Source organism: Phormidesmis priestleyi BC1401, from assembly GCF_001650195.1.
Lineage (GTDB): Bacteria > Cyanobacteriota > Cyanobacteriia > Leptolyngbyales > Leptolyngbyaceae > Phormidesmis_A > Phormidesmis_A priestleyi_B.
Map to the genome: position 1 here is coordinate 1 of NZ_LXYR01000005.1, position 115,343 is coordinate 115,343.

The following is a 115,343-nucleotide window of genomic DNA, read 5'->3' on the forward strand; positions in this document are numbered from 1 at the left end:
TCTACACCAAGAACATCTTGCTAAATGAGGGCATCCGCGCTTGGATGGCTTCTCAAGACCAGCCTCACGAAAAATTTGTATTCCCTGAAGAGGTTCTTCCCCGTGGTAACGCTCTCTAATAGTTCGATCGTAGCGGGCAATCGCGACCAGGAATCCTCAGGATTTGCCTGGTGGTCAGGTAACGCCCGTCTCATTAATCTCTCTGGTAAGCTGCTGGGCGCACACGTCGCTCACGCGGGTCTGATTGTGTTTTGGGCTGGAGCAATGACCTTGTTTGAGGTCGCTCACTTTATCCCCGAAAAGCCGATGTATGAGCAGGGCTTGATCCTGCTGCCTCACTTGGCAAGTCAAGGCTGGGGCGTGGGTCCTGGCGGTGAAGTCATCGACATTTTTCCTTACTTTGTAGTGGGTGTTCTGCACCTAATTTCTTCGGCGGTTCTCGGCTTTGGCGGCATTTATCACGCTGTTCGCGGTCCTGAAACTCTAGAAGAATATTCCAGCTTCTTCGGCTATGACTGGAAAGATAAGAACCAGATGACCAACATCATCGGCTATCACCTAATTCTGTTGGGTGTAGGCGCATTCCTGTTGGTTGCTAAGGCGATGGCGTTCGGTGGTTTGTATGACACTTGGGCACCGGGCGGTGGAGATGTGCGTGTGGTCACGAATCCTACCCTCAACCCTGCGATTATTTTTGGCTATCTGCTCAAGTCTCCTTTTGGGGGCGATGGCTGGATTGTTAGCGTCAACAACCTCGAAGATATCGTCGGCGGTCACATCTGGGTCGGTCTGATCTGCATTGCTGGCGGTCTCTGGCACATCTTAACCAAGCCGTTTGGTTGGGCACGTCGCGCTTTAGTCTGGTCGGGCGAGGCTTACCTCTCCTACAGCATTGGCGCTTTGTCTCTGATGGGCTTCATTGCAGCCTGCTTTGTGTGGTTTAACAACACCGCTTACCCGAGTGAGTTTTATGGTCCTACGGGTCCCGAAGCGTCTCAGGCTCAAGCGATGACGTTCTTGGTTCGTGACCAACGCTTAGGTGCAAACGTCGGGTCTGCTCAAGGTCCTACAGGTCTTGGTAAGTATCTAATGCGTTCTCCTACGGGTGAAATCATCTTTGGTGGTGAGACCATGCGCTTCTGGGACTTCCGTGGTCCCTGGTTAGAGCCTCTACGCGGTCCCAACGGTCTTGACTTGAACAAAATCAAGAACGACATTCAACCTTGGCAAGCTCGTCGCGCGGCTGAGTATATGACCCATGCACCTTTGGGTTCTATTAACTCGGTGGGTGGCGTAGCGACGGAGATTAACTCGTTCAACTACGTATCTCCTCGTGCCTGGTTAGCGTCTTTCCACTTTGTGGTGGGATTCTTCTTCTTAATCGGGCACCTGTGGCACGCGGGTCGTGCTCGCGCAGCAGTGGCTGGCTTTGAACGGGGCATCGATCGGGAATCTGAACCCGTATTGTCAATGCCTAACCTCGACTAAGGTTGAGATTAGCTGAATAAAATTTAAGGCTCCTGTGTAAAAGCGGGAGCCTTTCTCATGGGCAGATGGAGCGGTGGGCGATCGGCGATCGAGTCTGTTCTTCGGTGCATCACAGTCTTTCTGCTGCCAGAGGTTAGAATTCAGTTCAGTACTCCTACGCACTCCAGTTATGACGGATCAAATTGAACTGACGATCGATTTCCAAGATTCAACCAGTATTGCAAAACAAGAAAAACTGACTCAGACTGTCTGGGAACAGATCAAAAAAATGCCGGGGGTTAAGGTTAATCGCGTTGTTGATCCAAATCCACCAGAGGGCAGCAGGGCGATCGGGGCTTTTCTGTGGGGTTTGCTTCAAGCTGAGGTCAGTACCAAAAGTGTTAAAACGTTATTTGGATTTTTAGGCGATCGCCTCGGAGACAAGCCGATCAAAGGCAAAGCCAAATTTTCCGATGGGCGAGAGTTTGAGTTTGAAGCTAGTAGTAGAGCCGAGCTTTTGGCAGCAGAAGAAACGATTCAACGATTGGCGCAGATTAAATAAACGTGAGTTCGATAGAAGTGGTTCACTCCGAACAGCTTTGCTGAACCGAAGGTAGTGTGAATTCGGGAGAGCTACCTAAATCCCCCAAAATTGGGGGACTTTGAACCGGAAATCTTGGCTTGAAGTCCCCCAAATTGGGGGATTTAGGGGGCAGAAGCCGCTGACAACGAAGCGAAAAAACTCGTCGAACTCACGTTAAATAAACAGCATTAAATAAGCCGTGGATCAATGACTAAGGTTGCCCTGTTGATTGGAGTGAGTGAATATAAACCGGGACTCAATCCCTTGCCTGCGGCAGTCAGAGACGTTGAGGCGATGCAGGGCGTTTTGCAGCATCCAGATTTTGGGGCGTTTGACGAGATCAAGCGGCTGCCAAATCCTGGACTGCTGGAAATGCGGAGCGCGATCGCTGAGTTATTTGGCGATCGCGACACTGATGACCTGGTTTTGCTCTATTTCTCTGGGCATGGGGTCACGGATGAGTATGGCAAATTTTTCCTGACCAACTGCGACACGCAAAAGGCAGGCAGACTCAACAAAGCAACGGTGGTCGAAGCGGGGTTTGTGCATGACCTGATGGAAAACTGCGACTCAGAAAGGCAGGTGATCATTCTAGACTGTTGCCACAGTGGGGCATTTCCAGAAGGCATGAAGGCAAGAGATGCTGGAAGCACGATCGACTTTCAGCAACAGTTGGGCGGTCGCGGCAGAATTGTCTTGACTTCTTCAGCAGCAACCGAATACTCGTTTGAGCGAGAGGGGGAAGATCTCGCGATTTATACTCGTTATTTGGTGGAGGGCATTCAAACCGGGGCGGCGGATTTGGATGGAGATGGCGCTGTTTCGGTGAATGAACTGCATGATTATGTGAGGGAGAAGGTTCATAAAGCCGCTCCAGCGATGCAGCCTGAGCGCTATGTGTTTCAAGATGGCGAAAAGATTTTGTTAGCAAAAGCGCTGATTAGTGACCCCAAACGCAACTATCGCAAAGAAGTTCAGAAACGAATTAGAGATGGCAAACTTTCGGGTTTATCTAGTCGATCGCTCAGGGAAATTGCTCGTAAAACAGGTGTATCGATCTCCGACGCTGAAGCGATCGAAGCCGCAGAACTAAAACCTTATCAAGAACTCCAGCAAAAGCTCGACGACTATCGCGAGGCATTTCTAGAAGCAGTACAAGTAGAATATCCTCTCACCGAAGAGACGCGACTCGAATTGCAAGATTATCAACACGTTTTAGGTCTACGGAATGAAGACATCCAGTCACTCGAAGCCAACCGTTCTACATTCTCCTTCGAGACTATTACAGTGAATGGTCAAGGGCAGGAAAGCGATCGTCGCATCAACCAAGCCGAATTCTTTACAGAAGACCTGGGTAATCAGACCACACTAAACATGGCTTCAATTCCAGGTGGCTCTTTTCAAATGGGAGCCGCTAAGAATGAAGAAGATGCAAACGACGATGAATATCCGCAGCATTCAGTGACGATCGCGCCTTTTCACATAGGCAAATTTGCCATCACTCAGGCGCAATGGAAAGCGATCTCTACTCTACCCAAAATCAATCACGACCTCAACCCAGATCCCTTAATCTTCCCAGATGCCCCAACCCTCACAATCTTCCAAGGAGCAAACCGACCTGTTGCGCTAGTTTCCTGGTTTGAAGCCGTGGAGTTTTGCGATCGCCTCACCCAAAAAACTGGAAAGCTTTACCGTCTGCCCAGTGAAGCTGAATGGGAATACGCCTGTCGTGCTGGCACTACAACCCCTTTTCACTTTGGTGAAACAATCTCAACCGATTTAGCAAACTATCAAGGTACTGACCGGACACACGAAGGCACGACTTATTCAGGTTCCTATGGCGAAGGTGCAAAAGGAATTTTTCGACAACAACTAATCAAGGTCGGTAGTTTTCCACCAAATTGGTTTGGGCTGTTTGATACGCACGGAAATGTTTGGGAATGGTGCGCCGATTGCTGGCATGATACCTATCACGGCGCTCCGAGCAATGGAAGTGTTTGGGAAGCTGGAGACAGTGAACATCGGCTTTATCGCGGCGGTTCGTTAATCAGCGATCCGGGGCAATGCCGCTCTGCGTATCGCGAAAAGAACGCACCCGATCATCGCAACATAGACATCGGTTTTCGGGTTGTCTGCCTTTCCCCCAGGACTCTTTAGCTCTTTACCCTCTTGCTCTCTTGCCCTTCTTCACCTTTCGCGCTCTCCGCGATAAAATTTTTATTTTCATAACATGAATGAACTACCGATTATTCAAAAAACCTACGACTTAATCAAAAAGAGCGATCGAGGGTAATTAGCTTGCGATCGCAAACTCAGAATTACTCGTGAAAAGCTAAAATCCCCGACTTCTCTCAGAGCGGATTGGTCAAACAACAGCAGCGAAAAACATGAAAAGGTTTGAGAGTCGTTAAACACGATCGGATTCGCTGTTTGTTGATGACTGATCATCTTCCAGAATCTCCCCCATTCGTTTAGCAAGCGTTTGATCAAGTGTGAGGAGTTCTAGATTTAAAGCTTTGGCAGCTGCGGCAATCAGAGCGTCAGGCGTTTTGAAATTGTGCTGACGACGCAAGTCGATCGTAGTGTTTTCTATCTCTTTAGAGAGTGAGATGTAGTGCATTGTCGCCAAAATACTCTCCACAGACTCAGCTCCTGTCTGCGTAATTGACTGATATCCCAGTAGCTCAATTCGGGTGATAAAACTGTAAGCACACTCGGCTGGAGTCATCGTCTTTTCGGACAGAATAGCTAGAACCGCTTCATTTCCTCTAATGATGCCAATAATAAAATTTGTATCCAAAAGGAATCTAATCCCAGTCACTTCGCATTCTCCTTTGGATCTCTACCGGGTCGCCACCAAAGCTAGGGGAGTTCTTAAGAATGCCAAAAAAATCTAGTAGAGATTTTTCTTGTTTTAAAGATTTCTCCATCTGTCTTTTCTGTAGCGTTTCTGCAAGCTTTAAAACAAGAGATGCCTGCTCTTCCGGCATTGTTTTCACCAATTCATAAATTGTCTCTGCGGTGGTCATTGAATGTTCTCCCGATTTAGCTAACTAACTTCACTATGAACTCAAATAAGCTTGTTTATTGGGGCGATCTCTTCAGACTTTGCTAATGACCCTATTTATAGAACGTACCGATCGAGGGTGATTAGCTTGCGATCGCAAACTCAACCTACTCACACAAAGTCCTCGGTGGAATCGGCAACCCATCTTCCTGAATTGCCTCTAAGTGCATTTCAACGGCTTCGCGCATATTCTCCATCAACTCTTCCACAGTGTCACCAACCGTCACGCAGCCAGGGAGATCAGGAACGTAAGCCGAATAGTTTCCTTCTGCTTTTTCAATCACGATCGCATATCGCATCATTCATCCCTACATTTACAAAAAACGTCCTTCAACTCAAGGCTGAAGGACGATCGTTGATCAAATGATCTACAGCTTATTTAGAGTCGGCTGTTTCACGAGCGGCAGTTGCCTCATCGGGGTGAATGCCTAATCGCGTCAGGTTGACTCGACCTCGGTTATCGATTTCGCGAATCTTGACGATCACCTCATCGCCCAGCGCGACTTCATCTTCAACTTTGCCGACTCGATGATCGGCGAGTTGAGAAATATGCACCATGCCTTCTTTGCCGGGGAGAAACTCAACAAAGGCTCCGATCGGAATGATGCGGGTGACTTTGCCGACAAAGACATCGCCTGCACTTAACTTGCGCGTCATGCCCTCAATGATGCTGCGGGCGTGTTTCGCTTTTTCACCATCGACCGCAGAAATCGTAATGGTGCCATCATCGTCAATGTCGATTTTGGCTCCGGTCTCTTCGGTGATGCCCTTGATGTTCTTACCGCCGGGACCAATGACCATGCCGATAAACTCAGGATCGATCTTGATGGTCAGCAGTCGAGGTGCGTAGGGCGACATCTCAGTGCGAGGTGTGTTAATCGCTTCCATCATTTTGCTCAAGATATGAAGTCGAGCAGGTTGCGCCTTGTTGATTGCCTCCGCGATTACTTCCATCGGCAAGCCTGAGATTTTCATGTCAAGCTGCAAGGCGGTGATTCCAGTGTCGGTTCCGGCAACTTTAAAGTCCATGTCGCCTAAGAAGTCTTCAAGACCTTGGATATCGGTCAGAATGCGAATTTCGTCGCCTTCTTTGATTAAGCCCATCGCTGCACCGCTCACAGGCTTGACGATCGGCACTCCAGCATCCATCAGCGCCAGCGTCGAGCCAGACACCGAACCCATTGAGGTCGAGCCGTTTGAGGATAAGACCTCAGACACGACGCGAATCACGTAGGGAAACTGTTCTTTAGACGGCAACACCGGAAGGAGTGCCCGTTCTGCCAGTGCGCCGTGACCCACTTCTCGACGACCTGGCGTTCGCATCGGTCGCGTCTCACCCACCGAGTAAGGAGGGAAATTGTAGTGATGCAGATAGCGTTTGTCATCGTCGGGATGCAAATCATCTAACATCTGAGCATCACCAGGACTGCCCAGCGTCACGGTTGACAGCACCTGAGTCAAGCCTCGGTTAAATAAGCCACTGCCGTGAACGCGACGCGGTAAGACGCTGACTTTGCAAGAGATCGGACGAATCTCGTCTAACTTGCGACCATCGACGCGCATTCCGTCATCAATCACTTGGCGACGCATTAGGGTTTTAGTGACTTCTTTAAAGGTGTTGCTGAGGACTTTTCCATTCGCAGTCGCTGCCACTTTCACCGGATCTTCGTCGGGTAGCGCTTGGATTTCTTTGGAGATGGAGCCTTTGACTTCATCTAAAGCGGCTTCGCGGAGAGCCTTGTCTTTCTCAAATCTGCCCAAGATTTCTTTAACCGGAGCCGTTGCCCGATCGCGGATAAAGTTCTCTAGGGTCGGATCGACGGGAGGAGCTTCTTCGGTCACTAGCTCGATGCCCATTTCTGCCATAAAGTCTCGCTGCGCCTGGATCAGGTCGCGCACCGCTTCATAGCCAAAGTCGATCGCTTCGATCATGTCTTGCTCAGGAAGCTGATTGGCTCCGGCTTCGACCATGATCACGCCATCAGGGGTGCCCGCGACGACTAAATCGAGGTCGCCGGACTCAATCTCTTTATAGGTGGGGTTGATCACAAAATCGTCACCCACCAAGCCGACTCGCACGGCTGCCATCGGTCCGTTAAACGGAATTTTTGCCAGCATGACGGCGATCGAGGCTCCGGTCACAGCCAACACATCGGGCGGAACGTTTTCGTCCATCGACATCGTGGTCGCCACTACTTGAATGTCATCTCTCAGCCACGAGGGAAAGAGCGGACGCAGGGGACGATCGATTAAACGACTCGTCAAGGTTGCTCGCTCTGGAGGTCGTCCTTCTCGTCTTAAAAATCCGCCGGGAATGCGCCCAGCCGCGTACATCCGCTCTTCATAATCGACAAGCAATGGCAGAAAATCGATGCCTTCTCGTCCTTTAGCGCGAGTCGCTGCCACCAACACCGCCGTATCACCTGACTGAATTAAAACCGCGCCTCCCGCTTGTGGGGCAAGCATCCCTACTTTGAGTCTAATATCCCTACCGTCAAAGGATATCGACTTCTCGAACTCTTGCATGAAGTGTCCTTTCCTTTCTTATTCTTTTACTTTGTTCTGTACCGATCGTAGCACCGATACCTTTTTACGGACTTCTTTAATGTTACGGATGCTGGAATTTACGCTAATTTTGGCTCTGTCGCATCGGGTCGCTCTATGATTACAGAATTGATCTGATGGCGATCGCATCCTCTTGAGTCGTCTTGACTAAAATCTGGGGATTCAACTCAAATGGCAGTTTTACACGGTAGCTGGTTATTTCAGACGCAATCGGCTGGGTTGCAGGGAGGCTTGCTGATTTGGGGCGAGGCTTGGCGACGGTTAGATTCCTCTAGTGAAGAGGGAGCCGATTCTTTAATTACGACTCATCCGTATAGTATGAGTCGCGCTGAGTTGCTGACACATTTAACGGAACTGCAACACGCTAAACGGTTGAGTTTGCCGTTTTTAGAAACGGTGACGATCGCCAAATCCAAAAGCAAGCGCGGCAAAGCACCAGAGAATTCTGCGGTAGACGAGATTGGACGGTGGCGATCGCAGATTATCGCGTTGCCGTCTGCTGCTTTGGAGTCAGATGAGACGTTGATTCCGCACCTGTCTGCGGCGGCATCAAGTCAGCCTGTGCTGTTATATCTGTGGCAAGTCGAGGGGCTTTGGCTAAGTCCGATCGAAGCCTTGCAGTTTTTAAATTCCCTGCCGTTAGGGTCGCTGAATGAAGAGGATTCCTTTTTGGGAGGAGACTTGCGCTTTTGGTCGCACACGGCGCGTTGGAGTTTGGATCTGTTGGCTCGATCGAAGTTTCTCCCCGCCTTAAAAGCTCAAGAAGATGTCGCGATCGCGTCTTGGGAAGCCCTGCTCGATAGCTCAACCGATCAAGAACGTTTGGGCAACTTCGCGAAGTTAATGCCGTCTGTCTGCCGCACCTATCAACAGGAAAGTTTGGAAGATTGTTTAGCGATCGAGCTTCCCCCCGAACCGCAAGCGCTTCTCTCTAGTTTTCTCAATCAAGTCGTCGATGCTCAAATTAGAATCACGGTTGACCAGCATCCTATTCCCACCAAGCTGTCTCGTGAAGCGGTGGCGAGAGGAGGAGTTTTGATCGAGTCCCCATTACGAGAATGGCTGCAATCGTTGGGGCAATCATCTCAAGTCCATGCGGACGGACTGGATCGATTAGAATCCGCCCTGACAGATTGGAAAGCGCCCCTACGCAATGATCAAACCGCTCAGTTTCGGGCGTGTTTGCGACTTCAGCCGCCGCTTAGTCATCAAAAAAACTGGACGTTAGAGTATTTGCTGCAAGCGATCGACAATGCTGAATTCCTCGTCAGCGCGTCTGTGATTTGGCAAAATCCGGTCGATCGATTGGTCTATCAAGGACGCACGATCGACCATCCTCAAGAGACGCTGCTGATGGGGTTGGGACTCGCTTCTCGCTTATACAGTTTGATGGAGCCGAGTTTGCAAGAAGCCCGTCCGCAGTCGTGTCAACTGACTCCGGTGCAGGCGTATGAGTTGATCATGAATGGCTCATGGCGGTTGCAGGACAGTGGGTTAGACGTGATTTTGCCGCCTAGTTTGGCAAACCGGGGTGGATGGGCAAATCGATTGGGATTGAAGATTCAAGCGTCCACGCTGACCAAGCAGAAAAAAGGACAGTTAGGGCTGCAAAGTCTGCTCAACTTTCGGTGGGAACTCGCGATCGGAGGGCACAGCATTCCTAAAGCCGAGTTCGATCGTTTGGTAGCGTTGAATGCGCCCTTAGTGGAGATTAACGGTGAATGGGTAGAGCTACGATCGCAGGATATCAAAGCCGCCCAAGCGTTTTTTGCGGCTCGAAAAGATCAGACTACCCTGTCTTTAGAAGATGCTTTGCGGATTAGCACCGGGGATACGCAGTCGATCGAGAAGCTTCCAGTCGTCAGTTTTGAAGCATCGGGTGCCCTGCAAGAATTGGTAACAACCCTTACCGGAAATCAATCCCTCGAAGAAATCGAGACTCCTAAAGACTTTCACGGCGAACTGAGACCTTATCAATCTCGCGGCGTTGCCTGGTTAGCCTTTTTGGAGCGATGGAGTTTAGGCGCGTGTCTCGCCGACGATATGGGACTGGGAAAAACGGTGCAGTTCATTGCCTTCATGCTGCATTTGCGAGAGCAGGGAACTTTAGAGCAACCGATTCTCTTAGTCTGTCCCACATCGGTTTTGGGCAACTGGGAGCGCGAGGTGAAAAAGTTCGCTCCCGTTCTCAAAGTTTTGGTGCATCACGGTGATAAACGTCCTCAAGGGTCGGCGTTTGCCAAAGCGGTGCGAGACTGCAATCTGGTCGTGACGAGCTACGCGCTAATTCAGCGAGATGTCAAAACGTTGACCGCCGTTTCTTGGCAAGGAGTCGTTTTAGATGAAGCGCAAAACATCAAAAACCCAGATGCCAAACAATCTCAGGCAGTGCGGCAACTCGACGCGCAGTTTCGCATCGCTTTGACCGGAACGCCCGTCGAGAATCGCTTGTCGGAACTCTGGTCGATTTTAGACTTTTTGAATCCGGGCTATTTAGGTCCGCGTAATTTCTTTCAGCGTCGGTTTGCGATTCCGATCGAGCGTTATGGCGACACAACCTCGCTGCAAACCCTGCGATCGCTGGCGCAACCGTTTATCTTGCGACGACTGAAGAGCGATCGAGACATCATTCAAGACTTGCCCGAAAAACAAGAGATGACGGTTTTCTGTGGACTGTCTGCCGAACAAGCCGCGCTCTATCAGCAAATTGTAGACAAATCTCTGGCGGATATCGATGCCGCAGAAGGCATTCAGCGTCGGGGCATCATTTTGGCACTGCTGACCAAACTCAAGCAACTCTGCGATCATCCGACGCTGATCAAAGAAGACAAAACTTCTGATGTGTCGTTTGAAAGTCGATCGGGCAAACTTCAGCGCTTAGAAGAGATGCTAGAGGAGGCAGTCGCGGAGGGCGATCGGGCACTAATTTTCACCCAGTTTGCGGAGTGGGGCAAGTTGCTCAAAGCCCATCTCGAACAGCGATTGGGACGCGAGACGCTATTTCTCTATGGCGGCACCTCTAAAAAGCAGCGTGAAGAAATGATTGATCGCTTCCAGCAAGATCCGCAAGGTCCGCGCATTTTTATCCTGTCGCTCAAAGCGGGCGGAGTCGGACTGAATTTGACTCGTGCCAATCATGTGTTTCACTTCGATCGCTGGTGGAACCCGGCAGTCGAAAACCAAGCCACCGATCGGGTGTTTCGCATCGGGCAAACTCGCAATGTGCAGGTGCATAAGTTTGTCTGCACGGGCACGTTAGAAGAGCGCATTCACGAAATGATTGAAAGCAAAAAAGCCCTAGCCGAGCAAGTGATCGGCGCAGGTGAAAATTGGCTCACTGAACTTGACACTGACCAATTGCGGAATTTGTTGTTGCTCGATCGGAGTGCTGTAATCGAGGAGTAAGTACATAAAAAGGGAGTAGATAGGGGAGCGATCGTAGAGCCAAACTTTTACTAAGCAAATGAAGATTCAAGTATTGAGTGACCTTCACATTGAATTCAGACCTTTTGATATTCCAGATACTGATGCTGATGTCGTCGTATTAGCGGGGGATATCCATCTTGGAATCAAAGGGATTATCTGGGCTATCAAGAACATCCCAAACAAGCCCGTTATTTACGTCTTGGGAAACCATGAATATTATGGTCAAACTTATCCAAAACTGATAAAGAAGCTAAAGGAAGCTTCTGCGGGTACAAACGTTCAAGTTTTAGAGAATGAGTTAACCCAGATTGGCGGCGTAAACTTTTTAGGTTGTACTTTATGGACTGACTTTGAACTTTTTGGAGATCCACGAACTGCAGGTTATCACGCATCTCAGCGAATGACAGATTTCAGAAGAATAAGAGTTATGCCAAACTACTCAAAAATGAGATCTGTTGATGCTTCAGTGATTTGTAAAAATCAGTTCGTTGGTTAAGAGATACTTTGGCTCAATCCGGTTTAGAGCCGCTTGTAATCGTTACCCACCACGCACCGAGCAAAAAATCCATACCGCCGCACTATCAAGAAGATCTACTGAGTGCAGCCTATGCCTCACATCTTGATGATTTAGTTGTGTCATGTGGATCTGCATTATGGATACATGGGCATTTACATGAACAATTTGATTATAAGATTGGTTTGACGCGGATAATTTGCAATCCTCGCGGCTATCCAGATGAACCAAACTATTTTTTTAATCCAGAATTAGTAGTGGAAGTTTGAAAAGACACCTCAACTAGCTCCTTACTTACCTTTTTGAGCAAGTGAGATAACAACCGCTCTCCGTAAATTTTTATCAGGAAGTTGAGTGCTGCAAACAGTCTAATTTTAAGCCAGGACGTGTAGCACGATCGGGTTCAGACGATAATAAGACATCGGGTTTGGTTACTGCCCATGACTCAACAAATTCTCAACGATGAAGAAATCGTCACCGAGCTTGACATCAGCCATCTGACGATCGAGGACGATACGCCTGTGGACAACTTTCAAAGTGCAAAGCAACAACGTCTCCTGGTAGAGCCACTCTACGCCTCATGGTCGCCAGGAGTCCCCTTTGTTGCTGACTCGAATATTGGGCTATTCTACGCTCTCAAGCAAGATCCCCTTGTCCCTGATGCCTTTCTCAGTCTGAATTTGCAGATGCCCACCGATTGGAGCCAGAAGCAAAACCGCTCCTATTTCGTCTGGGAATTCGGGAAGGTTCCAGAAGTGTGCATCGAGATCGTCTCTAACCGCAAAGGCAACGAGTTGGACTCAAAGAAAGATGACTACGCTCAGATTGGGGTTGCCTATTATGTCGTTTTCGATCCCTTGCAGCAACTTCAGCGAGAAGGCGAGTTAAATGGCAATCTACTGAAGATTTGGGTACTGACAGCAGGGCAGTATGTAGAGATGTCAGAACCCTTCTGGCTGCAAACAGTGAAGCTGGGTTTAACCCTTTGGAATGGAGAGTTTGAGGGTCAAGAGTCTACTTGGCTGCGGTGGTGCGACGATCGAGAGGGACGAGTCATTCCCACTGGTGCAGAACGGGCAGACGAAGCAGAACTGAAAGCTCAGAGACTAGCCGAACGACTCCGGGCAATGGGAGTGGACCCAAACGAAATTTAACTTGAGTATCAAACCGCGCTCAAGCCTTTGCGAAATTCAGTCGCTGCCCCTAACCAACTTGTTTCGCCCATGAGAATGCAGCGAGTGAATAACGCCAGGTCTAATTCTGCTAACTCAAGAAATTGGCTACGCTCAATCTGCCTATAGCCGCCGTCCCTTAATCGATAAAGCGTCAACAAGCCATCCTGCCAAAACCAAACTTCAGGAACTCTCAAAGCCTGATAGCGCTTTAACTTTGCCACCGAGCCACTGGTAAAAATCACCTCAATAGACAAATCAGGAATCGGTTTAGCCACTCCAAAACAGTAAGATTCATCAGCTTGGGCAGAGGCTTCACCGTCCTGCTCCTGCGTGACAGAACCCGTTGGCACGACGTTGATCCCCTTCTCAAAGAAAAACATCTCTGGCAGAAATCCAATGATTTTCCTAAAAATCTCATGAGCCTGTCCTGGCATCAGTATCTCAACCACTCCGTCATAGAATGCCAAACGCACACCGGGAGAGCCTTCCAAGCCTTTCTGAATATGCTTAAACTGTTCCCAAGTGCGATCGTACTGAGTAAAAACTTGATCAGCGGCTTTCTCTAACATTTGAGTGGTCATCACTAAATAGTCCCAACTCTTAAATGTTCTCTCATCGACGCTCTAACCACTGGCGAATGCGCACCTTAGACGATACATAAATCGGCAGTTGATAATGCTCAACCATCAGCCATGCCACAAACGCAAAATGAGTTAAGAACGTCAGCCCCACCCAGACATTCGGCAACCACGCCAACGTGCTGCCCTCCAGCGGTGGCACAATCCGAGACGAGAGAAAAATCAGCGTCGGCGGCAGCACCACTAAAATTACGCCGACAATCCAAATCACCAGCGTCAGATCGACATCCAGTTGATTTGCCGCTTGCCAGTTGCGACCATTCCAGCGCCATGTCATCGGCTGAGAGCTATCTTCAACGTGAATCGACTGTTCTTGCAGATTGGCGGTGAAAATATGACGACAAAAATTGCAGGCAAACGCATCCATCAGCGTCAACTCGGCAATCTGCCCGTGACGACAGACCGGACAGATGTAAGTCTCATGAAAGTTAAGCGATCGCCGCTCAACCCCCGATCGAGCCGATGACTTACCGTTAAGATGCGCTATAGGTTCCGTCATGCCGACCAACTCCTAAACTCAGGAAGGGTTTTGAGCAGCTATCTAGCACTCGCGATCGCACCACTGCTGCCCACAGATTTGATGACTTCGACTCCGTTTTCTTGAAGCACGATCGTCGGTTCACCGTTCTTGCTCATGATAATTCGTTTGAGCAAAACTCTGCCATTCGCCACTGAGTCACCCGGCTTCACATAGCGAGCCGTTCCTTCTTCGGGTGATTGAATGATCGCCATCGCTTTGCCGCCAATCTGCACCACTCCCGTAATCTGCACTGCATCGGCAAGGCTAGTCTGTGAAATAGCGGGAGGCGCGATCGACAAAGGTGTTTGATTAATCGGTAAAAGAGGCAACGCCGCGATCGGAGTCAATGGTAAAGGAGCCTGAGCGATGGATTGAGGAGTCTGTTGGATGGGAGCCTGTTGAACTGTCTGCCTTACAGGAGCCTGAACCACCTTTTGAGCCGGAAGTTGAATTGAGGCGGGAAGAAGCGCCGCAAACGGGTCGCGTCGCCCTGTCGTAGAAATTTGTGATAGTCGGGTTTGAGAATTAGTCGTCTGAATCATTCCCTTTACTGGAATGATCGGCAAAGACGCACTTGACGACGGAATAGTGGGCTTCTCAAAGGTTGGAGCAGATGCTTGAACGGGTGCCGAAGATTGAACGGGATTGTTTGCGGATCGATCGCTTCCACAACTCGTTAAAAATAACGCTGCGATTCCCAAACTTGCCATCCATAAAATGTTCTTCATAGCCCCTCCCCTGCGTACATCCGTTCACACTTGCACCAGCATATCGCGGATTGTTCTCAGTGAAAGTTTTTTGTTTGACAAACCGTTTCGAGTGTGCGGCTGAGATAGAGTGAACGGTCAAGCTTTCCTCTTTTAGAATTGAGAAATGCAACGATCGTTCCAGCCCATAGTCAAAGATCTCGTCTTAGTCGGTGGTGGTCACAGCCACGCGATCGTCCTGCGAATGTTTGGGATGCACCCACTGCCCGGAGTGCGGTTAACGCTGATTACCGAAGCCTCCGATACGCCCTATTCGGGAATGCTGCCGGGGCATATTGCCGGATTTTATGACCATGAAGACTGTCATATCAATCTGCGATCGCTCTGTCAATTTGCTCAGGCTCAGATTTTTATTGATACCGCGATCGGACTGGATTTAGAAAATAATCGCGTGCTGTGTGCAAATCGCCCTCCAGTCGCGTTTGATTGGGTGTCGATCGACATTGGCAGCACTCCCACATTGCCAAAAGGAATCGGAATAACAGACCACAATATCGCAGCGAAACCCGTTCAGCATTTGCTGTCGTGGTGGAATCGATTCACCGACGCTCTCAAGCAAAACCCTGAGAAACCAGTCACTCTCAGCATTGTGGGAGGCGGAACGGGTGGCGTTGAGTTGGCACTCAATATGCAGCATCGCCTGCACGAAATTTTGCAAAAAGCCGGACAGCCCCCAGATCTGCTGACTCTGCATCTCTTTCACACGGGCGCAGATCTGATGTCCAAACACAATCCTTGGGTGCAGCGTTACTTTCATCACCGACTCACCCAACAAGGCATTCACTTGCATCTATCTGAACGGGTGCGTGAGGTTCAGATGGGAATGGTGATCACAGAGTCGGGCTTAAAAATTCCCTGTGATGCAACGGTTTGGGTGACGCAAGCATCGGCTCCTGACTGGGTGAGCAAAGCTGGATTAACCGTCGATGAACACGGATTTATTCTCGTCAATGATGCCTTGCAGTCGGTGTCTCATCCTCACGTTTTTGCGGCGGGAGACATTGCCACGATCGTCAACTACGATCGCCCTAAAGCTGGGGTGTTTGCAGTTCGGCAAGGAAAACCTCTGTTCAAAAATCTGCAAAGCATCATCCTGGATAAACCTCTTCAGTCCTACCATCCGCAAAAAAACTATCTCAGCTTAATTGGCACCGGAGACCAATCTGCGGTTGCCTCTTATGGAGCAATTGGCTGGAAGTCTTCGCTGTTCTGGACGATCAAAGATCGCATCGATCGCGCTTTCATGCAGCGATTTCGAGACCTCCCAACGATGACAGAAACGAATGCTGTCACCCATCAATCCGAATCGTCATCGACATCCCAAGCGCAACTCATGCGATGTGCAGGATGCGGTGCAAAAGTTGGCGGCAATACTTTGGAGCGATCGCTCAAACGCATTCGTCAAGATCACCCAAATTTAATTCAATCTCAAGACATTCTCATTGGGTTAGATGCGCCAGACGATGCTGCTGTGGTGCAAGTTCCGATCGGGCAAGTCTTAGTCCAAACAATCGACTATTTCCCTGCTCTGCTGAATGATCCATTTTTGTTTGGTCAAATCAGTACTCATCACAGCTTAAGTGATCTATTTGCAATGGGGGCAACGGCTCAGAGTGCCTTAGCGATCGCCACCATTCCCTACGCGACAGAATCCAAACAAGAAGAAACCCTCTATCAGCTACTCTCTGGTGCTGTCAAAGCTCTTCAGCAAGCAGGTGCCGTTTTAATGGGAGGACACACTGTTGAAGGCGCAGACTTAGCTTTTGGTCTATCGTGTAACGGATTTGCCGATCCGACTCGTCTGCTGCGAAAAAGCGGAATGCAGCCCGGACAGGTGCTCATCTTGACGAAAGCGATCGGCACCGGAACCCTTTTTGCTGCCGAAATGCGACGACAGGCAAATCCTCGCTGGATCGATGGCGCGATCGCGTCAATGCTGATCTCTAATCAGCAAGCCGCCTCTTGTTTTCTGAATCATGGCGCAACAGCTTGCACCGATATTACAGGCTTTGGCTTACTCGGACACTTGGCTGAAATGATGCACGCCTCTCAGATGTCAGTTACTCTCGATCTCTCTGCTGTGCCCATCTTAGAAGGCGCAAGGCAAACGGTTCAACAAGAAATTTTCAGTTCTCTCTATCCTCAAAATCTGCGATCGAGTTCAGCGATCTCTAATCTCAACGAAGCTAAAGACTATCCCAATTATCCCTTGCTGTTTGACCCACAAACATCGGGCGGACTATTAGCAAGTATCGCTGAAGATAAGGCAGAAGATTGTTTGGGTGCACTGCGATCGGCGGGATATTTAGAAGCAGCGATCGTCGGTCATGTTCGGTCAAGTTCACTGGACGAGCGCCCTTCTTTATTTCTAAGTCAGAACACTTTACGCAACAAAATTTAGAATAGAATTCAAGAACATTTATCTATTAGGTAATGGAAGTTCTACAACTGACAACCACGATCGATGAATCAGGATATTTGCATCTCAGTATTCCAACACCAGAAGCGTTGGCGTTTAGCTTAAGAATTATTAAGATCGTGTTCGTGCTGAATGCGATCAATAGATAATGTCACACCATTCTTCCAAAGCTCATACTCACTAATATCAATCTCTTCATTCCATACCACTCCATGCCCACCGTGCTCAACCTTAAAGTTTTTAAAGAAAGCAGGTTGCCGAAGCGGAGAAAACATTGAGATGTCTAAGAGATGACAAATATCGTATCTTTTAACGTCTTGATTGGTAAATTCAATTACTAAAGTCGTGTCATCGATCGCTTCGACTTTATGAATGCGAGGATATTTCATACTGCTCTTAGATCTAACATTGCTTTAGAGGGGGTAACTTACGAAACTCCTGGGTATTCTACATTTGCAGCAAATCTTGCTGATATAACATTGCCCACTCAAGGACTAATTTTTGGGCGCGACTCGGCAAATCTCCCTCTATGATTTCAAGTAACTCAACGTCTACCAGCGCGTTATACTCACCGTAGATTGCATGAAAATGAGGCGGAGGGTGATCGCCAAAGAATACCTTAATCACAATTCCATAAAACCGTGCGATCTCTGGCATAACCGCGTTTGACAGCAAATGATGAATTTCCTTTATTCTACCAAAGCGCGATCGCCATTTTGTCGCACAGTTTCTAATGCAGATACCACTCCTAAAGCTGAATTAAACCGAAAAAGTAACCAGGGATGTAGGATAAATCAAATCACTCACGTTAGGGCAAGAAACCTGTGGCTCGAAAACGCTTCATCATTGAAATGGGAATGGGAGTCGATCAACATGGGCAAGAACCCACGGTTGCGGCGGCTCGTGCGGTGAGAAACGCGATCGCTCACAATGCGCTCCCTGGGATCTGGGAAGTTGCGGGGTTAGACCATCCTGATCAAATGATTGTCGAAGTGCAGGTTGCCGTTCCCTACCCCGAACAGGTCAGAGAGGCAGACGTGTTGGCGGTTTTACCGTTTGGACGAAAGACTCTCACCGTCGAGGCAGGCGGCATGATCGTGCAAGGGCGAGCGATCGCAGAATTTAACGACAAAAATGATGAAATGATAATCGCAGTCGCTGCCGTGACGGTGTATATCGAGAAAGAAGACTCTTAAGCAGGCTTCCAAGTGCCGTGAAATCCAAATGGAATCACTTCGGGTAATGCTAGACGGCACACAGGCGAATCGTCGAGGTGATCGCTGTCGAAAACCCAAACCTCGCTACGATCGAGCGTTCCATCATACACCACGGTGACAATCCAACCTTGATTAGGGTTCTCAGCATCCGGTGCATAGATCGGCTCCATTGGGTAGAGATTTTCACCTAAATCAGCTTCCATTAGCTCTCCAGTGGTTTGATCAAATCGAGCGATCGCGCCAAACCAATCCTGAGCCGGATCAACGCCTTGACGACGCAGTGATAAATAGGTGTGGGGCGCAGGTTGACCCACATCATGAGGCTTCACCACCGGAAATTCGCAGAAGCGATCGAGGAGTTGATGGGTCTCGATTACGTTTCCAGCCACTGGATTCAAGCGCACTTGCCACAGCGTTGACTTAGCGGATGTGTGAGTTTTACCTGTCGCGACTTCTTTGAGATATTGATTCGTGTCAAAGTTGTCATACCGAACAGTATTCACAACTACGTCACCGTCAGCATTCACAAAGCCATTGCCAAAGTGCCACTGATACCAGGGTTCTGTTTCACCTTGGCTGACTAGAGTTAGAGAAGTCCGATCGAAGACTAAAATCTGTGTTCCGAGTTCTGGCTTCCACTCAAAAGAGTCACTAAAACTTTTGAGCCTGAGCAGCAGCGGCAACACACTCAACCGCACGGGCGCAATGAAGAAGATCAAATATTGCCCCGCCATCACAAAATCGTGAATCAACGGCAAGCCATCTAGCTTAACGCTGCCTTTTTGCTTGAGTTTGCCACTCGCGTCAAGGCGATAGACATTCAGCGTCGCCTCTTTGCCAAAGCTCACCCCAAAATTAAACGCATCACCCGTTTTCGAGTCACGTTTAGGATGGGCAGAAAACGGTAGCGACTTCGGCAACCCGCCTAAGTCATCCAGTCCACGCGTTTCGAGAGTGTCTAAATCGAGCGCGTAAGGATGTCCTCCTTCCCACAGAGCAAGCAGCCGATCGGGAAATGCCAACACTGAGGTATTCCCCGCATTCTTGGTTGCCTTAAATCGATCCCAAATCGCTCCCGGCGGATTCATCCCATAGCCACCGTAAATAAATCGCCCCGCTTTTTCCTCTGCTTGATATTCAGCCGATTGGATGTAGCGATAAACGCCCGTCGCCCCCACATCAGTGAAATGAACGCCCAAAATTGCCCCGTCGCCATCAAACCAGTGCCCGACGCGCTGCCCGACGCGCTCTAGTCGAGCCGCGCCGTTGCGATAGAGCGATCCGCGTAACCCAGCCGGAATGGCTCCCGACAAAATCGATAATGAGGTCTGCTCGAATCCTCTTGCAGTATGCAATACCGCCTTTGCCCAGGGTTTGGTTTTAGAAGAACTAATCACGATCGTGCATCTCCTTGGTAGTGGTGTCAGTTTAGCGTTTCAAAGCAAAAGCTCTTTGAGACGCTATTATGCAATTAGTTGCATTAATTGATTCAAGTATTATGCAATTAGTTGAATATGTCAATTAGTAAATATGCAATAAATTGTATATCTAAGGAGAAACTTCGATGGCACTTGCCCACGCAATTTTGGCAGCGTTAGTTCATCAACCCCGCAGTGGCTACGATCTGACCAAATATTTTGAACGCTCAATCGGGTTTTTCTGGAACGCCAGCCATCAGCAAATTTATCGCGAACTCGCTAAACTCGAAGCCCAAAACTGGATCGACTCTGAAGCGATCGCTCAGGCAAGTCGCCCCGATAAAAAGCTCTACCACCTGACTCCATTAGGTCACCAACACTTGACCCAATGGGTTGCTGAACCTTGCGAGGCTGTAGCGATGAAAGATGATCTATTGGTCAAAGTGTTTGTCGGTAGCCTCGTTTCTACCTCCGTGATTGAGCAAGAATTAGCGCGACATCGACAGCTTCACTCAGAAAAATTGGCAACCTACAAAACCATTCAGCAGGAATATTTTCAGGCTCCTCGGCAGCTACCAGAAGTCGATTTATTTCCCTATCTCACCCTGCGACGGGGCATTCGTCACGAGCAAGAATGGATCGATTGGTGCGATGAAGCGCTCGAACTGTTGACGAAACGTTCGGATGACAAGCCTGTCTGATAAAATAGCGGCGTTGTCACCATGTGTACGGCATTGAGTCAGTCGATTGATCTACCAAAAGTCGATGATTTTTTACAAGAGCTAGCCACCATTCAGCAAACAGGTTCTAAACGGATCGCCCTGCTGGGTTCTCGGCACGTGCCCATCACTCACCAAAACTTGATTGAGATGATGAGCTATGCCCTGGTTTTAGAAGGAAATCGTCTCATCACATCCGGTTCTACAGGAACAAATTTTGCGGCAATTCGGGGGGCGTTGCGTGCCGATCCCAGCTTGCTGACGGTAATCTTGCCCCAAACGATGGATCGCCAGCCGCGTGAATCTCGCGAACAGCTTGAAAACGTCATGCACCTGGTCGAAAACCCTGAGAATAATAGTCTCTCTCTCGCCGAAGCCAGTGCTTTGTGCAATCAAGAGATTATTTCTCGGTGTCAGCAGCTCATTGGGTTTGCGTTTCACGACAGCCGGACGTTGCTGCAAACCTGCCAAGACGCGGAAGATCAGCGCAAAATTGTGACGTTGTTTTATTTCGATTAGGAAATCACGAATGAGCCTGTTTGGACTGTCTACTCCGACGATTTTGTTAGGGGCGATCGCTGCCGCTGCCGTTCTGGTCTATCTTCCTTTTCTCGCAGTGGGATACGCCCGTGTCACCATTGGCTACGACAAAACCATGATGGCAGCTCCTCGCGCTGCCTTTGACAAGCTGCCTGCGTTTGGGCAACGGGCAACGTGGGCACACCAAAACTCATGGGAGTCGTTCACGCTGTTTAGCGTCGCAGCACTGATGGCATACGTTACAGGTCAAACCTCCGAGTCAGTAGCTTGGGCAGCGATCGCCTATCTCCCTATCCGGTTGCTCTACTCGGTGGCTTATATTTTTAACGTGCCTTTGCTGCGATCGCTAATGTTTGCGCTTGGATCAACGTGCATTTTCACCTTGATCGCAGCCAGCATTACCAGCACCATTAAGGGATAGTGATTGCCCCTGATCTCCAACCTCTGCCCCCTAATTTCTTATGGCTTCAACTTTTTCTTTTGATGTGGTTAGCGACTTCGATCGCCAGGAACTCGTCAACGCGGTTGATCAAACCAACCGAGAGATCATTGCTCGCTATGATCTCAAAGACACCAAAACCACGCTGGAGTTAGGTGAAGATGCGATCGTCGTCAGCACCGACAGCGAATTCACGCTAGATGCGATTCAGACGATTTTGCAAATAAAATCTGCCAAGCGTAATTTGTCGCTCAAGATTTTTGATTATGGCAAAGTCGAGTCTGCTAGTGGCAACCGAGTTCGGCAAGAAATCAAGCTCAAAAAAGGCATCAGCCAAGAAGTCGCCAAGCAAATCACAAAGCTGATTCGAGACGAGTTTAAAAAGGTGCAAGGCTCGATTCAGGGCGATGCAGTGCGCGTGTCTGCCAAAGACAAAGATGACCTGCAATCCGTGATGCAGCGATTAAAACAAGAAGATTATCCAATGGCGTTGCAGTTTAATAACTATCGCTAGTTTGATTCCAACTTGGGCACAATAGGCGCGGTCTATGGATATCCCAAAAACCATTAGACCGAGCGAACACTCATTCAAGAGGAATTATGCCCAAGCGTCGGTTGCCAAGTGGGGGAACTCAAAGTCAAGTCGCATTAAAGCCAGAAGTCGCAATCGCGGCGATCGCCATCTTTTCTGCCTATGCGGATGGAGATGGTGTCAGCGAAGACGAAGGCTACGCGCTGGATGAAATGCTCTCAGGCATTAACTTGTATGAAGAGTATTCGGACGAAGATCTGCAAGAGCTAGGCGCAAAAGTTGGCGCGATGGTTCGAGAAGACGGCGCTGATGCAGTGTTTGCCCAAGCGATCGAATCGTTGTCCGATCACGATCTAAAAGAAACCGCGTTTATCGTGGCAATGGTGGTTCTTGCGATTGATGGAGAAGTCCCTGAAGCAGAAGAGGAGTATCTGGAAGATTTGCGTCTGGCTCTGAAGATCTCTGACGATCGAGCGCAAGAACTCGCAGATGAGTTATTTTCTGAAGAAGATGAAGAATCTGAAGAAGATGAAGAGTAGGGATTGAAACGCGATCGCAGGGAGCACTCAAATCTGCTCCCTGCTTTTTAATTTAATTAATATCTGAATAGCTGTTCATACGTTATGATAAGAGTATAAATTTAGAGGAATTTAATCATGGCTGCTACAGTTACCCAAATGAAATGTGCTTGTGAGCCTTGCCTGTGCGTCGTTACGACAGAAGGTGCAGTCCAAAAAGATGGCAAACTCTATTGCAGCGACGTGTGTGCTGATGGTCATCCCAATGGGCACGGCGACTGCGGACACAAAGGCTGCACCTGTTAATCAAAACCGACGGAACAAGGGAAAACGTATTCTTCGTTCCGTTATAATTTCATCAAAAAGTAGGGTAGAAGGTAACTTGATATCGCCTTCTGCCCTGCTTTTTGCTGAATTTTAGAGTTGAGACATCACGGCTTTTGCGGCAGCGATCGTGCGATCGACATCCTCATCGGTATGAGCCAGCGAGGTGAATCCGGCTTCAAACTGAGACGGGGCGAGGTAAATTCCTTGCTCTAGCATGGCGCGATGAAACCGCCCAAACTTAGCTAAATCACACTTCTTAGCGTCTTCATAGTTATGAACCGGTCCTTCGGTGAAGAAGAAGCCGAACATTCCACTGATCGAACCGCCACACGCGGCATGACCTGTGTCTTTAGCGGCTTGAAGAAGTCCGTTGACTAAGCGGGTGGTGACGCGATCGAGCTGCTCATACGTCCCCGGCTGGCGCAATAGTTCCAATGTTTTGATTCCTGCCGCCATCGCGAGAGGGTTGCCAGACAGCGTTCCTGCTTGATACATCGGACCTGCGGGAGCAACCATTGCCATAATGTCTCTGCGTCCGCCATAAGCGCCGACGGGCAACCCGCCCCCAATCACTTTTCCTAACGTCGTCAAATCGGGCGTGATGCCAAACTTCTCTTGTGCGCCACCGTAGGCGATGCGGAATCCGGTCATCACTTCGTCAAAGATCAGCAGCGCATCATTTTCGCGAGTCAATTCTCGCAGACCTGCCAAAAAGCCACTATCGGGAGGAATAAAGCCCGCGTTGCCGACTACAGGTTCTAAAATTACGCCTGCAATCTCACCAGGATTAGCTGCAAACAGAGCTTTCACTGCTTCCAAATCATTAAAAGGCGCAGTCAGCGTGTTGTTGGTCGTCGATTTAGGAACACCCGGAGAATCAGGTAAGCCGAGCGTCGCCACTCCAGAACCCGCTTTCACGAGAAACATATCGGCGTGACCGTGATAGCAGCCCTCAAATTTGATCATTTTCTCACGTCCGGTAAACGCTCGCATCAGCCGCAAGACCGACATACAAGCCTCAGTTCCCGAATTGACGAATCGCACCATTTCCACACTGGGAACGGCATCAATGACCATTTCAGCCAAGACATTTTCTAGGGCATTTGGAGCGCCGAAACTGGTGCCCTTTTCTAACGTTTCGTGAAGCGTTTTTAACACTTCGGGGTGCGCGTGACCGCAGATTGCCGGACCCCAAGAGCCGATGTAGTCAATATATCGGTTGCCATCGACATCCCACGCGTATGCGCCTTTGACGTGATCGAACACGATCGGCTGTCCGCCCACCGACTTAAACGCGCGCACCGGGGAACTCACTCCACCCGGCATCAGCGTTTGGGCAGCAGCAAAGATTTCTTCTGATTTTGTCGTTCTCAATGTGCCTGTGATCAAAGTTTTCTCCTTAAATCTCTCGATCGCTCTGCAATAGTCTTGGGCAACACTCCCTGAGTCTTATCACCAAAGATATTCCTCAAGGTAGGCAGATTTCTGAATGCAAGCAAGCCATACTAACTAATTATCTCACTTACCGGAGGCGGCTAGAATGTCGTACCAAAACAATCAGGAGTTGCCTGCGAGTATTCGCACTCAGCTTTCTGAAACAGCTCAACACTTTTATAGCGTAGCGTTTAACTCGGCTCTTCAGTGGTATGGCGACGAGACAAAAGCGCATCAAATCGCCTGGAGCGCGGTTAGAAATCAAGCGGTAAGCTTGAATAGCGGGATTTCCTCAGAACCCTGTCTTGCGGTTGTCGAAGTGGGTTGATTTCTTGATTTTTTAGTTCGGTCTTTAAATTGTAAATTTTTGAGGCATTTGCCTCGCGGTTGATTGAGGAGAGCTTTCAAATTAGTTGAAGCAAAAAATATGGGAGTGCGATTTTGCTGAAGAGCGATCGTGCTCCTATTTTGCATGAATGTCTCAACCTGTAGCAAGAGTTTTTGATCGGATACACTTTGAAAGAACTCAACCAGGAGATATGTTCTGTCGTACATTATCGTAGTCATTCGCAATGACCAGGGAGTAAGTATGTCCTCGATCTCAGGACAACCGATCGTTGTACTGCTAACTTCAGACGGACAAGTTATTGATCAACAGCCCGTTAGAATCACTGTCGCCGATGCAATTTTCTCAAATTTGCCAGCAGGTCGTTACACTGTGATTGCGCGCCACCCTTCCCTCAATCCTACAGAAGCACGCCAGGATATTCTACTGGCAGATAACACGATGCTTGGCATAAAGTATTTCTACACTGAGGTTGAGAGGCAACTGTTAAAAACAGAAATATTAGAGAGGCGATTAGATGTCTGAACTGAAACGACACGCTGTTGATCCTGAGTCAATTGAGGCTTATCGAATTCGAGTCTTGTTTCACTGCGAGGAGTTGCATCGGGAGAAACACGCCGCTACTCGCGCAATGATCGCTCTCTATCTAGCAGAAGCCGCAGCAACCCTAGCTCGGCTGGAGGTAGAAGAGGCACAAAAGACTGCCGCGATTGGGGCTTCACCCATTTAGCGATTAGTCATCTGTCAAACTCGCTCTCGGTGTCAGCATCTTCGGATTCATAACCATATTCGGAAAGGAATAGCTCTATTCCTAGATCGTTCATAATCCGCACCATTTCCGTATTTATGACTGCACCTCCCCCAGAGGCATCCCTGCGCGTCACAAAGCCTATATCGGCGACGTAGCTTCCCTTCTCGATTTTTCCTTCAATCTGTTTCAACCAATCTGATAAGTAGTCAACCTGCTCTGCAATATTCCAATTTTGGTCGCACAGCCATGCAATTCCCTCTCTCGGTCTCGATTCATCCATAGAATAAAAACTTATTGGCATCTGTTCTTCTCCAACTGCATCAGCAGTGTGCCTCATCAGCCAATGGTAAACTGTAATCCGCCCAATGATTAGCCTCTCGTTGCCATGTCAGCCTTCCAATCTCTTTCCGCGCAGTCTATTCCTGTTGAGAAAATTCAGTATGACGATCGGGGATTAGTGCCCGCGATCGTGCAAGATTATCTCGATGGCACCGTCTTGATGATGGCGTGGATGAATCAAGAATCGCTGCAAAAAACCTTGGAGACAGGCGAAACCTGGTTTTGGAGTCGATCTCGTCAAGCTTTTTGGAACAAAGGGGCAACCTCAGGACACATTCAAAACGTCAAAGCGATTCGATACGACTGTGATAGCGATGCCTTGCTCGTCACTGTCGAGCAGATTGGAGATGTGGCTTGTCACACCGGAGAGCGCAGTTGTTTCCATCAAGTCGATGGCGGCGTGACTCCTCCCCCGGCTGATACGCTGTCGCAGGTATTTAGTGTGATCTGCGATCGTCGCGACAATCCCAGCGAAGGCTCTTACACTCGCAAACTTTTGGATGGCGGTGATAACAAGATTCTTAAAAAGATTGGCGAAGAAGCGGCTGAAGTCGTGATGGCGTGCAAGGACGATGATGCCGACGCGATCGCCGGAGAAGCTGCCGATTTGCTTTATCACACGCTGGTGGCGATCGCCCACCACAACGTTGACATCAAAGCCGTCTATCGCAAACTGCAAGAGCGCAGAAAATAGATTAACTAACGGTTAAAACTTGCTCGGCAGTGAGATTGAGATTAGGGAACGTCATGGAGAGGATGCGATCGTATCCCACAAATTCTGTCTCTTCATACACCCCATCTACCAATATCAGAACGGTAACTCTTTGGGCGGCTTCTTGAAGATCGACAATCCAATATTCTGGAATGCCTATACTTTGGTATTCACGCGATTTTTGCTCGTAATCTCGTTTACGGTTTTGTTCACCAGGACTCACGACCTCAACTATAAATAACGGCGGAACCGTCAAAATCGCGACTCCATCTGGGTCGGTGACGGTTTCTCCCTCAAAAACCACAACATCGGGCAAGCGAACAGTAATCTTAGTTTTTCCTCTGGTCTGCACTCCAACTTCGCCATTTCGGGCAGTTTCCCATCTCAGGGAAGTTTTGATAATTTCTTGTCGAAGCATTTCTTCTAGACATCGACTAATTCTGCGGTGCCGATGAGTTGCTGGAGTCATTTGAAGCAGTTCCCCATCGACAAACTCATATCGATCGTCAGTGCCATCGTCATAGGTCAGTCAGATAGTCATCAAAGCTTAGTTTGACAGAAGCTTGAGTCATGATTAGGGATGAGAGACGCGGATGCTGCTCTTATAGTAACGACTGTGGATTCTTTACTTTCGAGTCAGCTTCAGTTTTTGCTTGATGATCAGCCAGAAGAACGGCAAATCATCTACGAGATAGCGTTTCCAGAGGCGAATAGGTTCACACCACAGGCGGTAGAGCCACTCGATGCCCAAGTCGCTCATCCACTCCGGCGATCGGGGTTTGTTTCCGGCTTCAAAGTCGATCGAGGCGCCGACCGCCATAAAAATGTCAATTTTTGGAAGCTGGTTTTTGTAGTTAAAAATCCAGATTTCTTGTTTGGGCGCACCAACCCCAACCACTAAAACCGTTGCGGGAGAATCATTGATCATCTGCACGATCGCTTGACATTCTACCTCATCTTTCTCAAACCCAAACGAGGGAGAATGCGCCTCGACGATGATGTTTCGTCCGGTTTTGCGGTTGATACGATCGCGCGCTCTATCCGCGATGCCTTCTGCACCACCCAACAAAAAGATCTTGATTTTTTCGTTGACTCTGTGGTGGTCACAAAACACCGGAAAAAGCTCAGAGCCAGAGATTTTGGCTTGAAGGGGTGAGCCTAAAAACTTGGAGGCATAGAGAACGATCTGACTGTCGCAAATTTTGTAGTCTGCGACTTCATAGGCTTGTTTAAAAGTTGGGTCATATTGCAGCTTCATCAAATGATCGACATTGGGAGTGAAGACAACCCCTTTTGTGAGCTGATCGAGCAACTCCTTTCGCGATAAATTGTCGATCTGAACGTTGAGAACTTCGACTTTTTCGCGAAGTAACGTACGGTTTTCAAGCGTGATTTCGTTGGCAGTTGAGGCGAGAACGGCTTTTCTGAAATCTCGATAAAGCTGTTGAACCTCTTCTTTCCTGACAATTCTTGGAGTTTCTTGAGACATGGTGATCCGATTTCAGGGTATCGGATGCGACTCTTCTCGATCGAAAGACGCACCTCTAAGACAAAGGGCGCATAGCAAACCGTAGTGGCTACACAGTCCTCTGGTCATAGAGTTCCCAATCTAAATATCAATTTTAGAATTGAGATCAAATTAGGGCGACAAGTGATTAAATTTCTATGATTACAGGACGATTGCTTACAAAACTTTCGCTCTCAGCCACGCGATCGGCAGCGACACAATCTTCTTGGGCTTTGACACGTAAGCCCGTTGCCGGAAATTATCGTAGCCATTGCGCTCGATCACTTCTAAAATTTGGCTATAGAGCATCAGCGCAGACCAGACAGGCCATCGAGCATCTTCGCTCAAGGCACCGATGCCGCTTTCTGCCAGCGCATAAAACTTGCGCGCTCGTTGAATTTGAAACGACATTAACGCCCGCCAGCGATCGTCTACGACTCCTTTAAGCAAATCGTCTTCAGTGTAGTCAAAGAGCGCCAAATCTTCTAACGGCAGATAGATGCGACCGCGACGGGCATCTTCGCCAACATCGCGGAGAATATTGGTGAGTTGATTAGCGATGCCAAGCGCAATCGCTTGCTCGATCGGGTCATTGGTTTTGGGCTGATCCCACGGAGCAGTAGATAATCTCTCGTCTCTGCCCATCACTGTAGTGGACATCAACCCCACAGTTCCCGCCACGCGATAGCAATAGAGCCATAGCTCGTCAAATGTCTGATAGCGACTGCGATACAAGTCCATTCGCTGCCCAGCGATCATGTCTCGAAACGGTTCGATATCGAGCGAAAACCGCTCTAATGCATTGACGAGGGCAACATCGTAGTGGTCGTGAGGATGCCCCGCAAAAAGCGCCTCTAGTCGCCGCTCCCACTGATCTAGCGTCTCGTTGGTGGTCAGACTGGCGTTCGGTCCATCGACAAGTTCATCAGTGCGACGACACCACACGTAGATCGCCCAGATTGCCCGACGTTTCTCAGCAGACATCAGCAGCGTTCCGAGGTAGAACGTCTTAGAATAGTTTGCTGTGATTTGGCGGCACTGTTCATAGGCTTCTTCTACGGAAGCCAGGGTTCTTACGCAGGAGGTAGTTGGTTCGGGCAGTTGCAGCATTCTGTTGCAGTCTGGAGGGTTGACAAAGCGCTACTCGCTAGGGGGTCGATACTAACCTGCGCGGCTCTTTAGAAGAGACCGCGAGAGATGAATGGTTTTCGATCGCTTGCGCTGTCAGCTTACCAGAAAGTACGGCACCTTCCATACTGCCAAGATATCGCTGCATTGTATAGCTACCCGAAAGGAAGAAGTTTTGAATTGGGGTTGTTTGATCAGGGCGGAATGCCTGTCGCCCTGGGGACGCAGTGTAGACTGATCGAGGAGTCTTGACCACCTTATATTTTCGCAGTGTGACCGGGTCGTCGATTTTGAAGTGTTGAGGAAAAAGTTTCTCGATCTCAATCAGGGTTGCTGCAATAATCTCTTCGTCGGATTTATCGATCCAATCTTTGGCAGGGGCGAGCACGAGTTCTAGCATTGAGCGATCGGGGTCTTCATATTCTTTGCACGTCACGCTCATATCTGCATAGACGCTTAGGAGATCCGATCGCGAGAATAACAGTTGGTCGATATCAGTGAGCTTGCGATCGAACCACAAATGAAGGTTGATCACGGGCACTCCTTCTAAGCCATCGAGCTTTTTGAAGAAATCCATTGATTTCCAGGTTTCGGGTCTGAGAACTTTCATCACATCGACCGACATGGCTGAAACGTAAGCATCGGCGGTAATCACCTCGTCAGATGCGCCATCAATACCCCGAATCGCAAATCCCCGAACCGTGTTATCTGCGTTGAGAAGAATTTCTTTGAGCGGCTTTTTAAGCTGCACTTCTCCTCCCCGGTCTGTAATATAGTCCACGATCGGTTGACACAAACGCTCGGTCGGTGAACCATCTAAAAAGGCGATTTTAGAGCCGTAACGCTCTTGCAGAAAGCGGTTAAGCGCAGTTAAGAGAATCGTAGAAGACACTTGATCGGGGTTGATGAATGTCAACGCTTTCGTCGCTGCAATAAAAATATCGCTGTTGACCTTCTCATCAATGCCCTGCCGCTCTAGCCATTCTAGAAAGCTGTATTGATCCATGTCTTCGACATATTTTTGACCCCGGATGATCGCAGGCAGAAGCCCCCACGCAAACCGAATCTTTTGCTCCCAGGTCAACATATCGTTGTTGCGAATGATTGACGCGATCACATTAAAGGGCGCAGGAATGTCAGGCACATCAAAGCGGGACAAAACTCCAGGCTTTTCGGGTTGGTTAAAGATCAGCGTGTGCTGTTTCCACTGAAGACGATCGGAGATGCCTAACTCTGCCATCAGTTGCAGCATATTGGGATAGGCACCAAAAAATGCGTGCAATCCCGTCTCATACCAGTCTCCGTCTTCGTCTTTCCAAGCAGCCACCAAGCCACCCAAAACATCCCGACTTTCTAGGACGATCGGGGTATGCCCTGCATCGACTAAATATTTAGCGCAGGATAACCCCGCTAACCCGCCTCCGGCGATTGCAACTCGCATGTCTTCTCTCAAGGAATGATTACAACGTCAACTCGTTCTCATTATACGTTGCAAACCGTTACATTTTGGGAATGCCTCAAAGGATTCTTGTATCGGGCAAACTGTAAGGAGAGAAATGAGAATTAATAAGTACTTCACAATTCTCTACATCATTTGACCTAGAAGAAGCCATTACGCGTCTTAGTCCATCTATAAGATTGGGAAAGATTTGATAAATTGTTGCATCAACTAGGGTTGAAATTTCCATTAATGAAAATTCTCAAATAACTTCTGTACAGAGCGTTTTAAATCATGTAGGATACAAGCGTTTATAGCTCCGTAATGTTGAGATTAGTGTTGTCAATAGTGTTGCAACCATTTACTATCTATCCCATATCAGCGTTGCAGTCCTAATTAGCGTTGAGTGCTCCTCCCTTCCGGCTTCTCACGTCAATCTTTAAACCCTTTTCCTGGCTTGGTTTAGAGCCGACTGAGAACGCACGTCTTCCTATCTAAGAAAACTATGGAGGTTAGACATCGATTTTTGCGGGAAGTCTAGATGATTATGAACTGTTTTCTGTTTTCGCTTAGGTCTCCAGACCTCTTGTAGAAACGTTTCCCTGGCGCTGATCTCGACTGTCCAGATAGCAAAATTTTACTTGCCAGCCAAACGCTAATAGCGTTTGGCGAAGATTCCAGCATTCCTCATTCTGAGAGCTTACTGACCCAAAGACTCGGCTAAAGGGTTCTTCTCAACTCTTAGAGGAAAAAACATAGTGTTAGACTCTACTCTCGTCACCCAAGCAAGTGCTGTGGGTGTGAGCGCTGATGCACTTGCTCCGCAAGCTTCCTCCGGAATCACCAACAGTACTAGCTCGATATTTCCAGAGATTACTTCAACGTCTGCGGCGACTGCTTCTCCATTAGGGACGATAGGATTATCTGCTCAATACTTCAATAACAAAGATCTTGCAACTCCGATTCTGACTCGAACCGATGCCACCGTAGACTTTGACTGGGGGAAAGGCTCGCCAGATGGAGCGATCGCCGCCGACAATTTTTCAGCACGCTGGACTGGACAAATTTTGCCCACTCAGTCAGAAGCATACACGTTCTATACCCATTCAGATGATGGGGTCAAACTGTGGGTCAACGGGCAACTTCTAATCGATCACTGGGCACCTCATGCAGTGACTGAAGACAGTGGCGTGATTAATTTAGTTGCTGGGCAGAAGGTTGATATTCAGCTTGATTATTATGAGCAAGGCGGCTATGCAGTCGCTCAACTGCTGTGGTCTAACCCCACTCAAGTCAAAGAAGTCGTGCCTCAAAGCCAGCTTTTCGTGGGCGATCGAGTCGCTCGAAGTCAGTCTGCCGACTTCACGAATGCGGTAGATTGGGGCAGTCTTGGAACCAATGAGACCAGAGATAGCGTCAGCCCAACTAATCTGAGTGACTATTACCGCTTTAGCGTAAACGCGCCCAGTCATTTAACCTTAAACTTGAGTGAGCTAACCGCCAATGCTAATCTCAACGTGTTGGATAGTCAGGGCAACGTGCTCAACTCTTCAACCCACGACGGAACGATGCTAGAAACGATCGATGCCCTGCTCAATGCTGGGACCTATTATCTTCAGGTGTATACAAGCGCCGATGTGCAGACTAACTATTTGCTAACGGCGATCGGGCAATCGCTGACTGAGCAGGCAAAAAGTGCTGACTCGTTTGTAGACTCGATCGGGGTCGCAACGCATCTGCGCTACACCGACACCAGCTATGGGCGCTATGACGATGTTGTAGAACCCAGACTGCGAGAGCTAGGAATCCGTAATATCCGCGATGGGGGCAACGATGCTGCCATGTTTGAGAAGCTAAATCGACTGGCAAATCTTGGGATTCGATCGACGCTCGTCATGGACCCGCGAGATGGAATCACCCCCGACAATGCAGTTGAGTTGCTCAAAAAAGTGTTGCCGTCTGTGAGGGCGATCGAAGGTCCAAATGAGTGGGATGTCAACTCGATGCTGACCTATAAAGGCAAGTCTTTTCCCGATGGGGTTGTTGACTATCAGACAGACTTATATAAAGCGGTGAAAGGCGATGCGGCTACGTCGTTTGTGTCGGTGTTAGCGCCTTCAATGGCGTTTCCTGAAAATGGCTCTCGCATGGGGTCGCTGCAATCGGTGGTAGATGGCGGCAATATGCACAGCTATGCGGGGGGCAACCAACCGGATCAAGACCTCGACACCAAATGGATTCCTAACACGAAAAAAGTGTCGGGAGATCGAGCGATCGTGGCAACTGAGACAGGCTGGCACAATGCAGTCAATGATCCGAATGCGAGTCAAAAAGGTGTCTCAGAGGAAGTGTCTTCAAAATACATTCCTCGACTGTTTTTAGAGTATTTCAACCGAGGGGTGACGCGCACATTCTTATATGAACTGATGGACGAGCGGGCACAATCTGATATGGAGAACAATTTTGGCTTAATTCGAGCGGATGGCACTCCAAAGCCTACGTTCTATGCGTTGAAAAACTTGATTGGGTTGCTGCAAGATCCGCAAGGCAGTTCTGCATCTGGTTCGTTGAGTTATTATCTGACGGGCAACACTAAAGACGTTCGGCATACACTGTTAAAGAAGAATAATGGCGATCTCTATTTAGTGATGTGGTTAGATGTGACGAGCACCGATGCAGCGGTGAGTCAGAAAGTCACATTGAATTTAGTGACTCCGACTCAGCAGGCGACGACTTATTTGACAAGCCGGTCGACTGATCTGGTAAGCCAATTTACGGCTCCGACTCAAATCACACTCGATGTTCCTGATGCGCCGTTAATTGTGAAGTTGACTCTCAAAGCGACGATTTGATCAACCCGCCATAGAACTATCGGAAGCCTCCCAATGTTGGGGGGCTTTCAAATTATTTGAGCATCCGATGATGCCAACAAAATCGGCGAGACGTTCCACCGAAACATCTCTACAGCATCGGGTGAATCTATTATCTGTCGCTTTCATGGGGCGATTTTGTTGTGGGATCACTGGCGATGAATCCAGCCGTTGATAGTGAAGCGGCTATCTTGAAACGATCGAGACAGGCAACTCACAGGTAAAACTTCGTGCATGTATCGACTGAGAAAAAAGACGATGCTATTGTTTCGAGGCTCGATCGTCTTAAAAGAGTCTGCATTGACGTAATAGGTATTCTCAATTTTGCTGTCGTAAATGACTAATTCTCCGCCCAAAAAGGGTTTAGGTTCTCGATGGAAATAATAGACATAGGTTAGTTCTCTCGTTGCCGTATTTGAACTGCCATTATCGTTGTGAACTTTGTAGTATAGCCATCGCCACTTTGCTTAGGACATTTTTGGTAGTGTGCTTCGCGTGCTGCCAAAAATGTCCCTGTCCTAACCTATGTGGCGGTAGCTATAGTTGCCATCATTGTGAGCCGTTAACTGAGATTCGATATAATCAACAGAAAACGGGGGTAGTTCCAATGTTCTAAAAATATCTAGAGCAACCGATTGAATGCGATCGCGGATCAACTCCGCAAACTCAGGAAATGAATAAAGAACGCTCGATCGCCGATAATTTACTTCATCGGTCGCGGTGCTAGTCGGCACAAACTCTGCCTCTTCTGCAAACACATAATTCAGCGATCTTTTTTTATCTTCTCTCGTGAGAAAGTTGTCAATCTGTAGATAATTAGACTCTAAAATATTTAGATTCATCATCAATTAACCTAAATAGGCTTGTCTGACTCGATCGTCTTTCAATAATTCAGAAGCTTTGTTAAATAGCGTTATGCAACCTGTTTCTAAAACATAGCCACGATCGGCGATCTGCAATGCCAGATTTGCGTTTTGCTCGACTAAAAGAATGGTCACTCCTGTCTCTCGTAAATTTTGAATAATCGTGAAAATCTCACGCACGATCGTGGGTGCTAATCCTAAACTCGGTTCGTCTAACAGCAATAATTTGGGACGACTCATCAGGGCACGAGCGATCGCTAACATTTGCTGTTCACCGCCGCTCAAAGTCCCTGCTAGTTGATTTTTGCGCTCTGCCAATCGCGGAAATAATCGAAATTGTTGTTCAATGTCGGACTGGATACTGCGACGCGACGATCTGGTGTACGCTCCCAATTCTAAGTTGTCTAACACGGTCTGACGAGATAACACTCTGCGCCCTTCTGGGCTGTGGGCGATTCCTAGTTTGACGACTTCATGAGGACGACGACGCGTAATATTTTCGTGATTGTAGAGAATCTGCCCCTGATGGGCGTTAACGATGCGAGAAATCGCCCGGAGCGTCGTGCTTTTGCCAGCCCCATTTGAGCCGATCAACGTCACAACTTCGCCGGGGTAAATCGTCAGGTCAATCGCTTGGAGTGCCTGAATGCCGCCGTAGTGAACGCTGAGTCCTTGAATTTCGAGCAGTGGAATCTCTTGCATCACGTTTAATCTGTGCCCAAATAAGCTTCAATGACTGCCTGATCGGACTTTACATCGGCGGGGTTTCCGATCGCGATTAGCTGACCAAAGTTTAGAACCGCAATGCGATCGCACAAGCCCATCACGAGGGGCACATGATGCTCGATCAGCAAAATCGTCAGATTAAACTGCTGACGAATCTGACGGATAAAGTCGCTCAACTGCTGTTTTTCGTTGGGATTCATTCCGGCGGCAGGTTCGTCGAGTAAGAGAACACTGGGTTCGAGTGCCAGCGCACGGGCGATTTCTAGCCGACGCTGGTCGCCATAGGGGAAGTTGGAGGCTTTTTCGTCAGCGCGATCGCTCAAGCCGACCAATTCTAATAGCTCGAAGGCTCTCGATCGGGTTTTCTGTTCTTCGCGAGGAGCAGGAGGCAACCCCAACACGCCCGTAAACACGCCGCTTTTGGTGTGAATATGTTGAGCAATCATCACATTTTCTAACGCTGAAAGATCAGCAAACAGGCGAATATTTTGGAACGTTCTCGCAATGCCTTTTTTGGCGATTTGATGCGGACGTAGCTTAGAAATTTCGTCGCCTTGATAAAGCATTTGCCCGTTAGATGGATGAATCAGCCCCGTCACTAGGTTGAACAAGGTTGTTTTGCCTGCCCCATTTGGACCGATTAACCCAAATATCTCACCTTCGTTGACAGAGAACGAGACATTGTTGACGGCAATCAATCCGCCAAAGCGACGGGTTAACCCTCTGGCTTCTAAAACAGGAGTGCGATCGAGATTTGAAATGGAATCGGCAAGTTGAGGTTGAGGCATTGGGGCAGCGATCGTCAACAGAAAAACACTATCTCTTCAATTTCACCATTTAATCCGATGGACAGGTATTTAAACGACTAAAGTTTCATTATGTGAATAGATTGGTTTAATTTCAACGATTAGCCTGCGATCGTGAACGGCGTTTTAACAACTGAGGAGTCACTAATCCTTGTGGAAAGAAGCGGGTGCCGATGACAATTAACAATCCGAAAATAATCAAGCGACCGTCGCGCAAAAATTGTGCCAACCAAACAGGTAACCCTGGAGTATCGGCGATCGCTCTCAAGATCTCTGGCAGCGCTGTAAACACCATGCCACCTAAAACAGGTCCGAGAAAGGTTCTTGAGCCGCCGATGAGAACAAATGTTAGGTAGATGATACTGGCATCAAAGGTGCCTTGACGAGCATTCCAGGTGTTGAGAAAGTGAGCACTGATAGCACCCACCACTCCTGCTAGAATTGCGCCCAGCGTAAAGGCAAGAGCTTTGTAATAAGTGGGATTGATGCCCATTGAGTCGGCAGCAAGTTCATCTTCTCGAATAGCGATAAAGGCACGACCGACGCGAATCTTTTCTAGTCGATAAACAAACGCCATGCTAATCAGCAGCAGCGGTAAGACAATCCACAAATATTCGATCGGACTCTGAAATGGCTGCGGAATGCCAAAAATGCCGACTGCTCCGCCCGTAACGTCGAGATTGAGGGCGAGAACACGAAGGATCTCGACAAAAGCAATGGTCGCGATCGCTAAATAAATCCCGCGCAGTCGCAGTGCAGGAACGCCAACGATAACGCCTAATAAACCACAGATGATTCCCGCAATCAGCATTTCTAGTAAAAGTAGTGCAATCGGAAACGGCTCCTTAACCTGAAACACTTTTGTAGATAGAATTGCGGCAACATAACCACCCAACGCATAAAACCCAGGACTCGCTAGCGATAATTGTCCTGCCATGAGGGGCAAATAGAGTGATAATCCTAACATTGCGCCTAAGATCATCGACACAAACAGAAAACCATACGTCGAAACAAAATCATTCATCACGTCAACTCAGTTAAACTTTTTGAACCAGCGATCGACCTAATAATCCCTGTGGACGCACCAACAGCATGATGAACAGAATGCCAAACGCAACCGCATCTTTATAGGCTGAATAGTCGCCCGGAACAAAGGCTTCGACGAGTCCGATCGTGAGTCCTCCGACGACAGCACCCGGAATGCTCCCCAATCCGCCCAGCACGATTACGGCTAATCCTTTGAGTCCGAAGCCGATGCCAAAATAGGGTCCGGCGATGCTGACGCTAGAGCCAACTAGGGTTCCGGCTAATCCGCCCAGGAAGCCACTGACAAAAAACGTGAGGACAATGAAGCGATCGGGGTCAATGCCCAGTAAACTTGCCGTGGTTGGGTCTTCTGCAACGGCGCGCATTGCCTTGCCGTATTTTGTGGCGTTAATCAAATAAGTCAACAGACTGACAATTACGCCCGATACGACAAAAATCACGACTTGCACACTGCGAATTGGAATCGGATTTGCCTCTGTTCCAAAGTTGATTGCTGGGGGCAACGTGCCATAAGTGTCGGGAGGAAACGTATAAATCTCGGCACCAACTAGGTACTGAATCAGATTCACAATCACAACCGCAACGCCCAAGCTTGACACCACTGTCAGCAAAGAATCCGCTTTTTTGCGACGCAGCGGACAAAACGCTAATCGTTCGATCAAAACACTGACTAAACCTGCGGCAATGCTGCCAAAAAACAATGCTAATACAAACGGCAATCGAATTGGCAACGCTAGATTAGCCAGTAATCCATTAAATCCGAATGCGTTGCCCATTAGCATATAAGTAAAGTAGGCTCCGAGGGTAAACACTGCCCCATGAGCAAAATTGATGATGCCTAAAATTGAGAATACTAGCGTGTAGCCCAATGCAAAAATTGCGTAGATGCTTCCGATCGAGAGTCCGTTCAGCACATTTTGTAGAAATACAGTCAGATTCATAACAAATATAGGATTAGGATAGCTGAATCGCTGGAAGTAATAACAAACCTAAAATCATACTAATCAGGTTCATCGTGAGACTCAACAAACTTGCTTCTCGTAACGGGATCGCATCATTTAAGCGATAAATGAGCCAAGCCTCAAACACGACCGCAAACACTTCAGACACAGGAAGAGTGATTAGAGAAGGAATCCCATTTACTGGAGGAAGAGATTCTCCATAGCCGACCGCGATCGCTAAAAAGAACCCTATCCCTAACGCGATTGGCAATGAAATGAGCCATCCGACGAAAATATTCCGCAGCGTTTTAAGCGTGACGATCGAGCGAGTCGCCAACAGTGTGCCAAACAAACTTGCGATTCCAAGAATGATCACCCCAAACACCCGCGATGTGCTGTATTGAAACGGCTGCAATGACGGAAAGAAAAACCACACTACAGGAAACGTCAGCAAATTGATAAACGCGATCGCCACTAGCGCCTTAGCCAATTGCTGTTTGTCAAGTTTCATCCGCCACAGCCAAACTGCCGCCACCGCCAACTCGGATAATTCTGTCAGCAGTAGAGCTTTGTTAAACATCTCCCAACGGCTGGGCTTCATTAGAGTGGTATCGGGCACGATCGCCAGATCAGCCTCTCGAACAATCACCCGCAAATTTCGAGCCGAATAGCCTGCTAAGGAGTCTTGAATTCTCAAAGCAAAGCCCTCACTAATGCGAACCCGATCGCCAAACTGAGCCAGCAATTTATAATAAGGTCCCGTCGATCGCTGAGTATAAGATGGCTCTACAAAAAGACAGCGATCGCCTACACAGTCAAATCGATGAGGAGCGCTGAGAATAGGAGGAGATTTTAGACACGCCGCATCAGTGCAAATCCCGCTTTGCATCAATAAAATGGGCTGAGAACATTGTAAGGTGCGACACTCTGCTAACTGAACGCCTTGAATTGCAGTGTGAGACGATCGCCCCTCAAAATTAAACCAGGCATAAGAAGGAGGAGCGGGAGCATTTGCATAGACAGGCGTTGCCCATAGTGAAACCGCCGTGAATGCCAAAATGCCGATCAGAAACGAGCGCAGCGATCGCATCATGGTTCCCTACTTCAAAAATGCGAATTTGCCATTATTACCGCTCGCATCCATTTTGATTTGCGCCACATAAAACTCTTTTTGCACAATTTCGCCTTCAGGAGTGAATGAGATGGTTCCGATCGGGCTTTCATATTGTCCCTTAAGTAAAGTTTGATTCAGCGCAGCCCGCAATTCTGGCAGTGATTTCTGAGCCACTTTTGTCTGCTTGTCCACGGCTTTCAGCGCTTCGACATACACCTGCACTGCCGTAAACGCCTGAGCGCTAAACTGGGGTGGCTCTTTTTTGAACTGAGTTTGATAAGCCTCTCGAAACGCTTTATTTACGCCACCTGTCTGTTCGGGACTGTATGCCTGAGCAATGAGAACGCCGTCGCAGAGAGCTTTGCAAACTGAGAAGACATTGGACGTATTTAAGCCATTGCCGCCAATGATTAAGCCTTTATAACCCAACTCTCGCAACTGCCGCACCAGGTTTCCGCCATCTGCTGCCAAGCCAGAAATGATCACTAAATCGGGCTTGAGGTTAAGGGTTGAGGTTGCCTGCGTCTGAAAATCAGTGTCCGTGGTCTGAAATTTCTGCACCGTCACCAGTTCTAAATTCTGGTCTTTCACCGTTTGCTGAAACGTCTCAGTTTCAGACTTGCTAAACGCATCATTTTGAGCAAACAACACCGCCACTCGCTTAATTTGCGGATTGATTTTGAGCGCCGCCTTAACCGCATTTGGCGCAACCACCGCCACCGGAGCCGACACCCGTGCGATAAAATTACCAATCTGCGGAATGCCCTTTGCTGTATTCGACGGAGCCAGCACCGGAACCTTAGCGCGATCGGCGATCGGGTCTGCCCCAAATGCCTGCTGCGAGAGCGTCGGTCCCACAATTCCCACCACTTTGTCTTTTGTAATCAGCGTTTGAAACGCATTAATCGCTCCCGCCTCGTCTCCTGCCGTATCTTGAAACACCAGACGAATCGGCGTACCATTCACGCCGCCGTTGTCGTTGAAATATTTTTCAGCAATTTTTGCCCCCGCCACTTGCTCTTGACCCAACAGCGCGACATTACTGGTTTGCGCTACCGCGATTCCGATCGGAATAGCACCCGACACCCCGCCCGTAGATTGGGACGAATTAGTCGTGCTCGATTGGCAAGCAGACAGCAAAGCAAATATCATGAATAACGTCGATCGAAGAGTCAGTGTCATAAAATCAAGCGGGTAGTTTGCAGCGGGTGGGCACCCTAACAGTTGATTTACCACATAATAGACCTCCCGCACGAATCCTTCGCCCTCACCCTAGCCTTCTCCCCAAGGGAGAGGGCTAGGGTGAGGGTAAAATCTTTGCTTCATCGATCGATTCAGCAATACCCACTCGCGATCGGGCAATCGGAATCTGAATGACAAACTCGGTGCCTTTACCAGGAGTTGAAAAACAATTCAGCTTGCCGCTGTGTTTTTTAGTGATAATTTGATAGCTAATCGACATTCCCATGCCAGTTCCCTTTCCGATCGGTTTGGTGGTGAAAAACGGATCGAAAATGCGCGATTGAATTGATTCAGGAATCCCAAAACCATTATCTTCGATCGCGATCTCAACCCACTGACGATCGAGGACGGAGGTACGAATCGTGATGCGACCAGGATGTTCTTGTCCATCGCGATCGGCTTGGATGACATGAGCCTCGTCTAACGCATCGATCGCGTTTGCCAAAATATTCATAAACACTTGATTCAGTTGCCCTGGGCAACACTCAATCAGCGGCAATTCGCCATACTCTCGAAGGAGTACGATCTCGGCACGATTGGATGTCGCTTTAAAGCGGTGGTGCAAAATCAGCAGGGTGCTCTCAATTCCCTCGTGGATGTCTACTTTTTTGAGTTCCGCTTCATCCGTTCGCGAAAAATTCCGCAGTGACAGCACGATTTCGCGGATGCGCTCAGTTCCCACATTCATTGAGTTGAGAATTTTAACGAAGTCTTTTTGCAGAAATTCGAGGTCAATTTTATCCGCTTCCGCTTGGATTTCAGAAGCCGGATGAGGGTAGTGTTTTTGATAAAGCTGCATTAGGTTCAGAAGATCTTGGGCATAGTTTTGGGCATGAGACAGGTTGCCATGAATAAAGTTGACTGGGTTATTGATTTCATGAGCGACCCCGGCAACCAGTTGACCCAAGCTAGACATCTTCTCTTGCTGCACTAACTGCGTCTGGGTCTGCTGGAGTTGTTGAAGCGTCTGCTGAAGATCGTCAGACAGGGTTTCTGCCTGTTCACGCGCAGCATTGACGGCGACCAGTTGGGGCAAAATGGTCCAGCACGCGATCGCGACCCCCACAAACGAGAGCACCAGAATCAGAACAACCAAGAGATCTGCGCTTCTTGCCGATGACATTTTAGTCACCAGCACACTGCTAAACCAGCTAATGATGGTTGCACCACAAATAAACAGAATCAAAATAAACACCTGAAGCGCGATGAAGTCCTGAAGGTTTTTTTGGGGCTTAACCCGGTAGCGCTGAATCCACCACTGAGGTTTGAGAACATTCCACGAAACCCGATGCAGAACTTGATCGCCTTTTAAGACGGCGATCGGCAGCAGCAGACCCATTAACAAATCTTGTACTCCCCAAGCAAATCCGCCCACCACTAGCACAACAGTTTCCATGATACAGAAGACCAATGACCACCTGGGAAATAGGATTCCTGCCTGACCCCGCTGCTGCCAAAAGCTCCAATGCAGCACGATGAAAGCCACAAGCCAACCAACCCCCGTGATCATCACGATCCGAGGGACATTCCCCCAAACTAAGCAACCTAAGCTCAGGGTTAATGTTAAAAGTAAGCCTGGTCCAAACACGCCTTGACGAGACGTAACGCCGAATACGGGCGACAAGTGCCCGTCTTGCGCGAGTTGATACAGAATTCGGGGACAGATAGCGACCGCAGTGGCACAAGCCAGAAGGCTACTAGAGACGACAAGAAACGTCACTAAAAAAGATGCAGATTGCCCCCAAAACGGTTTAGCAGCCGCTAACAAATTCAAGAAGGTATCGTCGTTTAGTCCTGGTTCTGTTGCCAAATGCAGCAATACCCAAGAGCCTCCGATATAGACGATCGGAATCAGTGCCGCCGCAACCAGCAAACTTTGCAGAGTTCCATAAGGGCGTTTGCTGTCGGCGACAAAGACTGAGGCAGTTTCACAAGCATAAAAAGCGTAGGTGCCATTCAAATACCACTTTGCCCAACCCTGAAAGGAAAAGCTAGACTCCTGACTCGGAATCAAGCTGAGATGGGAGGATGAGAACAGAATCCAGTGGCTTCCCTGAAAGCAGAAAGCGAGAAGAAAGCCTACGGCAGGCAGCAGAAATACTAAATGAAGAGTACCCAAGGCATGACTGCCACTAAAGGCGACAATGAAGGCTAAGACCGTGAATCCAACTCGTAGGAGGGCATCAGGTAGGGCAATGCCCAAAGATTCTAGGTTTACTTTAAGCAAGTCGCTCAAGATAATGGCATTAACAGGCAGAACTGCGATCCAACTAAGAAAGTATCCGATCGCAGCATAGCGAGTTAGTTGAGGATAGCCCTTCAACAGGTGAGTGATGTAGTTTGGGGTTCCTCCCGATACATGGGTTAGGGTTCGCCCCAATTGCCTAATTTGCAAGTTTACCAGCACCCCAACGATCGCACCCGGAATCCAAACCCACATCGCTTGGGCACCTAATTCTGCATGGGCACCCGGCGCGACCCCCATCCACAGGAGTAGCCCGGTGAGACCAAATCCCCAGGTTTCGATCAGGCTCAGGTTGCGCTGAAGCCCAACGGGGGTAGATTGCTTTCGTTCGACTGGGGCAGAACCTGAGATCTGAGCCATTGCTAACGCCCTACGATCGAGAAATCGCTGAGTTTGAACATCAATCCGGCATTTAGTAGTTATGCGGTCTTGCTGTGTTCAGTTTTCCCACAAAGTCTAGGAAAAAGCTAGGTACGAGACAAAGGCTTGAAAATGACGTGCAAAGCGATCTTTGGCTGAGAACCGCGAGTCCCCACGTGCAGATGGGGCAAGATGAATTCTTCAAACTGTTCTCAGGTCAAATGAGTGGGAATCCCTGGTCTGGATTGAGATTGAGCCATCGAAACTCCTAATGACCGTCAAACCAATAAGACTCAAGGCTTTTTGGTTTGAATGTTGCAAAGGCAAGCATCTAAAAGCTTCCAGACAAATTCAATCTACAGGGAAAACCCGCAGCCAGTTGATTGCTTTAATCGCTCAAAAAATGTCGGTATCCTTCTAAGTCTGGTGATCGGTCAACTCCTTTAAATCATGGTCAACCATCAACTCCACCAACTGCTCAAACGGATATTGAGGCTGCCACTTTAACTGCTGACGAATCTTGTCGATCGAGCCAACCAACTGCACTGCTTCATCCGGTCGATGAAACGATGGGTCAACTGATACATAGTCTTGCCAGGTCAGTCCCACACAGCGAAAGGCACATTCCACCAGTTTTTTCACCGAATGCGTTTCGCCACTGGCAATGATGTAATCATCGGGCTGGTCTTGCTGGAGCATTAGCCACATCGCATAGACCGCATCTTGGGCATAGCACCAGTCTCTTCGCGCCTCTAAGTTGCCAAGTTTCAACTCCTTCGCCAGCCCCAGCTTGATCCGGGCGGCTCCCTGCGTAATCTTGCGAAACACAAACTCGGTGCCCCGACGTGGTGACTCGTGGGTGTAAGTGATCCCACAGCAGGTATACAACCCGTACTGCTGACGATAGTTGATGGTCATCCAGTGAGCGTAGGCTTTAGCAACTCCATAGGGGTTACGAGGACGGAAGGCAGTGCGTTCGGTTTGAGGCGACTCATCGGGCTGACCAAACACCTCACTGCTCGAAGCCTGATAAAATCGTGAGCTAGGATGGCACCGCCGAATCGACTCCAGCAACCGAGACACGCCCAACGCTGTATATTCTGCGGTGAGAGCAGGCTGCGTCCAAGAGATAGGTACATAGCTTTGAGATGCCAGATTATAGATCTCATCGGGTTGAGACTGCTCGATCGCGTCCATCAGCGAGCATTGATCCAGCAAATCGCCCGAGAGAATCGTGACCTCGCCGGCGAGGTGACTGATCCGATCGACCTTGCCAGAGCTAGAGCGACGAACCAGACCAAAAACCTGATAGCCTTTAGTCAAGAGAAGTTCCGCGAGATAAGAGCCATCTTGTCCGGTGAGTCCTGTGATGAGAGCGTTCTTTTGCATGTGAGTTCTAAAAAGATTAACTACATTAATGTTCTCCCCAGAAGCAGATCTGCCCTTATAGCTTTTCTCGCTTCAGTAAGATCTGCTGGAGCGAGTTCTTGACCGCTACGACCCGATGAGTAAGAGTGTCCAAATTAATTACCCAGCGGATTTGATTAGTTAATTCCCTGCTTGGGTTTCACAGGTTGCTGCTCCACAATCCACATGACCGCATAGTAATAGACTGTGAATAAAATCGTTGAAAAAATTTGTCCACCCCAGGGTCCATGCCAAAACTCAAATGAATCTTTGCCCCAGTAAACTGACGCGATCGTCAGCAGCATAATTCGAGGAATGTTGAAAATCAGGGCTAACATTACGCCGACTACGACCATCGCGATCGTGTCTATGCGACTTTGCTTGAGCCACAGCCCCATCAGCAAGCTCGCCCCCGCCATCGTCACTGCCATATCAAATCCACTACAGCCATAGCCAACCTGCACCGCTCCGGTAGGTAACTCAATGATGATTCCTTTGGCGATCGCGGGTTGTCCGATCGCTTGCAGTGCTACACCGCCTGCCCAAGCCATCAGCTTTTCAAGATATTCTGGAGGAGTTGTCAGTCTCCAAACCTCGGCTAGAACATAGATCCAGTTTGGATAGAAACTCAGCAAGATGAGCGCACTGGAAAGATAATAGGTCTTGAAAAAAGCCACGCCCCAAGAACTATAAGCAATGCCGAGCAGAATGCCTGCCCAAAGTAGTGCCCGCAGGGAAATAGACGATAGGCAGAATGGCATCAGTGCTGCACTGCCAAAGATAATCAAATATCCTGTCAAGCGCTCTTCATCGGCAGGCAATACTTTGGTAAGCGAAGTGCGGTTTCGCCACAGACGATCAACCCCTAGATAAAGAAATCCAAAATTGAAGAATAGATTTGTTGATCCGCTTAGGGTTGCTTTTCCTAACTCTCTTAGAAGCTCTGGCAGATACAGCAACCCCATCAATAAACCAAAGGTTACTATCTGATGATGGGGAGTGCGGATACTCAATTGAGCTAGTTGGACTATGCTCCTCTGGATTTTTTGCTGATTCATGGGCTAAGAAAGTTGAAAAATTAAGCTTTAGATGGGCGATTGCCATATTGCCCCAAACCAATGAGTGCTATACCAACAATCACCAAATTGCCAATGCTCGAAAGGCTGGTTTTGACAATTCCAGTTTTGGCGTTTTGTTTGAGTGAAGTAGCTTGTTGGGTCAAGGCTTGAGAGGCTTTTTGGATGTCTTCAGAAGTGACCTTAACCTTGCCCTGAGTCGAGCCTGGCTGCACTGCTTGAATTTGACTTTGCAGCGTGGAGGCTTGAGCGCTAATCGTGTTGACTGCTCTCTCTTGAAAAGAAAGCCCGTCGCGAATCACCAGCACACAGGAAAGATTAAACAAAACGCCCAGAACCAGACAGACGATCGCTAACCGCTTGCGTAATCGGCGAGTCTCGATGCTGCCATACGTCAACAGCGCTAAACCAAACAGTAGAATGATGCTGCGATCGCCGATCTGCTGAAACAAAGCAATCCGCCACTCAATGTTTCCAAATGCAGGCGGAATCGCCAGTGCTAACACATCGAAGATAAATCCGGCAATGCAGGCGACCCCAACAATGCGACACAACCCTGTAGAGCTATAAACAGGGGCAAAACTTTGAGAGGAAACTGTGGTCATAGAAGTTACAACAACTCATTCAATACTAGATAGGAGCTTAATTCAACCCTGTGAGACACGAACCGGATATTTACGAAAAACTTGGAAAAATGCAAAAGTTCAACATCTGACAATGAACGATCGAGGAGTGCAGACAACTCAGAAAGGCAACAAGGATTGCACCTGTAAATTGTCTGACTCCTGGCTCGATGGTGGTGTTTAACTAGGGTGTGTCTGCAAACTCTTAGAGATCCCCCCAACCCCCTTAAAAAGGGGGAGAAATTCATCAAAAGTCCCCCTTTTTAAGGGGGATTTAGGGGGATCTCAACCGCTATCAACGAAGTCAATTAGTTTACAGACAACCCAGTACAGACGAGTTTTCGACTCAGTGCCAGGGACACAAAAGTCTAGGCTTCAGCATTCGCTGCTGCCATCTCTCTCTTGCGCTTGCGGAGCATACCCATTCCTAGACCAATCAGCCCAGGCAACATTGCAGGCGTTGGAATCGCGGCAATTGATCCAGAGTAGGAGGCAGGGTTGAAGCTAGTTAGCTGAGACGTGAATAGACCACCCTTCGCAGCGATGGAGTCAGTACCACTTCTGAAGATTCCTTCAAAAGTTGCACTCGACTTACTATTGTCGTAGATGAACTTTGTGAGATCGAAGCTGATGCCTGCTTTAATGTTTGTGATGAAATTGGTCACTGAACCACTGCTGAAGAGGTGACCTCCAGGGGTTAGTTGGGTTAGAGTGAGGTTTTGAATTGGAGCGAATCTGTCTAAGCCAGCGAAGCTACCAGTGCTACCCTTTTTATAGATCACCGTCTTTCCGGGGCCGCCACCAAACTCGGGGAAAGGAGCGTCGAATACAAATTCAGTCGGGGCAGCGTTGTTGGGATTAGCTTGAACAACTCCACCAATATTGAGAATGCTACCAGGAGTGATACTGAGGGCTTGAGCAGGAGATGCCGAAATTGTGGCAGCAGATAGGGCGATCGCAGTCGCTGCTGCGCCGAAAAACATTGTCTTCGATTTCATTGATTTAACCTATTAACGTTTAGGGGCGTTCATTCGGAAGCAGTCCGAACAGAACCTAGTAGGCTACCGCTCTCAACACAGGGCTGGAAATCTTTAGGTTAAAGATGAGCAAAAAACAATCGCGTTTAATGTTGCTATTGTCCGCTCTAGCCTGAGTCGAGAGTCTTCCGATGCTGGTAGCCTGGAAATGCACGTTAGCCCTGATTTCTTAAAAACTATTGTTGTCTTAGGTATAAGCACCCAGTAACCTAGATACTTTCCCGGATGGTGTCACTTTTGTCTATGACATTCATCTAATAATATATTATGCAATTTCACCAGGTTTGGCATCACCCGTTAAAGGACTTTACCGTTAGTTCACACAATCTCACTGACGTAAGCACAATAGCTTATAAAACTGTGCCCGTTTGGATCGGTGTTAACCCTTGATCAGCTACGACACTCTCTAAAACCTGGGTAACTTTTTGACAAGTTCCATCCAAATGGAAAGCTTGGCTTGCATACTGATAGGCACGTTGAGCGATCGCTGTCGATCGATCGGGGTCGGCATAGCACTCATTGATCACTTCAGCCAACTTTTCAGCATTATTGCTGGGCACCAACCACCCAGTCGCTCCCGGCTCAATCAACTCCACCACACCCCCGGCAGCAGTGGCTACGATCGGGCGCTGGCACAGCATCGCCTCCACAATCACCCGACCAAACGGTTCGGGCGAAGTTGACGTATGAGCAACCAAATCGCAAGCACTCATCAGCTCAGACACATCTGCCCGAAAGCCGAGAAACTTGACGCGATCGTGCAGCCCCAACTCGGCAACTTGTTGATGGAGGCAATCAACATATTCATCTTCACCAAACAAGGCATCTCCAACAAATAGAGCCGTCACATTGTCAGGGCAGTGGGCGAGTGCCTCTAGCAAAACGTGTTGTCCTTTCCAGGGAGACAAGCGACTGAAGTTGCCCACCACAAAGCGACCCTCTAACTCTAGCTCTTGCCGCAATTGCAGCTCATTGGCAGATGAGGTTTGAAACCTCTCTGGCACAAACCCGTTGTAGATCACTTCAGTGAGTTTGGCATTACCACCTGCCGACACAAAAGCAGTTTGGGTCGCTTTTGAGTTGGCAATCACTCGCGCCGCAAACCGATTGGTCAAACCCGGAACTAGCCGCACGTTAATCTGGCTGAAGTGTTCAACCGTGAGAATGTCGTGTAGAAAATGCACCAACGGTCGGCGGCTAAAAAGACTGGCGATCGCGCCCACAACCAGCGCTTTTGCCGTATTGGTGCAGATCACGTCATACTCTCGACTCAGCGCTGCGACCTCAGCAATCAAGGGCACAATCTGCCTCAAACTCATCAGACTTTGCCAGATAGAACTGTCTCGATTCACGGCGATCGCTTGCTTGTTCAACACCCGAACCGGGATGTGTTCTTGCTCTAACCGAGCTTTAAACGAACCTTCCGCCATCAGCCCGACTAAACACGAATCTTGATATCGTCGAGCAACATCGAGCAGAAACAGTTCTGCCCCTCCTAGCACTCCACTGTGGTCTAAGAACAAAATTTTCATAGCGTAGGCTTTTTAAAGGTGAGTAAGGGTTTAAAAAATAACACTTTAAATCTGATTTCAAGAGATACAGAAGAAAGCAACTGCCAAAATGCGAATTCACCAAATTGTTTTTGTTCCATGACTTAATTTATCAAATGAGAACACATCTTCTGTCACTAAATTTTCTAAAAGTTGGGGAAACTTTTGACAAGTTCCATCCATTGGGAAAATTTTCGACAAGTTTCATCCAGGTGAAAAGCATGACTCGCGTACTGATAGGCACGTTGTGCGATGACCGCCGCCTGTTCTGGATGAATTCGACACTCGTTAATCACACCTGCTAAGTTCACTGCATCGTTCACTGGCACTAACCACCCTGTTCGATTCGGCTCGATCAGTTCTAAAACTCCCCCGGCTGCGGTCGCAACGATCGGTGTCCGACATAACATTGCCTCGATGATCACGCGACCAAACGGCTCTGGTGCTGTAGACGTATGAGCCACCAAATCGCAAACGCCCATTAAGCTAGACACGTCTGCCCGAAAGCCGAGAAACTTGACGCGATCGCCCAAACCCAGTTCAACAACTTGTTGATGCAGGCGCTCAACGTAGGCAGTCTCACCAAACAAGGCATCGCCCACTAACAAAACAGTCACATTTTGAGGACAGTGTGTGAGTGCCTCTAGCAAAACGTGTTGCCCCTTCCAGGGAGACAAGCGGCTAAAGCTACCGACGACAAACTGCCCTTCTAGTCCAAGTTCCTGCCGTAACTGTATTGCATTTTCGGGCGGCTGTTGAAACCGATCGGGCAGAAACCCGTTGTAAATGACTTGTGTGAGTTCTGCCTTGCCGCCAGCCGCCACAAAAGCCGATTGAGTTGCCTTAGAATTGACAATCACTTTTGCCACGCAGGTATTTGCGATCGCAACTGCAATCCACAAATTTGCTCGATTGAAGTGATCGGCTGAGAGAATGTCTCGCAAGTAATAAACTAAAGGACGATGGCTAATGAGAGATGCGATCGCGCCAAGCACCATCGATTTTTGAGTATTCGTGCAAATCACATCGTAGTTTCGACTGAGTTGTGCAATCTTGACAATTAAGGGCAGTATTTGACCTAGACTACTAAGACTTTGCCAAAAGCTGCTGTCCCGCTTGATCCCCGTCAACTGACTAGTCAACACCTGCACCGGAATACCTTCTTGTTCTAACCGAGTTTTAAATGCTCCCTCTGCTAGCAGCACCACCAAACAAGAATCTTGGTAGTAGCGAGCAATATCCAGCAAAGAGAGTTCTGCACCTCCCAAAACTCCGCTGTGATCTAGAAATAGAATCTTCATTTAGAGAATGCCTAACGAATGATTTCTGATCGAGGAGATGGGCTAAACCGCACGGATGTTGGAGAAGGAGCCGAAAGTGCAGCGCTGTAGACCGCTTTAATCTGTTGAGCTACCACCGACCAAGCGTAGTGATCTTTGACGTATGCCCGACAAGTCTCGGCATTAGGTAACGATCTCTGCCCCGATAGAATTTCTAAAATTCCTTGTGCTAAGTGCTCGGTCGAAGATCCTTCAAATACTAGGTCGTCAGACAACGGACGCAACACTTCTGGAATCGCTCCGATCGGAGTGCCAACCACAGGAGTTCCCGAAGCCAAAGACTCGATCATGCTCAAGCCAAACCCTTCAAACGAAAGCGTCGGCACGATTGAGAAGTCAGCCGCACGATAGGCAAGGGCAAGCTGGTCTTCTGCAACAAACCCCAACAGTCGAACTTGGTTAGTTAAGTCTAATGATTCAATTTGCTGTTGCAGCGTTTCGGCGAGTTCGCCTTTGCCTGCAATGAGCAACAATGCATCGGGATAGCGCTGACGCACCACGCTCATCGCGCTGACCAAATTCTCTAAGCCTGTGCGTTTTACCAGTCGTCGCGTTGCAAAGAGAATCGGACGATCGAGATCCCAGCCAAGCTGCGAACGAGCATTCTCACGCGAGTCAGAAAACGCAAACCGATCAAGATCAACGCCCGGTGGCACAACATGAATGCGATCGAGGGGAATCTGATAAGTCTGATGCAACAGGTCACGAAATGCGGTAGAAAGAACAATCAGCTTACTTGCACGTTGGTAATGCTTTTGCTCTAATGTCTTCTTCATCCAGATATTGACACTAGAGTGACCTTCAACCTGGCTTTCTAACGCCCACGGTCCTTGAAAATGAACAACTAAAGGACGATCGCCAATCAAATTTAGAATCGGAAACCCATAGAGGGCAAAATGCGACACCACCAGAGGTAACTCTTCTTCTTTGAGCAACTGCCGAGCCGCCGATCGCGCGCCTTGCCAACGCTCTAACAAAGAAGCTTTTTGAGGTGCAAAGGCTTGAATTTGCTCTTGGGAGTCTTGGAAAACCTGGGGCGATCCGGCCACTAATCCCCTGATTCCGATGCCAGCAGCAGGCAAATGACGAGCGCAATCATAATAGAAACGATTTAGCCCCCCGGCTTGCTCAGGAAACCAACCCATGCCGATTTGTAGCGTCCGAATTCTAGAGCACTCCTCACCTTGAGGGTTCAATTGCACGATGTCATGATTCATATTAGTTACTCCTAGCAAAGACTGGGCAGTTAGTGTTGTTGGTTGTTGAAGTTAAACGTCACGCTAACTAAGCTCTTCGCCACTGCCTGTTTGTCTCCGGAGGAACTCTGTGAAGTAATTAAGTAGAGGAAGTGGGACGACCGTGAAATTTTTGTGCAGCTAACCCAATCCCCATGAAGCCCCACAAAATCATTCCAGGCAGCCCCAACATAGAAGAACCAAATAGAACTTGGGAAAACATCGCGATTGTAATGGCGCGAGCGGTGCTGGCAAATGAGTCACCGCCAATCTGTGCGCTCCCAACCAATCTCAACAGCAATAAAAGCAGTCCACTGACATAAAAAGTAGTGCCAATCCAGCCTAGAGAAATCAGAGTTTCTAAAACGGCACTATCGTAAATTTCGCCGCTCTTAATGCCGTCTCCAATCACATTCGTGAGCGCAGGACCCAAAAGAGCTTGATAAGTGGCTTGTCGATCAGCGCTACTGGTGTCACCTTCTAGATTAGACAGTGAGTCAAGCCGCCCAGAAATGACTTCAGAAAAAGGTTCAACCAATGTCAACGGCACCACGCAGAGTGCTGCTACTGCAACAATCACAACTAGACGAACTTGAAACTTTGGCTTTAGAAAAACAACCAGGTTGAGTAAGCCAACAAGCCAGCCCAGCCAGAGTGAGCGAACCAGAGACAGCAAAAAAGATAGGTAGCCAACTGCCATTGCTGGAAGGCCCAGCGTTTTCACATTAGTTAATAACAGCAGTAACCCAGCCATCATGACGCTGGCAAACACGCCAGGTCCGTGCATCGTACTCCAAACGCGAAGCCCTTGAGGTTCAGGTTTGCCTGCACTTCCCAATTCAGTGTTGATCAGCCAGGAAGTATCCCATTCAGGTGCAACCAGGTATTGATAGACTCCGTAGCTGCCAGTAATCAGCACACACCACAAAAAGACGGTTTGAATATTCTGACGTTGCTCTGGATAATCTCTCCAGTTGATAAATAGATGATGACCCAAAATGATCGGAGCGAACCACTCTAGCGATCGAATCGATGCTGAAACGGGGGATGTTTTAATGACCCCGACCAAAAAACCATACAGTACGCCTACCAGCGATAGCAAGAATGGCCAACTCCCTCTGCGTTTGGCGCTGGGAAGTGATCGCAACACCGTGATTAAACTAATCAAGGTCACAAAATAAGGCGCAAGCAAAATCGGGCTAGGCTCAGTGAAGCCACTGCGAAAATCAGCATAGCGCCGAACTAGTGGGGTCAGAAACCAAATCCACCAGCAAAACCCCATATAGAGAATGGGATAGCGAAAATATAGAATCAGACCCACCAAAAAGGCTCCGCCCGGAAATGCAAAATTTAAGACTTTACCTAGCCCTGCCCAAGCACATACGCCTGAGATAACGGCAAATCCTAAAATTGCTAGCCATGCGTTTGCGGGCTGCAACCCTGAAAATAGTGAGTTTCCAGCGCGTTTGTTAGCGGTCAAATGCGTGTCCATAAGTCTAATGTTCTCGCCCACTTGTCCAACCCAGCTCATAGAGCTTGATCTCTTTTAGGAGATCGTAGTAAACCTTGAGCAGTGCAACCGACAGCCCTGCTAGACCTTTGCTATAAAGCTGGTGGACAATGTAAACCTGAACAAATCTGGCGGGGGGCTTAAATAGAAGCCGAGCGAGGCTAAATCGCTTTCCAACCAGGTAATCTTTTTGAGCTTCTAAATCAGTATATTTGTTAAATCGAACGACATGATCACTAATGCTGCGGAAGCCATAATGCCAAAGCACTCCCTCAAGTTGAATCACTGGATTTTCTCCTGAATCAATGCTTTCATGCACTAAGACGTCAGTAACTTGAAAAATAGTTTTGTTAAACAAACGAATCTGATAATCTGCACGGCTGGTCAACCATTTGCCTAAAAAATCACCGATGCGATCGACCGAGAAGGCATCTGCTTTTAGGGTTTGAGTGTGCTTCCAGGCTGCGATCGACTGAGCTAGCTCCTCACTTACCACCTCGTCTGAATCAATCATAAAAACCCAGTCGTGCTGAGCCTGGTCAATCCCAAATCTACGCTGCTTGGCATAACCGGGCCAGGGGTTTATAAACACTTTGCAGCCTAGCTCTTGAGCGCGTTGAACCGTGGAGTCTTTGCTTCCTCCATCGACCACAATAATCTCGTCTGAAAACGCTTGACAAGAACAAATCGCCTTTCCAGTTCTGACTTCTTCATCTTGAGTGATGATGATGGTAGAAATTGAACGGGGCGAAAAATTTGACCATTGATCGGTCTGATTGTTTTCTAATTGGGTCGATGCATCACGGGCTTGAGTCATACCATCCTCATGCTTATTTAAGGTTTTTTATGGAACTTGAGAGTGGGCGGCAGCTTCAGAATGGGAATTGCTTCCACGATCGACAACCGTGCCAACGACCATCCATCGCGACCCGCCATTTTTGAATTGCTAAGGTTTTTTCTTGAGGTAAAAATCGCAGCATGTTAACGAATCCATAGAGGCTGCGAGTGCCCAGAAGAATCGACCACAAAAAGAAAACAATGCGCCGTCCTGGAGGTAGGTGCTTGAGCAACACAAAGGTTTCGTTGTGGGCAGCATTGCGGCAAGCCACCTCATTAAAGGCTTCAGTTCGCTGATCTTCATCAAAGCGCCGCGACAGATAGTGATCGACTTCTACCTTGGGGTCATAGATTAGCTTCCAGCCATTGCGCTTAACGGCCAGGCTAAAAGCTAGATCGTTGTGCACCTGTGCGCCTGTCCCCAGCAGAGCTTCGTCAAAGCGCACACCCGCGATCGCGCTTTTGCGATAACTCATGTTTGCGCCTTTGAGAATATCGACTTCACGGGACTGACCTTCCCCAATGTGATGATTGCCAACCGCCCGCCCAAACCACTGCAACTGTCCAACAACTTTAGAAGCGCCGGGATGAACGCTTGCGTCTTGCAGTTCACCGTTGAGATACATCCAGTCACGTCCACCTACCCCACCGATGCGATCGTCGGTTAAAAAGTGAGCCTCAATGCGTTTTAGCCAGTCTTTGCGAGGAGCCGCATCATCATCGGTAATCGCCAACACATCGCCCTGGGCAGCATCGACCCCGGCGTTGAGGGCGGCAACCTGCCCCGGAATGCTGACGCAGATTGTTCGCAGATTGAGCGGCTCAGTCTCTTTGGCTTGCAGAAATGCCCAGGTATCGGCATCGCTGTCTCGCACAATGACCAACACTTCACTGGGCTGGCTTATCTGCTGTTTTAGGGCTTCAAGGCAGCGATCGAGATCTTGAGTCCGGCGGTAGGTCGGAACCAGAACAGTAATATTCATCGGTGACTAGCTTGTAGAATCTGTATCTAGCGCTTTATTCGGACAGCGTTGCTAGAAATCAGCATGATTTTTGTAGACAGGACTGAAGTTCACGAGAACTTCTTCAAATTGGTGCGGCTGGCTCTGATTGTCCAACCACAAAATTCTCGCAATCTTGATCTAAGTTAAGAGCGAAAGACTGATCGAGCAGACTGAAAATCCGATCGTCTACAGCCTCATCAAATTTACGGGCAAAAAACTTACCTGAATGAATCAGTGGCTCAAAATCAGACGTTTGCATAATTGCAGGATAAGGAGGCTGCCAGGAGACGTAGCGCAAGTTGTCTGGGCAAATGTTGAAACTGTGATTGTTTAACAAAATTGTTTGAAAAAAAGACTCGTCTGGAATCATGGTCGTGCGGTAGTGATTGACAAAATCCGAATTGTTTTGAACAAACTTGTGAATATAGTCAACGCATTGGTAAGAAAGCGTGTGCCACTGTGAGCCTGCGTAGCACTCAAAATCGTCAGTAAACGGGGTGAAGCGTCGGCGAACTGCCAGCTTGGCACCAAATCTCCCGGCTCTAACTCGAATCAACCTCTGCCAATCCACCACTCGATAAAGCTTATAGACTAGCCATTTTAGAAAAGAGGGCAGTCGATAATATCGATAACAATAGCGTTCGGTGCCAATATCTTTATGCCAGTCTCTCAGCATTTCTGATGGTTTAAAGGCAGGAAAATGCTCTATGAAGCCATCGTGTTCTGTAGTGCTAAGAAACTGCTCCATTTTTTGGATCGGCTGAATGGGATAGTCTTGCCCAGACAGTAGAATTAGCCAATCGAACGGAATAGAGTTCTTGAGAATCCAATCAATGCAGCGCAGTTCTAACTCGACGACCGAAAATTCGCCCCAGGTGGCGACGATCGGGTTCTCAAAAATATGCACGCCTTTTAATAGGGCAAACGCGGCTGAATCGAGGGTGGATTTTGAGCGATCGTGATGGATCACAATCTGGCACTCTGGGCTACCAGACTTCAGAGCTTTAACTAGCCTGAGCACCTGACCAGGATTAGTATGGGAAGCAATTAAAAAAAGTAGCTGGCTCATACCTATTGATTGGTTTTGACCCCTAGAAATGGGCGTGACAAAGGCTGTGGCGCAAAACTGAGTGCAAGCGCTACTAAAGTATGAAGGTTAAACTTTTGACCCAGCGCCGATAACAAGTAGGGTCTTGCCTCAGAGCGATTGTTTAGCCGCAGTAAGGCGATGCCCATGCTTGTGCTGGCTTCAACCCATTTAGATTTGAAATAAGACTGATGTTCTTTGAGTCGATCGTCCTGCATGAAGGTGCTATAGCAAAACATTCCACACTGCGCCCAGTGAATCTTACCTTGAGTGCTACTACTGTTGTTGATGCTTGCGGATTGCTCATGTTCACGATAGAGAGTCAACCGCTCAGGGATGTAATAGGCACCTCGACCAGAACAACAGGCTGAGTAAGCAGTATAGAGATCCCAAGCGCTACCTGCTGAGGCTGGCATATTGTCCCAATCAACTGCGTCTTTCCGAATCACTGCTGCTGCCGCAGTCGAGACAGACTGATCAACTAGCCCAGCTTGGTAAAAAGGTTGGTGAATTCCTTCCTTCAAGCCATCCCGTTTCCAGCGCCGTGTGTTGATTTCGGTTGCTGTAGGGTTGAGGGTTCCTTTTGCGTCCACAACATAGTGATCGCAAAAAGCAAGGGCAAGCTCTGGGTTTGCTTCTAGAGGTGGAATTAGTTTCTCTAGAAAATCCTCCTTCCACATATCATCGTCATTCAGGCTGGCAACGTATTTACCATTTGCTTTTTTAAAGGCGTTGGTGACGTTACAAAATATGCCAAGGTTCTTCTCGTTACTCCAAAAATGGATTCGAGTATCTTGAAACGAGTCAATTACGTCGATCGGGCTGATAGAACTGCAATCATCAGAAACTAGAATCTCGATGTCTTTATAGGTTTGATTGAGGGCGCTTGCGATCGCATCTCGCAAATAAAGCGGTCGATTGTAGGTTGGAATAATGACGCTAACAAGGGGTTGGTTGGTTTGAATATTCATACAGCTAAACAAACTCCTTGAGATATAGCCTTAACTCGTCTCTGCGGTGAATTAGAAACCATCTGAGCTTATATTTCGCTTCTAAGAGGGAATATAAGAAGCCAACGCGAGCTTTCTGTGGCTGTGGTAGCTGACTTCGATAAGTTCTAAGCAGCAAACCAACTCGGTCTTTCCCTTGTCCATTCTTAAAGTCTGTGACAGTCTTGGTGCCTTCTAGCATTTGATAGTTGCCCCAGAGCTGGTCAAAATAATGAACGGTTGCTGCTTGCACTGCCCGAAGAATGAACTCTACATCCATTGTGTAGTGATCATCAATTTGGTATGGTCCTACTTTTTCGTGTAGCGATCGGTGATAAAAGTAAGCGGAGGGGTTCATTGGAAACGGATTGACGTGAAACCCTAGAAGCAGATCTGAAAGCTTTAGTTTAGCTGGGCGATTGACTGTCCAGAGGGTGCCGTCGGCTTGCCAAATATTACAATTGCCGACTACGAAACTGGGGTTTGGGAGATCTTTAAAAACCTCTAAGATGCGGTTCAGTACCCCTGGCTCGTAGTAATCATCTACGTTTAAGAATCCAATAATTTCATTTTTCGCTAATAAAACTCCCTTGTTCATGGCATCAGATTGACCTTTGTCTTTCTCGGAGATCCAGCGAATATGGGCAAACTCTTCGGCATATTGCTGCACGATCGCAAGGGTACGATCGCAAGAACCTCCATCAATAATCAGGTGTTCTACTTCTGAACAAGCTTGCTCGATCACTACCTCAATGCAAGACTCTATAAATTTTTCGCCATTATAGACGGGCGTGATGACGGTAATCATGATCTATTTTTTGTAGAAAAAGATGCTCTAGATTTCGACAGACGCGTGTAAATATTTTGGCTTCTGTCATCTACTTTCAAATCTAATCAGATGCATCAGGATAATTCTCATAGCTTATGAGCAGATCTTCCCACTGCGATCGGGTTTGAATCAGTTCAAAAGTTTCATAGACCCAATTTTGAGCAGCATTAAAATGCTTTGGTAGATTTAGTGCTAGAGAATCTCCTGAACGGCTCGTCTGAGTCCTCGCTGATTTGTCTGATAAAATCGCCGTTCTCTAGAAAACATTTCTATCATTCGGTAAACGTCTTTTAGTTGTTCGATTGGGGATGTTTTAGCTTTCACTACAGAGGTTAAAATTCACTAATTCATAGATGCTTTACTAACTTAAGCAGAAGTGTTGATAGGTTTCTGGCTGAACTTCAACAACTGCCGATACAGCTCAAGATACCGTTGAGCTTGCAATTTTAGAGGGTATTCTTCTAATGCGATCTCGCGACAGTTTCGACCCATGCGATCGCGAAGTGCTTTATCTTCTAGAAGTTGCACAATGCCAATAGAAAAATCATCAGCATCTTCTGGTGTTGCTAAGTAACCTGTTATGCCGGGGCGAACTAAATCTGGTACTCCTCCCACTTTGAAGGACACCATCGGTGTACCACACGCCATACTTTCTTGAAGGACGAGAGGGAGGTTGTCGGCGCGAGTGGGGAAGATAAAGAGGTCGGCAGCAGAGTAAGCGATCGCTTTAAGTCGATCGCTCCCCACATATCCCAACTCGATCGTCTGCATTCCAATGGCTTTAGAAATAGACTCACTGTTACTTCCAATCATCAGTAGGACGGTATCTGCCTTGAGCGCGTCGGGTAAGCAGCTAAGAGCTTGAAAGAGTAGGTCGCCTCCTTTGCGGTTGTCTGAAAGGCTGTCTGCGCCAAACATCAAGACATTTTTGTGGGTTGGGATACCCAAAACAGCACGGCACTGCTCAGAGTCGAGCGGTTGATAAAGCTCTGTGTCGATACCGTAAGGAATGTAGTGGATAGAGAAGCGATTCAACATACTTTGTTGAGCCTGTTCAGTCAACCAGCGACTAGGCGTTACGATCGTCAGATTTGATTGACTATAAACCCAGTCTTTCAGCTTCCACTCTAAATGTGTGTTGTCTCTACGAATCGCTGGATAGATTTCAAGATATGGGCATTGACCGCAACCTGTCTTCCATCGATCGCAGTCATAGCTATAGGCACAGTGCCCGGTAAAGCTCCACATATCATGCAGCGTAAAAACAGCAGGCTTAGTTTTTGTTAGAGATGGAATTGCTAGATAGTTGAAGTATCCAGTGTGGAGGTTGTGAAAGTTGAGAATGTCTGCCTGTTTGTAAAACGAATGCTTAGAAACTCCAAAAGTGTTGATATGGTTGAGATAGTTTAAACCTAGCTCATTTGTGAGACGAGCAAGTTGAGCTTCTACTCGGCGGCTTCGAGAAACTTCAGCGACACGATCGCTTTTGATGGTGGCTTTACCGACCAGTAAGTGAGACTCTACTTGCTGTGCCAATAACCCCTGGTGAAGTCGGTAGGCAGCGATCGCGGCACCTCCAGAGACATCGGATTGGTTGACATGGAGAATCTTCATTTGAGAACTATCTAGTTAGGTAGCGATTAACTGTTTGATCGACGATAAGCGGTAGCGGGCTTTTGCGGATAGCCTACTTTGTTCCTTCATGCTTTTACAGTAAAGCCCGTAGTCAAACGTATATTAATTGACTATGATCGCAAGACCTTCAGAAGTAGAAGGCTGACTGAGGGTAGAGTATTCATTCACGTCTAACTCTTTGCATTCTCGGTTTCCGATGCTCTTGTTATGGCAGAAGAACCTGATTTTGTAGACTGTCTTATTTGATGCTTAAGCCGCATAGCTCCTGCTCTAAATAACAATTGCAATAGTTGTTTGGTGACTTCTTCAGAGGTACTTAGCTGTCGCGCGATCTGAAACTGATTGAAAGCAGATTGAGGATCACCAACATTCAGTAAACTCCGAACTATGTACAGAATTCCTAGTGCACAAGCTTCTCGGCTGCGAACTATCAGGTCGCTAGATACATCAGTAGGCAAAAGATCAGGTAGATAAGAACTCACAATGTCAACTGCTTTCTGCATATCTCGTGCAAACTTACCAGAGCGTAATGATGTTCGGGTTAGGGAGCCTTGTCGAGCATAACGATAGGCTGCTAGTGGCTTGACCTCATACCCGATTGGATATTGAGCAGCTATTCGCACCCACATTTCCCAATCTTCGCAGCAACATTCAAAACGTTGATCAAACCCACCTAGTCGCTCGTAGACTTCTCGCCGCACTGCGATCGATGGCGTTTGAATTGGATTAAAAGCTTTGTTTGCAACAATTCCCTCCAGACCAGCCTTTAGAATTCCTGTCTCTAGTTGTTCAACTGGTGAGAGTGTATTCCAGTGACTTTGTTCATCCATAAGTATGTGGCGACAGAATGCTGCTCCAATCTCTGGATGCTGCTCAAAAAGTCGCTGTAGCTGGGCGTAAAAACCTGGAAGCACACAATCATCGCCGTGGAGCAGATGAATTAAGTGACCGCGCGATCGTTGCAAGCAAGTTTCAAAGTTTTTGATATAACCAACGTTCTGAGGCTGTTGATAGAATCTAACTCGACCTCTTCCTAACTCCTCTACAACAGCTTTTGGGTCATCCTTTGTAGAACAGTCGTCAATGACCTCAATCTGCATCAGATCTGACCCTGGATCTTGCGCTAACACGCCTGCAAGAGTTTCCCGCAAATAGTGAGCGCAGTTATAGGTTGGAATCATTACCGACCACAAAGGTCGAGAGGGTGTTTCTATGATGGGATAAATTGTTGCCCGGTAAGAATTTTTTTGGCTCATTATTCGACGCAATTTCAAAGTTTATCAGAACTAGAGACACAATCACTCGACCTCTGGCTTCAACAGATCCTGATAAAAGGAGTATCTTTGTTTGGAGATCTTAGACTGCGAGTAATCTTCTTTAATCAACCTCTGAGCATTTTTACAAATCGAATAGGTTCGTTCTAAATCTGCTAGTAGATACTCTACGCTCTGACAAAATGTTTCTTTGTCGTCAGCAATCATCACGCTCTCTAGATGCTTTGCATTAATCCCCTCTAGAGCAAAGCTTGTACAGATAACGGGGATACTTCGTGCCATAGCCACCATTATCTTAGTCTTCAAGCCTCCACCTATTCTCACGGGAGCAATACTAATGCTACTCTTTGAAATTTCATGTAAGTCTTCAACAAATCCAACAAATTCTACTTGACTGGGGTGATCTTTATATTTTTCAACAGTCTTCTGGCTCCAGTTACCTACAACACAGAGCCTCAAGCTAAATCTACGAAAGACTTCTTCTGCGGTTTCTTCGAGAAACCACTCCACAGCATCTCTATTCGGATAATGGCTTTCTCCTCCTATAAAAACCAACTTGTCTAGTTGAACGATTCTTTCAATCTCTTCAAAGTCGCTGTCAAGTGTAGGAAAAGGAGAAACAAGGAACTTAGCTTTGTTGTTTTTACCAGCTAAAGCAGCCTTCAGAATTTCATTTTCAAGGTTATTGAATGTGATAATGCCATCTGCATTCTCCAGCAAAGAGATTTCTAGCCCCTTGTAGAATTCCAAGATGTAATCCACAAAGGCTGATTTTATTTGCTTGGCTTCAGCATGCGATTTGATTCTATGAAATACGCACTCATGCTCTACAAATACTTTTTTTACATAAGAGGGAAGTGCTTTCATCAAGTTTAGGTTGTCAGAATACTCCATTTGCACAATATTAATATTGTCTCTCACAATAATGTTATTGATTTTTTCAACATATTCTTGGCTATGGATGTAATAGGGATTCCATGATGAGTACATTTTGCTAAAATGTACTTCTGAAGAATCTTCTAACTTATAACCTTCGTTTTTGTTAACTTGAAGTAAAACCTTAAGAAACAGCTTAATACTGCCTTTAATGAAACTATAAGAATCCCGTATTTTTGAAGCGACATTCTTACTTTTTGCTTTGTCGGCTGACGGAGGGCAAGTTGCGATCGTATAGATCTTCACTTTTGGCAGCAAGCAGTTTAATTCAATCAGTTCTTCATCTGTCGGATTGCAATCCTCAGCGACCAGCAAGCTGATATTGCAGAGATGGCTGAGGTATTCAATAATTCCGAACTGTGCGATACTTGCACCCGTTTCAAATGGGTAAAGCTGATTGAATGTGATGAATAAAATGTTTACGCTCATATTGCTGGTTAACTACAAAGATGGGCTTTTACTTTTCACTTAAAGGCAAGCGTTGAAACTTGCACATCGATCGGTAATCTGCATCCTCCATATCCTCTGTCACCTACACGGTCAGAAGGGCCTGAATTCACTTCCCAAGCAATTACGTTAGATAGAAGATCAAGCATGAGAGCGTCTGAGAGAACAGCGACGCTGATCGCGTAGGTACTTGGATGAAGAGGATTTCGATCCAAGCGAAGGTGGATTTCATGAATACCCGCAGATATTTCTTGAAAGGGAAGTTGGTTATTGTCAGAATCAAGCGTTAGGACTCTACTGCCCTCTAAGGTCTCAAACCCAATTCCAATCGCCAGGTTTGATATGTCACGAAGACACTGCACAGTAAATATTAATTCTAGAGGTTCTCCATAGTTGAGATTAGAACCAGGAGCCAATCGTAAACGAAGCAGACGAGCTTTTTCTCCAAATGCACCATTTCTATGTATAGAATCCATGTCAACATCAAGCTCTGACATCAATAGCTGATTAGAGTATCGCTGAATTGCATCCTCTACACTGCTGACTTCCTTCGTTGAGCCTCTTTCTAGATATACCGCCCGCGAACACAATCTTCTAACAGCCTGGGTATTGTGGCTGACAAAAATGATAGTTCGTCCATCTTCTGCAACTTCTCCCATTTTGCCGAGACATTTCTTCTGAAACGTGGCATCCCCTACAGCTAGAACTTCATCTACAATCAGAATTTCTGGTTCCAAGTGCGCCGCAACCGCAAATGCAAGACGCACATACATGCCTGATGAATAGCGTTTGACAGGCGTATCTAGAAATTTTTCAACTTCAGCAAACGCTACAATCTCGTCAAACTTACGAATGATCTCTGCCTTACTCATACCCAAAATAGCACCGTTCAGGTAAATGTTTTCTCTGCCCGTTAGTTCTGGGTGAAACCCTGTCCCCACTTCTAATAAACTGGCGACTCGACCTTTGATCCGGATACTTCCATTTGTGGGTTCTGTGATGCGACTGAGAATCTTAAGCAATGTCGATTTGCCTGCGCCATTGCGACCGATAATGCCCACTCGATCGCCCTGTTTAATCTCAAACGAAACATCCTTCAGCGCCCAAAACTCTTCTTGAGCAGCGCGGGCTTTAGAGCGACCTTTGAACAAAGACCCAACGCCATTCGCGATCGTCTCTCGCAGCGACTGATAACTACTGCTTCCTTCTTGCTGATGACCCAGAATGTATTTCTTACTCAGGTTCTCAACTTGAATGATTGTGTCAGACATTTACAACCCCTATCTGTTTCGCTATTACCCACTACGACCACTTTGAAATTAATCAGGACAATAAAAGAACCATTACTCAAAACACATCAATCGTCTCTTAAGCCCAACTCAAGCGGCAAAACCTGAATCACAAACTTCACAAACGCTGCTGCCATTTCAAATGCTTGGGTTGCTTCAGCTTGTTCTGGAGCCAAAACCTCTCCCGGATAACGAAACTCTGTTGCATAAGGCGTTAATCTAATCGCCATTGCTCTCCACTCACCAAAACTCGGTTCCAAAGGGATACAAAGCGCCAGTAGAGCTACTAAATTGTGAGTTTTCTGAAAAATTGTATTCTGGTAGGTCAAATAACCCTTGATTGCCTTCTCAGATGCTTGTTGGCAGTGATAGACCGAGATATCAAGATAAGATTCTTCACTTTTGAGCAATAGCCGAGCTGCGCCCAAATCTCGTTGGCTTTTAATCAACCACTGGCAAACCTCATCCCGCTTTGCCTCATTCATAAAGCACCTTACCTCTCTCAAGCGCTTGGGAAACCAGCGATGTCGCCACCGTCGCCGATTTCTCAACTTCCCGACGTGTCAATACCAGAATCTCCGTCGGAGCCGTCAATCCCCATAGCGATCCATAAGCTTGGCTTGCTCGTCGATGACGCGGTTCATCAGAGTCAGAGACAATCACCAAAATATCAATGTCACTATCTTCATGGGGTTCTCCGTAAGCGTGGGAGCCAAAGAGAATTACCTTTTCTGGCTGCAAGCCCTGCACCAATCGCTCAACAATTTCTTTGAGAAGTTCTGCTGATAGATACTTCATCACTTTTATCCCTGACTACTCACTCAACGATCGAATTGACACCACTAGTCTATTGCCATAACTCAGGTTTTCAACTTCATCCAACCCATTCTTAGCGTGTGGTTTGACGATCGCTAAATCACATCTGCAAACGTTCGTTCTACTTTTCGGAAATACCAAACGCCGCTCATCAAAACCAGAATCACCAGGCTGAGCGATAAGGCAAATCCGGGTAGATAAATGGCAGCCTCCTGTCCCAAAATCGCCCACCGAAACCCATCAATTACTCCCACCATCGGGTTGATCGAATACAACAACCGCCACTGCGCTGGAACAATATTGCTGCTAAACCCCACGGGCGAGATATATAGCCCAAACTGCATCACAAACGGCACGATATAGCGAAAGTCTCGATACTTCACCGTCAATGCTGCAAACCATAGCCCGATGCCGATCGCGGCCGCGGCTGCAATCACCACAAACAGAGGCAGCGTTAAGATTCTCCAGCTAGGAACAAAGTTGTACCACGCCATTAGCCCCAGCAAGATCATCCCAGAGAGCATAAAATCTACAAAGCTGACGGCCACAGCACTGAGCGGCACGATCAACCGAGGAAAGTAAACTTTTGAAATCAGGTTAGCATTCCCCACTAAGCTGTTGCTGCACTCGCCCATCGCACTCGAAAAAAACTGCCAGGGCAACAGCGCCGAAAAGATCAGGATTGGATAAGGAACGCCATTAGAAGGCAGTTTAGCAATGTTGCCAAACACGATCGTAAACACCACCATCGTCAGAAACGGACGGATTAACGCCCAGGCAAGCCCGATCGCGGTTTGCTTATAGCGCACCAAAATGTCTCGCCACGACAGAAAGTAGAGCAACTCACGATACTTCCATAAATCTCGCCAATATTGCTTTTCGGCTTGACCGGCCGCAATCACAATCTCTCTTTGAACCGACTGTATATTAGGCTGCATTAGTAGGCTCCAAATCCTGACAGAACTTTGGGAATGGTTAACAGCAAGAACTTAAAGTCTCGCCGCAGTGACCAGCTTTCTAAATATTGAAGGTCACTACGATTGACGACGCTGATATCAAGCTGGGTCGATCGAGCCTGCACTTGCCACGCTCCCGTCATTCCGGGTAACGCATTTAGACGCTGCTGTAAGTCGGGGCTGATTCGCACCACATCGTAGAGCGCCCAAGGACGAGGGCCTACCAAACTCATTTCACCCCGCAGCACGTTGATCAACTGCGGTAGCTCGTCTAGGCTATGGCGACGCAGCCAACGCCCCACACTCGTGACCCGTGGGTCATTTTCGAGCTTGTGCAACCCGTCTTGGTCAGTCATGACCTGATGATGCATCTGGGCTGCACCGTTGACCATTGTGCGAAACTTGATGATTTGAAACAGCCGACCTCGCTCACCCACTCGCCACTGCCGGAAGAAGACTGAACCAGGGGAATCGCGTCGAATCAGCAGCGCCAGCACTAGAAACAGCGGACTGAGAATCAGCAGCAAGATTGCGGCAATAATCCGATCGGATACCTGCTTGAGTGCCCATCGCAGAGGGCGTTGTGCCTGCCGAAATCCGCGTTTGGTAGGAGTGCGAACAAAAGCCGATTTCCCCGCTTGCTGGCACGCATCTGCCCAGCACTTTATCGCGTCTTCGCCGATCGCCAAATCCAACTTCACCAACTGAATCGGCGACAGACGCAGACAATCCACCAACCACGGAACTCTATTCAAGTGGGGCAGTGAGACTTGAGAATCCGAACTTGATGCCCGCACAATTAACTTCTGAAGTCGCCAGGTCAGACTATAGTTAGGTTCACTTACGGAGGAGCTAGTGAAGGCGTGATTTGAGGAAGCAGTAGAGCTAGAAATCATAGGATAAATTTCAGGTAAGGGGCAAAAGACTGAACTTCAGAACGGACTGACTAACCGCTAGTCCTGAGCAGAATAGTAAGTCTCGCGAGCCGTTGAGCTACTCACACCGTTGGCAACCACCCCGACTAGATTTAGCTGACTGAGCATCTCGATCGCTTGAGTCAGTTTCGGTCGAGTCACTTGATTGATCCGCCCCACCAGCAAAACGCCACTACAGCAAGATGCTGTCAACACAGCGTCCACCATTCCCAGGGCGGGTGGGGCATCGACAATCACCAAGTCATAGGTCTTCTCAAAGGTGGCAATAATTTCTTTCATGCGCTGAGAACTCAACAGTTTGGCAGGGTCAGCCGGGGTAGGGCCTGCTGTCAGCACCGAGATGTTCCCCCGCAGGTTAGCGTCCTGAGTTTCAATCTGTTGAGGAATCGGACTTTGGCTGACTAAAAGTGTAGACAACCCTTGTTCGTTGGGCAGATTAAGCAACTTGTGCAAATTGGGTCGCCGCAGATCGGCATCAATTAACAACACCCGTTGATGCAGTCGCGCCGCGCTAATGGCTAACCCGACCGCTAGCGTAGATTTGCCTTCTCCTGCCAACGTAGAGGTGATGACGATCGAGTGCAGTTCGGCCGTTGCGTTAATCAGTTGCAGATTTTGGTAGAGCAGATCGAGCGACTCGCGAAACGGCTTCCATTTAGTGATTTGTGCGATCGGTGGCAGCAGCGCTTGAGATTGCCCTGAGAGCCGTAGGGATGGTTTTCCGCTCATGGCACCCAGCGAGAGTTCTGGAATCACGCCCAACAATGGCACAGCAGTTTGCTGTTTTAACTCATCAGAACTGTGAACTGAATCGTCGATCGCTTCTCTTGCAACCGCCGCCCCACCCCCAAGAAGAATGCCAACGATTACGCCTAACATCAGATTTTTCCGCAGATCAGGGCCGGTCTTCGCACCGATTTGGGCTTCTTCGACCACTTGCCAAGCAAAGCCACCTCGCGCAAGTTCCAACCCCAGGTCTTGTTGGGCTTTGAGCAACTGTTTGAGCGTGTCTCGATTGGATTCAATGTCTGGCTTTAGCCGTTCATATCGAGCCAGCAGTTGAGGAAAGCGTTGCAGGTCTGCGCGAATCCGTTGCTCGCTGCTCAACAAACTGAGATATCGCGCTTGAGCCGTGCGGAGATTGCCCTGCACTTCCACAAATTGAGCAATCAGTGTTTGGTCAAGCCCACCTAATTGCCCCGTTGATAGGAGGCGCTCTCCCGAACTTGAACCGCCCCCCAGACGACTCGCTTCGAGTTGAAGCTGTTTTAATTGGCGCTGGCGTTGGTCGAGTAGCGGCTGCATATTGAGCGTGTTGTCTTTAAAGCGAATTCGCTGTTGTTCGATCGCTAGCTCGGTTTTCTGAATTTCATTCAACACGGCTTGGTAGCGACCTGATTGATTGAGACGTGCTGCAAACACTGCTTGCTGAGGCGAGAGATTGACCTTTTGCTGCAAGTCACCGTAGCGCGTCTGCAACTCTCGAATCTGAACCAGCGTTTCTTGTTGATCAGACAGCAATTTGTTGAGCATCTCTGTTTTGGCGGCTGCTTCAGTGGATGGCTCAATTAAAGATTGGTCTTGTCGAAACTGCTCTAGGGCGGCTTCTGCATTCTTAACTTTTCCTTCGACTTGCGGTAGTTGCTTATCAACGAAGGACAGTCCTTGCGTCAGGCGATCTTGCTGCTGTTGAAGGTTGTAATCTTGATAGACCTGCTGCACCGCCTTGAGGACTTTCTGCGTCTTAATCGGGTCGTTGCTGGTGTAAGTGATGCTAAAGATTTTAGTTTCTACTTTTTTAGAGGCGACTTGCACGATCGTCAGTGCGCCTCTAAAGTCATTGACGCTACCCGGATCGTCTGGGTCAAGCTCTGGATATTCAGTTTGCAACAGTGCCATTGCTTTTTTCAGCAGATTAGAACTCTGCATTAATGAAATCTGCGTGGCATAATCGACTTCTACTGTAGCGTCCGTAAATGCGTCTGAAGCTCCCTTCTTACCCTGATAGTTTGGCTCAACCAAAAATTGCATCCCGCTAATGTAAGTGGGTTCTTGTCTGAGCGTGTAGGCAAACGCGATCGCCACCGATACTGCACCCGCAGCCAATACCCAAAGATAACGACGCTGAAGAACGGCAAATAATTGCCCATATCCTGATTCGGCGGCGGGGGTTGAATTCAGTGTGGGTTGAGCGGCTATCATGGAGTTGTACTCAGTTGGTAGACAAAGGTTGGAGGTGCAAGCTTCTTATAGAACTGTTTCGTGGTAAGTCGGGGAAATCGGGAAAGATTCTCTATCTAGATCAGACTCTTGATGTACATAAGGGGTCGATCGAGGCGATTGACACACTTGATCAATCACGGCTTCGAGTTTTTGGAAGAACGTGTCTTCTGAAAAGTGATCGATCGCGTGTTCTCGAATCGCTTTGTAGTCCCATTCTTGATCGCGCGATCGCACCAATCCTCGCTGCAATGATTCTGGGGTTTGACGTTTAAACAAAATGCCTGTCTTCCCAGAGATTTGAGTGTCTAAAACACCTCCTGCACCATAGGCAACTACCGGAGTTCCACTGGCATTCGCTTCGACGGGCACCAGTCCAAAATCTTCTAAAGCAACAACGATCACGGCTCTGGCTTTTGACATGAGTCGAGTTCGCTCAGCATCAGGCACATAGCCTAAGAATTCGATGTTGCTGCGAGCTTGTGACTGAAGCCGTTCGCGCTCTGGGCCGTCTCCCATAATCAACAGCCGCCAGCCAAGCCAGTTAAATGCCTCAACAATGATGTCAATTCGCTTGTAGCTCAACAGCCGTGATGAGACAAGATAAAAATCTTCTTTCACGTCTGACGGGGTAAATTTGCTTGTTTCGATCGGGCAATTAATCACGATCGCAGGTTTGTGATAGGTGCGCCGAATTCGAGCCGTCACCACACTAGAGTTACCGATATAAAGATCAGGCTCTTGAGCATATTTCAAATCCATCGATCGCATGACCCGGAAGACATGTTCTAACGCTGGAGAAAAGCGGCGGAAGCTGCCATATTCACGCAGGTAAGTCTGCGTATCCCACAAAAATCGAGTGATGTTATTGCAAAAGCAAACATGGCGGGCATCAGGTCGCTTGCGGACTGCTTTTGCAAAACTAGTTGTGCTGCTGATGATCAGATCATAAGCTTGCAAATCTAGCGATCGGAATGCCGGATAATATAATGGAGCCAGCAATCTGAAGTTCTCGGCAGCATTGGGAATGTTTTGCAGCCATGTTGTCTGAACTGGGCGATCGCCAAAATCAACACTTCGGTCAGGATCGTAGAGAGAGGTATAGATATCTGCTTGGGGATAGCGTTGGCAGAGCAATTCAAAAACTCTTTCTGCCCCACCTTTTTGCGTTAGATAATCATGAACTAGTGCAATTTTCATTACCAGAAACCAGCGAAGCTAGATCGTATTTGACTCTATTGATCGTTTCTTGCAGAGAGTTCACTTTCTGACTATCTGCTTCGATGCACAACCTGGTAGATTTTCTGATCACTTACGTACATTATCACTGCATAATTTTTAATATGTCTACTGGTTCACTAAGCCTTCATAAACTTATGTTTTATAGTACATTTTTTCATGGGTTTGATGTGCTTCTAATCAATCTTTAGGATGCAATCTAACCAATATTTATTAATTTAGTTTAGTAATAAATTTCGAGCCAAATTTAATTCTCAGTCAGCTTGTATTTTGGTTGTGCCTACTATTTCACATAAGGTTGTAAGTCAATTGCACAACGCATTCTACAAACCGAAAAGTCTAAAAACACCTAGCAAGCTACTAAACGGAGATAAAATTGCTCCGATCGTGGTCGAAATGCCTGCTAAAGCCGACTTTCTAACCACTAACGTGTCATTGTTTCGCAAGGCTGGATTGTTCTGCTCGTTGAGTCCTTGAGCAAAATCGACAGAAATATCTCGTTTTGTCACCGTTCCATTCGGGTTGAGTCGAATCAGCGTGACCGATCCTTTTCGTGCTCGATCGTTAAATCCGCCAGCCGCTAACAAACCCTGATTAAGGGGAGCATTAGGCGAAATCGCAACGGTTCCAGGTCGCCCCACTTCGCCAACCACATTGATGTTGATTTGATTGGTTGAAAAACTGGCGGCGGCAATTCGAGTTGCTTCTTGATCGTTGAGGCTCGTCGCGGTCGGAATCTCGATCGTATCGCCCTCTTGAAGCGGTACGTCTTGACGCAAATCGCCCGACGCAAGCAGCTTCCAAAAATCGACGTTGATGGTTTGAATCGCGCCCGATTGAGTCATTCGCCGCACCTGAATATTGCGAACATCAGCCGTTTGAGTAATTCCTCCTGCCGTTTGAATGGCTCGTGTCACACTGTTCGCTTGCAGTGTAGACGGATTGACTTGTCCTCCACTGGCTTGTGCGAGTGTATAAGGTCCCGGACGATTGACTTCCCCAACCACCGCAATTTTGATCGGGCGAGTTGCCGTGGTAGCGAAGTTTGCCGCCGCTAACTGCCGCATGGCGTTCAAATCAACGTTAGAACTGGTGGGAATCAAGATACTGTCGCCATCTCGTAACCGCAGATCCTGTCGGACATCTCCCGTTTGCAAAAGCTGTCCTAAACTCACCGTAATGAGTTCGTCTGCACCCTGACCAAAGGGGCGAGGACGACGAATTTGAACGCGATCTATATCGGCTGACTGAGTGACTCCTTCAGCAAGCTGCAACACACGGGTCAGTCGAGGAATGCCCCCTTCGGCGGGCACCGCATAGGAACCGGGACGATTGACTTCTCCGGCGATCGCCACGGTAACAGGACGCGCCCCCGTTAAACTTACTGTGACAACTGGGCGAGTCAAAATCGCATCAAATCGCGCAGAAATGGTAGCGGCTGCCTGTTTAAGCGTTCGACCCCGCACCAAAACGGCTCCCACTTGTGGAAAGTTTACTGTGCCGTTGGGCAAAACCTGATAGTCGTTGGTAAACTCTGGCACGCTAAAAAAATCAATGCGAACCCGATCACCTGCATCTAATAGATAGCCATCATCTTCAGACGGTATCGATGTAAGTGTGGGAACCGGATTAGGTTGAACGCGAGCCTGCACAACTCCAGACGACAGATAGGTCGCTGTCACTATAAGCACTAGCGTAGATTGACGGACTAAATGTAGCGATCGAGAGCGAGGGATCATAAAGTGCGCTTACGAATATGGAATCCTTTGTTTTCTCAATACAGGCACCTCAGCAAATATCCGGACAGCTCAAGTCGATATTATGAGAAAACGTATCGCGATCATAAAATCTTGATGAAAATTCTCCGAAAATATACTTAATATTACACGGTCTATTATTTTGAAGGCAGATAGTAATCAAGCCAGATTGGCAAGATAGAACAGTATTTACCTGGCGAAAAGGCTGTACTGTCAGGTCACACTTACCATTTAAATTCGCCTCGGTTGAATAATATTGAGCTTCTTCTCCTGATCTCTCATCTGGAGGCTGTAAGAACAAATCTTTGCGAACTTGAATTCTCAGACTGAGATGGATTTGAGTAAATCATGCAAATTTTGTACTGACAACCACAAACTGTCCGTAGTGAGTCCAATTTTGTCTGATGTCTCAGAATTTACTAACCTGGAGGGTTCGTGCAGACATTCTCACTCCTACCCTACTACCAGGCGTGATTAGCTTGAGTATTGCAGCCTTGTCGGAAGGAGAAAGAGGAGAAAGCCAGCCAAGAAACTGCTTAATTAATGTTGGGGAATGGCAACGCTCTCTAACCTATCAAACTAGCCAATCTGGATAGATAGACTTGCTATTCCCCTTCCTGAGATCGTCCTGATTCTCCGTACAAGGTCTGTAAAAATAAACAGATGAGCATCGACCAACTCAATCAGTGGAAGTGATGTTGAATTTATCCCAGTAGGGGAAATACTTTGGGCTGACATGAATTTGATTACAAAGAGAGCTATTAGATCGGTCTGGCACAATCGCCACCTTGCTCGAATTTCTCAAAGACAAGAAAAAATATCTCTGTTTAGATTGGACGATAACGATAAACTCAGGAGCCTGCCTACGATGACTGAGTTTCATCAGTTCAAAAAGCCGCACGATCAAAGCCATGAGCTGAGTCCGAATCCTCAAGAACCTACGATGGACACGATCGCCCAATCATCGTCACAAATAGACTCTCCCAGTGAAGCAACTGTCGAGGTGAATACTGAAGGCACTGCATCTCAAATATACAAGGCTCCTTATGAAACGATACAGCAGGGACCGATCACCTATTTCCGCTATTACTATGAGGACGCGGAACAGCCAACTTACCGCACATCAGGGGTTGCTGAACTGTTTCCTAAAAGAAATCTTTTGCCCCTTTATCTTGCAGGTAGTGGTGTCTTAGGAGCTACCCTGATTTCTGGCGCGGTTATTGCTGGTTTAGCCAACAATTCTAAATCTCAGCCTCCACAGAATGTCACTCAGCCCGAAGTCAAACAAACTCCTTCCTCAACAAAGACGCGACCACAAGTTGCTCCTCCCGAATTAATGCCGCAGTCTCGATCGACTCCAGCAAAGCCTTCTCAAAAACCTAAAAAAGCATTCACCCAAAAGTCCTCTACGGCGACTCCGGCGCAATCTTCCTCAAAGCTACTTTTACAACAGGCACTCGCAGTTCCCGATTCTATACCCGTCTCTAATCTGCCGACTTTTTCGGTGCCGATCACGCGTTCAATCCCCAAACCTTTGCCCTTTCCCCCAGGGCAGTCTTCTCAGCCCACTTCTCCAACACAAGAATCTCTACCTGCAAATCTGCCACTCCAAAATTCTCCACCATCTTCAACACAGGCACTCGCAGTTCCCGATTCTATACCCGTCTCTAATCTGCCGACTTTTTCGGTGCCGATCACGCGTTCAATCCCCAAACCTTTGCCCTTTCCCCCAGGGCAGTCTTCTCAGCCCACTTCTCCAACGCAAGAATCTCTACCTGCAAATCTGCCACTCCAAAATTCTCCACCATCTTCAACTCGCGCTAATGGGTCGTCCACTCCTACCCCTCCGATCGTCCCGTCTGTTCCGAAAAGTGCCACTCCGTCCCAATCCACAGCCGATGCTCGTTGCGTGAGTCCCGTATCTGACGCTGCAACAGACTCGCGATCAACTCTATTTCAGGCATCCATGTTAGTTTCTGCACCCGAGAAAGTAGAAGTGGCTGCTGTAAATTCAAAAGCTCAAATTGAAAAAAGTATGTTGGTCAAAGCTGCTCAGACGATCGCGGCTCAAGACCCCTCTCTTTCAGATGCAGAGAAAGAACTACAAGCATTTCTAGAACTTCCTCAGAGCTTTCCTACAAGTGCTGGAATTGCAATTTTGCCGTTGCCTTGTCAAATTGCCCGAACAGCGGTCGCCAAGAAACAAGTGGGTGAGTTCACAGTGTTGAGATTGAGTCCTCAAGACTATCAAAAAAGCTGGGAAACGAGCAGCAAAAATCCCCAGGCAATGGTTCCAATTTACGGATTTGTGAATTACGTGCAGCACGCGATCGTGCTAGTGGTTCAACGGATTTAGCGATTATCTTAAAAGTCAAGCGGAAAGGGCAACTTTTTCGGTTTCAGCCTCTGCGATAGGAGACACCCAAGCCTTACCCTGCTTGACGGTTGCATTCAAAGTGGTGAGCAGCTCGTACATACAAGTCACCAAGGCAACCTTCTTCTCTTTGCCGCGCTGCACTAATCGATTATAAAACTCCTTCAGGACGGGATTGTACCGAACCGCCACGTTCATTGTCATCTAACACCCTTCTTTGCGATCCGAGCCACTTGCGGCAGTGCTTCCTTGAGCAGCGGCGACTCGTTGCGATTGCCAGAGGCTGAAACAAAAGGGGCGAGCACATTGCAGTAGCGATCACAGAAAGCAACCACTTTATCGCATCTGATATGTTTGTGCCCGCTGTATCCGAGATTATCCCCTCCTTTCTTCGCCGCTGTCGTTGTCCCATCCCCGTAGATGGCGCTGAGATCAAGCTGACCCTTCTGGTGCAGCAGCGACACAGATCCAGCAAAAATCGCAGCGAAGCATCCCTGAGCTTCAAACCGCCGAAAGGCACTGTAGATTCTGCTGTAGTGGATCTCCGGTTTCCCCGCTTTGTCTTTTTCGATCAGTAGCTCTTTCCACTGGCATCCGAGGTACGACAGTTTTAGGATGTCGTTGAAAATGACGTGCAAAGCAAGCTTTGGCTGAAGACCGCAAGTCCCCACGTGCAGATGGGGCAAGACGAATTCTTCAAACTGTTCTAAGGTCAAATGAGTGGGAATCCCTTGTCTGGATTGAGATTGAGCCATCGAAACTCCTAATGACCGTCAAACCAATAAGACTAAAGGCTTTTTGGTTTGACTGTTGCAAAGACAAGCATCTAAAAGCTTCCAGACAATTTCAATCTACAGGGAAAACCCGCAACCAGTTGATTGCTTTAATCCTTAAAACAATTTATGCCGTCTTTAGTAGAAGCGGAGCGTATTAATCTCAGCCGTTTCTTCTAGTGCAGTACCGAAGATTTTATCCGCATCTAGATGAAGTTCTCATCAGGACATCAGTGGTATTTTGGTGAATCGATAAAGTTGTCCTGGAACAGGAATACGTCTGCGTATTAGCTAGGTGTCCCCCTCTTAAGGAGTACGATGCTAGACCTCATTCCCTCTCTATTATCGCAACTTACGACTCAAACAGTTGCGCTTGAAACCATTCAGCCATCGGGGACTGAAATCGCTTCTCAGCAAACGATCGTGACTCCGGTTCCGATCGCGACGATCGCGCCGCCAGAATCAGCACCTTCAGCAACCGTGCCTCTCGCGTCAGCCCAACCGATCGCTGCTGTTACACCCGCACCTACTGTTCAAACATTTAAGGTTACTGCTCCACCCACCATTCAACGTTCAGAAGCCGTTTCTCAAAGCGCTCTACCTCCTGCTATCCTGCGTTCACAGGCGCAAGCTCGAAATACTCCACCCCCTACGATCGTCAACGCTCAGCCCGCTGCCCAACAAAAGCCTTCAGAAGATGTTTTTGAAGTTGTTGTAAATCGAGAATCGCCAGCTTCAGCGTCAGAAGAGCCAGCGAGTCCAGATTCAGTCGCCGCGATCGCCAATTCTTTTCCCACTGAAGCGACCCCGCCCACATCAGAGAAGCCGATTCAAGATCAACAGACAGCGACTATTACAACCGAACCCGTCACGAAACCAGTATCACGATCGCAGGCAAATCGCCCAAATCAGTCAAGCCAACTCACAGAACGACGACAAGTTCTAAACCAACGTCTCGCAGAAATTGTCGCCAAAGACAACGCTAAAAGAATCGCTCAACGAAATGAAAGTCTGGTCACTCTCGCTTATGAATCTGTCAGCAAAGGACAGTTTGATCAAGCACGTAAACTATTGCGAGAGTCAACCCTTTCTGCAACGGCACGAGTAGATATTTTAAACACTATCAATGCTCTAGAAGTCAAGAGCCGTAAAGTAGGAGTCTCTCAGGCGACCGAACCTGTCAGAATCGCGCTCAATCAGCGTCAACTCGCTCAACGTCAGCAAACCCTGCTGCGATCGGTGCCCACTCTGCCAGCCCTCCCCACCAACCCAACGGTGAGCCGCTCAAACTCGGTGCCGATCGCGATTCAGCGTTTGCCTCAGCCTCTAATGAATCAAGTGTCGGCAACGAGTATGGCAAGCCGCGACTCGTCGGGGCTGCCAGGAGCCGATCAAAACTACAGCACTACCAGTCCGACGGCTCCGGGGTTGCAGGCATATCAAGGCACCACGCCGATTCCTAACAATCTAACGGGCGAACAAGTCGTGTATCCGCTGCCCGTTCCTGCGCCTGTCACGTCTAAGTTTGGGTGGCGCGTGCATCCTATCAAGGGCGATCGACGATTTCATTCGGGCGTTGATCTCGGTGCCGCTCAAGGGACTCCTATCTTAGCTACCCGCGAGGGACGCGTTGCGGTTGCCGATCTCATGGGCGGTTATGGGTTAGCCGTGGTTCTTCAACACGCTCAGGGCAAACAAGATACTCTCTATGCCCATATGTCAGAGATGTTTGTGCGCCCTGGTGAAGAGGTCAAGCCAGGAACCATTATTGGTCGCGTTGGCAGCACAGGGCTATCAACCGGACCGCATTTGCATTACGAAACGAGACAGCAAAAGGGGTCTGGTTGGGTGGTGACTGATCCGAGTATTCAGTTAGAGGTGGCTCGAACGCAGCTTGTGCAAGCACAGAAGGTCAGTGCGCGAGGGGTTGGGCAACAAAAGGGATAAAGGAGGTTTTGGTTCCGAGGCTGTTGCGTTCAGGGTTAATTTGGTATCACTAGGATAGGTGTCATTCTCTCGGTTGCGCTTATGCTCTCTTTAATCGAAACGCTCAAACTTCGTCGCCAAAAGCTTGCTAACCTGATCGAGGTTCCGATCGTTCTCTGGTCTGGAGGTCGTTCTTCGCGCAACTTTGCGGCAAATGTTTTTCCGTTTCGGGCAAGTAGTCACTTTCTCTATTTTGCAGGGTTGTCGATCGAGAATGCTGCGATTCGATTAGAGTCGGGAGGGTTAACGCTGTTTGTGGATGAGTCAAGTCCGGCGAGTGCGCTTTGGCATGGGGCTTCACCATCGCGAGACGAGATCGCGGCTGAAATCGGTGCCGATGCTGCCTATCCGTTATCGGCTCTTGCCGATCGGGTCGCCGATGCTGCAACCGTTGCCGTTCAAGACAGCCAAACTCGACTAAAACAAGCTGAGTTGCTCGATCGCGCCCTCTCTTCTACCCATCCGCAAGGCATCGATTTAGAGTTGACCAAGGCGATCGTCACGTTGCGCCTAATTCATGACGAAGCGGCTCTCGAAGAAATTCGGAAAGCCGTTGCGGTCACGGTCAACGCTCATCAAGCTGGGATGTCAGCGACTTTAGATGCCACCGTTGAGGCAGACATTCGGGCAGCAATGGAGCGAGTGATCATGGCAAATGACATGACCTGTGCCTATGGAAGCATCGTCACTGTTCATGGTGAAGTGTTGCATAACGATCGCTATCATCATCCGGTGCGTCCAGCCGATCTGCTGTTGGCGGATGTTGGGGCTGAAACGTCAACAGGCTGGGCATCTGATGTGACTCGCACTTGGGCAACTTCGGGCAAGTTCTCGCCGACGCAGCGCGACTTATATAATGTCGTTCTCGCGGCTCACGATGCCTGCATTGCTGCCATTCGTCCCGGTGTAGAGTATCGAGACATTCACTTATTGGCAGGTCATACGATCGCCGAGGGACTCGTCGATTTGGGCATTCTGCGCGGTCAACCTGCCGATCTCGTTGACATGGATGCTCACGCACTCTTCTTCCCTCACGGAGTCGGGCATATTTTGGGCTTAGATGTTCACGATATGGAAGATTTGGGCGACTTGGCAGGCTATGAATCGGGCAGAACTCGCAGTCAGCGATTTGGATTAGGCTATCTGCGGCTCGATCGTCCTTTGCGATCTGGTATGGTGGTGACGATCGAGCCTGGTTTCTATCAAGTTCCCGCGATTCTGCAAGATTCAGAGCGACGCGAAGCCTATCGCGATGTCGTCAATTGGGATCGGTTAGCAGAGTTTAGCGACGTGCGCGGCATTCGGATTGAAGATGATGTGCTGGTGACAGAAACCGGATCGGAAGTTTTGACGGCAGCATTACCGACGAGTGTGGAGGCGATCGAGCAATTCGTCCATTCGTAGAGACGTTTCGGTGGAACGTCTCGATATGATTATGCAATCACGAACGATCGGTCGTTGCAATCACGAACGATCGGTCATGGCAAAATCATCGGGAGACGTTTCACCGAAACGTCTCTACAGGCGTTGGTGAATTCATTCTCGATCGTATTCAGAAATCAAATGGGTAAACCCCAACCTCTTGCCCCTGATCGCGCCAAACGGTAAGCTCAAACCACGACAAAAAAGGTTAAGCCAGCATGACAACGGGTGAAAACTGGGTAGAAGTGGGTTCTCTGGGTTGGTTTTATCGAGAAGCCGAACCGATCGGGCGAGACGATCGTTCACCTGTTTTGCTCCTGCACGGGTTGGTCTCCCAAAGCTATAGCTGGCGGAATGTCATTCCAGCATTGGCAGAACAAGGATTTCGGACGATCGCACCCGATTGGATTGGCTGCGGCTATTCAGACAAACCCGATCGCCGCGACTTTGCCTATACGCCAGAAGTTTTACTCAACGCTCTCGAAGAATTCATCAACACGATAGGACTGAAAAAGTTCTCTCTCGTCGCTCAGGGTTTTTTGGGTTCTATCGGCATTCAATATGCGTTGCGTCATCCTCAACAGGTCGATCGGCTGGCGATTCTCAATGCGCCAATCAGCCAAACCGTCCAACTTCCCTGGAAGCTCAAGCAAATGAGTATTCCGTTAGTCGGGGATATGCTGACCCAAAATCCGCTGCTGGTCGATCGCATTCTTGAAGGGGCAGGCGGCTATCGCATCAAAGATCAGGATATGGATATCTATCGTCGCCCCTGGATTAAGAGTTCTGATGCAGGACGGGCATTGATGGCAACCCTGCAAAATTTGCAGCTTTCGCAAGTGACGGCAGAGATTGAGACCGGGCTAGATCAGTGGGATCAACCCCTGCTGATGGCATGGGGAATTCGGGACCCGTGGCTGTCGAGCGAGCCTGTGCACACGCTCGTTCGATCGCACAAAACCGCCGAGTTTGTCGCCCTCGAAGAAGTCGGACACTATCCTCAAGAAGATTGGCACGAAAAAGTCAGCGAAGCATTAGTGACCTTTTTGAGACGCAGATGAGTCCTATTTCACGTCAAGTAGACTGAGGAAGAGGCGTTGCTGAATCGATCTATGAAGCACAGATACCCTCACCCTAGCCCTCTCCCTAATGGAGAGGGGACAAGAGTTCTGGCTCCCTTCTCCCCAGGGAGAAGAGCTGGGAATGAGTGCATTTCGTATCGGCATTCAGCAACGCCGGGAGACGTACGTCGCGATCAAATAAATGCAGAAATTCAACCCACTTATAGCCGCGATGAAGTCACGATACTGGTTTGCAATTTGGCTACTTTTGAGCGGATTGGTTGCTGCCTCCACCAGCGCTGCACCGATCGGGGTTTGTCCCGCTCCTGCCCTGTCTCGCCTGGTTCGTCACAAAGTCATCTCTGGCGAAACCCTGGAGGGAATTGCCCGTCAATACAATCTCATTCCCGCTACGCTGATGGGCATGAATCCAGTGTTGCGAACGGGTAAAGCGCCGATCGGAGCCGAGATTCTCGTGCCACCTTACAACGGCATCCGCGTCGAAGTCGCCGCAGGGCAAAATTGGCGATCGGTGGCGGCTCAATACAAAGTGCGCCCCGATGTGTTGTTTGAGGTCAACGGCTGCCAAGCTGCGCCCAAAGTGGTGTTCGTTCCGGGTGTCAATTGGTCACCTGTTGAGGGTCAGCCTCCTGCCCCTGCTAATTCGATCGGGTTGTCTGGCTACCCATTGTCTGCAAATGCCAGTCTGCTTCTCGGCTATGGCTGGTATTTTCCGACAGGACGCGATCAGCCCGTATTTCATACTGGAATGGATCTAGCGGCAGAGATCGGCACCCCTGTCTTGGCGGTCGGAGACGGCACGATCGCCTTTGCAGGTCAGCAGGGTGCCCGTGGAAATTTGGTGGTGATTAATCATCAGCAGGGCTATCAAACACGCTATGCACAGCTAGCCAGCATCAACGTTAGAGCTGGACAAACGGTAAAACGAGGAGCGACGATCGGCACTGTCGGCAAAACAGGAACCCCTAGTTCTAGCGCCCCACACTTGCATTTTGAAGTCCGATCGAACTCTAAACTGGGTTGGGTTGCAGACGATCCCAGCCCCATTTTGAAGCGAAATCGATAGGATGAGTGTATCTCTGTCTAGCGATAGAGGAAAATAGCTTCTTAAGGTAGATAAGACAGTGGACGCTCAACCTTTAAGATTTTTTGAGATAGAGATCAGCCTCCAAAAGAGTGACTTGACTTTTTCTAAAGTGTTTAAGCTTCCAATCAGCAAGTTATTAGAGGATAGGTTATGAGTAAGCTGCGTATCTCGATTATTGAAGATCATGACCTTACCCGGATTGGCTTGAGATCGGCGCTCCAACACAAAGAAGACTTTGAAGTCGTTGGGGAAGCCAGAGATGCGAAAACTGGGCTAGCGCTTTTAAGGTCGATTCGATCAGATGTAGCGATTGTCGATGTGGGGTTGCCCGACATGACAGGAATCGAACTAACTCAACAGTTCAAACGCCTGCAAGGAGCGGGAGAAGCAACTGGCACCAAGATTTTGATCATGACCATGCAAGATAATGAAGACACCGTTTTAGCAGCGTTTGCGGCGGGTGCTGATTCTTATTGCATGAAAGATGCCACGATCGACCAACTGGCTGAAGCCCTCAAAGTCACGGCTGAAGGAAACTCTTGGATCGATCCGGCGATCGCTCGAATCGTGCTGCAACAGTCTCAAAAAGCTTACGCAAATGCAGGCACGATTGTGGCTCCCAACACGATTACGATTAAAGGGTTGTCGGCTGAAGATGGCGAGTTCATTCCCGCTTATCCATTAACGGGCAGAGAATTAGAAGTCTTAGCGTTAATTGTAAATGGATGCAGTAATGCTGAGATTGCGAAACAGCTTTACATCACAGTCGGAACGGTCAAAACTCACGTTCGCAACATCTTAAACAAGCTGGGAGCCGACGATCGCACTCAGGTTGCAGTGCGCGCTTTGCGAACGGGATTGATTCAATAATCCGAATCGCTTTTACTTCGCAAGCGATCGAGGTCTTTTTGCATCGCTGATCTCAAATCTTCTGATTGGTGATAGGCGTGCGATCGCTCCGATGTATTATGCGGCGGCAAACGCTGCCAGGGATGCTGAACAGGTTGCAAATAATAACGCAGCCGCGATCGCATTGCCCATACTCCCATTGATGGAAACAACACAAACACCAACAGCAGCGGTGACACTGGGAGTAACGGCATTTTGAGCCAGCGCGCTAGCCGCTTACTGTTAAACGTCCAGGGATGCAGATATTCATTTCCGAGACAGATCACGGGCAAAATTGGCACCTGATGCCGAACGCTGAGACGCATAAAACTTGGATCAAACGTGGCTAAATCGTAGCGATCGTGCCATCCTTTCGCGAGTCCTCGCCAGCCTTCGGGCGCATAGAGCAGAATTGTTTTTTGAGTCAGGGCGTTTTCAAGACTTGTTTTCTCGGCTCTGACACCGCCCAACACGTGCGCCCATCCTCGCGGCACCCACCACACCAGCCAAGGATGATCAAAAAAGATTGAATGCGCCACTGGCTGCACATACCAGCCTTTCTTTTGGCTCAGGAGAACGCCCAAACACAAAAAATCCCACGGAAAGCACATCCCTGCGTGATTGAGCGCCACGATCGCAGGCGGGTCATCGGGCAGGTTTTCTAATTGATGCAGCTCTGCCCTAAAAAATCGGGTGGCGATTGGGGTCAAAATTTCGTCTCGAAACCTCTGCTGATAGTGCGGATCAGGCTGAGTCGAAGTTGATTGGGGCGATCGAAATCCCAATCTCGCCCACCGCATCAGCAACGCCACATAAAACCCGCCCGGAATCAAAAACAACAGATATTCCAGCCAGTTCCAGCCGTCAGGATCGGGTTTGTAGTGTTGCCAATGGCGATTAAACAAAATCAGCCAACCGGGAGGATACCAGAGGCAAACCCAATCAAACCAACCAAACTGATAGGATTCATTTGTCTTCTTCACAGCAAGATTTAGCGATTCACAGCCAATCCAAGTCTATCGAATGTAGAGTTGAAGTCGTTGATTAAGATACGCGATGTGCGACCTTCCTGAAATATCCGCGAAGACTACCCTCACCCTAGCCCTCTCCCGCTGGAGAGGGAACCAGAAATGTGAAAGCCCTTTTCCTTGGGGAGAAGGGTTGCGAGGGCTTGCCCCACTGTGTGAGGAGGGCAAATTAGTTGCACATCGCGTTAAGATACCAGTTCTGCTGTCTTTTCAGGCTGCGGCTCTTCGATCGGCAACCCCAACACCTCACGATAAAGCTTGACGTACTCGATCGCTGACTTATCCCAGCTAAAGTTTTCTTTCATGCCTCGCTGCTGAAGTTCTTGCCACTCAGGTTTAAATCTAAACGCCTCCCACGCACGAACTATACAGGTATAGAGGTCAAGCGGCTCATAGCGATCAAAGCAATAGCCCGTTCCAGTGTGGTTCATGGGATCGTGATGGGTGACTGTATCGACTAATCCACCAGTGCGACGGACGATCGGCACACAGCCATAGCGCAGCGCCAACATTTGACTGATGCCGCACGGCTCAAATCGCGAGGGCATCAAAAATGTGTCGGCTCCTGCATAAATTCGTCGTGCCAGAGCATCGTTGTAGAGCAAATAGACCGCCATCCGTCCAGGATAGCGACCTGCTAATTGCCACAGTTGCGTTTCATAATAGCGATCGCCCGTTCCTAATAAAACGAATTGAGCATCGCTGTAAGCCATGAAGCGATCGAGCATTTGAATCACCAGATCCAATCCTTTTTGCTCAACTAATCGCGACACCATGCCCAACATCAGCGCTTTTGAGTTGACTTCTAAGCCGACTTCTTCTTGCAGCGCAATCTTGTTTTTAAGGCGTTGGTCAATGGTCTCGATCGTAAAGGGTTGCGCCAAACTCTGATCCACCGCCGGATCGTATGCCTCAGTATCAATGCCGTTGAGAATGCCCGACAGTTTGCCGCCAATAAACGACAGCAATCCTTCCAGCGTTTCGCCATAGGCAGGAGTCTTAATCTGCTCGGCGTAAGTGGGTGAGACGGTATTGACGCGATCGGCAAACTGCACCGCCGCCGCCATGACGTTATGACCCTGCATATACCACGGGCACCAAGTCATTTTCTCTAGCTTCCAGCGCCACGGACCTTGATAGGCGAGGTTGTGAATCGTAAACACTGTCGAGATATCGGGATCTTGGTGCATCCACACCGGAATCATGCCCGTGTGCCAGTCATGACAATGCACAATCTCAGGCTTCCAATAGTTCCAGCAAAACTCTGCTGCACCATTTGAGAAAAACGTAAACCGCCACTCTTCGTCTTCTCCGCCATAGATGCGACGCGGATCAAACACAGGGTGTCCAAACAAATAGAGCGGCACATCCGACCCAGGCAGCACCGTTTCATAGACCGCGAATGGGTTAAACATTGCGCTGCCTTTCCAAATTGGCTCGGCAGGAATCTCGATTTTGTCGGGCAAAAACCCATAGTAGGGCATGAAAATCCGTACGTCGTGCCCCATGTCTTTTAGCACCTTGGGCAGCGCACCGACTACATCTCCCATTCCACCGACTTTAGCGATCGGCGCGGCTTCGGCAGCAACTATCAAAATTCGCATATCAACTCTCGCGTTCCTTTGGTCGGCATTGTGATCATACCGATTAAGGGGCACGGTTCAACGATTTGGGACGATCGTAAATTTGAGACCACGCCCTGGTCTATGACAAAATGAAAGCACTCCATCATGAGCCAGGTTTTATGCTCAAACCTTCCTCAATCTCAATGCCACGATTAGAGAATGGCGATCGACTGACTCGCACCGAGTTTGAGCGTCGCTATGCAGCCACCTCTGAGAAATTTAAAGCAGAACTCATTGAAGGAATCGTTTATGTGGCATCTCCAGTTCGAGCCAAAAATCACGGTAGACCTCATGCCTACATCATGGGTTGGTTGATTGCTTATGTTGCAGCTACGCCAGGGGTTGATATTGCAGACAACTCAACCGTCCAATTAGATCTCGACACCGAGCCTCAACCCGATGCCCTGTTGCGCATTGAGCTAGAGTTTGGCGGCAAGTCTCGCATCACTGAAGACGATTACATTGAGGGTTCGCCAGAACTCGTTCTCGAAATTGCTGCAAGTAGTGCTTCTGTAGATATGAACACCAAACTCAACGCTTATCGCCGCAACGGAGTGCAAGAGTATCTTGTTTGGCAAGTTTACGAGAATCAAATCGCCTGGTTTTGCTTACAAGAGGGTGAATACATTCGCTTGCAGCTAGACGAGACAGGAATGATCCGCAGCCGAGTCTTCCCAGGATTATGGTTAGCAGTAGATGCGCTTTTGAGAGGAAATTTAGCGATCGTACTCACCAACTTACAAGCTGGATTAGCAACGTCAGAACATGGGGAATTTGTCGATCGACTGAGCAGAAAGTAGAAAATAAAATACAAGTACGTTTTCAACTATCCCCTAAGCCTAAATTCTCTAGTTTTGAATAAGAAATTCATACTCGTCATGTGCTCCAATCCAGATCCAGTAGTAATCATCACCCTCTTTAATAGCCAAAGCACGATGGCTGCGGCTTACCCGAACTGACCACAAGTTATCGCCAACTTTTTTGGAATGCAACGAGGGATAAAACGGGTCGCTCAACCACAATTGATACGCCTTTTGTGCTTGTTCCTGAACCTTAGGTGAGAGCGCAGAGTAAGCTTCCCAAAACTCAGGGGTTGTTAATGACTTCATCCAGGGGCTTTACATGGTTTGCAGCGATGTTTGCTTTTGCTGACTGAATCAGTTTGTCTAATCGTCCAGCTTTTGCATCGGCTGCAATTTGCTGATCCCAAGCGTCATCCAAGTATTCCTGAAGCCAATCTGATAGTTTGTGCGCTTCTTCTCTAGGAAGTTGCTCGATCGCTGCTTCAATTTCAGAAAGTGATCGCATAAATCGTTTCCTTATTCAATCATTTTGATCCTTTGTACCATTCGTGACCGCCAGACAACTCAGCTAGGTAGCGATTAATGACCGCAGGAAGCTCTTTTGTCGAATGCTGATAGGTTAGATTGAGTAGCTTTTGAGAAGCCAGAATCAACAAAGCTCGATCGACGCGTTCACTGACTTGAATTGGGTTGAATCGTCCGTTCAAAACTTCAACACTGGCAGGGGCGATGGCTGCTTCGATCGCTTCCTCTAGAAATAACTCCCACTCATCGATCTTGAGGTAGTGAGATGTCTTATTGTCTTTAAGATTAAGCTTTTTGATTTGTAGAATTGAATCCGCGATCGAAGCAACCCAAGAATTTGTTAATCGTTCTTCAAGTTGATTTTTGATGAGATGAACAAGCATCCTGACGAGAAACGATTCAATATTCCGCAGGATGGCTTGTTTACTCATTCCTTCTAGCTCATCAACCAGCAGCAGCGCATCGTCGTAACGACCTTCTAAGATGCTTGACCTTAAATCAATTAGTTCTTGAGTCATCTTGAAATGCCCTCACCAATTCGTGCTGGATGAACTCTACTTAGTTTTACCGAACCGCAGCAGAAATCTCGTCAAGAATTTCTTTTGCGCCCTTCTCAACCAGTTGATGAGCCAGTTGAATGCCTAACGCTTCAGCATCGGCGGCGGCTCCCGAAACCTCACCTTTGACGACTTTCTGACCGTCTACACTCACAACAATTCCCGTCAGCGTCAGCGCGTCGCCCTTGAGAACGGTGTTGACCCCGATCGGAACCTGACATCCGCCTTCTAACTCGCGCAAAAATGCTCGTTCCGCATAGCATCGATCGGCAGTCGGCTGATGCTGCAACGCTTTGAGAATTGTCAAAATCTCGGCATCGTCGCTGCGGCATTCAATGCCTAACGCCCCTTGCCCAACCGCATGAAGCGAGATCTCAGCCGGAATCACTTGATCGACTCGATCGCCCAAATCTAACCGCTCTAAACCCGCAACTGCCAAAATCAGCCCGTCATATTCGCCAGCATCTAATTTTGCGAGACGAGTAATCACATTGCCGCGCACATCTTTAAACGCAAAATGCGGGAAGTGATGACGAAGTTGTGCCAATCGTCTAAGCGAAGAAGTCCCGATCACGGCACCTTCTGGCAGCGTATCGAGTTGCTTACCTTTGTGCTTTTCATGCACCACGAGCGCATCAGCAGGATTTTCTCGATCGGTGATGCAGCCCAGCATCAGCCCTTCGGGGAGGCGAGTCGGCAAATCTTTGAGTGAGTGGACGGCAAAATCAATATCTTGATTCAGCATCCCGACTTCTAATTCTTTCGTAAACAGTCCTTTATCGCCAATCTTTGCCAACGCAACATCCAGGATTTTGTCACCCTGAGTACTCATCGTGTGAACTTCAAAGGTGCGATCGGGAAATGCTTTTTGTAATTGCGCCTGCACCCAGTGGGTTTGCACGAGCGCAAGCTGACTTTTGCGAGACCCGATGCGGATGGTGCGGCTAGAAACGGGGGATGTGGTGAGAGACATATCAACGAGTATGTGAAACTGGCTTCAACGGTGACTCTCTCCACCTTACCGTAGTGAGTCGCCCCGATCGTGGGCGATCGCCTTGAGGAATAGTTACAGATGATTAAGTTCTCAAAGGTCTAGCAGGAAATAGGGTTTGCAATTCTATGAGCCGTCCTGTGGTACTGGTACCTTTTTTAAGCGTAGAAAATGAGAAATGCCTAAACGCCTACCCAGCGTAGTTTTTAGCCTTTATAAAAGTAGACAAGTCAAAATTCATATTAGTATCGATGCTACTAGATATTTTGATTTGTAAAACTCTCGAAACGAAGTCCAGACAAGCTTTATAGCGTTTACACAGAGTCTACCTTTCTAATATGTAAGGCTGGATGAGACTGAGATCAAATATGGCAATATCACTTGCAAATTAGCAGACTAAACCTATAGCACAAACAAAAGCCATGAAATTGGTCAAATTAGTCAACCGCTTTCTATCGGAACCAGCCGAAGTAAGATTTGAAGAAGTACGTCAGTTGCTTGAAGCCTTCGGGTTTGCTGAAGCCCGTTCTAAAGGAAGCCATCACACGTTTCGTAACTCTGAGGGACTTAAAATCACCGTCCCTAAGAAAAGTGGGAGAATGGTAAAAGGAATCTACGTCAAGCAAATTGTCCTGCTTTTGAAGTTGGAGGAATGGAGAGATGAGTCAGAAGATTAAGGAGAAACCTAACTCATTACAGGACTACCTGCGCCTCAGCTACCCCGTCACTTTGTATCCAGAGCCAGAAGGTGGGTATGTAGCGATGATTAAGGATCTTCCGGGATGTATGACTCAAGGCGAAACTCCTGATGAAGTCATGGCAAATATTGAGGAAGCGCGTCAACTTTGGATAGAAACCGCCTTTGAATTTGGGGATGAGATTCCACTTCCTTCAGATATTTTGACGATCGCTGAATAGGAAATATCTTGGGTGATTATGATGCGATCGACTCAGCAAAAATAGATGTTGAGTAAAGTTATTACATTCCCTCGATCGCCATTCTCACTTTCTCTGCTGTCGCCGGAGCCAACAGCACCCCGTTTCGATAATGTCCGGTTGCAAGCAGAATATGTTGATAACCAGAAAGCCGTTCAATGATGGGCGCAGGACGACCTTGAGGACGGGGACGTGACCCGTGCCAAGTGCGAATTGTCTCAGCGTTGGCTAAATCAGGGCAGAACGCGATCGCTTGCTGCATCACTGCCTTAAAACTCGCAGCATCTGGTGCTAACTCTTCACCATCAGACGGAAATTCTACCGTTGCGCCCACCCAATAATCACAGTTTCCCAACGGCACCAGATGAACATCATTTCCGGTGATCACAGGTTGGTTGAGTCCTAACGGATGATTGAGTCGGAGGTGAATTGCCTGACCTAAAACAGGTCGAATATCAATCGGTTGTGCCAAAGATTGGGTAATCGCCGTTGATCCTAACCCGGCTGAAATGATCAGCCAATCGATCGCAAAATTGCCCTTTGTGGTGTGAACTTCTCGATCGTTTCCTCCTGTCATCGTCGTACCAAACTGGAACGTTACCCCTCGCTGTTTTGCCCCCGCAATCAACGCTTGAGTTAGCGCAACCGGATTGACTTGACGATCGTCGGGTGAATAAATCGCAGCCGTGACAAGATCTAAATTTAGATAGGGATAATCAGAGTTGAGACGATCGAGTCCTAAAATCTCTAACGTCCAGCCTTGCGATCGTCGAATCTCGATCAACTTTTCCCAAACCGATAAATCTTCCTCAAATTGCAGCATCAAAATCCCGCTGCGATTGAAGGGAATGTCTAAGCCCATGAGGGTTTCTAATTCAGGAATCAGTCTTTCGTAATATTGGAGGCTTTCTAATCGCATTCGGAGATTGTTGCCTTTCTCTTTTTTGCTGATGACCCCCATCAACACGCCGAGCGCTGCTCCTGTAGAGGTGGGGCAAAGACTCAAATCGGGTTCAACGGGCGTGGGCTGCTGGTCAAAAACCGTCACCGTCAAGTCTGGAATCTTGCTGAGTTCATAGGCGATCGTGGCTCCTACAATGCCACATCCAACCACGACAACATTAGTCATGGGTCACTTGTCGAAAGGGTGTACTCATGACCCATCACCTACCTTATGCCTGAGGGACTAGCTGAAAGAATGCATCAAACGCTTTGACGGCTTCGCTATATTTGCGAGTGGCGAGTTCAGAATCGGTCTCTTCAGCCGCCCGATCGATCGTGACAAGTGCATCAAAAACTTCCTTTGCCGCCTGTCGAGATGGCTTTTGGGCGTTGGGCAAGAGGTTTCGCGTCACCGCACTCATCTTCACCCGTAGCTCACCTAACGGACCGTGAATAAAATTTCGCACAAACGTCCAGTCTTCTTTTTGGATCAAGTCCTGAAGTTCGGGCAGCCGATCGCGCATAGCTGATACCTCTTTGGCATAGCTTTGAATCTCTGCAACCTGTTCAGAGGTATAGGTGGGAACCTTCGCCACGGTCGGGCTACCACAGCTAATGAGCAACATTGCTACCAGCGCTAGAAAGATAGACAAAATCGATCGATGCTTCGTCATAACAAAACTTTTTCCAACTGACTAACTTGAGTTGCATCTACAAGGTTGGGGCACGCGTTGACTGCCTGCCCATGTAAAGGAGTTTATCTCAAAACGAACTCCTATCAAACAACCAGTCGGTGCCCAATCTAAAGATCCACAACCAGAATGCCATCTGCAAAAAGCGATTATTTGAAACAGCACGGCTGCGAAATTCTGGTGAGTCCGATCAGGAGTTGTGGGATCTGGAGCGCGATCGCCGCTAGTAGATCTAGGGCAACACCCGCACCTTAGATGCCGCCTTCTTCGCCCGATCGCGGGCTTCCTCTGTGGTTTCGCCGATCGCTAATGCTACTCCCATTCGTCGATTGGCATAGCTTTTAGGCTTGCCAAACAGTCGTAGTTGGCTGGTTGGTACGGTCAGCGCTTCATTCACCCCAGCAAACTTTGGGCAATCAGTTGGCTCAGTTCCTAAAATCACGGCTGACGCACCGGGCTTAATTAAATCAATGCTGCCGATCGCAAGCCCCGCGATCGCTCTGACGTGTAGCTCAAATTCTGACATCGTTTGGCTAATCATCGTCACCATGCCCGTATCGTGGGGACGCGGACTCACTTCGCTAAAGTAAACCGTCTGATCTCCTGCCGGATCGCCCTGAATAAATAGCTCGACTCCAAACAGCCCCCAACCGCCGAGAGCTTCGGTAATCTTCGCCGCCATTTCTCGACATTTAGTTAAAGTTGCCGCTGAGAGCGCACAGGGTTGCCACGATTCGCGATAGTCGCCTTTGATTTGGATGTGCCCGATCGCAGGGCAAAAATGGGTGCCATCGATCGCCCGAATAGTCAGCAGCGTAATCTCAGTGTGAAAATCGATGAAGCCTTCGACAATCACTCGATTGTTCTGGGTTCGCCCTTTGGCGTGGGCAGAGTCCCAAGCGGGTAGCAGATCCGCTGCTGTCTTCACTGTGCTTTGCCCTTTGCCAGAAGAACTCATGACGGGCTTGACGACACAGGGCAACCCTATTGCGTCGATCGCCGATCGATACTCCGTTTCGGTGTCGGCAAATCGGTAGGGTGAAGTCGCCAAACCCAGCGTTTCTGCTGCCAATCGACGGATGCCCTCGCGATTCATGGTCAAAAAGGTCGCTTGCGCGGTGGGAATGACTCGCCACCCTGAGTTTTCTAACTCAATCAGCGTGGAAGTGGCGATCGCTTCGACTTCTGGGACGATTAGGTGAGGTTGCTCGTGTTCAACAACGGTTCTCAGCGCAGCACCATCTAGCATATTGATAACGTGCGATCGATGAGCAATCTGCATCGCAGGCGCATTCGCGTAGGAATCGACTGCAATCACTTCAAGTCCTAGCTGCATCGCGGCGATCGCGACTTCTCGACCCAGTTCTCCTGAGCCTAGCAATAATAATCGTTGAGCATCAGGGGTGAGCGGAGTGCCCCAAACAGCCCAGGGAGGTGCAGCAGGTATCATGACAGTCGGTCGCAGTTCGTCGTGAATAATCATAGAGCATTTGCTCGATACGAGCGATGACTTCTCCCTCTAGACTGTCTAAAGTTTGATCGCAACGATCGAGTAGAATCTCCCTTTAGGAGCGCGTATTCTGGAGTCGTATGAGTGTGTTATTCGCGTCAGAATCGGTTGTACAGCGCTCGCTTGTTTGGTTTATAAAACGTTACCGAAGAACTTCGGCATGACTCCTGCCTCTTACAAACAACACGGCAAAGGGGAAGATGTTCGCTATGCGATCGTCCAATCTCCTCTCGATTTTCTACTGATCGCAGCTACCGATCGGGGCTTATGCATCGTCCAACTAGGAGACTCGATCGCCCATCTTGAAGCCCAACTCCGCAGCGAATTTAGTCAGGCTTCTATCAGACAAACCGATGACCTTCAAGGCTGGATGCAAGCGATCGTGAACTACCTGAGCGGCAGTGTGCCTCTACCCGATTTGCCTTGTGATGTCAGAGCGACTGCCTTTCAAATTCAAGTTTGGGACGCTCTTAAAAAGATTCCGATCGGAGCCACGGTTCACTACAGTGACATTGCTGGCATGATCGGACAGCCGACTTCAGTTCGGGCGGTGGCTCGTGCGTGTGCGACCAACCCGATCGCGCTTTTGGTTCCCTGTCACCGAGTCACTCCTAAATCGGGTGGGCTAGGCGGCTATCGCTGGGGTATCGATCGTAAACGCGCCCTTCTTGAGCTAGAAAAATCGAGTCAAACGATCGCAGTCGAAGGGTAGCAATGAATTTAGCTGTCAATCTTCTTTAAATCGTTGTCTGACAATCTTCCGCACTGTTTGATAGGAGGGCGAGTCAATCTCTTCTTCGCTGTTGTCAGTGCCATCAATGTTGTGCCGACCATAGAAAAGTGTGGTTGCAAAATAAGCGTCAACACCATTTCCTTTTTTGAGAAACAGAAGATAACGCCCTTTCTGATATGGCTGAACGGTTTCGATCGCACTGATGTAAGGCTTTCCTCTTTTGTCACTCAGAATTACAATACTTTGACCAATCTTGATCGTTTGATTTCTAAGGTTAGGATCGCCTTTGAACACCTTTCTGACAGTCATTTTCACCAAGGAGGCAGCCGATGAGATTGCCCCGTCGGTAGCACGAGTAACGATGGGTTCCGCTTCTTCAAGAGACTGTTCAATTTTGCCAATAACGATGAGATCAGATTCCTTGATCAGCCCGTCTACATCACTGGGTCCAGCAATCGATACTTGCGATCTCTGCACAGGAATTCCATTGATTGTTTCAATAGAAGCCGAATGAAGATTATCTGAACTTTGAGAGGTTAATGCTTTTGGCACCACAGCAGAAAAAACACTCAGGCTAGTAACAATTGTCCCAACTAAAATCAGTTTGACTCGCATTAACTTCCTCATCTTTCTGGTAGGTTTGTTTTATCTAAATCTGAAACCATCTTTTAGTCCCTTCAGTGGACTTTCCTCTATCAGCCCGAAATTTGTTTCAGGGCAGAATGACAACGCAGCGATCGAAGCTATCGTATCGATAGAACTTTCTAATCGGTAAAACTGCCAGTCAACAGTAGAATAGTCACCAGAAACTGAATATTCGCACGGTGGCACATTCTCAACACTTCTTTTCAGAAGGCTGAGTTTATCAGAAGTAAAAATATTATCGTTATCTTAGGCAGCACCAAACCACGAGACAGAGCATAAATCTATGGCACTGATTACAACAGGCGGACAACTGATTCAAGACCTAGAAAAATTTGGGGCGATCGCCGCATATGTCCCGCTAGAGGGCGGGTTTGAAGGACGCTATCGTCGCCGAATTCGGGCAGCGGGCTACACCTCGCTCAGCATCACCGCACGAGGCTTAGGCGATGTCGCCATGTATTTGACAGGCGTTCACGGCATTCGTCCCGCTCACTTGGGCAAGAAAAGTTCGGGTTCAGGGGCAGCCGTCGGCTATACCTACTTTATTCCTCCGATCGTCAACACCCAAATCGAAAACCTGCCTCCCAAATCAAAAGGCTTGCTTTTGTGGATTATTGAAGGACACATCCTTTCCAGCGAAGAGCTAGAATTCCTTGCAAATTTGCCTGCTTTGGAACCTCGTCTCAAAATCGTGATCGAAGTCGGAGGAGAGCGCTACTTCCGTTGGACTCCGCTTAAAGAGGTTATCGCGGCAGCATAACGTCAAAAAATCGTTGATTTCACCGATCCCATCTTCCCCAAAAAGAGGGTGGGATCATATCCTGGTATGAAAATTTTGTCGATCGGCTCGTAATTTTTTGACTGGCGTACTAGCATAGATGAGTGATTGAACTCTTCAACCCTCTACGCTCACTCAAGGAAGGTCACTGGTTTAAGCTCATTTGTGGAGCGAGTTCCCATCACCTTCCTGCCATTCGGAGTCTTACACTCGCCTATACGATCGCTGGGGCAGACTGCATTGATGTCGCCGCCGACCCTGCGATCATTTCAACTGCGCGTGAAGCCTTAGCCGTGGCAAGCAATCTGGCTGAGGAGGCGCGAGAAAAAGGATTTGCCACTAAAAACTCACCCTGGCTAATGGTCAGCCTCAACGATGGAGAAGACCCCCATTTTAGAAAGGCTGAGTTTAACGCTGCCAACTGTCCGATCGACTGCTCAAGACCGTGCGAGTCGATTTGTCCGGCTGACGCGATCGTGTTCGATCGTCCAGATCATTTCTCTGGAGTGATTGACAATCTCTGCTACGGCTGCGGTCGCTGTTTGCCGATTTGCCCGATTCAACACATCTCCACTCGCTCTTATGTTTACACCCCAGAAGTCATTTCCCCGCTTATTTTACAGGCGGGAATCGACGCGATCGAGATTCATACTCAGCCCGGGCGGTTGGCTGACTTTAAGCGGCTATGGAAGGCGATCGCGCCTCAAGTTCATCACCTCAAGCTGATCGCCATTAGCTGCCCCGATGGTGAAGATTTGATCGACTATCTGTGGGCACTGCACGAGGTAATCTCGCCCCTTCCTTGTCAGCTTATTTGGCAGACCGATGGTCGCCCGATGAGTGGTGACATTGGCGACGGAGCTACACGCGCCTGCGTCAAGCTGGGGCAAAAAGTTCTTGCCGCAAATCTACCCGGATTTGTGCAGTTAGCTGGAGGAACGAATCGTCACACCGTCCCTAAACTCAGGAATTTAGGGTTGCTGAAGAATAAAAGTAGTACAATAGTATTAGAATCGATTTCGGGTATTGCCTACGGAAGCTACGCCCGGAGTTTGCTTTCGCCCATTCTCAACCAACTAGACGCGATGGAGAGTCAACCCTTGAACATTGCTCAAACGATGTATCCTCTTAGCACTTCGTCCAACGCTGCAACGCTACTCCGTCAGCCTTCAGCTCGTCTTGAAGGCAACCCCGCCTTGCTGTGGGAAGCGGTTGAGTCAGCTCATCAGCTCGTTTCTCAATTGAAGTTCCCTGTCAGCATAGAGTAGGGCTTCAATAGGTGGCTCAAGTGCTTGGGAATACATTCACTTAGGTCAAAAACTCTTTACGCTAGCTGACAGGCTGCTCACTTCGGTTTCTTTTCTAAAGCTGTTTCACAAGTTGTCATGGTGAATCGTAGCGATATCAACTTCTCTGACCCCGCGCCAAACGCTGAATTATCCCCCTATTTAGCGTCTGCAAGCCAATCTCAACCAGACCTTCCCTCTGCCGACGCTGCTGAAAGCCCTGTTGTAATGACTATGCAAAACACGGACGATCTCGACAAACTTTTAGGCATTTTGCCCGACGCAATCCGGGTGCATTTAGAAAACCATCCTCAGCTTGACAGCCTCGTTGAAGTCGTGATGGATCTGGGACGACGACCCGAAGCTCGGTTTCCTGGCAAAGCAGAATATCTGTCTGAAATCCCCATCACCCAAGCCGATCTAAATGACAGCATTACCAGAGTAGGCGATTTTGGAGGAGACAACCGCGCTGGAATCGAGCGCACCCTGCACCGGATTAGCGCCATCCGCAACCGTCGCGGAGAAGTGATTGGTCTAACCTGCCGCGTCGGACGGGCAATTTTTGGCACGATCGGCATGATTCGCGATTTGGTCGAAAGTGGTCGATCGATTCTCATGCTCGGTCGCCCTGGAGTGGGCAAAACCACCGCTCTGCGAGAAATTGCGCGAGTGTTGGCAGACGAGTTAGAAAAGCGCGTCGTGATCATCGACACCTCAAACGAGATTGCGGGCGATGGAGACGTGCCCCATCCTGCGATCGGACGTGCCCGCAGAATGCAGGTGTCTCGCCCTGAGCTTCAGCACCAAGTCATGATCGAAGCGGTTGAAAACCATATGCCAGAAGTCATCATCATTGATGAGATCGGCACCGAGTTAGAAGCTTTGGCAGCGCGCACGATCGCCGAGCGAGGCGTTCAACTCGTCGGCACGGCTCACGGAAACCAGTTAGAGAACCTGATTAAAAACCCGACCCTTTCCGATTTAGTCGGCGGAATTCAGTCTGTAACGCTGGGAGACGAAGAAGCGAGACGACGCGGTAGCCAAAAGAGTGTTTTAGAACGCAAAGCTCCGCCTACGTTTGACATCGCCGTTGAGATGACCGAGCGCCAAAAATGGGTGGTGCATGAACACGTCACTGAAACGATCGATATGCTGCTGCGCGGCAGAAAGCCCAATTCTGAAGTCAGAACCGTCAACGACGATGGAGAAGTGACGGTAACTCATGAAGTGTTGAGCAGTCCAGAGACGCAGGGAGGACGGACTCGATCGAATGGAGTTCGCAATAATCCTCTCTTGATCGCGCCCACATCGTCACAAGAAGGATTTTTTACGCCGCCGCCTCAAGGGCGAGGGTGGCGATCGTCAGGCAAAGTCAAGCCAGAAGCAGTTGCTCTTTCACCCGAACAGCAAACCTTTGAGCAAATGCTGGATGCGTCTCTCAATCGAACCTTTGACGCAAGAAATGAAGGACTGCAAAACCTCCAAGACGCTGAGGATGGGGAGTATATCCCCGGACCCAATGGGGAAGATTTGCCGCTGCACATCTATCCTTACGGGGTGAGTCGGCATCAGCTAGATCAAGTCGTTCGCACGTTGAATCTTCCCGTTGTGTTGACGAAGGATATCGATAATGCGGATGCGGTTTTGGCTCTGCGATCGCACGTCAAAAATCATTCCAAACTGCGCCATCTGGCAAAATCTCGTCAGATTCCGATTCACACCCTCAAAGCCAGCAGCGTGCCGCAAATCGCTCACTCTCTGCGCCGACTGCTCAACATGGATGACCCCGCCATGCCTGATGCCGCAGAGCTAGAGTTGTTTGTGCGGGGCGACAGTGAGGATGAACTTGAAGCACTCGAAGAAGCCAGACTTGCGGTTGAGCAAATTGTCATTCCTAAAGGGCAACCCGTCGAACTCTTACCGCGCTCTGGGCTGGTTCGCAAGATGCAGCATGAGCTTGTAGAACACTATCGTTTGCAATCCCGCAGCTTTGGAGACGAACCCAATCGCAGACTGCGGATATATCCTGCATAAAGAGTTTTGAGGGTTGAGTCTGACTTTAGGTAAGGAACGAGGATTTATCAACGTGTGATGCTCAGAGGTCGCTCCCTAACCCCCAATCTGGGGGAGCCAGCGTTCAAAGTCCCCCAGATTGGGGGATTCAGGGGGCGACCTTTAGGCAAGTTAGCGTCATGCAGGGCTGTTCAAACTACAAGTTATTTAATCCACGATCATAAGTCACTGCTAGACTCAAAATTCTGACAGATTGCTGCCTGAGCAGTTCAACCCTCAATTCTTAATTCTTGCCATGCTTTTCATTCGATCGGACCTTTCCCAGCTTGCGGCTTATAAGACTCAACACAGCGACGATTCTCAGCAAACGACGATCGATCGGGTCGATGTTAATGAAAGTCCCTATGATTTGCCCGATCAGCTCAAGCAAAAACTAAGCTGGACTTATCAGCAGACGATCGAGAACAATCGCTATCCCGATGGTGGATATGAAGGGCTAAAAAACGCGATCGCTGAATATGTCAATGAGTCGTCTAATTCAACCTTTACAGCAGACAATCTCTCGATCGGCAACGGCTCAGATGAGTTAATTCGTTCTCTGCTGATCGCGACCTGCCTAGGGGGAGAAGGCTCGATTCTAGTCGCTGACCCGACTTTCTCAATGTATGGAATTTTGGCAAAGACGTTAGGAATTCCGGTTGTGACGATCGGGCGTTCTCTGACTAATTTTGAGATGGATTTGGTGGCGGCTCAAGGCGCGATCGCTCAGACTCTCACCCCTCCGATTCGAGCTGTCTTTGTCGTTCACCCCAACTCACCGACCGGAAACGCCCTGACCAAGGCAGAGTTAACCTGGCTGCGAGACCTTCCTCAGACAATTTTGGTCGTGATCGATGAGGCATACTTTGAGTTTAGTCAGACGACAGTCGCGACTGAACTCGCTCAACATCCAAACTGGGTGATTTTGCGAACCTTCTCGAAGGCGTTTCGACTCGCCGCGCATCGCGTTGGGTATGCGATCGCTCATCCCGAATTAATCACAGCGTTAGAAAAAGTCCGCCTTCCTTATAATCTTCCTAGCTTTACACAGGCGGCGGCTTTGGTGGCGATCGCTCATCGTCACGAGCTACTGTCTACCATACCTTTGATGCTGACCGAACGGACTCGGCTGATTCAAGCCTTTTCTCAGCGTCCAGAATTTCAGGTTTGGGAAAGTGCTGCTAACTTTGTCTATTTACGTCTCAAAGAAATCAATACTCAGCCGAGGCTAGCTGAAATTTGTCAGACACTCAAAGCCCAGGGAACCTTGATTCGACAGACAGGAAATGGGCTGCGAGTCTCGATCGGCACTCCTGAAGAAAATCAGCGAACGATTGAGCGATTCAACACCCTTAGTTTCTAGGCTTCACCACCTCTAAACTAGCCGACCCTCGACGCACCATTTGAATCGTGTGGGGAAGAACCCCAACCAGTCGCTCAAACGCCTTGTCGGGTAATTGTGCTGTCGCCTCTGCTCCAAAATAATTCTCAAACTGATTCAAAATCATCTGAGCGCGCTGCAACGGTGCAGGATTATCGGTGAGTTGCTGAGTGAGTCTAATCCACTGCCGTCTAATTAGATAAGCTTTCTGCCGCTCTTCTTGATTTTCGGGATCGAGCAGAGACAGATCGCCGACTGGCAAAATTCCTTCGCAATTTAGGTCAAAAAGGCTTCCCACCGCCGCCCCCGGACCTGCAAACTCAGCGTGAAACTTTTTGTAGATAATCAGCCCGTTTTTTCGGCGGCTATTGACGACTAGCAGTTTTCCATCGTTTAGCTGAGTCAAAATATCTGACACGATCGTGGGTTCAACAATGCCTTGATGATTCAGGCGCTCATTTTTCATACCGTCAAAGCCTTGAAGCGAGTAACACGGCGATAGCCATAAAGGAGCAGGCTGCCATGCAACACTGCGGTTAACCTGGTGAAAAAATGGTTTACGTCTAGCCTTTATCGGTCATTGCTCAGAGTACAAACCCAAGATTTGCCCAGTTGTCGGAGTTGATGCACCGCAGGGGTGAAAGCGAGTTTAACGCGGTAACCCGACTCCTCAACCCTAGTAATCTTGAGCGCCAACAGCCAGCCTTGCCACTATATTCTATGGCAACGCGTTGAGATCAGGAGAATTCGGTAGAGACTTTGAAGTAGTTGTGAAGAGGAACTAAAATCTCAGGCAATTTCTCAATGAGACCTTGATAAACCTCAGAATCCGTTCCGTCTGACCGAATTTCGGATTGTACAGAAGCCCTAGCAGAGTGATAAGCTCGATAGCCTAAGGCAACCCTATCAAAGCAAATAAGGTAAGTGATGAGTGACGAGCTGATCGAGCAGCCCTCTGATTTAGACTTAAATTCTGGACTAACGCCGCCGCTCCGCGAACCCTATCGGTCAAGCTTGAAAGAAGACATCGGGCAGGGATGGGCATTTGTGCAGTTTGTTTGGCGGATCTCAAAGCGGATTCGGGGCAGCAGAAATCGGATTCGTTTTATCATCGGGCTAATCTTTTGGAAGCCTTTCTTACCCGACGATCGCTAGAGAAATCGCTTTAAGTTCTGTGTGTTGAGTTTCGAGCAACGTCATGTATTACGATTCGCATCAGTTTGAATTTGTCGATCGCCTCGAATCTAATTGGCTCGTCATCAAAGACGAACTGAGCCGATTGACCGCCGAAGATTTCGTCCCTTACCCCGAAAAATATTTGCTGCAAAAGAAAACCGGATGGGAGATCTTTGGCATTTATTTCTTAGGAGTCAAAATCGATATCAACTGCGAACTCTGTCCCGAAACCGCCAAACTGGTTAAAAGCATTCCTGGTATGGTGACGGCTGGCTTTTCTCGACTGGCACCTGGTGCCCATATCATCCCTCACTCTGGCAAGCCGAGCAGCGTTTTGCGATGTCACTTAGGGCTATCGGTGCCTGAAAAATGTGCGTTTCGAGTCGCGTCAGATATCAAAGCATGGGTGAATGGCGAGTGCCTGGTATTTGATGACACCTCAGAACACGAAGCCTGGAATCTCAGCGATCGCTATCGAGATGTCCTGCTGCTTGACTTCAAAATTCCAGATGGGTTCGCGTTGAAGCGGTAGAAACGGGTCATCGCGGCCCACTCTCCTTAGAAATCGTCCACCCTAATCGAGTCGGCTGCTGATAAATTCGTTTTAGGGTATTTACATCTCGCGGTGAGATCAGCGGCGGATTGCGTACCTGGGAGAAATATAAGGCATCGGTTTGCAGAGAACTGTGCCCCCAAATTCCCAAGGCGTGACCTAGTTCGTGACGAGCAGACGCTAACACATAGGACTCTGCTTGATTGGGTTGCACAACAACGGTGCAGCGATGCGCCAAAATTGTTGAACCATCGCCGATCGCTTGGTCATAAAGCTCATAGCGGGTTTCAGCCGCCCGAATCCGTTGAGGAACCGAAGGCTTTCCGGGTGTAGCACGAATGGGCAGGAACGATCGACGCATCACAATATCAGCATCTTCCACCCGATCCGTCACCTGCAAAGGAAGATAAACCGTCCACTCCTGCACCGCTTGCGACACCGCCTTAATCCAAGCTTGGGCGCGGGCAGGATTAGCGACCTCTGACTCCTTGATCGGCTGCACATAAACCTTGACGGGAAACTGCGACCACACCAAATAGTCGGGCTGAGTTTTTTGAACTCGATCGAAATAATCTCCCTGATTGGCTGGATCTCTCCACTGCGCCAATGAGGGCGGGAGAGGATGCGCTTTGAGCGCTGGAAGGGCATCTTGGGCGATCGAAGAAGACTGCAAAAGTAAGATCAGCAGAATACACCCAAGCCCGCAAATCACTGCGAGAGGGTGCATTTTGCCCAGCCCAAATTTTCTGCTAGCCAACGGTTATCGACCTAGCCAACCAGCACTAAGCACGATCGTGATCCCAATAAAGAGAATGGTGAGCGTCCAAGTCAATCGATTGAGGGTTGTCTCAGCACTTTTGGTGCTCGTAAACAACTGAGCTTGTCCGCCCAACCCACTCAACCCATCTCCCTTGGGGCTGTGCAGCAGCACGAGAATAATAATTCCTACTGCACAGACCATCCAAACCGTCTTTAAAACTAAAATCAGTGTCATGACGACGAGCCTAACTAAAAAATCAGCAGAGTTAAGTTTTGAACTCAGGGATCGAAATCAGTTCAAGACTCAACGCTTATTCTCGCATTATCGCGCAATCTTAACCGGAGTTCGGTTTGCTCGCACATCAAATTCAGCAGACTCGACCAGCGATCGACCCGTCATCTCAGTCGGTTGCGGCAACCTCAGAATGTCTAAAATCGTCGGTGCAATGTCGGCTAGTCGCCCACCTTCTCTGAGAGCAACGTCCGTTCCGTGCCCAGGAATCTTCAATCCTTCTCCTTCAACGAGGATGAACGGCACCGGATTTGTGGTGTGAGCCGTCCAGGGATTGCCGTTTTCGTCCCACATCATCTCGGCGTTGCCGTGGTCAGCGATGATGATCGCGGTGCCTCCAGCGCGATTGATCTGTTCTAACAGGCGACCCAAACAGCGATCGACCGCTTCGAGTGCTGTCACGGTTGCGTCCATCTGTCCCGTGTGCCCGACCATATCAGGATTGGCGTAGTTGATAACCACCAGCGAATAGATGCGCTTCTCGATCGCCGCGATCGCCACATCAGTGACTGCCTCAGCCGACATCGCCGGAGCGCTATCGTAGGTCATCACCATTGGACTCGGCACCAACTCACGATCTTCACCGGGGAACGGTTCCTCTAAGCCACCGTTAAAGAAGTAAGTGACGTGGGCATATTTCTCGGTTTCTGCGGCGCGAAACTGACGCAACCCGTGTCGAGAAACCACTTCGCCCAAGATATTGTCTAAGTTTTGCGGCTCAAACGCGACTAAAACGGGAAGCGAGGCATCGTATTGCGTAAAGGTCACAAACGGCAGGGGACGAATCTGCTCTCGCTCAAAGCCCTTAAACTTGGGATCGACCAAAGCTTGAGTCAGTTGACGGGCACGATCGGGGCGGAAGTTGAAGAAAATCACCCCATCCCCAGCTTTGATAGCTCCTGGCGCAATACGAGTTGGGATCACAAATTCATCTGTTTTGCCCTCGACATAGGAGGCTTGCAGCACCTCTAGCGCCGATCGACCATCGCTTTCGCCATCCTGAGTCATCACGTCATACGCCAGTTTTACCCGATCCCATCGGTGATCGCGATCGAGACTGTAATAGCGTCCGCCGAGGGTGACAATGCGACCTGTGCCGATGCGATCGCAATAGTCTTGAAGTCGTCCGATCGCGTCTGCGCCTTCAGTGGTCTGAGTGTCTCGCCCATCGGTGATGGCGTGAATGCACACATCTTGAATCCCCTGCTCTTTTGCCAAATCAAGCAAGCCAAATAAATGACTGAGGTGAGAATGCACCCCTCCATCTGAGCACAATCCAATCAAGTGCAGCCTTCCTTGGTGACGCTGCACTTCTTGGCAGACTTTCACTAACTTGGGATTGCTCAACAAGCTGCGATCTTCAACTGCATCTGAAATTCGCACTAGCTCTTGAGGAACGACTCTGCCAGCCCCAATGTTGAGATGACCGACTTCTGAGTTACCCATTTGACCGTCTGGCAACCCAACATCCTTACCAGCGGTGCGAATCAGCGTGTGAGGGTATGCAGCCCACAGACTATTCATCACTGGCGTTTTAGCGGCAGCAATGGCGTTCCCGTCTGTTTCTTCGCGGTAACCCCAACCGTCTAAGATGACCAGCACTACAGGAGAGACAGGCACCTGCGCCATATAAAATGCCCTTCTAATGAACAATTTCTTCTAAAGATCATACCATCCCTATCGAGATGATTAAAACGCATCGCTTCTCAGCACACAGCGACTAGACACCAGGCGTTATCTCACCTTCCCTTTTTAACGGACTTAATGGCTTTTCTGGGCTTTCTTTGTCTTTTCCTTCTCTTTTTGTTTTTCTCGCTTTGATTCAACTTTAGCGGCTTTTTCGTCTTCGATCGCCGCTAGCTCAGCTTTCTCTTTTTCTTCAGCCACTTTGTCGAGATAGTAGTGATAATCGCCGCGATAGAGCCGCAGTTCACCATCGCGAATTTCTACGATTTTGTTGACAGTTTGAGAGATGAAATAGCGATCGTGCGAGACGATAATCACACTGCCATCATAATTTTGAATCGCTTCTTCCAGCATTTCTTTGGCTGGAATATCCAGGTGATTGGTCGGCTCATCCAGAATCAGCAGATTGGCGGGACGAAGCAGCATTTTCGCCAAAGCCAGCCGCGCTTTTTCGCCTCCACTCAAAGCTTCTACCTTTTTGAAGACCGTATCGCCACTGAATAGAAAACGTCCTAAAAGCGTCCGAACTTCTTCATTCGTCCATTTAGGAACTTCGTCATGAATGGTTTCGATCACGGTTCTGTCTAAGTCGAGCGCTTCAGCCTGGTTTTGCTCAAAATAGCTGGGAATGACGTTGTGATCCCCTAGCTTGATGCTGCCATCGGTAGGTTTCTCTGCACCCGTGATTAAATGCAATAACGTCGATTTGCCAGCGCCATTCGGTCCAAGAAAGGCAATGCGATCGCCCCGCTCAATCACCAAATCCGCTCCCAAAAACAGGATCTTCTCGCCGTAAGTGTGAACCAGGTTGTCGATCGTCACCACTTCTCGTCCGCTCCGAGGTGCGGGTGGAAAGCGAAAATGCAAGCCTCGCACATCACTATCGGGGGCTTCGATGCGATCGATTTTGTCTAATTGCTTCTCGCGGCTTTTTGCCTGGGTGCTGCGAGTGGCGCTGGCACGGAAGCGATCGACAAAGGTTTGCTGCTTCTCTAATTCTTTTTGCTGACGCTCAAAGGCACTCATCTGAGCATCTCGCTGCTCTTGCTTTTGCAGCAAATAATTGGAGTAATTGCCGAGATAAGTGGTCGAAACTCCCCGCTCAGTTTCGACAATTTGGGTGCAGAGCCGATCGAGAAATTCGCGGTCATGCGAGACGATCACCATTGGGGTTGACAACCCTTTCAGGTAGGTTTCTAACCACTCGATCGTTTCTAGATCCAAATGGTTGGTCGGCTCGTCGAGCAGCAGCAAATCGGGCTTTTGCAGCAGAATTTTGCCTAAACTCATTCGCATTTGCCAGCCACCGCTAAAGGCGCTGACTAAGCGATCGCCATCCTCAATCTCAAAGCCCAAATCGGGCATGATTTTCTCGATTCGGGCATCTAGTCCATAGCCATCCATGCCTTCAAATCGCCATTGCAGCTTGTCCATTTTGTGGATCAGCTTGTCTAACGCTTCAGGGTTGGCGGTTTCCATGTCGCGATGCACCTGAGTCAGCGCGTCGTGAACGTCATTCGCTTCGCCAAAGGCGCGCCAAAGCTCTTCTCTCACAGTGCGCGTCGGATCGACTTCAAATTCTTGCGTCAGATAAGCAATGTGCAAACTTGAAGGACGAATCACCTCGCCTGTGGTTGGCTCCATTTCGCCTGCCACAATCTTAAGCTGCGTTGATTTTCCTGCCCCGTTGACCCCGACCAAGCCGATACGATCGCCAACTTTGACCTCCCAATTGATATCTTTCAACACTTCGCCAGTCGGATAGATTTTGCTGACGTGTTCGAGTCGTAACATGAGGGAGGCTCCAGGGAAAATCGGTGAGGATTGTAAAATCGTAATTAAATCTTAACAAAAGCTGAGTCGATCACGCGAATTTTAGCGGTCTGATTCTTCAGGGATCGCAAAGAAATCTGCCTGCTCTTGCAGAGAGGCTTCGAGCAAATCGGTCGCGCCTAGTTTGACATCTTCGTGATAAAGGTAGGCGATATCCAACGCTTCTAAGGTTGCCCGAATATGGGTGCGAATCGGCTGGCTCCCGATCGCCCGAATCAATTTAGGCACGTCTAGTTGGGCATCCCAAGCATAGGCTGCGCCGTGAAGTTTGACCAAATGATCGAGTAACTCAATCAAACCACTCGTTTCGAGCGGACGGATCGTGGGACAGGTAGACCCGATAGCGGTTTCAAAAAAGTTTTGCATCACCTGCCCTGCATCGGTGCCGAATTTCTCGATCGCCAACTCAGGAATTTGACTGCGATCGTTTTTGGCGCTCGGCGTGCTGGTGCCGCTGAACCAGACATCGTTTCGCAAACTGGAGGCAACGACCCCAAAGGTGTAAATCGGGTAGGGATTCTCGCACAATAACTCTTGATCCCCATCTCGACGCACCGGACGATCGGACCAATTTAGCAGCCAGTTGAGATTGCGATATGCCTGAAGTCGTCCGACTTTGCCAAGTCGCCCAATTAGCTCGACTTCATCCAACAACAGCACCCAACCTTTGTAGCCACACAGAGCGATCGCGTCTGCCATCACGCCAAAATAAGCGCTTCCATGCTGCGTCGTGCGGAAGTTCATGTCAAATTTGGGCATTGACTCACCCCGGCAGTTGCGATGAATGCGTTTCAGTTCGGGGCTGGTAATCCGCGTTCCCATCAAGTCGCCGTAGAGGAGATCTTGTTCTTCGCCCGACGTGAAAAAATAGTCCTCCAGAACGATCTCTGGGAGCGGATGACTGTAGCGATCGCGATCAGCCAGGGGACTATTGAGCAAATCGCCTGCTTTTCTAGAGCTTAATGCTTTGGTCAGTCCTGCCATTTTAGAATCGGGCGTGCGAAGCACTGAGGCGACTCGTCCATAAAAGTTGAGCAGGTGATGACATGACACTTCTCGGCTCAAAGAAACTCGACTAACCGCAAAGCCTAAATCCAGTGCGACGTGTTCAACCGTGGTCAGCGCGTGAGTTTTGCCTTGCCCATAAGGTCCCCAGGCTAACCGTCCTGCGGGATGCTGCTTACTCTGAGAGAACTGCTCTAAATCTCGCCGAATCAGGTCGGTCAGTGACTCTCGCAGATCGGGCAATTCTCTCGTTGACGTGCGGGTGGGAATTCCGGCGCGAAGAGATTCGACAACGGCGATCGATTTTCTGCGATGAGCGTCATATCGCTCCATGCGTCTACCTCAATGATGTTGATTTTTGAACTCGGTTCATCCGTCGCTAAGTGCCATCAGAGTTGCACCAATTACGTTAGCTCGAAGTTGGCTATAGTTATCGAGAGCGGGAAGCTCGCGATCGACCACTTCAAATCCCGCTTCTTGAAATAATCGCCGCAGTCTCATCTGCACCTGTTCGGGAAAGGCTTTGCCGTTGGCAACCACATGACTGTCGGTGTCTACGATGTCCGATAAAGGGTTGAACTTGTGAATGGGCAACAAGCCTGTTTGTAACCGCATCCACAGCGCTTCGTAGCTTTTAAAGCCGCGACGATCGTCCTCGATCATCTCGCGCCGACCCGCCAGCAGCAGCAGAAAATGATCGAGCAGTTCTACATCATCAATGATCTGGCGAAACAGTTCGCAGGTGTCTTTAATAGCGTTAGCGGTGTATCGAAAGCGGCGAGTTTCGGGATGGCGTTCGGTCATGACTTCTAGATCGTCGATCGCCACCACTAGCCCCGTCATTCCTGCCAGATGCAGAAGCCGAATCAAAGAGTTTAACCAATAGCGAGCGTTTGGTTTTTGCAGTCGTTCGTAAAGTAAGGTCGATTGCTTTTGATGCCGTTCTAGTTTTTCACCCGACAGCCACCTGAGCGCAAGTCGAATGCTATCTTCGTTGCCACTGATCAGCCGATTGCTAATCACGCTATAAGCAAATGCCCGAAACGATGACCCAAAATCAACATCTCTGAGCGTCAGCCCGATCGCCCGTTTGATTTCATACACTGCCAGATCACGAGTTAGCCCTTGATCTTCAATCAGCAGAGACAGAATGCGATCGCTGTCGTCGTATTGCCCATAGCCTAACTTTTTGGTGACGAGTTGACACAGACCACTCACCAAGCGCTCTTTGTCGAGTTGCTGCACGATCGCCCGATAAAACCCTGGCAAATCATTCAAACGATATTCTCGTGCTGAAAGATAAACGGTTTGGTAATCTCTGGCTTGGGCATCTTGCAGCACACAGCGCAATAGATGAGTTTTTCCCGTTCCCTCGCCGCCTACTAAAACTTTGACCTTGCTGCCGCCATCGGCAATATAGTTTGCCAAGTAGTGTTCGTGAAGATAGTCAAGCCAACGATCGTGCCCCAGCGTCATTCCCGTCAGAAGGTCCTGACTTACCGGAGGCTGACCCGACAGCAACGCCTCAATGTCCAGTTCGTCAATCTGCATTGTCAGCCCTATCCCTCTGTTTCAACGAGATGAATCGCCAGCGTGCTGACTCGACTTTCTTGCCCTTGACTATTGACCAGCAAAAAACTACTCGCTTGATTTCGAGAGGGTTCTAGCTCAAACTGATAGCGATCGTAGCGAATCTCGGTCTGTTCTTTTAGCCGTGCTAAATCATAGATGAATAACGGCTCAGGATAATCTTGTTTGGTCGATTGCTTCATCGTCAAGAGGCGATAAATGTCTTTGAGCGGAACGGATTGCCCCCAAACGACCTCCTCTTTCTGCAACATCAGTCGATTCAGCATTTCATAGGTGCTGATGAGTTCTCGACAAAAGCGGGCAGCGTCGAACTTGCTGTCAATCACCCGTCGATATTGTCCCGACACCCAAGGGGCTAACTGTTCGGGTGCAAAGGCTTTGATTTGCTGAGATCGTCGCCCTACACTTAACCGCACTACGCCTTGCTCACGGCTAAACGTCAGCTTAAAGGGAGGAAACTCATAGTTGGGAAACTCACCCTTGACGGGAATTCCTACCGCTTTGAGGGCATTTTCTAATTCGATCGGGTAGTCATCAGACGAGACAAAATCCTGATTAGCTTGCAGCGCATTGAGAATCACGGTTTGTTGCTCAACCCAGCGATCGCTGAATTTACCGAGTTCTTCGGTCAACACCTCTAGCGTTTGCGTCGAGGTTTTAAAGTCCCATTCTTTGCGCGATTTTTTAACGGCAGCCCAGACTTTGATCAGGCGTTTCAACGCGGTATCAATCTCGCTCAAAGCAAGTTTTTCTGATGCACTGTCCGACAATTCCATAACTTGAGACGAGTTAGAGAGTTTAATTCTCCCTATCGTATCTCACAGATGGGCTACTAGAACTCAAAGCTACTTTCCGCCAAGGTGAACTGACCGTCTTGGTCTGGCTCAAAGTCCACAACCTTGACGACAGCATCAAGATTCAACTCACTACATAGCGCCAAGTTGTTTAAAGAAACAATGTGTAATCAGAGCCAAGTCTCACTCAGCGCTGCAGCGAATCTCAATCAAAAAACCATCGGGGTCATAGAAGTAGATGCCTCTCCCAGTCGGGCGGCTCACCGGACCGTGATCGATTAAAATCTCGTTTTGGTGCAGCACCTCGACCGCCTGGTCAAAAAACTGGGGTGCAATATCAAACGCAAGATGATTGGCGCGAGTAAACTGCTGCTTGGGGTCAGGGTTGGGCGGAGACAAGTCTGGCTCCCAAAACAGATCGAGAATGGTGCTGTCTGGCGTTCTAAAGTTTGCCACTTTTCCGGCGGCGACTTCTGCCTTCAGCGTTTCGGGCACCTCTGCCCCGGTCAATTCATAAAGTCCCAAAATTTTGCCGTAGAAATGACGCGATCGTGACATCTCTTTAACGTTGATTGCAAAGTGATGAACGCGACGCAAACAGCCCAATGGCAGCGCCGCGCTGAGAGAAGTCGGACTGGAAAGCATAATAAGGTTTAACGCTAACTACTCTCTTTTTTAGCGCGAGATGGGGATAAACTCACCCTTTTTCTAAAATCGTTTTCAACCCTTGCACCAATCGCCCGATGCCGACGATCGCCGTTTCTTTCTGCAAGGCACCATAGGCAACTCGCAGATAACAGCCAGATTCTAAGCCAAACGTCGAGCCTGGAAGGGTTGCCACACCATGTTCACGAATGAGTCGCTCGACCAATTCCATTGAGGTCAAATCGGTGTGGACTTTGATTAGAAAATAGAACGCGCCCTTTGCAGGAGGGACAGTACATAAATGAGGAATGCGATCGAGTTCCTGCAAGACAATCTCACGCACTTGAGCGATCGCCGCTAGTTTCTCTTGATAAAACGACGCACCTGCTTCCAACGCTCCTAAAGCCGCATATTGAGAAATCACGGGAGGACAAATCACGATCGTGTCCTGAATTTTTCTCACCGATTCTGACAGGTGCTTCGGCAAAACCAGATATCCGATCCGCCAACTGGCAAACCCATAGGCTTTTGAGAGCGTATAAATCGAAATGGTGTGCTTGCCACTTTCTAAAATTGACCCTGGCGAGAAATGATCAGCGCCATAGGTGAAATATTCATACGCCTCATCGGTGATGTGATAGAGATTGTGCGATCGACACATCTCATTCACCGCTCGCAAAGCTGCCTCTGAGTAGACTGCCCCCGTCGGATTGTTGGGTGAAACCGTTACGATCGCCCGCGTCTTTTCTGTAATCGCTGCCCGAATCGCATCGGTCTGAAGCTGATATTTGTCATCGGTTGGCACCAAAACGGCACGGCAGCTAGTCATGACGATCGCCATCTCATGATTGAAATAATAGGGAGTTTGCAGAATAATTTCGTCTCCCGGATCGGTGATCGCAAGGACAGCGTTCATAAATGCCATGTTGCTTCCGGCAGTGACAACAACTCGACTGTGGGGATTCAGAAAAATTCCGTTATCGGCTTCAAGTTTGACAGCGATCGCGCTCTGCAATTCTGCGATTCCTTCAACAGCTTGATATTTGTGATTGGCGGATTGACTTAGAAACTGAGTAATTTGGGCGATCGCCTGCGGTGGTGGCGGATAGTCCACGATCCCCTGACCGAGAGAAATCGTACCAGGATACTTGCGTATTAGTTCTCCCACCACCGGAATGATAGGCAACTGAACGGCTTGCATACGAAGAGCGCTCATTTATTTTGCAGTTTTAGACCTATTCCAACCCTATCGCCACGGCGGCAATTTGATACGAGAGAACCTTGCTTAACCCGTCAAATTTCAAAGGCTGACGATCGGGGATCAAATTTTCTTACATAGAAGAACTACTTTACTTTAGATAGATAGTTTAGCTTTACAAAAACTTTATGATAACCCGAAGCTAAATGTATCTACTACTACAAATCGACTCTAGAAACTCATGTCAATTTTTGGACTTGTTTGGGTGGCATCCTGGTTCGGCTCCTTTTCGTCGCTGGCGGAAAAAGTATTAGACACTCCTCGCTATCTATCGCACACTTTTTTTAACCAAAAGTCTTTGACTCGCGATGATTCCTCTAGCAAATCTCAATCCACCTTTCAAGATGCTTTCACCTCGGTTCGCGCATCTTCCCGTTTCGGGGCTGCTTCTTCGGTAAAGAAATTGAGTCCAAGTTTTAAGCTAAAAACCGCTGCGATCGGTCAGCCCATCTCATCGACTGGCGTTTGGTTAGGGGCGATCGAGACGCTGCTGTCTAACCCTTCTTATCAGCCCACGGGCTATTCTCTAGCGCTGAGTCAACCTGCTTTTCAGCCTATCGCCTTCAAGGAATCAGTTGCTACTCACCCTCACGACAACTCACTCCACTACTTGTTAGAAGTTGTGCAGAATTTTCTCTGGACAGTTCCTCCTGGCATTGCAGCCACCGATTTTGCTAGTTCAACTCCTGCCGTAGTGGTCATCAAATCAAGCGCTGACAGCCCATCAAGCCAGACAGACTTTAGAATAGGATATTGGAGATGTGCCACTCGGCAAGAAAGCCCCTCCCAGCAGACTGCGAAAGGGTTTCAAGTTTGGGTGAAAGGATGCCTAGTTGCAGAAGTAGCGAATCAGTCGAGCGCTGATAGCGTTGCAGATAGCCTGACCAAGCTGTTAAAAACTCCTGATCTAGATGCGTCTCAACTGACTCTTGCTTTTGAGCGAGAAATGCCTGTTGCCAAACTCGGCGATCGCGTGGTGTTTGCTTTTGAGCACAAGTTGGCATCTCAGTTCGATCGTCCGGTTGAGTTGGTGGCGATCGATTGGGTCAACAATCTAAGAATTGCACTAGGGCAAGACCCGCTCGCAGTGGCAGATGCCCAAGTTAGAATGCACGATCTGCACGATACAGGCACCAGCATTAGTGGACTAGCATCCTGGTATGGTCCTTATTTTCACGGGCGGCAGACGGCAACGGGCGAGATTTTTGACCAAAACGAACTGACGGCTGCCCATCCTTCGCTTCCCTTCGGAACGTTTCTTAAAGTCACTAATTTGCTGAATGGCAAGAGTGTCGTGGTGCGAGTCAACGATCGCGGTCCTTATTTTGACAATCGCATTCTAGACTTATCAAACCGTGCGGCTCGATGCATCGGAAGCGACGATAAGGGAGTCGTCCCGATCGAGGCTGAAATCATGTTGCCAACCACAGGTCAGAAAATTGCAGCGCTCTAAGCAGAGCTGCCAAACGGCAGAATAATGTGACGGGTGGAGTCGATCGTCAGCCATCCCTCTTCGCGCAATTGTCCGAGGAGTCGGGTGATGGTGACGCGAGTTGTGCCGATCGCGTTTGCCAAATGTTGATGAGTCAATCGCACGTTGAGTCGCATTCCAGTGTTCACAGGTTGCCCAACTTCGTGCTGAAGCAAAATGAGCAACTGTCGCAGCCGATCTTCTACCCGACGACACCCCGCCAGTGCTAGAAAGGCTTCTGACTGCTGCAATCGACGGCTCAGGTGGCGAAAAATCTCTTGAGCCAGCAGAGGAGATTGTTCAATCTCTGTCATGCTAACCGCCATCAAATCGACATCAGTGAGCGCGATCGCTTGATAAGGGTTGATATAAGTAAAGGGCAACCCAAACGGCATTGAGCTACTCACCAACCCCAACAGCGCTTCGTCTCCAGTTGGATACAGCGTACTCAGCAGCACGACTCCGCGACAAACCACCCAAATCTCGTGAGCAACCATTTGAATCTGCTGACCACTGCGATAGGGATGTAAGTTGCGCCCTTGATAGCGCTGTTCTAAAACCTGGCGCAAATCAGAGGGATGAGGCGCTTCTGAAGCAAACGATTGAATCATAAGAAATCGTAGTGTAGCGGCTGCTCACATTCACTCTAAAACGTCAACCTCAAGGGAAGGTAATTTTCAGGTTGGCATCTGGTTAAGCTTTTACGCGAGATGCAACTAATTTGCCCTCCTCACGCAGTGGGGCAAGCCCTGCCAACCCTTCTCCCCAAGGAGAAGGGCTTTCGGACATCTCTGGTTCCCTCTTCCGATGGGAGAGGGCTAGGGTGAGGGCAGTCTTTGTAGATATTTCAGGAAAGTCGCACATTGCGGGCTTTTGTTTTGCAGCATCCTGAACCTCGCTACAATAATTGAGAAGCAATGAGGGTGGACTTGCAGGTGACTCAGGATAGCGTAACTCCCAACGGCGATCGACAGAGAGAGCTTGATCAGAAGGCAGTTTCTTCTACCTACTACACGTTATTAGGGCTGCATCCTTCAGCGTCGGTGCAGGATATTCGACAGGCTTATCGAGAGTTGAGTAAGCTCTATCACCCAGATATCACACAGTTGCCAGCCACGATCGCGACTCAAAAATTTCAGCAGCTAAACGAGGCGTATGCAACGTTGAGTAACGTCGATCGTAAAACTGCTTACGATCTAAAAATCAGATATTCTCGCGTCACAGTGATTCAGACTTTACCGAGCCTCAACCGTCCCCAGCCCAAATATTCCAACTCTTCGGCGTATATTGATGCCACCGATCGCCCGCTCTCACCCGGAGAGATGTTTGCGCTGTTTATTTTAGGGCTGACTTTTTTAGGGTGTTTGCTATTGGCAATCACGATCGGGTTTACTAGAGGTGAATCTGCCTTTCAGCCGATCACTGCCGAAACCCCTATCCTTCGGAAAGTCGTGCCTGATCTCCATCCTTCAGACGATTTAACAGCGACGGTTGCCCCGATAATTTCGGCTCCGTCAGATTCGATCAAGTCCCTAACCCTACTTAAATAAAGACTACATGGATTTGCCTTCTGCCGATACTCCTTTATACAACCATCCCCTTCCCCAGATTGAAGAGTGGCTCTCACAAAACGGCGGTCAGCAGGATTCAGAAGACATTCACTGCTGGCTGATTGAGAAACCTGACTGGCGCGCAGAACTCTGCCTAGAGGTTGATCAAATTAATGTGCGCTACATTCAAGACGACGGACCGGATATCCAGCGATCGTTCAAATATTCCCTTAGCCGTCAAGATCTCGAAGACGCGATTTTTGCCGGACCTTAAATGAGTCAAACGCTAAAGAGTTCTAACTGCTGAACGGCTTGCGGTGTTGGTAAGTCCTGCTTCGAGACTTCAATGTACTGAAGAACACACTCAGCGATGTACTTGCCAAGATTGACCGGAACCGCATTACCGATCATCTGTTCCAGGCAAGTTTTAGTGCCAAACCATTTGAAGCCCTCTGGAAACGTTTGGATATAGCTTCTTTCTAAAGTCGTCAAAGGTCGGATGTGGTCGCTTGGGTCGCAGCGATCGCCATCATGCTTTTTATACCCTTTAGGCAAAGGTCTATTGACACCTCGAATCGTTGGGCTGGGTTCATGCACACTAAAAATCCCCCTTCTTGCATAGCTTCTAGGGTGCCGATAATAATAGTTAAGGTCTAATTTTTCGCCCATGTAGTCGAATATTGTCATGGGGTTGTTAGCTTGGTTTCTAACGAAATAGTTGTCCAAAAATCCATCTTCTGAATGTAGATGTCCAACTAAAATGAATCGTTTTCTAGTTTGAGGAACTCCACAATAGCTAGCATCCAAAACGGTAGAACTTAGTCCATAGTTGCTGGTTCTAAAAAGTGAGATTGCTTCTTGTAGAACGCGGCTCTTTTTAATCCGTTCTACGTTCTCCATCAAAAACCATTCTGGTCTCACCTTCGAGATAATTTGTGCATAGGAAGCTGTTAAATCTGCTCGACCTAGAGTTTCATCTCTCTTCCCAGCGCTCGAAAAATCTTGGCACGGAGGACCGCCAATAATTATGTCTGGCTCCCACTTTCTAAGAATTTCTAAATCTTCAAGCTTTGAAAGATCAGTTTGAAAAACAGGGTGATCAAAATTAGCTGAATAGATATCACAAGCTTCTTTCCAGTTGTCAAACGCTGCAACAACCTCAAAGCCAGCTTTTTGAAACCCTAGTGAAAGACCTCCACAACCCGCAAACAAGTCAATGACTTTCATTCTTTTGGGTGGTTTAAACAGACTCGAAAATTTCTGGTGAGTTGAAGATAATCGCATCAAATCGCCGTTCAGGACTCAAGAGATTTTGCCCACCGCCAAGAATGATTTCTCTAATTTGCTGTTTGGTAATTCTTGGCTTTGTCAAAATCTCACTCCGCATATATGGGTATGTGACCTTACCACTTACAGCAAACGCTTTGTCGTTTTTAGTATCATACGATAACTCGTCAATCACGCGTCTGTGGTCTATTTGACCGTGCAGGCTAAAATCGTAGAGCATTTTGAAGAGCCAGACGGCTGTTCTTACTTGACGAGTTATCGTTTTCAGTGCGATCAGTTCTCTTCTTGCCACATCAAGAAATAGTTGGGTAAAGGCAAGATTGCTCCAAACAAACACATCTAAGCAATTCTCAGAAAGCTTGGGGCTTTTCCCTTCTGTTTTCCAGATTGGCTGCATGACTAAAGGCTCTTGCTTATCTAAAATAGATAAAATTATTCTGTCAATTGCCTCTCTCATTTTAAATACAGAAGAACGGATGTGTATGCCCTCTTGCCAATCCTCAATCGCTTCAAATCCTTCTCCAATTAAGGCTATCAAACCGCTTAAATCATCTCTAAAATGTATGACGATGCTACACGCTAAGTATACGATCGTGTCAGGTCTAATTACTAATTCACAGCCAAATCTATCTTCTGACAAATCGCACGTTGAATTGTCTGGAAGCGCCGTCAGTTTTATTTCGAGTCCCTTCAAGCAAAGTCCATTATTTCTACTTAACGTCACTAGATCAACTCTCGGAAAATTTCCTATGACAAGCTGTTGAAACGGAATGTAGGGACTTTCAAAAGAGTAGAAGATATTTTCAGAGATTGGGTCAGCTCCGTAAAGCTCTGCTGTGCCAATGCTACTATGATAAACCCGCATATTTTCATCGAGTTTCAAGTACACATTTTCCAATCCTTGATGCTTGAGAAAAGCAGACAATGATGCTGGAAAAGATGAATTAAATTGATTTTTACCCCAATTATCTTTGTTTGAAAAGTTACGGTTTGAATATTTAATTCCGAAAAGATTGGGTTCCTGATGGCTGGGCATTTCAAGTTTTTCACTGCTCATTTAATGCGCTCGGCTTTGGGCTTGCGCCACTGGAATTTTAAGCACGGACTCTACAGAAAAGGAGCACTCCTTGATTTCTTACTAAACTTTGCCAAATCTTCGTTCTCGTTGTTGATAGGCAGTGAGTGCTTGGTGAAATGCGTGACGATCGAAGTCGGGCCACAGCGTGTCAGTCACATAAATCTCACTATATGCCATCTGCCAGAGCAGAAAATTGCTCAAGCGCATTTCACCACTCGTCCGAATCAGCAAATCAGGGTCACTAATTCCGGCAGTGTAGAGGTGACGTTCAAATAAACTTTCATCAATGTCTTCAAGCTGCACCGCGCCCTGCTGAACCTGAGCCGCGATCGCTCGACATGCTCGCAAAATCTCCTGCCGTCCGCCATAGTTGGTGGCGACTGTGAAGGAAATTCCCTGGTTGTCTTGGGTTTCTAGCATCGATCGCTCGATTTCAGCTTGCAAACTTCGAGGCAATGCGCCCAGATTGCCGACAAACTTAATGCGAACATTTTCTCGCATCATTTCTCGCAGTTCTTGACGCAGCACTCGCTCAAACAGCGTCATCAAAAACTCAACTTCTTCAAGCGGTCTGCCCCAATTTTCGGTTGAAAACGCGTAGGCAGTCAGCGCCTGCACTCCCCAATCTCGGCAGCACCGCAGCAGATCTTTTAACACATCGACTCCTCGACGGTGCCCCATAATTCGGGGTAGCCCCTGACGTTTTGCCCAGCGCCCGTTGCCATCCATAATGACAGCAACATGGTTGGGCAATTTATCTCGCTCTAGGTCAGCAGGTAATTGTAAGACGGTGTGCTTGGCAGTCATTGTTTTGTGTGAGAAGCCGATGCTTGAGTAATAGAAAGTTAAACGGGTGAAGGTTTATGGAGAGAAATTTTCGGGCGATCGTACAGCACTGAACTCTAGCCTAACGACTGCAAAGATGTCATCGTACAAGAATCTGGGCTAGTCACTCTGCTTTTTCGCGTCTTTCGCCTTGGGGTTGGGATGCAGACTATTTTCAGCATCGCTCGTCTTTCTCTGCCGAGATAAACGCGGAAATAAAGACAACATTCTGGCAGAAATCTGACGCACCAAACTTCGCAAATTTGGGGCAACGGCTTCACGATCGCCCGATTCAGAAAATCGTGCTTCTAGAAGTTCTTTTAGCTTAATGCTGGTTAGGGGACGATTGAGAGTGCCCCGTTCGGCGAGAGAAATCGAGCCTGTCTCCTCAGAAACGACGACGCAGATGCAGTTTTCAACCCGTTCGGTGATGCCCATTGCCGCCCGATGTCGGGTTCCTAGCTGCCGAGAGGCGGTTCGTTCTGAGAGCGGTAAGATTACCCCTGCCGCGATAATTCGAGAGCCTCGGATCAAAACTGCCCCATCGTGCAGCAGAGTTGTCGTCTGAAAGATAGTCTGAAGCAGTTCTTTAGATACTTCAGCGTTGAGTCTGATTCCGGGAACCGAGAAATCTCGTTCGTCGATCGGAGTCGAGGTTTCCAAAATCAACAGCGCTCCGATGCGGTTTTGAGATAGT

The 115,343-nt window shown here is 48.5% G+C and carries 115 protein-coding genes and 2 pseudogenes (1 of these 117 running past the window's edge); 41 read left to right on the forward strand and 76 right to left on the reverse strand.

Going from position 1 to position 115,343, the window contains the following annotated elements; genetic code table 11:
• From A8707_RS26690 to A8707_RS04260, 4 genes and pseudogenes are all read left to right on the forward strand, one after another.
• Nucleotides 1–119: pseudogene (locus A8707_RS26690) on the forward strand (photosystem II D2 protein (photosystem q(a) protein)); the annotation flags it as partial.
• Complete coding sequence (psbC, locus tag A8707_RS04250; protein WP_068815456.1) at nt 103–1,488, forward strand: photosystem II reaction center protein CP43; 1,386 nt, start codon at nt 103–105, stop codon at nt 1,486–1,488. The pseudogene A8707_RS26690 and the gene psbC, both read left to right, overlap by 17 nt.
• A 169-nt stretch (nt 1,489–1,657) precedes the next feature.
• Nucleotides 1,658–2,029, forward strand: coding sequence for a hypothetical protein (locus tag A8707_RS04255; protein WP_068815458.1), 372 nt, complete (start codon nt 1,658–1,660; stop codon nt 2,027–2,029).
• 228 nt (nt 2,030–2,257) lie between these two features.
• On the forward strand, nt 2,258–4,207 hold the full coding sequence (locus A8707_RS04260; RefSeq protein WP_068815460.1) for a caspase, EACC1-associated type: 1,950 nt from the start codon (nt 2,258–2,260) through the stop codon (nt 4,205–4,207).
• Between the two features lie 250 nt (nt 4,208–4,457).
• Here A8707_RS04260 and A8707_RS04265 read toward each other — a convergent pair whose 3' ends face one another.
• From A8707_RS04265 to A8707_RS04280, 4 genes are all read right to left on the reverse strand, one after another.
• Nucleotides 4,458–4,850 (reverse strand): PIN domain-containing protein, encoded by a 393-nt coding sequence (locus tag A8707_RS04265; protein ID WP_231947923.1) that lies wholly within the window; start codon nt 4,848–4,850, stop codon nt 4,458–4,460.
• Nucleotides 4,851–4,857: 7 nt separating this feature from the next.
• Nucleotides 4,858–5,079, reverse strand: coding sequence for a DUF2281 domain-containing protein (locus A8707_RS04270; RefSeq protein WP_068815464.1), 222 nt, complete (start codon nt 5,077–5,079; stop codon nt 4,858–4,860).
• A 145-nt stretch (nt 5,080–5,224) separates the two neighbouring features.
• Nucleotides 5,225–5,419, reverse strand: a complete 195-nt coding sequence (locus A8707_RS04275; RefSeq protein WP_231947924.1) for a type II toxin-antitoxin system HicB family antitoxin — start codon at nt 5,417–5,419, stop codon at nt 5,225–5,227.
• A 73-nt stretch (nt 5,420–5,492) separates the two neighbouring features.
• Nucleotides 5,493–7,643: a polyribonucleotide nucleotidyltransferase gene (locus tag A8707_RS04280; RefSeq protein ID WP_068815466.1), complete on the reverse strand. Its 2,151-nt coding sequence runs from the start codon at nt 7,641–7,643 to the stop codon at nt 5,493–5,495.
• Nucleotides 7,644–7,853: 210 nt separating this feature from the next.
• Here A8707_RS04280 and A8707_RS04285 point away from each other — a divergent pair, with 210 nt between their 5' ends.
• The 4 genes from A8707_RS04285 to A8707_RS04295 all read left to right on the forward strand — a co-directional run bounded on the left by A8707_RS04285 (nt 7,854) and on the right by A8707_RS04295 (nt 12,776).
• Nucleotides 7,854–11,087 carry a DEAD/DEAH box helicase gene (locus A8707_RS04285; RefSeq protein WP_068815468.1) on the forward strand — a complete coding sequence of 1,078 codons (3,234 nt, stop codon included), beginning with the start codon at nt 7,854–7,856 and terminating at the stop codon, nt 11,085–11,087.
• Nucleotides 11,088–11,145: 58 nt separating this feature from the next.
• Nucleotides 11,146–11,604 carry a metallophosphoesterase gene (locus A8707_RS29475; protein ID WP_231947925.1) on the forward strand — a complete coding sequence of 153 codons (459 nt, stop codon included), beginning with the start codon at nt 11,146–11,148 and terminating at the stop codon, nt 11,602–11,604.
• A gap of 8 nt (nt 11,605–11,612) precedes the next feature.
• Nucleotides 11,613–11,891 carry a metallophosphoesterase family protein gene (locus tag A8707_RS29480; protein WP_231947926.1) on the forward strand — a complete coding sequence of 93 codons (279 nt, stop codon included), beginning with the start codon at nt 11,613–11,615 and terminating at the stop codon, nt 11,889–11,891.
• A 171-nt stretch (nt 11,892–12,062) separates the two neighbouring features.
• Entirely contained in the window at nt 12,063–12,776 is a 714-nt protein-coding gene (locus A8707_RS04295) for a Uma2 family endonuclease (protein WP_068815470.1), read from the forward strand.
• 8 nt (nt 12,777–12,784) lie between these two features.
• Here the strand turns inward: A8707_RS04295 and A8707_RS04300 are convergent, their stop codons facing one another.
• From A8707_RS04300 to A8707_RS04310, 3 genes are read right to left on the reverse strand one after another with little or no spacing between them, the layout of a single operon-like run.
• Nucleotides 12,785–13,378 (reverse strand): Uma2 family endonuclease, encoded by a 594-nt coding sequence (locus A8707_RS04300; RefSeq protein ID WP_068815471.1) that lies wholly within the window; start codon nt 13,376–13,378, stop codon nt 12,785–12,787.
• 31 nt (nt 13,379–13,409) lie between these two features.
• Nucleotides 13,410–13,934 carry a hypothetical protein gene (locus A8707_RS04305; RefSeq protein WP_082906218.1) on the reverse strand — a complete coding sequence of 175 codons (525 nt, stop codon included), beginning with the start codon at nt 13,932–13,934 and terminating at the stop codon, nt 13,410–13,412.
• A gap of 38 nt (nt 13,935–13,972) precedes the next feature.
• On the reverse strand, nt 13,973–14,683 hold the full coding sequence (locus tag A8707_RS04310; RefSeq protein WP_156518353.1) for a hypothetical protein: 711 nt from the start codon (nt 14,681–14,683) through the stop codon (nt 13,973–13,975).
• Between the two features lie 145 nt (nt 14,684–14,828).
• On the opposite strand from A8707_RS04310, the gene selD reads away from it, so the two are divergent.
• Nucleotides 14,829–17,123, forward strand: a complete 2,295-nt coding sequence (selD, locus tag A8707_RS04315) for a selenide, water dikinase SelD (RefSeq protein ID WP_068815473.1) — start codon at nt 14,829–14,831, stop codon at nt 17,121–17,123.
• Between the two features lie 119 nt (nt 17,124–17,242).
• On the opposite strand, the gene A8707_RS04320 is transcribed toward selD, so the two are convergent.
• Both A8707_RS04320 and A8707_RS04325 read right to left on the reverse strand, forming a co-directional pair.
• Nucleotides 17,243–17,530 carry a DUF2442 domain-containing protein gene (locus A8707_RS04320; protein WP_068815475.1) on the reverse strand — a complete coding sequence of 96 codons (288 nt, stop codon included), beginning with the start codon at nt 17,528–17,530 and terminating at the stop codon, nt 17,243–17,245.
• Nucleotides 17,531–17,588: 58 nt separating this feature from the next.
• Nucleotides 17,589–17,798, reverse strand: coding sequence for a DUF4160 domain-containing protein (locus A8707_RS04325; RefSeq protein WP_068815477.1), 210 nt, complete (start codon nt 17,796–17,798; stop codon nt 17,589–17,591).
• 167 nt (nt 17,799–17,965) lie between these two features.
• Here A8707_RS04325 and A8707_RS04330 point away from each other — a divergent pair, with 167 nt between their 5' ends.
• Entirely contained in the window at nt 17,966–18,337 is a 372-nt protein-coding gene (locus A8707_RS04330) for a Lin0512 family protein (protein WP_074382457.1), read from the forward strand.
• Here the strand turns inward: A8707_RS04330 and A8707_RS04335 are convergent.
• Nucleotides 18,334–19,755, reverse strand: a complete 1,422-nt coding sequence (locus A8707_RS04335) for a carotenoid oxygenase family protein (protein ID WP_068815479.1) — start codon at nt 19,753–19,755, stop codon at nt 18,334–18,336. The two genes, A8707_RS04330 and A8707_RS04335, sit on opposite strands and share 4 nt — an antisense overlap.
• 167 nt (nt 19,756–19,922) lie before the next feature.
• Between A8707_RS04335 and A8707_RS04340 the strand changes: the two genes are divergently transcribed.
• From A8707_RS04340 to A8707_RS26695, 6 genes are all read left to right on the forward strand, one after another.
• Nucleotides 19,923–20,477: a PadR family transcriptional regulator gene (locus A8707_RS04340; RefSeq protein ID WP_068815480.1), complete on the forward strand. Its 555-nt coding sequence runs from the start codon at nt 19,923–19,925 to the stop codon at nt 20,475–20,477.
• Nucleotides 20,478–20,498: 21 nt separating this feature from the next.
• Nucleotides 20,499–21,014, forward strand: coding sequence for a DNA recombination-mediator protein A (locus A8707_RS04345; RefSeq protein ID WP_462686386.1), 516 nt, complete (start codon nt 20,499–20,501; stop codon nt 21,012–21,014).
• Nucleotides 21,015–21,024: 10 nt separating this feature from the next.
• Nucleotides 21,025–21,456 carry an MAPEG family protein gene (locus A8707_RS04350; RefSeq protein WP_068815482.1) on the forward strand — a complete coding sequence of 144 codons (432 nt, stop codon included), beginning with the start codon at nt 21,025–21,027 and terminating at the stop codon, nt 21,454–21,456.
• Nucleotides 21,457–21,496: 40 nt separating this feature from the next.
• Entirely contained in the window at nt 21,497–21,988 is a 492-nt protein-coding gene (locus A8707_RS04355; RefSeq protein ID WP_068815484.1) for a YajQ family cyclic di-GMP-binding protein, read from the forward strand.
• Nucleotides 21,989–22,074: 86 nt separating this feature from the next.
• Nucleotides 22,075–22,545, forward strand: a complete 471-nt coding sequence (locus tag A8707_RS04360) for a tellurite resistance TerB family protein (protein ID WP_068815486.1) — start codon at nt 22,075–22,077, stop codon at nt 22,543–22,545.
• 117 nt (nt 22,546–22,662) lie between these two features.
• Complete coding sequence (locus tag A8707_RS26695) at nt 22,663–22,830, forward strand: metallothionein (protein WP_082906219.1); 168 nt, start codon at nt 22,663–22,665, stop codon at nt 22,828–22,830.
• Between the two features lie 111 nt (nt 22,831–22,941).
• Here A8707_RS26695 and hemL read toward each other — a convergent pair whose 3' ends face one another.
• The gene (hemL, locus tag A8707_RS04370; RefSeq protein WP_068815488.1) at nt 22,942–24,240 is read right to left on the reverse strand and encodes a glutamate-1-semialdehyde 2,1-aminomutase; all 1,299 of its coding nucleotides are present in this window, start codon (nt 24,238–24,240) and stop codon (nt 22,942–22,944) included.
• A gap of 151 nt (nt 24,241–24,391) precedes the next feature.
• On the opposite strand from hemL, the gene A8707_RS04375 reads away from it, so the two are divergent.
• The 3 genes from A8707_RS04375 to A8707_RS04385 all read left to right on the forward strand — a co-directional run bounded on the left by A8707_RS04375 (nt 24,392) and on the right by A8707_RS04385 (nt 25,361).
• Complete coding sequence (locus tag A8707_RS04375; protein ID WP_068815491.1) at nt 24,392–24,613, forward strand: ChaB family protein; 222 nt, start codon at nt 24,392–24,394, stop codon at nt 24,611–24,613.
• A 261-nt stretch (nt 24,614–24,874) separates the two neighbouring features.
• Entirely contained in the window at nt 24,875–25,156 is a 282-nt protein-coding gene (locus A8707_RS04380) for a hypothetical protein (RefSeq protein WP_068815493.1), read from the forward strand.
• Nucleotides 25,149–25,361: a hypothetical protein gene (locus tag A8707_RS04385; RefSeq protein ID WP_068815496.1), complete on the forward strand. Its 213-nt coding sequence runs from the start codon at nt 25,149–25,151 to the stop codon at nt 25,359–25,361. The genes A8707_RS04380 and A8707_RS04385 overlap by 8 nt, the downstream gene beginning before the upstream one ends.
• 7 nt (nt 25,362–25,368) lie before the next feature.
• Here A8707_RS04385 and A8707_RS04390 read toward each other — a convergent pair whose 3' ends face one another.
• The gene (locus A8707_RS04390) at nt 25,369–25,719 is read right to left on the reverse strand and encodes a hypothetical protein (RefSeq protein WP_156518355.1); all 351 of its coding nucleotides are present in this window, start codon (nt 25,717–25,719) and stop codon (nt 25,369–25,371) included.
• A 48-nt stretch (nt 25,720–25,767) separates the two neighbouring features.
• Here A8707_RS04390 and hisIE point away from each other — a divergent pair, with 48 nt between their 5' ends.
• Nucleotides 25,768–26,415 (forward strand): bifunctional phosphoribosyl-AMP cyclohydrolase/phosphoribosyl-ATP diphosphatase HisIE, encoded by a 648-nt coding sequence (gene hisIE / locus A8707_RS04395; RefSeq protein WP_068815500.1) that lies wholly within the window; start codon nt 25,768–25,770, stop codon nt 26,413–26,415.
• 1 nt (nt 26,416) lies between these two features.
• Here hisIE and A8707_RS04400 read toward each other — a convergent pair whose 3' ends face one another.
• The 4 genes from A8707_RS04400 to pds all read right to left on the reverse strand — a co-directional run bounded on the left by A8707_RS04400 (nt 26,417) and on the right by pds (nt 30,509).
• Nucleotides 26,417–26,962, reverse strand: coding sequence for a Uma2 family endonuclease (locus A8707_RS04400; RefSeq protein WP_082906221.1), 546 nt, complete (start codon nt 26,960–26,962; stop codon nt 26,417–26,419).
• Between the two features lie 96 nt (nt 26,963–27,058).
• The gene (locus tag A8707_RS04405; protein WP_068815501.1) at nt 27,059–27,922 is read right to left on the reverse strand and encodes a WecB/TagA/CpsF family glycosyltransferase; all 864 of its coding nucleotides are present in this window, start codon (nt 27,920–27,922) and stop codon (nt 27,059–27,061) included.
• A 195-nt stretch (nt 27,923–28,117) separates the two neighbouring features.
• Nucleotides 28,118–29,050 (reverse strand): 15-cis-phytoene synthase CrtB, encoded by a 933-nt coding sequence (crtB, locus tag A8707_RS04410; protein ID WP_068815503.1) that lies wholly within the window; start codon nt 29,048–29,050, stop codon nt 28,118–28,120.
• A gap of 37 nt (nt 29,051–29,087) precedes the next feature.
• Nucleotides 29,088–30,509 (reverse strand): 15-cis-phytoene desaturase, encoded by a 1,422-nt coding sequence (pds, locus tag A8707_RS04415; RefSeq protein WP_068815505.1) that lies wholly within the window; start codon nt 30,507–30,509, stop codon nt 29,088–29,090.
• A gap of 755 nt (nt 30,510–31,264) precedes the next feature.
• Between pds and A8707_RS04420 the strand changes: the two genes are divergently transcribed.
• Nucleotides 31,265–33,358, forward strand: a complete 2,094-nt coding sequence (locus A8707_RS04420) for a PA14 domain-containing protein (RefSeq protein ID WP_068815506.1) — start codon at nt 31,265–31,267, stop codon at nt 33,356–33,358.
• Nucleotides 33,359–33,525: 167 nt separating this feature from the next.
• On the opposite strand, the pseudogene A8707_RS28890 reads toward A8707_RS04420, so the two are convergent.
• From A8707_RS28890 to A8707_RS04585, 33 genes and pseudogenes are all read right to left on the reverse strand, one after another.
• Nucleotides 33,526–33,813 (reverse strand): annotated as a pseudogene (locus tag A8707_RS28890) (2OG-Fe(II) oxygenase); the annotation flags it as partial.
• Between the two features lie 81 nt (nt 33,814–33,894).
• Nucleotides 33,895–34,221, reverse strand: coding sequence for a hypothetical protein (locus A8707_RS28895; RefSeq protein WP_197484611.1), 327 nt, complete (start codon nt 34,219–34,221; stop codon nt 33,895–33,897).
• A gap of 3 nt (nt 34,222–34,224) precedes the next feature.
• Entirely contained in the window at nt 34,225–34,941 is a 717-nt protein-coding gene (locus A8707_RS04435; RefSeq protein ID WP_068815512.1) for an ABC transporter ATP-binding protein, read from the reverse strand.
• Nucleotides 34,942–34,946: 5 nt separating this feature from the next.
• The gene (locus tag A8707_RS04440) at nt 34,947–35,753 is read right to left on the reverse strand and encodes an ABC transporter ATP-binding protein (RefSeq protein WP_068815514.1); all 807 of its coding nucleotides are present in this window, start codon (nt 35,751–35,753) and stop codon (nt 34,947–34,949) included.
• Between the two features lie 112 nt (nt 35,754–35,865).
• Nucleotides 35,866–36,795 carry a branched-chain amino acid ABC transporter permease gene (locus A8707_RS04445; RefSeq protein ID WP_068815516.1) on the reverse strand — a complete coding sequence of 310 codons (930 nt, stop codon included), beginning with the start codon at nt 36,793–36,795 and terminating at the stop codon, nt 35,866–35,868.
• A 13-nt stretch (nt 36,796–36,808) separates the two neighbouring features.
• Nucleotides 36,809–37,759, reverse strand: a complete 951-nt coding sequence (locus A8707_RS04450) for a branched-chain amino acid ABC transporter permease (protein ID WP_068815518.1) — start codon at nt 37,757–37,759, stop codon at nt 36,809–36,811.
• 13 nt (nt 37,760–37,772) lie between these two features.
• Nucleotides 37,773–38,852 carry a hypothetical protein gene (locus A8707_RS04455; protein ID WP_068815520.1) on the reverse strand — a complete coding sequence of 360 codons (1,080 nt, stop codon included), beginning with the start codon at nt 38,850–38,852 and terminating at the stop codon, nt 37,773–37,775.
• 6 nt (nt 38,853–38,858) lie between these two features.
• Nucleotides 38,859–40,055, reverse strand: coding sequence for an ABC transporter substrate-binding protein (locus tag A8707_RS04460; protein WP_068815521.1), 1,197 nt, complete (start codon nt 40,053–40,055; stop codon nt 38,859–38,861).
• 115 nt (nt 40,056–40,170) lie between these two features.
• Nucleotides 40,171–42,720, reverse strand: a complete 2,550-nt coding sequence (locus A8707_RS04465) for an ATP-binding protein (protein WP_068815523.1) — start codon at nt 42,718–42,720, stop codon at nt 40,171–40,173.
• A 417-nt stretch (nt 42,721–43,137) separates the two neighbouring features.
• A complete protein-coding gene (locus A8707_RS04470; RefSeq protein WP_068815525.1) occupies nt 43,138–44,109 on the reverse strand; it encodes a GDP-mannose 4,6-dehydratase in 972 nt (323 codons plus the stop codon).
• Nucleotides 44,110–44,264: 155 nt separating this feature from the next.
• Complete coding sequence (crtC, locus tag A8707_RS04475) at nt 44,265–45,140, reverse strand: cyanoexosortase C (RefSeq protein WP_197484612.1); 876 nt, start codon at nt 45,138–45,140, stop codon at nt 44,265–44,267.
• A gap of 65 nt (nt 45,141–45,205) precedes the next feature.
• Nucleotides 45,206–45,808, reverse strand: coding sequence for an HpsJ-like protein, cyanoexosortase C-associated (gene hpsJ-C, locus A8707_RS04480; protein ID WP_068815529.1), 603 nt, complete (start codon nt 45,806–45,808; stop codon nt 45,206–45,208).
• Between the two features lie 386 nt (nt 45,809–46,194).
• On the reverse strand, nt 46,195–46,824 hold the full coding sequence (locus A8707_RS04485) for a PTPA-CTERM sorting domain-containing protein (RefSeq protein ID WP_156518357.1): 630 nt from the start codon (nt 46,822–46,824) through the stop codon (nt 46,195–46,197).
• Between the two features lie 389 nt (nt 46,825–47,213).
• Nucleotides 47,214–48,395 (reverse strand): glycosyltransferase, encoded by a 1,182-nt coding sequence (locus A8707_RS04490; RefSeq protein WP_068815533.1) that lies wholly within the window; start codon nt 48,393–48,395, stop codon nt 47,214–47,216.
• 164 nt (nt 48,396–48,559) lie between these two features.
• Nucleotides 48,560–49,714 (reverse strand): glycosyltransferase, encoded by a 1,155-nt coding sequence (locus A8707_RS04495; protein ID WP_068815535.1) that lies wholly within the window; start codon nt 49,712–49,714, stop codon nt 48,560–48,562.
• Nucleotides 49,715–49,725: 11 nt separating this feature from the next.
• Complete coding sequence (locus A8707_RS04500) at nt 49,726–50,970, reverse strand: glycosyltransferase family 4 protein (protein WP_231947928.1); 1,245 nt, start codon at nt 50,968–50,970, stop codon at nt 49,726–49,728.
• 118 nt (nt 50,971–51,088) lie between these two features.
• On the reverse strand, nt 51,089–52,480 hold the full coding sequence (locus A8707_RS04505; protein ID WP_068815537.1) for a glucose-6-phosphate isomerase: 1,392 nt from the start codon (nt 52,478–52,480) through the stop codon (nt 51,089–51,091).
• 4 nt (nt 52,481–52,484) lie between these two features.
• Nucleotides 52,485–53,315, reverse strand: a complete 831-nt coding sequence (locus tag A8707_RS04510; RefSeq protein ID WP_082906222.1) for a glycosyltransferase family 2 protein — start codon at nt 53,313–53,315, stop codon at nt 52,485–52,487.
• A 55-nt stretch (nt 53,316–53,370) separates the two neighbouring features.
• Complete coding sequence (locus A8707_RS04515) at nt 53,371–54,318, reverse strand: glycosyltransferase family 2 protein (protein ID WP_068815539.1); 948 nt, start codon at nt 54,316–54,318, stop codon at nt 53,371–53,373.
• A 103-nt stretch (nt 54,319–54,421) separates the two neighbouring features.
• The gene (locus tag A8707_RS04520) at nt 54,422–55,408 is read right to left on the reverse strand and encodes a beta-1,6-N-acetylglucosaminyltransferase (protein ID WP_068815542.1); all 987 of its coding nucleotides are present in this window, start codon (nt 55,406–55,408) and stop codon (nt 54,422–54,424) included.
• Nucleotides 55,409–55,410: 2 nt separating this feature from the next.
• Nucleotides 55,411–56,397, reverse strand: a complete 987-nt coding sequence (locus A8707_RS04525; RefSeq protein ID WP_068815544.1) for a glycosyltransferase family 2 protein — start codon at nt 56,395–56,397, stop codon at nt 55,411–55,413.
• Between the two features lie 4 nt (nt 56,398–56,401).
• Entirely contained in the window at nt 56,402–57,223 is an 822-nt protein-coding gene (locus tag A8707_RS04530; RefSeq protein WP_068815546.1) for a glycosyltransferase family 2 protein, read from the reverse strand.
• Between the two features lie 387 nt (nt 57,224–57,610).
• Entirely contained in the window at nt 57,611–58,858 is a 1,248-nt protein-coding gene (locus A8707_RS04535; RefSeq protein ID WP_068815548.1) for a glycosyltransferase family 4 protein, read from the reverse strand.
• A gap of 191 nt (nt 58,859–59,049) precedes the next feature.
• Nucleotides 59,050–60,135, reverse strand: a complete 1,086-nt coding sequence (locus tag A8707_RS04540; protein ID WP_082906223.1) for a glycosyltransferase family 2 protein — start codon at nt 60,133–60,135, stop codon at nt 59,050–59,052.
• 42 nt (nt 60,136–60,177) lie between these two features.
• Entirely contained in the window at nt 60,178–61,518 is a 1,341-nt protein-coding gene (locus A8707_RS04545; RefSeq protein ID WP_068815550.1) for a glycosyltransferase, read from the reverse strand.
• Between the two features lie 35 nt (nt 61,519–61,553).
• On the reverse strand, nt 61,554–62,807 hold the full coding sequence (locus A8707_RS04550; RefSeq protein WP_068815552.1) for an ABC transporter ATP-binding protein: 1,254 nt from the start codon (nt 62,805–62,807) through the stop codon (nt 61,554–61,556).
• Between the two features lie 86 nt (nt 62,808–62,893).
• On the reverse strand, nt 62,894–63,310 hold the full coding sequence (locus A8707_RS04555) for a HEPN domain-containing protein (RefSeq protein ID WP_068815554.1): 417 nt from the start codon (nt 63,308–63,310) through the stop codon (nt 62,894–62,896).
• Nucleotides 63,303–63,623: a nucleotidyltransferase domain-containing protein gene (locus tag A8707_RS04560; RefSeq protein ID WP_068815555.1), complete on the reverse strand. Its 321-nt coding sequence runs from the start codon at nt 63,621–63,623 to the stop codon at nt 63,303–63,305. The genes A8707_RS04555 and A8707_RS04560 overlap by 8 nt, the downstream gene beginning before the upstream one ends.
• A gap of 113 nt (nt 63,624–63,736) precedes the next feature.
• Nucleotides 63,737–64,543: an ABC transporter permease gene (locus A8707_RS04565; protein ID WP_331711674.1), complete on the reverse strand. Its 807-nt coding sequence runs from the start codon at nt 64,541–64,543 to the stop codon at nt 63,737–63,739.
• A gap of 35 nt (nt 64,544–64,578) precedes the next feature.
• Nucleotides 64,579–65,493: a heterocyst development glycosyltransferase HepC gene (hepC, locus tag A8707_RS04570; RefSeq protein ID WP_082906224.1), complete on the reverse strand. Its 915-nt coding sequence runs from the start codon at nt 65,491–65,493 to the stop codon at nt 64,579–64,581.
• Nucleotides 65,494–65,550: 57 nt separating this feature from the next.
• The gene (locus A8707_RS04575; protein ID WP_068815559.1) at nt 65,551–67,734 is read right to left on the reverse strand and encodes a GumC family protein; all 2,184 of its coding nucleotides are present in this window, start codon (nt 67,732–67,734) and stop codon (nt 65,551–65,553) included.
• Nucleotides 67,735–67,779: 45 nt separating this feature from the next.
• Nucleotides 67,780–68,952: a glycosyltransferase gene (locus A8707_RS04580; protein WP_068815561.1), complete on the reverse strand. Its 1,173-nt coding sequence runs from the start codon at nt 68,950–68,952 to the stop codon at nt 67,780–67,782.
• 362 nt (nt 68,953–69,314) lie between these two features.
• Nucleotides 69,315–70,730, reverse strand: coding sequence for an SLBB domain-containing protein (locus A8707_RS04585; protein ID WP_068815564.1), 1,416 nt, complete (start codon nt 70,728–70,730; stop codon nt 69,315–69,317).
• An 886-nt stretch (nt 70,731–71,616) separates the two neighbouring features.
• Here A8707_RS04585 and A8707_RS04590 point away from each other — a divergent pair.
• Nucleotides 71,617–73,104 (forward strand): hypothetical protein, encoded by a 1,488-nt coding sequence (locus tag A8707_RS04590; RefSeq protein WP_068815568.1) that lies wholly within the window; start codon nt 71,617–71,619, stop codon nt 73,102–73,104.
• Between the two features lie 15 nt (nt 73,105–73,119).
• On the opposite strand, the gene A8707_RS04595 is transcribed toward A8707_RS04590, so the two are convergent.
• Together A8707_RS04595 and A8707_RS04600 are read right to left on the reverse strand one after the other, a co-directional pair.
• Nucleotides 73,120–73,326, reverse strand: a complete 207-nt coding sequence (locus A8707_RS04595; RefSeq protein ID WP_068815569.1) for a hypothetical protein — start codon at nt 73,324–73,326, stop codon at nt 73,120–73,122.
• Nucleotides 73,323–73,877, reverse strand: coding sequence for a hypothetical protein (locus tag A8707_RS04600; protein WP_068815571.1), 555 nt, complete (start codon nt 73,875–73,877; stop codon nt 73,323–73,325). The genes A8707_RS04595 and A8707_RS04600 overlap by 4 nt, the downstream gene beginning before the upstream one ends.
• 336 nt (nt 73,878–74,213) lie before the next feature.
• Here A8707_RS04600 and A8707_RS29485 point away from each other — a divergent pair, with 336 nt between their 5' ends.
• From A8707_RS29485 to A8707_RS04625, 5 genes are all read left to right on the forward strand, one after another.
• Complete coding sequence (locus A8707_RS29485) at nt 74,214–75,842, forward strand: M23 family metallopeptidase (protein WP_068815573.1); 1,629 nt, start codon at nt 74,214–74,216, stop codon at nt 75,840–75,842.
• An 81-nt stretch (nt 75,843–75,923) separates the two neighbouring features.
• Nucleotides 75,924–77,285: an aminopeptidase P family protein gene (locus tag A8707_RS04610; protein ID WP_068815575.1), complete on the forward strand. Its 1,362-nt coding sequence runs from the start codon at nt 75,924–75,926 to the stop codon at nt 77,283–77,285.
• Nucleotides 77,286–77,521: 236 nt separating this feature from the next.
• The gene (locus tag A8707_RS04615; RefSeq protein ID WP_068815576.1) at nt 77,522–78,364 is read left to right on the forward strand and encodes an alpha/beta fold hydrolase; all 843 of its coding nucleotides are present in this window, start codon (nt 77,522–77,524) and stop codon (nt 78,362–78,364) included.
• Between the two features lie 232 nt (nt 78,365–78,596).
• Complete coding sequence (locus A8707_RS04620) at nt 78,597–79,451, forward strand: peptidoglycan DD-metalloendopeptidase family protein (RefSeq protein ID WP_068815579.1); 855 nt, start codon at nt 78,597–78,599, stop codon at nt 79,449–79,451.
• 171 nt (nt 79,452–79,622) lie between these two features.
• The gene (locus A8707_RS04625) at nt 79,623–80,342 is read left to right on the forward strand and encodes a response regulator (RefSeq protein WP_068815581.1); all 720 of its coding nucleotides are present in this window, start codon (nt 79,623–79,625) and stop codon (nt 80,340–80,342) included.
• Here A8707_RS04625 and A8707_RS04630 read toward each other — a convergent pair.
• The gene (locus tag A8707_RS04630; RefSeq protein WP_197484615.1) at nt 80,336–81,343 is read right to left on the reverse strand and encodes a 1-acyl-sn-glycerol-3-phosphate acyltransferase; all 1,008 of its coding nucleotides are present in this window, start codon (nt 81,341–81,343) and stop codon (nt 80,336–80,338) included. The genes A8707_RS04625 and A8707_RS04630 overlap by 7 nt on opposite strands.
• Nucleotides 81,344–81,573: 230 nt before the next feature.
• Entirely contained in the window at nt 81,574–82,992 is a 1,419-nt protein-coding gene (gene glgA, locus A8707_RS04635) for a glycogen synthase GlgA (RefSeq protein WP_068815585.1), read from the reverse strand.
• A gap of 164 nt (nt 82,993–83,156) precedes the next feature.
• Here glgA and A8707_RS04640 point away from each other — a divergent pair, with 164 nt between their 5' ends.
• The gene (locus A8707_RS04640; protein ID WP_231947929.1) at nt 83,157–83,813 is read left to right on the forward strand and encodes a Uma2 family endonuclease; all 657 of its coding nucleotides are present in this window, start codon (nt 83,157–83,159) and stop codon (nt 83,811–83,813) included.
• A gap of 48 nt (nt 83,814–83,861) precedes the next feature.
• Here A8707_RS04640 and A8707_RS04645 read toward each other — a convergent pair whose 3' ends face one another.
• Genes A8707_RS04645 through hemC form a run of 4 tightly spaced genes read right to left on the reverse strand, consistent with a single transcriptional unit; the run spans nt 83,862 to nt 85,871 of the window.
• Nucleotides 83,862–84,122, reverse strand: a complete 261-nt coding sequence (locus A8707_RS04645; protein ID WP_068815589.1) for a ParE family toxin-like protein — start codon at nt 84,120–84,122, stop codon at nt 83,862–83,864.
• Nucleotides 84,100–84,321, reverse strand: a complete 222-nt coding sequence (locus tag A8707_RS04650; protein WP_068815591.1) for a hypothetical protein — start codon at nt 84,319–84,321, stop codon at nt 84,100–84,102. The genes A8707_RS04645 and A8707_RS04650 overlap by 23 nt, the downstream gene beginning before the upstream one ends.
• Before the next feature lie 19 nt (nt 84,322–84,340).
• Nucleotides 84,341–84,859 (reverse strand): DUF29 family protein, encoded by a 519-nt coding sequence (locus tag A8707_RS04655; protein WP_068815593.1) that lies wholly within the window; start codon nt 84,857–84,859, stop codon nt 84,341–84,343.
• Nucleotides 84,860–84,905: 46 nt separating this feature from the next.
• Complete coding sequence (gene hemC, locus A8707_RS04660) at nt 84,906–85,871, reverse strand: hydroxymethylbilane synthase (RefSeq protein WP_068815595.1); 966 nt, start codon at nt 85,869–85,871, stop codon at nt 84,906–84,908.
• Nucleotides 85,872–86,311: 440 nt separating this feature from the next.
• Here hemC and A8707_RS04665 point away from each other — a divergent pair, with 440 nt between their 5' ends.
• Complete coding sequence (locus A8707_RS04665) at nt 86,312–86,566, forward strand: type II toxin-antitoxin system HicA family toxin (protein ID WP_082906225.1); 255 nt, start codon at nt 86,312–86,314, stop codon at nt 86,564–86,566.
• The gene (locus A8707_RS04670; protein WP_068815597.1) at nt 86,550–86,807 is read left to right on the forward strand and encodes a type II toxin-antitoxin system HicB family antitoxin; all 258 of its coding nucleotides are present in this window, start codon (nt 86,550–86,552) and stop codon (nt 86,805–86,807) included. Before A8707_RS04665 ends, A8707_RS04670 begins: the two co-directional genes overlap by 17 nt.
• A gap of 61 nt (nt 86,808–86,868) precedes the next feature.
• Here the strand turns inward: A8707_RS04670 and A8707_RS04675 are convergent, their stop codons facing one another.
• On the reverse strand, nt 86,869–87,954 hold the full coding sequence (locus tag A8707_RS04675) for an NAD(P)/FAD-dependent oxidoreductase (RefSeq protein ID WP_068815599.1): 1,086 nt from the start codon (nt 87,952–87,954) through the stop codon (nt 86,869–86,871).
• Between the two features lie 43 nt (nt 87,955–87,997).
• Entirely contained in the window at nt 87,998–88,441 is a 444-nt protein-coding gene (gene psbQ, locus A8707_RS04680) for a photosystem II protein PsbQ (protein ID WP_068815600.1), read from the reverse strand.
• Between the two features lie 119 nt (nt 88,442–88,560).
• Here psbQ and A8707_RS30135 point away from each other — a divergent pair, with 119 nt between their 5' ends.
• Nucleotides 88,561–88,686, forward strand: coding sequence for a hypothetical protein (locus A8707_RS30135; RefSeq protein ID WP_269452665.1), 126 nt, complete (start codon nt 88,561–88,563; stop codon nt 88,684–88,686).
• 5 nt (nt 88,687–88,691) lie between these two features.
• On the opposite strand, the gene purT is transcribed toward A8707_RS30135, so the two are convergent.
• A complete protein-coding gene (gene purT / locus A8707_RS04685; RefSeq protein WP_082906226.1) occupies nt 88,692–89,942 on the reverse strand; it encodes a formate-dependent phosphoribosylglycinamide formyltransferase in 1,251 nt (416 codons plus the stop codon).
• A 187-nt stretch (nt 89,943–90,129) separates the two neighbouring features.
• On the opposite strand from purT, the gene A8707_RS04690 reads away from it, so the two are divergent.
• Nucleotides 90,130–90,681, forward strand: coding sequence for a methylated-DNA--[protein]-cysteine S-methyltransferase (locus tag A8707_RS04690; protein WP_068815601.1), 552 nt, complete (start codon nt 90,130–90,132; stop codon nt 90,679–90,681).
• Nucleotides 90,682–90,696: 15 nt separating this feature from the next.
• Here the strand turns inward: A8707_RS04690 and A8707_RS04695 are convergent, their stop codons facing one another.
• A complete protein-coding gene (locus A8707_RS04695) occupies nt 90,697–91,179 on the reverse strand; it encodes a hypothetical protein (RefSeq protein ID WP_156518359.1) in 483 nt (160 codons plus the stop codon).
• A 451-nt stretch (nt 91,180–91,630) separates the two neighbouring features.
• On the opposite strand from A8707_RS04695, the gene ndhN reads away from it, so the two are divergent.
• The 4 genes from ndhN to A8707_RS04715 all read left to right on the forward strand — a co-directional run bounded on the left by ndhN (nt 91,631) and on the right by A8707_RS04715 (nt 96,826).
• A complete protein-coding gene (gene ndhN, locus A8707_RS04700) occupies nt 91,631–92,107 on the forward strand; it encodes an NAD(P)H-quinone oxidoreductase subunit N (RefSeq protein WP_068815604.1) in 477 nt (158 codons plus the stop codon).
• A 122-nt stretch (nt 92,108–92,229) separates the two neighbouring features.
• Complete coding sequence (gene ldpA, locus A8707_RS04705) at nt 92,230–93,393, forward strand: circadian clock protein LdpA (protein WP_068815606.1); 1,164 nt, start codon at nt 92,230–92,232, stop codon at nt 93,391–93,393.
• 246 nt (nt 93,394–93,639) lie between these two features.
• Nucleotides 93,640–95,445 carry a R3H domain-containing nucleic acid-binding protein gene (locus A8707_RS04710; protein ID WP_231947934.1) on the forward strand — a complete coding sequence of 602 codons (1,806 nt, stop codon included), beginning with the start codon at nt 93,640–93,642 and terminating at the stop codon, nt 95,443–95,445.
• A 274-nt stretch (nt 95,446–95,719) separates the two neighbouring features.
• Entirely contained in the window at nt 95,720–96,826 is a 1,107-nt protein-coding gene (locus tag A8707_RS04715) for a histidinol-phosphate transaminase (protein ID WP_068815687.1), read from the forward strand.
• Here the strand turns inward: A8707_RS04715 and A8707_RS04720 are convergent.
• Nucleotides 96,816–97,310, reverse strand: a complete 495-nt coding sequence (locus tag A8707_RS04720; protein ID WP_068815608.1) for a hypothetical protein — start codon at nt 97,308–97,310, stop codon at nt 96,816–96,818. The two genes, A8707_RS04715 and A8707_RS04720, sit on opposite strands and share 11 nt — an antisense overlap.
• Nucleotides 97,311–97,771: 461 nt before the next feature.
• On the opposite strand from A8707_RS04720, the gene A8707_RS04725 reads away from it, so the two are divergent.
• Nucleotides 97,772–97,999 carry a hypothetical protein gene (locus A8707_RS04725; RefSeq protein ID WP_068815610.1) on the forward strand — a complete coding sequence of 76 codons (228 nt, stop codon included), beginning with the start codon at nt 97,772–97,774 and terminating at the stop codon, nt 97,997–97,999.
• A gap of 43 nt (nt 98,000–98,042) precedes the next feature.
• Nucleotides 98,043–98,552 (forward strand): aspartyl/asparaginyl beta-hydroxylase domain-containing protein, encoded by a 510-nt coding sequence (locus tag A8707_RS04730; RefSeq protein WP_068815611.1) that lies wholly within the window; start codon nt 98,043–98,045, stop codon nt 98,550–98,552.
• A gap of 7 nt (nt 98,553–98,559) precedes the next feature.
• On the opposite strand, the gene A8707_RS04735 is transcribed toward A8707_RS04730, so the two are convergent.
• The 9 genes from A8707_RS04735 to A8707_RS04775 all read right to left on the reverse strand — a co-directional run bounded on the left by A8707_RS04735 (nt 98,560) and on the right by A8707_RS04775 (nt 108,393).
• Nucleotides 98,560–99,330, reverse strand: a complete 771-nt coding sequence (locus A8707_RS04735) for a peptidase (RefSeq protein ID WP_197484616.1) — start codon at nt 99,328–99,330, stop codon at nt 98,560–98,562.
• Nucleotides 99,331–99,333: 3 nt separating this feature from the next.
• Nucleotides 99,334–99,567 carry a preprotein translocase subunit SecG gene (secG, locus tag A8707_RS04740; RefSeq protein WP_068815615.1) on the reverse strand — a complete coding sequence of 78 codons (234 nt, stop codon included), beginning with the start codon at nt 99,565–99,567 and terminating at the stop codon, nt 99,334–99,336.
• 87 nt (nt 99,568–99,654) lie between these two features.
• The gene (gene gpmI, locus A8707_RS04745; RefSeq protein ID WP_068815618.1) at nt 99,655–101,253 is read right to left on the reverse strand and encodes a 2,3-bisphosphoglycerate-independent phosphoglycerate mutase; all 1,599 of its coding nucleotides are present in this window, start codon (nt 101,251–101,253) and stop codon (nt 99,655–99,657) included.
• 132 nt (nt 101,254–101,385) lie between these two features.
• Nucleotides 101,386–103,104, reverse strand: coding sequence for an ABC-F family ATP-binding cassette domain-containing protein (locus A8707_RS04750; RefSeq protein WP_068815620.1), 1,719 nt, complete (start codon nt 103,102–103,104; stop codon nt 101,386–101,388).
• 81 nt (nt 103,105–103,185) lie between these two features.
• The gene (locus A8707_RS04755; protein ID WP_068815622.1) at nt 103,186–104,481 is read right to left on the reverse strand and encodes a BREX system ATP-binding domain-containing protein; all 1,296 of its coding nucleotides are present in this window, start codon (nt 104,479–104,481) and stop codon (nt 103,186–103,188) included.
• Between the two features lie 36 nt (nt 104,482–104,517).
• On the reverse strand, nt 104,518–105,699 hold the full coding sequence (locus tag A8707_RS04760) for a BREX system ATP-binding domain-containing protein (RefSeq protein ID WP_068815624.1): 1,182 nt from the start codon (nt 105,697–105,699) through the stop codon (nt 104,518–104,520).
• An 8-nt stretch (nt 105,700–105,707) separates the two neighbouring features.
• A complete protein-coding gene (locus tag A8707_RS04765) occupies nt 105,708–106,514 on the reverse strand; it encodes a hypothetical protein (RefSeq protein WP_068815625.1) in 807 nt (268 codons plus the stop codon).
• Between the two features lie 201 nt (nt 106,515–106,715).
• Entirely contained in the window at nt 106,716–107,177 is a 462-nt protein-coding gene (locus A8707_RS04770; protein WP_068815627.1) for a VOC family protein, read from the reverse strand.
• A 52-nt stretch (nt 107,178–107,229) separates the two neighbouring features.
• Entirely contained in the window at nt 107,230–108,393 is a 1,164-nt protein-coding gene (locus A8707_RS04775; RefSeq protein WP_068815629.1) for a pyridoxal phosphate-dependent aminotransferase, read from the reverse strand.
• A gap of 223 nt (nt 108,394–108,616) precedes the next feature.
• Between A8707_RS04775 and A8707_RS29490 the strand changes: the two genes are divergently transcribed.
• Nucleotides 108,617–109,888: a septal ring lytic transglycosylase RlpA family protein gene (locus A8707_RS29490; protein WP_068815631.1), complete on the forward strand. Its 1,272-nt coding sequence runs from the start codon at nt 108,617–108,619 to the stop codon at nt 109,886–109,888.
• On the opposite strand, the gene A8707_RS04785 is transcribed toward A8707_RS29490, so the two are convergent.
• Entirely contained in the window at nt 109,885–110,517 is a 633-nt protein-coding gene (locus A8707_RS04785; protein ID WP_068815634.1) for a Crp/Fnr family transcriptional regulator, read from the reverse strand. The genes A8707_RS29490 and A8707_RS04785 overlap by 4 nt on opposite strands.
• A 306-nt stretch (nt 110,518–110,823) precedes the next feature.
• Here A8707_RS04785 and A8707_RS04790 point away from each other — a divergent pair, with 306 nt between their 5' ends.
• Nucleotides 110,824–111,456 carry a J domain-containing protein gene (locus tag A8707_RS04790; protein ID WP_082906228.1) on the forward strand — a complete coding sequence of 211 codons (633 nt, stop codon included), beginning with the start codon at nt 110,824–110,826 and terminating at the stop codon, nt 111,454–111,456.
• A gap of 7 nt (nt 111,457–111,463) precedes the next feature.
• On the forward strand, nt 111,464–111,730 hold the full coding sequence (locus A8707_RS04795; protein WP_068815635.1) for a DUF3143 domain-containing protein: 267 nt from the start codon (nt 111,464–111,466) through the stop codon (nt 111,728–111,730).
• Nucleotides 111,731–111,735: 5 nt separating this feature from the next.
• On the opposite strand, the gene A8707_RS04800 is transcribed toward A8707_RS04795, so the two are convergent.
• The 4 genes from A8707_RS04800 to cdaA form a co-directional block, all read right to left on the reverse strand.
• On the reverse strand, nt 111,736–112,683 hold the full coding sequence (locus A8707_RS04800; protein WP_068815636.1) for a DNA cytosine methyltransferase: 948 nt from the start codon (nt 112,681–112,683) through the stop codon (nt 111,736–111,738).
• A gap of 13 nt (nt 112,684–112,696) precedes the next feature.
• Nucleotides 112,697–113,800 carry a HindVP family restriction endonuclease gene (locus tag A8707_RS04805; RefSeq protein ID WP_197484617.1) on the reverse strand — a complete coding sequence of 368 codons (1,104 nt, stop codon included), beginning with the start codon at nt 113,798–113,800 and terminating at the stop codon, nt 112,697–112,699.
• An 81-nt stretch (nt 113,801–113,881) separates the two neighbouring features.
• On the reverse strand, nt 113,882–114,628 hold the full coding sequence (locus tag A8707_RS04810; RefSeq protein ID WP_068815640.1) for an isoprenyl transferase: 747 nt from the start codon (nt 114,626–114,628) through the stop codon (nt 113,882–113,884).
• A 138-nt stretch (nt 114,629–114,766) separates the two neighbouring features.
• On the reverse strand, nt 114,767–115,343 hold the 3' portion of the coding sequence (cdaA, locus tag A8707_RS04815) for a diadenylate cyclase CdaA (protein ID WP_269452668.1). It continues 362 nt past the right edge of the window; 577 of the gene's 939 nt are visible here — the last part of the coding sequence; the start codon falls outside the window, past its right edge; the stop codon is at nt 114,767–114,769.

Bases quoted from the DNA above. Each gene is read 5' to 3' on its own strand.
- A8707_RS04255 (WP_068815458.1), top strand. From the start codon at position 1,658: ATGACGGATCAAATTGAACTGACGATCGATTTCCAAGATTCAACCAGT.
- A8707_RS04260 (WP_068815460.1), top strand. From the start codon at position 2,258: ATGACTAAGGTTGCCCTGTTGATTGGAGTGAGTGAATATAAACCGGGA.
- A8707_RS04270 (WP_068815464.1), bottom strand. From the start codon at position 5,079: ATGACCACCGCAGAGACAATTTATGAATTGGTGAAAACAATGCCGGAA.
- A8707_RS04275 (WP_231947924.1), bottom strand. From the start codon at position 5,419: ATGATGCGATATGCGATCGTGATTGAAAAAGCAGAAGGAAACTATTCG.
- A8707_RS04280 (WP_068815466.1), bottom strand. From the start codon at position 7,643: ATGCAAGAGTTCGAGAAGTCGATATCCTTTGACGGTAGGGATATTAGA.
- A8707_RS04285 (WP_068815468.1), top strand. From the start codon at position 7,854: ATGGCAGTTTTACACGGTAGCTGGTTATTTCAGACGCAATCGGCTGGG.
- A8707_RS29475 (WP_231947925.1), top strand. From the start codon at position 11,146: ATGAAGATTCAAGTATTGAGTGACCTTCACATTGAATTCAGACCTTTT.
- A8707_RS04295 (WP_068815470.1), top strand. From the start codon at position 12,063: ATGACTCAACAAATTCTCAACGATGAAGAAATCGTCACCGAGCTTGAC.
- A8707_RS04300 (WP_068815471.1), bottom strand. From the start codon at position 13,378: ATGACCACTCAAATGTTAGAGAAAGCCGCTGATCAAGTTTTTACTCAG.
- A8707_RS04305 (WP_082906218.1), bottom strand. From the start codon at position 13,934: ATGACGGAACCTATAGCGCATCTTAACGGTAAGTCATCGGCTCGATCG.
- A8707_RS04310 (WP_156518353.1), bottom strand. From the start codon at position 14,683: ATGAAGAACATTTTATGGATGGCAAGTTTGGGAATCGCAGCGTTATTT.
- selD (WP_068815473.1), top strand. From the start codon at position 14,829: ATGCAACGATCGTTCCAGCCCATAGTCAAAGATCTCGTCTTAGTCGGT.
- A8707_RS04320 (WP_068815475.1), bottom strand. From the start codon at position 17,530: ATGAAATATCCTCGCATTCATAAAGTCGAAGCGATCGATGACACGACT.
- A8707_RS04325 (WP_068815477.1), bottom strand. From the start codon at position 17,798: ATGCCAGAGATCGCACGGTTTTATGGAATTGTGATTAAGGTATTCTTT.
- A8707_RS04340 (WP_068815480.1), top strand. From the start codon at position 19,923: ATGGCACTTGCCCACGCAATTTTGGCAGCGTTAGTTCATCAACCCCGC.
- A8707_RS04345 (WP_462686386.1), top strand. From the start codon at position 20,499: ATGTGTACGGCATTGAGTCAGTCGATTGATCTACCAAAAGTCGATGAT.
- A8707_RS04350 (WP_068815482.1), top strand. From the start codon at position 21,025: ATGAGCCTGTTTGGACTGTCTACTCCGACGATTTTGTTAGGGGCGATC.
- A8707_RS04355 (WP_068815484.1), top strand. From the start codon at position 21,497: ATGGCTTCAACTTTTTCTTTTGATGTGGTTAGCGACTTCGATCGCCAG.
- A8707_RS04360 (WP_068815486.1), top strand. From the start codon at position 22,075: ATGCCCAAGCGTCGGTTGCCAAGTGGGGGAACTCAAAGTCAAGTCGCA.
- A8707_RS26695 (WP_082906219.1), top strand. From the start codon at position 22,663: ATGGCTGCTACAGTTACCCAAATGAAATGTGCTTGTGAGCCTTGCCTG.
- A8707_RS04375 (WP_068815491.1), top strand. From the start codon at position 24,392: ATGTCGTACCAAAACAATCAGGAGTTGCCTGCGAGTATTCGCACTCAG.
- A8707_RS04380 (WP_068815493.1), top strand. From the start codon at position 24,875: ATGTCCTCGATCTCAGGACAACCGATCGTTGTACTGCTAACTTCAGAC.
- A8707_RS04385 (WP_068815496.1), top strand. From the start codon at position 25,149: ATGTCTGAACTGAAACGACACGCTGTTGATCCTGAGTCAATTGAGGCT.
- A8707_RS04390 (WP_156518355.1), bottom strand. From the start codon at position 25,719: ATGAGGCACACTGCTGATGCAGTTGGAGAAGAACAGATGCCAATAAGT.
- hisIE (WP_068815500.1), top strand. From the start codon at position 25,768: ATGTCAGCCTTCCAATCTCTTTCCGCGCAGTCTATTCCTGTTGAGAAA.
- A8707_RS04405 (WP_068815501.1), bottom strand. From the start codon at position 27,922: ATGTCTCAAGAAACTCCAAGAATTGTCAGGAAAGAAGAGGTTCAACAG.
- crtB (WP_068815503.1), bottom strand. From the start codon at position 29,050: ATGCTGCAACTGCCCGAACCAACTACCTCCTGCGTAAGAACCCTGGCT.
- pds (WP_068815505.1), bottom strand. From the start codon at position 30,509: ATGCGAGTTGCAATCGCCGGAGGCGGGTTAGCGGGGTTATCCTGCGCT.
- A8707_RS28895 (WP_197484611.1), bottom strand. From the start codon at position 34,221: ATGATGAATCTAAATATTTTAGAGTCTAATTATCTACAGATTGACAAC.
- A8707_RS04435 (WP_068815512.1), bottom strand. From the start codon at position 34,941: ATGCAAGAGATTCCACTGCTCGAAATTCAAGGACTCAGCGTTCACTAC.
- A8707_RS04440 (WP_068815514.1), bottom strand. From the start codon at position 35,753: ATGCCTCAACCTCAACTTGCCGATTCCATTTCAAATCTCGATCGCACT.
- A8707_RS04445 (WP_068815516.1), bottom strand. From the start codon at position 36,795: ATGAATGATTTTGTTTCGACGTATGGTTTTCTGTTTGTGTCGATGATC.
- A8707_RS04450 (WP_068815518.1), bottom strand. From the start codon at position 37,759: ATGAATCTGACTGTATTTCTACAAAATGTGCTGAACGGACTCTCGATC.
- A8707_RS04455 (WP_068815520.1), bottom strand. From the start codon at position 38,852: ATGATGCGATCGCTGCGCTCGTTTCTGATCGGCATTTTGGCATTCACG.
- A8707_RS04460 (WP_068815521.1), bottom strand. From the start codon at position 40,055: ATGACACTGACTCTTCGATCGACGTTATTCATGATATTTGCTTTGCTG.
- A8707_RS04465 (WP_068815523.1), bottom strand. From the start codon at position 42,720: ATGGCTCAGATCTCAGGTTCTGCCCCAGTCGAACGAAAGCAATCTACC.
- A8707_RS04470 (WP_068815525.1), bottom strand. From the start codon at position 44,109: ATGCAAAAGAACGCTCTCATCACAGGACTCACCGGACAAGATGGCTCT.
- hpsJ-C (WP_068815529.1), bottom strand. From the start codon at position 45,808: ATGACCACAGTTTCCTCTCAAAGTTTTGCCCCTGTTTATAGCTCTACA.
- A8707_RS04485 (WP_156518357.1), bottom strand. From the start codon at position 46,824: ATGAAATCGAAGACAATGTTTTTCGGCGCAGCAGCGACTGCGATCGCC.
- A8707_RS04490 (WP_068815533.1), bottom strand. From the start codon at position 48,395: ATGAAAATTTTGTTCTTAGACCACAGTGGAGTGCTAGGAGGGGCAGAA.
- A8707_RS04495 (WP_068815535.1), bottom strand. From the start codon at position 49,714: ATGAAGATTCTATTTCTAGATCACAGCGGAGTTTTGGGAGGTGCAGAA.
- A8707_RS04500 (WP_231947928.1), bottom strand. From the start codon at position 50,970: ATGAATCATGACATCGTGCAATTGAACCCTCAAGGTGAGGAGTGCTCT.
- A8707_RS04505 (WP_068815537.1), bottom strand. From the start codon at position 52,480: ATGGACACGCATTTGACCGCTAACAAACGCGCTGGAAACTCACTATTT.
- A8707_RS04510 (WP_082906222.1), bottom strand. From the start codon at position 53,315: ATGACTCAAGCCCGTGATGCATCGACCCAATTAGAAAACAATCAGACC.
- A8707_RS04515 (WP_068815539.1), bottom strand. From the start codon at position 54,318: ATGAATATTACTGTTCTGGTTCCGACCTACCGCCGGACTCAAGATCTC.
- A8707_RS04520 (WP_068815542.1), bottom strand. From the start codon at position 55,408: ATGAGCCAGCTACTTTTTTTAATTGCTTCCCATACTAATCCTGGTCAG.
- A8707_RS04525 (WP_068815544.1), bottom strand. From the start codon at position 56,397: ATGAATATTCAAACCAACCAACCCCTTGTTAGCGTCATTATTCCAACC.
- A8707_RS04530 (WP_068815546.1), bottom strand. From the start codon at position 57,223: ATGATTACCGTCATCACGCCCGTCTATAATGGCGAAAAATTTATAGAG.
- A8707_RS04535 (WP_068815548.1), bottom strand. From the start codon at position 58,858: ATGAAGATTCTCCATGTCAACCAATCCGATGTCTCTGGAGGTGCCGCG.
- A8707_RS04540 (WP_082906223.1), bottom strand. From the start codon at position 60,135: ATGAGCCAAAAAAATTCTTACCGGGCAACAATTTATCCCATCATAGAA.
- A8707_RS04545 (WP_068815550.1), bottom strand. From the start codon at position 61,518: ATGAGCGTAAACATTTTATTCATCACATTCAATCAGCTTTACCCATTT.
- A8707_RS04550 (WP_068815552.1), bottom strand. From the start codon at position 62,807: ATGTCTGACACAATCATTCAAGTTGAGAACCTGAGTAAGAAATACATT.
- A8707_RS04555 (WP_068815554.1), bottom strand. From the start codon at position 63,310: ATGAATGAGGCAAAGCGGGATGAGGTTTGCCAGTGGTTGATTAAAAGC.
- A8707_RS04560 (WP_068815555.1), bottom strand. From the start codon at position 63,623: ATGAAGTATCTATCAGCAGAACTTCTCAAAGAAATTGTTGAGCGATTG.
- hepC (WP_082906224.1), bottom strand. From the start codon at position 65,493: ATGATTTCTAGCTCTACTGCTTCCTCAAATCACGCCTTCACTAGCTCC.
- A8707_RS04575 (WP_068815559.1), bottom strand. From the start codon at position 67,734: ATGATAGCCGCTCAACCCACACTGAATTCAACCCCCGCCGCCGAATCA.
- A8707_RS04580 (WP_068815561.1), bottom strand. From the start codon at position 68,952: ATGAAAATTGCACTAGTTCATGATTATCTAACGCAAAAAGGTGGGGCA.
- A8707_RS04585 (WP_068815564.1), bottom strand. From the start codon at position 70,730: ATGATCCCTCGCTCTCGATCGCTACATTTAGTCCGTCAATCTACGCTA.
- A8707_RS04590 (WP_068815568.1), top strand. From the start codon at position 71,617: ATGACTGAGTTTCATCAGTTCAAAAAGCCGCACGATCAAAGCCATGAG.
- A8707_RS04595 (WP_068815569.1), bottom strand. From the start codon at position 73,326: ATGACAATGAACGTGGCGGTTCGGTACAATCCCGTCCTGAAGGAGTTT.
- A8707_RS04600 (WP_068815571.1), bottom strand. From the start codon at position 73,877: ATGGCTCAATCTCAATCCAGACAAGGGATTCCCACTCATTTGACCTTA.
- A8707_RS29485 (WP_068815573.1), top strand. From the start codon at position 74,214: ATGCTAGACCTCATTCCCTCTCTATTATCGCAACTTACGACTCAAACA.
- A8707_RS04610 (WP_068815575.1), top strand. From the start codon at position 75,924: ATGCTCTCTTTAATCGAAACGCTCAAACTTCGTCGCCAAAAGCTTGCT.
- A8707_RS04615 (WP_068815576.1), top strand. From the start codon at position 77,522: ATGACAACGGGTGAAAACTGGGTAGAAGTGGGTTCTCTGGGTTGGTTT.
- A8707_RS04620 (WP_068815579.1), top strand. From the start codon at position 78,597: ATGAAGTCACGATACTGGTTTGCAATTTGGCTACTTTTGAGCGGATTG.
- A8707_RS04625 (WP_068815581.1), top strand. From the start codon at position 79,623: ATGAGTAAGCTGCGTATCTCGATTATTGAAGATCATGACCTTACCCGG.
- glgA (WP_068815585.1), bottom strand. From the start codon at position 82,992: ATGCGAATTTTGATAGTTGCTGCCGAAGCCGCGCCGATCGCTAAAGTC.
- A8707_RS04640 (WP_231947929.1), top strand. From the start codon at position 83,157: ATGCCACGATTAGAGAATGGCGATCGACTGACTCGCACCGAGTTTGAG.
- A8707_RS04645 (WP_068815589.1), bottom strand. From the start codon at position 84,122: ATGAAGTCATTAACAACCCCTGAGTTTTGGGAAGCTTACTCTGCGCTC.
- A8707_RS04650 (WP_068815591.1), bottom strand. From the start codon at position 84,321: ATGCGATCACTTTCTGAAATTGAAGCAGCGATCGAGCAACTTCCTAGA.
- A8707_RS04655 (WP_068815593.1), bottom strand. From the start codon at position 84,859: ATGACTCAAGAACTAATTGATTTAAGGTCAAGCATCTTAGAAGGTCGT.
- hemC (WP_068815595.1), bottom strand. From the start codon at position 85,871: ATGTCTCTCACCACATCCCCCGTTTCTAGCCGCACCATCCGCATCGGG.
- A8707_RS04665 (WP_082906225.1), top strand. From the start codon at position 86,312: ATGAAATTGGTCAAATTAGTCAACCGCTTTCTATCGGAACCAGCCGAA.
- A8707_RS04670 (WP_068815597.1), top strand. From the start codon at position 86,550: ATGAGTCAGAAGATTAAGGAGAAACCTAACTCATTACAGGACTACCTG.
- A8707_RS04675 (WP_068815599.1), bottom strand. From the start codon at position 87,954: ATGACTAATGTTGTCGTGGTTGGATGTGGCATTGTAGGAGCCACGATC.
- psbQ (WP_068815600.1), bottom strand. From the start codon at position 88,441: ATGACGAAGCATCGATCGATTTTGTCTATCTTTCTAGCGCTGGTAGCA.
- purT (WP_082906226.1), bottom strand. From the start codon at position 89,942: ATGATTATTCACGACGAACTGCGACCGACTGTCATGATACCTGCTGCA.
- A8707_RS04690 (WP_068815601.1), top strand. From the start codon at position 90,130: ATGACTCCTGCCTCTTACAAACAACACGGCAAAGGGGAAGATGTTCGC.
- ndhN (WP_068815604.1), top strand. From the start codon at position 91,631: ATGGCACTGATTACAACAGGCGGACAACTGATTCAAGACCTAGAAAAA.
- A8707_RS04710 (WP_231947934.1), top strand. From the start codon at position 93,640: ATGACTATGCAAAACACGGACGATCTCGACAAACTTTTAGGCATTTTG.
- A8707_RS04715 (WP_068815687.1), top strand. From the start codon at position 95,720: ATGCTTTTCATTCGATCGGACCTTTCCCAGCTTGCGGCTTATAAGACT.
- A8707_RS04720 (WP_068815608.1), bottom strand. From the start codon at position 97,310: ATGAAAAATGAGCGCCTGAATCATCAAGGCATTGTTGAACCCACGATC.
- A8707_RS04725 (WP_068815610.1), top strand. From the start codon at position 97,772: ATGAGTGACGAGCTGATCGAGCAGCCCTCTGATTTAGACTTAAATTCT.
- A8707_RS04730 (WP_068815611.1), top strand. From the start codon at position 98,043: ATGTATTACGATTCGCATCAGTTTGAATTTGTCGATCGCCTCGAATCT.
- secG (WP_068815615.1), bottom strand. From the start codon at position 99,567: ATGACACTGATTTTAGTTTTAAAGACGGTTTGGATGGTCTGTGCAGTA.
- gpmI (WP_068815618.1), bottom strand. From the start codon at position 101,253: ATGGCGCAGGTGCCTGTCTCTCCTGTAGTGCTGGTCATCTTAGACGGT.
- A8707_RS04750 (WP_068815620.1), bottom strand. From the start codon at position 103,104: ATGTTACGACTCGAACACGTCAGCAAAATCTATCCGACTGGCGAAGTG.
- A8707_RS04755 (WP_068815622.1), bottom strand. From the start codon at position 104,481: ATGGAGCGATATGACGCTCATCGCAGAAAATCGATCGCCGTTGTCGAA.
- A8707_RS04760 (WP_068815624.1), bottom strand. From the start codon at position 105,699: ATGCAGATTGACGAACTGGACATTGAGGCGTTGCTGTCGGGTCAGCCT.
- A8707_RS04765 (WP_068815625.1), bottom strand. From the start codon at position 106,514: ATGGAATTGTCGGACAGTGCATCAGAAAAACTTGCTTTGAGCGAGATT.
- A8707_RS04770 (WP_068815627.1), bottom strand. From the start codon at position 107,177: ATGCTTTCCAGTCCGACTTCTCTCAGCGCGGCGCTGCCATTGGGCTGT.
- A8707_RS04775 (WP_068815629.1), bottom strand. From the start codon at position 108,393: ATGAGCGCTCTTCGTATGCAAGCCGTTCAGTTGCCTATCATTCCGGTG.
- A8707_RS29490 (WP_068815631.1), top strand. From the start codon at position 108,617: ATGTCAATTTTTGGACTTGTTTGGGTGGCATCCTGGTTCGGCTCCTTT.
- A8707_RS04785 (WP_068815634.1), bottom strand. From the start codon at position 110,517: ATGATTCAATCGTTTGCTTCAGAAGCGCCTCATCCCTCTGATTTGCGC.
- A8707_RS04790 (WP_082906228.1), top strand. From the start codon at position 110,824: ATGAGGGTGGACTTGCAGGTGACTCAGGATAGCGTAACTCCCAACGGC.
- A8707_RS04795 (WP_068815635.1), top strand. From the start codon at position 111,464: ATGGATTTGCCTTCTGCCGATACTCCTTTATACAACCATCCCCTTCCC.
- A8707_RS04800 (WP_068815636.1), bottom strand. From the start codon at position 112,683: ATGAAAGTCATTGACTTGTTTGCGGGTTGTGGAGGTCTTTCACTAGGG.
- A8707_RS04805 (WP_197484617.1), bottom strand. From the start codon at position 113,800: ATGAGCAGTGAAAAACTTGAAATGCCCAGCCATCAGGAACCCAATCTT.
- A8707_RS04810 (WP_068815640.1), bottom strand. From the start codon at position 114,628: ATGACTGCCAAGCACACCGTCTTACAATTACCTGCTGACCTAGAGCGA.